This window comes from Pseudomonas sp. BP11-1-1 (genome assembly GCF_052112105.1).
GTDB classification, from domain to species: domain Bacteria; phylum Pseudomonadota; class Gammaproteobacteria; order Pseudomonadales; family Pseudomonadaceae; genus Aquipseudomonas; species Aquipseudomonas alvandae.
In genome coordinates this window covers 1-115035 of sequence record NZ_JAUTYU010000005.1, presented here as the reverse complement: position 1 = coordinate 115035, position 115035 = coordinate 1, and the positions used below count along the sequence as shown (strand labels likewise).

103 protein-coding genes, 2 pseudogenes and 1 riboswitch (1 of these 106 only partly in view) are annotated in these 115035 nt (G+C 61.5%); of the genes and pseudogenes, 56 read left to right on the top strand and 49 right to left on the bottom strand.

Going from position 1 to position 115035, the window contains the following annotated elements; all coding sequences use genetic code 11:
• Window positions 1–1131, bottom strand: the beginning of a protein-coding gene (locus Q7C33_RS12940; RefSeq protein ID WP_407683500.1) for an S-type pyocin domain-containing protein. Its footprint begins 1443 nt before the window's first position; the window shows 1131 of its 2574 coding nt (coding positions 1–1131); its start codon is at window positions 1129–1131; its stop codon lies off the left edge, out of view.
• Window positions 1132–1388: 257 nt separating this feature from the next.
• Between Q7C33_RS12940 and Q7C33_RS12935 the strand changes: the two genes are divergently transcribed.
• From Q7C33_RS12935 to Q7C33_RS12910, 6 genes are read left to right on the top strand one after another with little or no spacing between them, the layout of a single operon-like run.
• Window positions 1389–4313: a monovalent cation/H+ antiporter subunit A gene (locus Q7C33_RS12935; RefSeq protein WP_407683499.1), complete on the top strand. Its 2925-nt coding sequence runs from the start codon at window positions 1389–1391 to the stop codon at window positions 4311–4313.
• A complete protein-coding gene (locus Q7C33_RS12930) occupies window positions 4313–4657 on the top strand; it encodes a Na+/H+ antiporter subunit C (RefSeq protein ID WP_030141296.1) in 345 nt (114 codons plus the stop codon). Before Q7C33_RS12935 ends, Q7C33_RS12930 begins: the two co-directional genes overlap by 1 nt.
• Window positions 4654–6339: a monovalent cation/H+ antiporter subunit D gene (locus Q7C33_RS12925; RefSeq protein WP_030141295.1), complete on the top strand. Its 1686-nt coding sequence runs from the start codon at window positions 4654–4656 to the stop codon at window positions 6337–6339. Before Q7C33_RS12930 ends, Q7C33_RS12925 begins: the two co-directional genes overlap by 4 nt.
• Window positions 6336–6824 carry a Na+/H+ antiporter subunit E gene (locus tag Q7C33_RS12920; RefSeq protein WP_198797452.1) on the top strand — a complete coding sequence of 163 codons (489 nt, stop codon included), beginning with the start codon at window positions 6336–6338 and terminating at the stop codon, window positions 6822–6824. The genes Q7C33_RS12925 and Q7C33_RS12920 overlap by 4 nt, the downstream gene beginning before the upstream one ends.
• A complete protein-coding gene (locus Q7C33_RS12915; protein WP_030141293.1) occupies window positions 6821–7099 on the top strand; it encodes a K+/H+ antiporter subunit F in 279 nt (92 codons plus the stop codon). The genes Q7C33_RS12920 and Q7C33_RS12915 overlap by 4 nt, the downstream gene beginning before the upstream one ends.
• Window positions 7096–7449: a Na+/H+ antiporter subunit G gene (locus tag Q7C33_RS12910; RefSeq protein ID WP_198797451.1), complete on the top strand. Its 354-nt coding sequence runs from the start codon at window positions 7096–7098 to the stop codon at window positions 7447–7449. Before Q7C33_RS12915 ends, Q7C33_RS12910 begins: the two co-directional genes overlap by 4 nt.
• An 80-nt stretch (window positions 7450–7529) precedes the next feature.
• Here Q7C33_RS12910 and Q7C33_RS12905 read toward each other — a convergent pair whose 3' ends face one another.
• The 3 genes from Q7C33_RS12905 to Q7C33_RS12895 all read right to left on the bottom strand — a co-directional run bounded on the left by Q7C33_RS12905 (window position 7530) and on the right by Q7C33_RS12895 (window position 9897).
• Entirely contained in the window at window positions 7530–7967 is a 438-nt protein-coding gene (locus tag Q7C33_RS12905; protein WP_030141291.1) for a DUF3995 domain-containing protein, read from the bottom strand.
• A gap of 282 nt (window positions 7968–8249) precedes the next feature.
• A complete protein-coding gene (locus Q7C33_RS12900; protein WP_030141290.1) occupies window positions 8250–9260 on the bottom strand; it encodes an ABC transporter substrate-binding protein in 1011 nt (336 codons plus the stop codon).
• A 187-nt stretch (window positions 9261–9447) separates the two neighbouring features.
• On the bottom strand, window positions 9448–9897 hold the full coding sequence (locus Q7C33_RS12895) for a hypothetical protein (RefSeq protein ID WP_217861986.1): 450 nt from the start codon (window positions 9895–9897) through the stop codon (window positions 9448–9450).
• Window positions 9898–10306: 409 nt separating this feature from the next.
• On the opposite strand from Q7C33_RS12895, the gene Q7C33_RS12890 reads away from it, so the two are divergent.
• From Q7C33_RS12890 to Q7C33_RS12880, 3 genes are all read left to right on the top strand, one after another.
• Window positions 10307–10543: a hypothetical protein gene (locus Q7C33_RS12890; protein WP_148290004.1), complete on the top strand. Its 237-nt coding sequence runs from the start codon at window positions 10307–10309 to the stop codon at window positions 10541–10543.
• 122 nt (window positions 10544–10665) lie between these two features.
• The gene (locus tag Q7C33_RS12885; protein ID WP_181290429.1) at window positions 10666–10896 is read left to right on the top strand and encodes a hypothetical protein; all 231 of its coding nucleotides are present in this window, start codon (window positions 10666–10668) and stop codon (window positions 10894–10896) included.
• Between the two features lie 90 nt (window positions 10897–10986).
• Window positions 10987–11223, top strand: coding sequence for a DUF2789 family protein (locus tag Q7C33_RS12880; RefSeq protein WP_030141288.1), 237 nt, complete (start codon window positions 10987–10989; stop codon window positions 11221–11223).
• A gap of 192 nt (window positions 11224–11415) precedes the next feature.
• Here the strand turns inward: Q7C33_RS12880 and Q7C33_RS12875 are convergent, their stop codons facing one another.
• The 14 genes from Q7C33_RS12875 to Q7C33_RS12810 all read right to left on the bottom strand — a co-directional run bounded on the left by Q7C33_RS12875 (window position 11416) and on the right by Q7C33_RS12810 (window position 28442).
• Window positions 11416–13023: a methyl-accepting chemotaxis protein gene (locus tag Q7C33_RS12875; protein WP_407683498.1), complete on the bottom strand. Its 1608-nt coding sequence runs from the start codon at window positions 13021–13023 to the stop codon at window positions 11416–11418.
• A gap of 171 nt (window positions 13024–13194) precedes the next feature.
• Complete coding sequence (locus Q7C33_RS12870) at window positions 13195–13599, bottom strand: TraR/DksA family transcriptional regulator (RefSeq protein ID WP_030141286.1); 405 nt, start codon at window positions 13597–13599, stop codon at window positions 13195–13197.
• A gap of 325 nt (window positions 13600–13924) precedes the next feature.
• Entirely contained in the window at window positions 13925–14947 is a 1023-nt protein-coding gene (locus tag Q7C33_RS12865; RefSeq protein ID WP_030141285.1) for an ABC transporter permease, read from the bottom strand.
• A gap of 34 nt (window positions 14948–14981) precedes the next feature.
• On the bottom strand, window positions 14982–16535 hold the full coding sequence (locus tag Q7C33_RS12860) for a sugar ABC transporter ATP-binding protein (RefSeq protein ID WP_249875175.1): 1554 nt from the start codon (window positions 16533–16535) through the stop codon (window positions 14982–14984).
• A 73-nt stretch (window positions 16536–16608) separates the two neighbouring features.
• On the bottom strand, window positions 16609–17532 hold the full coding sequence (locus tag Q7C33_RS12855) for a sugar ABC transporter substrate-binding protein (RefSeq protein ID WP_030141283.1): 924 nt from the start codon (window positions 17530–17532) through the stop codon (window positions 16609–16611).
• A gap of 53 nt (window positions 17533–17585) precedes the next feature.
• Window positions 17586–17738: a hypothetical protein gene (locus Q7C33_RS12850; protein ID WP_187293342.1), complete on the bottom strand. Its 153-nt coding sequence runs from the start codon at window positions 17736–17738 to the stop codon at window positions 17586–17588.
• A 142-nt stretch (window positions 17739–17880) separates the two neighbouring features.
• Window positions 17881–18933 (bottom strand): Gfo/Idh/MocA family protein, encoded by a 1053-nt coding sequence (locus tag Q7C33_RS12845; protein ID WP_407683497.1) that lies wholly within the window; start codon window positions 18931–18933, stop codon window positions 17881–17883.
• A 150-nt stretch (window positions 18934–19083) separates the two neighbouring features.
• Window positions 19084–20094: a Gfo/Idh/MocA family protein gene (locus Q7C33_RS12840; RefSeq protein WP_030141281.1), complete on the bottom strand. Its 1011-nt coding sequence runs from the start codon at window positions 20092–20094 to the stop codon at window positions 19084–19086.
• Between the two features lie 31 nt (window positions 20095–20125).
• Complete coding sequence (gene iolD / locus Q7C33_RS12835) at window positions 20126–22057, bottom strand: 3D-(3,5/4)-trihydroxycyclohexane-1,2-dione acylhydrolase (decyclizing) (RefSeq protein ID WP_030141280.1); 1932 nt, start codon at window positions 22055–22057, stop codon at window positions 20126–20128.
• A gap of 152 nt (window positions 22058–22209) precedes the next feature.
• Window positions 22210–23031, bottom strand: coding sequence for a TIM barrel protein (locus tag Q7C33_RS12830; RefSeq protein ID WP_198797447.1), 822 nt, complete (start codon window positions 23029–23031; stop codon window positions 22210–22212).
• Window positions 23032–23063: 32 nt separating this feature from the next.
• Entirely contained in the window at window positions 23064–24566 is a 1503-nt protein-coding gene (locus tag Q7C33_RS12825) for a CoA-acylating methylmalonate-semialdehyde dehydrogenase (RefSeq protein WP_407683496.1), read from the bottom strand.
• Between the two features lie 30 nt (window positions 24567–24596).
• Complete coding sequence (gene iolB, locus Q7C33_RS12820; protein ID WP_198797445.1) at window positions 24597–25406, bottom strand: 5-deoxy-glucuronate isomerase; 810 nt, start codon at window positions 25404–25406, stop codon at window positions 24597–24599.
• Entirely contained in the window at window positions 25403–26296 is an 894-nt protein-coding gene (gene iolE / locus Q7C33_RS12815; protein ID WP_198797444.1) for a myo-inosose-2 dehydratase, read from the bottom strand. Before iolE ends, iolB begins: the two co-directional genes overlap by 4 nt.
• 208 nt (window positions 26297–26504) lie before the next feature.
• On the bottom strand, window positions 26505–28442 hold the full coding sequence (locus Q7C33_RS12810; RefSeq protein WP_407683495.1) for a bifunctional 5-dehydro-2-deoxygluconokinase/5-dehydro-2-deoxyphosphogluconate aldolase: 1938 nt from the start codon (window positions 28440–28442) through the stop codon (window positions 26505–26507).
• A 312-nt stretch (window positions 28443–28754) separates the two neighbouring features.
• Here Q7C33_RS12810 and Q7C33_RS12805 point away from each other — a divergent pair, with 312 nt between their 5' ends.
• Together Q7C33_RS12805 and Q7C33_RS12800 are read left to right on the top strand one after the other, a co-directional pair.
• On the top strand, window positions 28755–29675 hold the full coding sequence (locus Q7C33_RS12805) for a MurR/RpiR family transcriptional regulator (protein WP_030141273.1): 921 nt from the start codon (window positions 28755–28757) through the stop codon (window positions 29673–29675).
• A gap of 32 nt (window positions 29676–29707) precedes the next feature.
• Window positions 29708–30319 (top strand): glutathione S-transferase, encoded by a 612-nt coding sequence (locus Q7C33_RS12800; protein ID WP_407683494.1) that lies wholly within the window; start codon window positions 29708–29710, stop codon window positions 30317–30319.
• Window positions 30320–30453: 134 nt separating this feature from the next.
• Here Q7C33_RS12800 and hcnC read toward each other — a convergent pair whose 3' ends face one another.
• Genes hcnC through hcnA form a run of 3 tightly spaced genes read right to left on the bottom strand, consistent with a single transcriptional unit; the run spans window position 30454 to window position 33435 of the window.
• Window positions 30454–31713: a cyanide-forming glycine dehydrogenase subunit HcnC gene (hcnC, locus tag Q7C33_RS12795; RefSeq protein ID WP_407683493.1), complete on the bottom strand. Its 1260-nt coding sequence runs from the start codon at window positions 31711–31713 to the stop codon at window positions 30454–30456.
• Window positions 31706–33115, bottom strand: coding sequence for a cyanide-forming glycine dehydrogenase subunit HcnB (gene hcnB, locus Q7C33_RS12790; RefSeq protein WP_030141270.1), 1410 nt, complete (start codon window positions 33113–33115; stop codon window positions 31706–31708). Before hcnB ends, hcnC begins: the two co-directional genes overlap by 8 nt.
• On the bottom strand, window positions 33112–33435 hold the full coding sequence (gene hcnA, locus Q7C33_RS12785; RefSeq protein ID WP_258650973.1) for a cyanide-forming glycine dehydrogenase subunit HcnA: 324 nt from the start codon (window positions 33433–33435) through the stop codon (window positions 33112–33114). The genes hcnB and hcnA overlap by 4 nt, the downstream gene beginning before the upstream one ends.
• Window position 33436: 1 nt before the next feature.
• Between hcnA and Q7C33_RS12780 the strand changes: the two genes are divergently transcribed.
• Genes Q7C33_RS12780 through Q7C33_RS12770 form a run of 3 tightly spaced genes read left to right on the top strand, consistent with a single transcriptional unit; the run spans window position 33437 to window position 35764 of the window.
• Complete coding sequence (locus Q7C33_RS12780) at window positions 33437–33721, top strand: hypothetical protein (protein WP_030141268.1); 285 nt, start codon at window positions 33437–33439, stop codon at window positions 33719–33721.
• A complete protein-coding gene (locus Q7C33_RS12775) occupies window positions 33718–34401 on the top strand; it encodes a response regulator transcription factor (protein WP_030141267.1) in 684 nt (227 codons plus the stop codon). Before Q7C33_RS12780 ends, Q7C33_RS12775 begins: the two co-directional genes overlap by 4 nt.
• A complete protein-coding gene (locus Q7C33_RS12770) occupies window positions 34379–35764 on the top strand; it encodes a sensor histidine kinase (protein ID WP_030141266.1) in 1386 nt (461 codons plus the stop codon). The genes Q7C33_RS12775 and Q7C33_RS12770 overlap by 23 nt, the downstream gene beginning before the upstream one ends.
• A 180-nt stretch (window positions 35765–35944) precedes the next feature.
• Here the strand turns inward: Q7C33_RS12770 and Q7C33_RS12765 are convergent, their stop codons facing one another.
• From Q7C33_RS12765 to Q7C33_RS12750, 4 genes are all read right to left on the bottom strand, one after another.
• Window positions 35945–36193, bottom strand: a complete 249-nt coding sequence (locus Q7C33_RS12765) for a DUF1652 domain-containing protein (protein ID WP_407683492.1) — start codon at window positions 36191–36193, stop codon at window positions 35945–35947.
• A gap of 240 nt (window positions 36194–36433) precedes the next feature.
• Window positions 36434–37918 carry a helix-turn-helix transcriptional regulator gene (locus Q7C33_RS12760; protein ID WP_030141264.1) on the bottom strand — a complete coding sequence of 495 codons (1485 nt, stop codon included), beginning with the start codon at window positions 37916–37918 and terminating at the stop codon, window positions 36434–36436.
• A gap of 80 nt (window positions 37919–37998) precedes the next feature.
• Window positions 37999–39282, bottom strand: a complete 1284-nt coding sequence (locus Q7C33_RS12755; protein WP_198797438.1) for a Zn-dependent hydrolase — start codon at window positions 39280–39282, stop codon at window positions 37999–38001.
• A 150-nt stretch (window positions 39283–39432) separates the two neighbouring features.
• Complete coding sequence (locus tag Q7C33_RS12750) at window positions 39433–40911, bottom strand: NCS1 family nucleobase:cation symporter-1 (RefSeq protein WP_407683491.1); 1479 nt, start codon at window positions 40909–40911, stop codon at window positions 39433–39435.
• Window positions 40912–41518: 607 nt separating this feature from the next.
• On the opposite strand from Q7C33_RS12750, the gene hydA reads away from it, so the two are divergent.
• The 3 genes from hydA to preA all read left to right on the top strand — a co-directional run bounded on the left by hydA (window position 41519) and on the right by preA (window position 45784).
• Entirely contained in the window at window positions 41519–42958 is a 1440-nt protein-coding gene (gene hydA, locus Q7C33_RS12745; protein WP_217861716.1) for a dihydropyrimidinase, read from the top strand.
• A gap of 184 nt (window positions 42959–43142) precedes the next feature.
• A complete protein-coding gene (locus Q7C33_RS12740; protein ID WP_030141260.1) occupies window positions 43143–44510 on the top strand; it encodes an NAD(P)-dependent oxidoreductase in 1368 nt (455 codons plus the stop codon).
• Window positions 44510–45784, top strand: a complete 1275-nt coding sequence (gene preA, locus Q7C33_RS12735) for an NAD-dependent dihydropyrimidine dehydrogenase subunit PreA (protein WP_323154738.1) — start codon at window positions 44510–44512, stop codon at window positions 45782–45784. Before Q7C33_RS12740 ends, preA begins: the two co-directional genes overlap by 1 nt.
• Before the next feature lie 5 nt (window positions 45785–45789).
• Here the strand turns inward: preA and Q7C33_RS12730 are convergent, their stop codons facing one another.
• The 7 genes from Q7C33_RS12730 to Q7C33_RS12700 form a co-directional block, all read right to left on the bottom strand.
• Window positions 45790–47436, bottom strand: a complete 1647-nt coding sequence (locus Q7C33_RS12730; RefSeq protein WP_407683490.1) for a phospholipase D-like domain-containing protein — start codon at window positions 47434–47436, stop codon at window positions 45790–45792.
• Between the two features lie 199 nt (window positions 47437–47635).
• Window positions 47636–48193, bottom strand: coding sequence for a vWA domain-containing protein (locus Q7C33_RS12725; protein WP_033864565.1), 558 nt, complete (start codon window positions 48191–48193; stop codon window positions 47636–47638).
• A gap of 101 nt (window positions 48194–48294) precedes the next feature.
• Window positions 48295–49302 (bottom strand): ATP-binding protein, encoded by a 1008-nt coding sequence (locus Q7C33_RS12720; protein ID WP_407683489.1) that lies wholly within the window; start codon window positions 49300–49302, stop codon window positions 48295–48297.
• Between the two features lie 184 nt (window positions 49303–49486).
• Window positions 49487–53260 (bottom strand): cobaltochelatase subunit CobN, encoded by a 3774-nt coding sequence (gene cobN, locus Q7C33_RS12715; protein WP_407683488.1) that lies wholly within the window; start codon window positions 53258–53260, stop codon window positions 49487–49489.
• A gap of 3 nt (window positions 53261–53263) precedes the next feature.
• On the bottom strand, window positions 53264–54328 hold the full coding sequence (cobW, locus tag Q7C33_RS12710) for a cobalamin biosynthesis protein CobW (protein ID WP_198797432.1): 1065 nt from the start codon (window positions 54326–54328) through the stop codon (window positions 53264–53266).
• A 99-nt stretch (window positions 54329–54427) separates the two neighbouring features.
• Window positions 54428–54659, bottom strand: a riboswitch (cobalamin riboswitch).
• Between the two features lie 79 nt (window positions 54660–54738).
• Entirely contained in the window at window positions 54739–55875 is a 1137-nt protein-coding gene (locus tag Q7C33_RS12705) for a glycerate kinase (RefSeq protein ID WP_198797431.1), read from the bottom strand.
• Window positions 55876–56133: 258 nt separating this feature from the next.
• Window positions 56134–57258, bottom strand: a complete 1125-nt coding sequence (locus Q7C33_RS12700; protein ID WP_030141251.1) for a sugar diacid recognition domain-containing protein — start codon at window positions 57256–57258, stop codon at window positions 56134–56136.
• Window positions 57259–57452: 194 nt separating this feature from the next.
• Here Q7C33_RS12700 and Q7C33_RS12695 point away from each other — a divergent pair, with 194 nt between their 5' ends.
• The 6 genes from Q7C33_RS12695 (at window position 57453) to Q7C33_RS12670 (ending at window position 70947) form a co-directional block, all read left to right on the top strand.
• Complete coding sequence (locus Q7C33_RS12695; RefSeq protein ID WP_030141250.1) at window positions 57453–58763, top strand: MFS transporter; 1311 nt, start codon at window positions 57453–57455, stop codon at window positions 58761–58763.
• A 194-nt stretch (window positions 58764–58957) separates the two neighbouring features.
• Window positions 58958–59971: an aldo/keto reductase gene (locus tag Q7C33_RS12690; protein WP_407683487.1), complete on the top strand. Its 1014-nt coding sequence runs from the start codon at window positions 58958–58960 to the stop codon at window positions 59969–59971.
• An 80-nt stretch (window positions 59972–60051) separates the two neighbouring features.
• Window positions 60052–60936, top strand: coding sequence for an EamA family transporter RarD (gene rarD / locus Q7C33_RS12685; RefSeq protein WP_407683486.1), 885 nt, complete (start codon window positions 60052–60054; stop codon window positions 60934–60936).
• A gap of 214 nt (window positions 60937–61150) precedes the next feature.
• The gene (locus Q7C33_RS12680; protein ID WP_407683485.1) at window positions 61151–64024 is read left to right on the top strand and encodes a membrane-targeted effector domain-containing toxin; all 2874 of its coding nucleotides are present in this window, start codon (window positions 61151–61153) and stop codon (window positions 64022–64024) included.
• Between the two features lie 554 nt (window positions 64025–64578).
• The gene (locus Q7C33_RS12675) at window positions 64579–67896 is read left to right on the top strand and encodes a hypothetical protein (RefSeq protein WP_407683484.1); all 3318 of its coding nucleotides are present in this window, start codon (window positions 64579–64581) and stop codon (window positions 67894–67896) included.
• A gap of 339 nt (window positions 67897–68235) precedes the next feature.
• Window positions 68236–70947: a membrane-targeted effector domain-containing toxin gene (locus Q7C33_RS12670; RefSeq protein WP_407683483.1), complete on the top strand. Its 2712-nt coding sequence runs from the start codon at window positions 68236–68238 to the stop codon at window positions 70945–70947.
• Window positions 70948–71039: 92 nt separating this feature from the next.
• On the opposite strand, the gene hppD is transcribed toward Q7C33_RS12670, so the two are convergent.
• Window positions 71040–72116, bottom strand: a complete 1077-nt coding sequence (hppD, locus tag Q7C33_RS12665) for a 4-hydroxyphenylpyruvate dioxygenase (RefSeq protein WP_030142212.1) — start codon at window positions 72114–72116, stop codon at window positions 71040–71042.
• 250 nt (window positions 72117–72366) lie between these two features.
• Window positions 72367–73311, bottom strand: coding sequence for a DMT family transporter (locus Q7C33_RS12660; protein ID WP_030142213.1), 945 nt, complete (start codon window positions 73309–73311; stop codon window positions 72367–72369).
• Window positions 73312–73460: 149 nt separating this feature from the next.
• Here Q7C33_RS12660 and Q7C33_RS12655 point away from each other — a divergent pair, with 149 nt between their 5' ends.
• Together Q7C33_RS12655 and Q7C33_RS12650 are read left to right on the top strand one after the other, a co-directional pair.
• Window positions 73461–74333 carry a LysR family transcriptional regulator gene (locus Q7C33_RS12655; RefSeq protein ID WP_030142214.1) on the top strand — a complete coding sequence of 291 codons (873 nt, stop codon included), beginning with the start codon at window positions 73461–73463 and terminating at the stop codon, window positions 74331–74333.
• A 390-nt stretch (window positions 74334–74723) separates the two neighbouring features.
• Window positions 74724–75089, top strand: coding sequence for a histone-like nucleoid-structuring protein, MvaT/MvaU family (locus Q7C33_RS12650; RefSeq protein ID WP_030142216.1), 366 nt, complete (start codon window positions 74724–74726; stop codon window positions 75087–75089).
• Between the two features lie 91 nt (window positions 75090–75180).
• Here Q7C33_RS12650 and Q7C33_RS12645 read toward each other — a convergent pair whose 3' ends face one another.
• Window positions 75181–75705 (bottom strand): DUF4946 domain-containing protein, encoded by a 525-nt coding sequence (locus Q7C33_RS12645; protein ID WP_217861708.1) that lies wholly within the window; start codon window positions 75703–75705, stop codon window positions 75181–75183.
• Between the two features lie 186 nt (window positions 75706–75891).
• On the opposite strand from Q7C33_RS12645, the gene gloA reads away from it, so the two are divergent.
• Window positions 75892–76422 carry a lactoylglutathione lyase gene (gene gloA / locus Q7C33_RS12640; protein ID WP_198798343.1) on the top strand — a complete coding sequence of 177 codons (531 nt, stop codon included), beginning with the start codon at window positions 75892–75894 and terminating at the stop codon, window positions 76420–76422.
• Window positions 76423–76601: 179 nt separating this feature from the next.
• Here gloA and ahpF read toward each other — a convergent pair whose 3' ends face one another.
• The 4 genes from ahpF to galU form a co-directional block, all read right to left on the bottom strand.
• The gene (gene ahpF, locus Q7C33_RS12635) at window positions 76602–78164 is read right to left on the bottom strand and encodes an alkyl hydroperoxide reductase subunit F (protein ID WP_198798346.1); all 1563 of its coding nucleotides are present in this window, start codon (window positions 78162–78164) and stop codon (window positions 76602–76604) included.
• 123 nt (window positions 78165–78287) lie between these two features.
• Window positions 78288–78851, bottom strand: a complete 564-nt coding sequence (ahpC, locus tag Q7C33_RS12630; protein WP_011061677.1) for an alkyl hydroperoxide reductase subunit C — start codon at window positions 78849–78851, stop codon at window positions 78288–78290.
• Window positions 78852–79084: 233 nt separating this feature from the next.
• Window positions 79085–80440 carry a glutathione-disulfide reductase gene (gene gorA, locus Q7C33_RS12625; RefSeq protein ID WP_407683482.1) on the bottom strand — a complete coding sequence of 452 codons (1356 nt, stop codon included), beginning with the start codon at window positions 80438–80440 and terminating at the stop codon, window positions 79085–79087.
• A 361-nt stretch (window positions 80441–80801) separates the two neighbouring features.
• On the bottom strand, window positions 80802–81641 hold the full coding sequence (gene galU / locus Q7C33_RS12620) for a UTP--glucose-1-phosphate uridylyltransferase GalU (protein ID WP_003182953.1): 840 nt from the start codon (window positions 81639–81641) through the stop codon (window positions 80802–80804).
• A gap of 233 nt (window positions 81642–81874) precedes the next feature.
• Here galU and Q7C33_RS12615 point away from each other — a divergent pair, with 233 nt between their 5' ends.
• Both Q7C33_RS12615 and Q7C33_RS12610 read left to right on the top strand, forming a co-directional pair.
• A complete protein-coding gene (locus tag Q7C33_RS12615) occupies window positions 81875–82090 on the top strand; it encodes a hypothetical protein (protein ID WP_030142221.1) in 216 nt (71 codons plus the stop codon).
• Window positions 82091–82202: 112 nt separating this feature from the next.
• Complete coding sequence (locus Q7C33_RS12610; protein WP_030142222.1) at window positions 82203–82484, top strand: hypothetical protein; 282 nt, start codon at window positions 82203–82205, stop codon at window positions 82482–82484.
• A 1-nt stretch (window position 82485) separates the two neighbouring features.
• Here the strand turns inward: Q7C33_RS12610 and Q7C33_RS12605 are convergent, their stop codons facing one another.
• Window positions 82486–82716, bottom strand: coding sequence for a hypothetical protein (locus Q7C33_RS12605; RefSeq protein ID WP_030142223.1), 231 nt, complete (start codon window positions 82714–82716; stop codon window positions 82486–82488).
• A gap of 107 nt (window positions 82717–82823) precedes the next feature.
• Window positions 82824–83174 (bottom strand): hypothetical protein, encoded by a 351-nt coding sequence (locus Q7C33_RS12600; RefSeq protein WP_030142224.1) that lies wholly within the window; start codon window positions 83172–83174, stop codon window positions 82824–82826.
• 201 nt (window positions 83175–83375) lie between these two features.
• Here Q7C33_RS12600 and Q7C33_RS12595 point away from each other — a divergent pair, with 201 nt between their 5' ends.
• The 5 genes from Q7C33_RS12595 (at window position 83376) to ada (ending at window position 86656) form a co-directional block, all read left to right on the top strand.
• A complete protein-coding gene (locus Q7C33_RS12595; RefSeq protein WP_030142225.1) occupies window positions 83376–83678 on the top strand; it encodes a DUF1883 domain-containing protein in 303 nt (100 codons plus the stop codon).
• A 29-nt stretch (window positions 83679–83707) separates the two neighbouring features.
• Window positions 83708–83878, top strand: coding sequence for a hypothetical protein (locus Q7C33_RS12590; RefSeq protein ID WP_407683481.1), 171 nt, complete (start codon window positions 83708–83710; stop codon window positions 83876–83878).
• A 230-nt stretch (window positions 83879–84108) separates the two neighbouring features.
• The gene (locus Q7C33_RS12585) at window positions 84109–84828 is read left to right on the top strand and encodes a 2OG-Fe(II) oxygenase (protein WP_407683480.1); all 720 of its coding nucleotides are present in this window, start codon (window positions 84109–84111) and stop codon (window positions 84826–84828) included.
• On the top strand, window positions 84815–85495 hold the full coding sequence (gene alkB / locus Q7C33_RS12580; protein WP_407683479.1) for a DNA oxidative demethylase AlkB: 681 nt from the start codon (window positions 84815–84817) through the stop codon (window positions 85493–85495). Before Q7C33_RS12585 ends, alkB begins: the two co-directional genes overlap by 14 nt.
• Before the next feature lie 87 nt (window positions 85496–85582).
• Complete coding sequence (gene ada / locus Q7C33_RS12575) at window positions 85583–86656, top strand: bifunctional DNA-binding transcriptional regulator/O6-methylguanine-DNA methyltransferase Ada (RefSeq protein WP_030142228.1); 1074 nt, start codon at window positions 85583–85585, stop codon at window positions 86654–86656.
• Here ada and Q7C33_RS12570 read toward each other — a convergent pair.
• Window positions 86620–87108, bottom strand: a complete 489-nt coding sequence (locus Q7C33_RS12570; RefSeq protein ID WP_407683478.1) for a GyrI-like domain-containing protein — start codon at window positions 87106–87108, stop codon at window positions 86620–86622. The genes ada and Q7C33_RS12570 overlap by 37 nt on opposite strands.
• Before the next feature lie 148 nt (window positions 87109–87256).
• Between Q7C33_RS12570 and Q7C33_RS12565 the strand changes: the two genes are divergently transcribed.
• The 8 genes from Q7C33_RS12565 to Q7C33_RS12530 all read left to right on the top strand — a co-directional run bounded on the left by Q7C33_RS12565 (window position 87257) and on the right by Q7C33_RS12530 (window position 93710).
• Window positions 87257–88318 (top strand): NAD(P)H-dependent flavin oxidoreductase, encoded by a 1062-nt coding sequence (locus Q7C33_RS12565; RefSeq protein ID WP_407683477.1) that lies wholly within the window; start codon window positions 87257–87259, stop codon window positions 88316–88318.
• Window positions 88319–88556: 238 nt separating this feature from the next.
• On the top strand, window positions 88557–89309 hold the full coding sequence (gene modA, locus Q7C33_RS12560; protein ID WP_085987077.1) for a molybdate ABC transporter substrate-binding protein: 753 nt from the start codon (window positions 88557–88559) through the stop codon (window positions 89307–89309).
• Complete coding sequence (gene modB, locus Q7C33_RS12555; protein ID WP_407683476.1) at window positions 89310–89987, top strand: molybdate ABC transporter permease subunit; 678 nt, start codon at window positions 89310–89312, stop codon at window positions 89985–89987.
• Window positions 89988–89990: 3 nt separating this feature from the next.
• Entirely contained in the window at window positions 89991–91070 is a 1080-nt protein-coding gene (gene modC, locus Q7C33_RS12550) for a molybdenum ABC transporter ATP-binding protein (RefSeq protein ID WP_407683475.1), read from the top strand.
• Window positions 91071–91277: 207 nt separating this feature from the next.
• On the top strand, window positions 91278–92315 hold the full coding sequence (locus Q7C33_RS12545; RefSeq protein ID WP_407683474.1) for a DNA topoisomerase IB: 1038 nt from the start codon (window positions 91278–91280) through the stop codon (window positions 92313–92315).
• Between the two features lie 134 nt (window positions 92316–92449).
• On the top strand, window positions 92450–93013 hold the full coding sequence (locus Q7C33_RS12540) for an ATP-dependent Clp protease proteolytic subunit (protein WP_030142235.1): 564 nt from the start codon (window positions 92450–92452) through the stop codon (window positions 93011–93013).
• Between the two features lie 230 nt (window positions 93014–93243).
• Complete coding sequence (locus tag Q7C33_RS12535; RefSeq protein WP_003182983.1) at window positions 93244–93423, top strand: general stress protein; 180 nt, start codon at window positions 93244–93246, stop codon at window positions 93421–93423.
• Window positions 93424–93485: 62 nt separating this feature from the next.
• Entirely contained in the window at window positions 93486–93710 is a 225-nt protein-coding gene (locus tag Q7C33_RS12530) for a hypothetical protein (protein ID WP_030142236.1), read from the top strand.
• Window positions 93711–93919: 209 nt separating this feature from the next.
• Here Q7C33_RS12530 and Q7C33_RS12525 read toward each other — a convergent pair whose 3' ends face one another.
• Together Q7C33_RS12525 and Q7C33_RS12520 are read right to left on the bottom strand one after the other, a co-directional pair.
• Window positions 93920–94672, bottom strand: a complete 753-nt coding sequence (locus Q7C33_RS12525; RefSeq protein WP_407683473.1) for an OBAP family protein — start codon at window positions 94670–94672, stop codon at window positions 93920–93922.
• Window positions 94673–94759: 87 nt separating this feature from the next.
• Complete coding sequence (locus tag Q7C33_RS12520; protein WP_217861698.1) at window positions 94760–95296, bottom strand: DUF3087 family protein; 537 nt, start codon at window positions 95294–95296, stop codon at window positions 94760–94762.
• A gap of 217 nt (window positions 95297–95513) precedes the next feature.
• Here Q7C33_RS12520 and ppnN point away from each other — a divergent pair, with 217 nt between their 5' ends.
• Complete coding sequence (ppnN, locus tag Q7C33_RS12515) at window positions 95514–96887, top strand: nucleotide 5'-monophosphate nucleosidase PpnN (protein WP_030142239.1); 1374 nt, start codon at window positions 95514–95516, stop codon at window positions 96885–96887.
• 116 nt (window positions 96888–97003) lie between these two features.
• Here the strand turns inward: ppnN and Q7C33_RS12510 are convergent, their stop codons facing one another.
• Together Q7C33_RS12510 and Q7C33_RS12505 are read right to left on the bottom strand one after the other, a co-directional pair.
• The gene (locus tag Q7C33_RS12510; protein WP_407683472.1) at window positions 97004–97669 is read right to left on the bottom strand and encodes an HAD family hydrolase; all 666 of its coding nucleotides are present in this window, start codon (window positions 97667–97669) and stop codon (window positions 97004–97006) included.
• A 161-nt stretch (window positions 97670–97830) separates the two neighbouring features.
• Window positions 97831–99177, bottom strand: coding sequence for an MATE family efflux transporter (locus tag Q7C33_RS12505; RefSeq protein ID WP_198798330.1), 1347 nt, complete (start codon window positions 99175–99177; stop codon window positions 97831–97833).
• A 381-nt stretch (window positions 99178–99558) separates the two neighbouring features.
• Here Q7C33_RS12505 and Q7C33_RS12500 point away from each other — a divergent pair, with 381 nt between their 5' ends.
• From Q7C33_RS12500 to Q7C33_RS12455, 10 genes are all read left to right on the top strand, one after another.
• Complete coding sequence (locus Q7C33_RS12500; RefSeq protein ID WP_030142242.1) at window positions 99559–100773, top strand: methyl-accepting chemotaxis protein; 1215 nt, start codon at window positions 99559–99561, stop codon at window positions 100771–100773.
• A gap of 9 nt (window positions 100774–100782) precedes the next feature.
• Window positions 100783–101151 (top strand): response regulator, encoded by a 369-nt coding sequence (locus Q7C33_RS12495; protein WP_003203044.1) that lies wholly within the window; start codon window positions 100783–100785, stop codon window positions 101149–101151.
• Window positions 101152–101166: 15 nt separating this feature from the next.
• The gene (locus Q7C33_RS12490) at window positions 101167–101451 is read left to right on the top strand and encodes an STAS domain-containing protein (RefSeq protein WP_030142243.1); all 285 of its coding nucleotides are present in this window, start codon (window positions 101167–101169) and stop codon (window positions 101449–101451) included.
• Window positions 101452–101490: 39 nt separating this feature from the next.
• Window positions 101491–103590, top strand: a complete 2100-nt coding sequence (locus Q7C33_RS12485) for a chemotaxis protein CheA (protein ID WP_030142244.1) — start codon at window positions 101491–101493, stop codon at window positions 103588–103590.
• A 32-nt stretch (window positions 103591–103622) separates the two neighbouring features.
• Entirely contained in the window at window positions 103623–105281 is a 1659-nt protein-coding gene (locus Q7C33_RS12480; RefSeq protein WP_030142245.1) for a methyl-accepting chemotaxis protein, read from the top strand.
• A 38-nt stretch (window positions 105282–105319) separates the two neighbouring features.
• Entirely contained in the window at window positions 105320–105856 is a 537-nt protein-coding gene (locus tag Q7C33_RS12475; protein WP_030142246.1) for a chemotaxis protein CheW, read from the top strand.
• Window positions 105853–106689, top strand: coding sequence for a CheR family methyltransferase (locus Q7C33_RS12470; RefSeq protein WP_407683471.1), 837 nt, complete (start codon window positions 105853–105855; stop codon window positions 106687–106689). Before Q7C33_RS12475 ends, Q7C33_RS12470 begins: the two co-directional genes overlap by 4 nt.
• Window positions 106686–107183 carry a chemoreceptor glutamine deamidase CheD gene (gene cheD, locus Q7C33_RS12465; RefSeq protein WP_030142248.1) on the top strand — a complete coding sequence of 166 codons (498 nt, stop codon included), beginning with the start codon at window positions 106686–106688 and terminating at the stop codon, window positions 107181–107183. Before Q7C33_RS12470 ends, cheD begins: the two co-directional genes overlap by 4 nt.
• 2 nt (window positions 107184–107185) lie before the next feature.
• Window positions 107186–108265 carry a protein-glutamate methylesterase/protein-glutamine glutaminase gene (locus Q7C33_RS12460; RefSeq protein WP_030142249.1) on the top strand — a complete coding sequence of 360 codons (1080 nt, stop codon included), beginning with the start codon at window positions 107186–107188 and terminating at the stop codon, window positions 108263–108265.
• A 367-nt stretch (window positions 108266–108632) separates the two neighbouring features.
• Window positions 108633–109172, top strand: coding sequence for a hypothetical protein (locus Q7C33_RS12455; protein WP_334597402.1), 540 nt, complete (start codon window positions 108633–108635; stop codon window positions 109170–109172).
• Between the two features lie 20 nt (window positions 109173–109192).
• On the opposite strand, the pseudogene Q7C33_RS12450 reads toward Q7C33_RS12455, so the two are convergent.
• Window positions 109193–109342: pseudogene (locus tag Q7C33_RS12450) on the bottom strand (antitoxin Xre/MbcA/ParS toxin-binding domain-containing protein); the annotation flags it as partial.
• A gap of 453 nt (window positions 109343–109795) precedes the next feature.
• Here Q7C33_RS12450 and Q7C33_RS12445 point away from each other — a divergent pair.
• The 4 genes from Q7C33_RS12445 to Q7C33_RS12430 all read left to right on the top strand — a co-directional run bounded on the left by Q7C33_RS12445 (window position 109796) and on the right by Q7C33_RS12430 (window position 112331).
• On the top strand, window positions 109796–110260 hold the full coding sequence (locus Q7C33_RS12445) for an HvfA family oxazolone/thioamide-modified RiPP metallophore (RefSeq protein WP_258650544.1): 465 nt from the start codon (window positions 109796–109798) through the stop codon (window positions 110258–110260).
• Between the two features lie 66 nt (window positions 110261–110326).
• Window positions 110327–111178, top strand: a complete 852-nt coding sequence (locus tag Q7C33_RS12440) for an HvfB family MNIO-type RiPP peptide maturase (RefSeq protein ID WP_407683470.1) — start codon at window positions 110327–110329, stop codon at window positions 111176–111178.
• Window positions 111171–111911 (top strand): HvfC family RiPP maturation protein, encoded by a 741-nt coding sequence (locus tag Q7C33_RS12435; protein WP_407683469.1) that lies wholly within the window; start codon window positions 111171–111173, stop codon window positions 111909–111911. Before Q7C33_RS12440 ends, Q7C33_RS12435 begins: the two co-directional genes overlap by 8 nt.
• 147 nt (window positions 111912–112058) lie before the next feature.
• A complete protein-coding gene (locus tag Q7C33_RS12430) occupies window positions 112059–112331 on the top strand; it encodes a hypothetical protein (protein ID WP_258650536.1) in 273 nt (90 codons plus the stop codon).
• Window positions 112332–112606: 275 nt separating this feature from the next.
• Here Q7C33_RS12430 and Q7C33_RS12425 read toward each other — a convergent pair.
• Together Q7C33_RS12425 and Q7C33_RS12420 are read right to left on the bottom strand one after the other, a co-directional pair.
• A pseudogene (locus tag Q7C33_RS12425) lies at window positions 112607–113981 on the bottom strand (transposase).
• 109 nt (window positions 113982–114090) lie between these two features.
• The gene (locus Q7C33_RS12420; RefSeq protein WP_258650534.1) at window positions 114091–114891 is read right to left on the bottom strand and encodes a GNAT family N-acetyltransferase; all 801 of its coding nucleotides are present in this window, start codon (window positions 114889–114891) and stop codon (window positions 114091–114093) included.
• Window positions 114892–115035: the final 144 nt, after the last annotated feature.

Sequence of the window (115035 nt, the reverse complement as noted above, 5' to 3'; positions counted from 1 at the left end):
GGCCTGCGCGGGTATCCCAACTCCTTGAAAGAGGCGCCTGCGCTGTTCCGGTGTCAGTTCAGCGTCGCCCAGCACCGGCGAATAAACCATGGCCGTGATGAAGACCGGTCCCGTGCGGGCCAGGATCCGTCCATAGGCCATGAGTTCCGCGACGCCGGCCTCGATGGATTTCTCCAGTATCGCTGCGGCTTGCTGGGCAACGAAAACCGTCTCGCGAGTCAGGACCATCCCACCTGCGGCCAGGGCTGAGGTGGGCACGCTCAGGGTATGCGCTTGCTTGAAACGCTGGTATCGAGTGCTTTCGTCAACTTGCTGCTTGAAGCGGATGCGCTCCGCCCGTTGCTCAGCGTATTGCCGCTGGCGTTCACTGACCGCGTCCCGTTCACGCCAAACGACAGTTTGCTCGGCATGGTGCCTGGCCAGGGCGTTGGATTTTTCGCTCAAGGCCTTGATTTGCTCGGAAAGCAACCGAGCTTCTTGGCCTGCGACGTAAGCCTGTTCCCAGAGTCGGTGACCGTCATCCAGCGCGGCACCGAATTGATCCAGTCGCGCGCGGTAGTCATCGACCGAACGGGACAGCGGATCCTGTCCGTCAAAGACACGGGCGGCGAGATTCTTCGCGTTGAATTCTTGGGACTTGCGGGCGATCAGCCCGTCAATCTCATTTTTTTCCTTGGTAATGGTGTAAAGCAGCCAGCGCTCGGTTGAGTTCGAGGTGGGCGGTCGTTTTGCAGCCGAGATTTCTTTTTGCAACGCGGCGTCGAGTTGTGACCGTTTGCTCGCGAAGTTTCGATCCACCTCGGCCCGGGTGGTGGTGTGGCGCTGCACCATGGTTGCCAACGCCTGTTGACGCGCCTGCTCTTTAGCCTTCGCGGCCGCAGCGGCCTTGGCGTTTGCAGCGTCGGCCTTGGCTTTCGCAGCGGCTTTCGCTGCTTCGGCCTGGCGTTTGAGCGTAGCTTGCCGCCTCTTTGCCATCCCCTTGGCTGAACGCCTTGGGCCGCCTGTCGCGCCGACGCGGTTTCCCCCGAAGCCGCCGCCATAGCCGCCCCCGGAACCGCCGCCCGATGAAGGACGTCCCGGCCGGATGACGACAGAGCCGTCCGATCCATCTCCAGATGTTTCCTTTGCCATACAGTTCTCCTTTTCTGTATGGCGCAGCATGGCGATGGAGCGATGCCCGGGTGCGGTACATAGGTACCGCACCCGGATTCCGTTTTTGGGCTAAGAGCGCTTCGATATCCGCGACCAATCCCCACAGCCCGCCACTGACCGAAACAACCCTAAATAGGAAAATCCATCTAACTTGTAGGATTCTGCGACACCCTCGCGGTTGGTGATCGGGAATACGCCACGTATGATCCCGGACAACCTTTGCCGAATAGAAACCTATGTCACTGATAGTTCTATTGCTTTTGCCCTTCATCGGCAGCTGTGTCGCGGCGCTGTTGCCGCATAACGCCCGTAACGCCGAATCCCTGCTGGCCGGCCTCGTGGCCCTGTTCGGCACGATACAGGTGGCCTTGTGGTACCCGCAGATCGCCGACGGCGGCGTGATTCGCGAGCACTATGACTGGCTGCCGAGCCTGGGCCTGGATTTCGTGCTGCGCCTGGACGGCTTCGCCTGGCTGTTTTCGCTGTTGGTGCTGGGCATCGGCACGCTGGTGTCGTTGTACGCTCGCTACTACATGTCGCCGGACGATCCGGTGCCGCGTTTCTTCGCGTTTTTCCTGGCGTTCATGGGCGCCATGCTCGGCCTGGTGATTTCCGGCAACCTGATCCAGATAGTGTTTTTCTGGGAGCTGACCAGCCTGTTTTCATTCTTGCTGATCGGCTATTGGCATCACCGCGCTGACGCTCGACGCGGTGCCTATATGGCCTTGATGGTGACCGGCGCCGGCGGGCTGTGCCTGTTGGCCGGGGTGATGCTGCTCGGCCATGTGGTGGGCAGCTATGACCTGGACAAGGTCCTGGCCGCCGGCAACCTGATCCGTGACCACGCCCTCTACCCCATTCTGCTGCCGCTGATCCTGATCGGTGCGCTGAGCAAAAGCGCTCAATTCCCTTTTCATTTCTGGCTACCCCACGCCATGGCCGCACCCACGCCCGTGTCGGCGTACCTGCACTCGGCGACCATGGTCAAGGCCGGCGTCTTCCTGCTTGCGCGGTTGTGGCCGTCTCTGTCAGGCAGTGAAGAATGGTTCTACATCGTCGGCGGGGCCGGGGCGTGCACGCTGGTGCTGGGCGCTTATTGCGCGATGTTCCAGAACGACCTCAAGGGCCTCCTCGCCTATTCGACCATCAGCCACCTCGGGTTGATCACCTTGCTGCTCGGTCTGAACAGTCCACTGGCGGCGGTGGCGGCGGTGTTTCATATCCTCAATCACGCCACCTTCAAGGCTTCGCTGTTCATGGCCGCCGGCATCATCGACCATGAGAGTGGCACCCGGGACATCCGCAAGCTCAGCGGCCTGGTGCGGCTGATCCCGTTCACCGCCACCCTGGCGATGGTTGCCAGCGCGGCGATGGCCGGGGTGCCGCTGCTCAATGGCTTCCTTTCCAAGGAAATGTTCTTCGCCGAGACCGTGTTCATTTCCGCCACGGCCTGGGTCGAGCTGGCGCTGCCGATCATCGCCACCATCGCCGGGACCTTCAGCGTCGCCTACTCCCTGCGCTTCACCGTGGATGTGTTCTTCGGTCCGACCGCCACCGACCTGCCCCTGACACCCCACGAACCGCCACGCTGGATGCGCGCGCCAGTGGAACTGCTGGTGTTCACGTGCCTGCTGGTGGGCATCTTTCCTGCCCAGGTGGTGGGCTCGTTGCTGGCCGCCGCCGCACTGCCGGTGGTGGGCGGCCCGCTGCCCGAGTACAGCCTCGCAATCTGGCATGGCCTGAACGCGCCGATGATCATGAGCCTGGTGGCAATGTCCGGCGGCATCGTCCTGTACCTGTTGCTGCGCAAACAATTCAAGCAAGGCCGCATCAAGCATCCGCCGTTGATCGGTCGCCTCAGCGGCAAGCGCTTGTTCGAGCGCTGCCTGGTGTTGATGATGCGCCAGGGTCGGCGCCTGGAACGCAAGATCAGCACGCGGCGCCTGCAAGCCCAGTTGTTCTGGCTGGTATTGGCGGCGGTATTGGCCGGGCTGATTCCGATGATGAACAGCACGCTGGTCTGGGGCGATCGGCCGAAAATCCCCGGTTCCGTGGTGTTCGTCGTCCTGTGGGTGCTGGCGATTGGCTGCGCCCTGGGTGCCGCTTGGCAGGCCAAGTATCACCGTCTCGCGGCGCTGACGATGGTCAGTGTCTGCGGCTTGATGACGTGCGTGACCTTCGTCTGGTTCTCGGCTCCGGACCTGGCCTTGACTCAATTGGTGGTGGAAGTGGTCACCACGGTACTGATCCTCTTGGGCCTGCGCTGGCTGCCACGGCGAATCGAGGACGTGTCTCCCCTGCCCAACAGCGAACGCCGGGCGCGGGTCCGGCGCCTGCGGGACTTGTTGCTGTCCGTCGCGGTGGGTGGCGGCATGGCGCTGTTGTCCTATGCGATGCTGACGCGCCAGACGCCCAACGACATTTCATCGTTCTACCTGAGCCGGGCCCTGCCCGAAGGCGGCGGCAGCAACGTGGTGAATGTCATGCTGGTGGACTTCCGTGGCTTCGACACGCTCGGGGAAATCACCGTGCTGGTGGCGGTGGCCCTGGCGGTGTTCGCCCTGCTGCGGCGTTTTCGACCGCCCAAGGAAAGCATGCAACTCCCGGCGCAACAGCGCCTGCTGGCGCCGGACGTGGTCACCGACCTGGTCAACCCGCGCCACGCCAGCGACACCGCGCTGGGCTTCATGATGGTGCCGTCGGTGCTGGTGCGCCTGCTGCTGCCGATCGCCCTGGTGGTGTCGTTCTACCTGTTCATGCGCGGCCACAACCAACCCGGCGGTGGCTTCGTCGCCGGCCTGGTGATGTCGGTGGCGTTCATCCTGCAATACATGGTCGCCGGCACCCAATGGGTCGAGGCCCAGATGAGCCTGCGACCGCTGCGCTGGATGGGCACCGGGCTGTTTTTCGCCACTGCCACGGGCCTGGGGGCGATGGCGGTGGGTTATCCGTTCCTGACCACGCACACCTGGCATTTCGAACTGCCGTTGCTGGGTGATATTCACTTGGCGAGCGCGCTGTTCTTCGACATTGGCGTCTACGCCGTGGTGGTCGGTTCCACACTGTTGATTCTCACCGCCCTGGCCCACCAATCGGTGCGAGCCCATAAACCGGGCCTGCACGCCAGGCCCGTAGCCCCGCTCAAAGGAGCCAACGCCTGATGGAAGAAGTCATCGCGATTGCAATTGGCGTGCTGGCCGCCTCCGGTGTCTGGCTGGTGCTGCGCCCACGGACGTTCCAGGTGGTGATGGGCCTGTGCCTGTTGTCCTACGGCGTCAACCTGTTCATTTTCAGCATGGGCAGCCTGTTCATCGGCAAGGAACCGATCATCAAGGACGGCGTACCGCAGAACCTGCTGCACTACACCGATCCGCTGCCCCAGGCGCTGGTGCTGACCGCCATCGTGATCAGCTTCGCCATGACCGCGCTGTTCCTCGTCGTCTTGCTCGCGTCGCGGGGACTGACCGGCACCGACCATGTGGACGGCCGGGAGCCCAGGGAATGATGTTGACACCTCACTTGATCGCCGCGCCCATCCTGCTTCCGTTGCTGACCGCCGCGTTGATGCTGATGCTCGGCGAGAAACATCGACCGCTCAAGGCGCGGATCAATCTGTTTTCCACGCTGCTGGGCCTGGGCATCGCCGTGCTGTTGCTGGCCTGGACCCAGGACCAGCCCTTGCCCGCCTCCATCGGCGTCTACCTGCCGGGTAACTGGCAGGCGCCGTTCGGCATCGTGCTGGTGGTCGATCGTCTCTCAGCCCTGATGCTGGTGCTGACCGGCATCATCGGGGCCTGCGCCCTGCTGTTCGCCATGGCCCGCTGGGACCGGGCCGGGGCGAGTTTCCACGCGCTGTTCCAGATTCAATTGATGGGCCTGTACGGGGCGTTCCTGACGGCGGACCTGTTCAACCTGTTCGTGTTCTTCGAGGTGCTGCTGGCGGCGTCCTATGGCCTGATGCTGCACGGCTCGGGCCGGGCACGGGTCTCGTCGGGGCTGCATTACATCTCGATCAATTTGCTGGCTTCGTCGCTGTTCCTGATTGGCGCGGCCCTGATCTACGGCGTCACCGGCACGCTGAACATGGCGGACCTGGCGCTGAAAATCCCGCTGGTGCCGGAAGCCGACCGGGGCCTGCTGCACGCCGGCGCGGCGATCCTGGCCGTGGCGTTCCTGGCCAAGGCCGGCATGTGGCCGCTGAATTTCTGGCTGGTGCCGGCCTACAGCGCGGCCAGTGCACCGGTGGCGGCGTTGTTTGCGATCATGACCAAGGTCGGTGTCTACACGATCCTGCGTCTGTGGACCTTGCTGTTCTCCGGGCAGGCCGGCGCCTCGGCGTATTTTGGTGCCGATTGGCTGGTCTACGGCGGCATCGCGACGATCACCTGCGCGGCGATTGCGATTCTCGCGGCCCAGCGCCTGGAGCGCATGGCCAGCCTGAGCATCCTGGTCTCGGCCGGCATCCTGTTGTCGGCCATCGGTTTCGCCCAACCCAACCTGGTGGGCGCGGCGCTGTTCTATCTGGTGAGCTCGACCCTGGCGCTGTGCGCAATGTTCCTGCTGGCCGAGTTGATCGAGCGATCGCGCTCGGCCAATGACTTGGCGCTTGAAGATGACCTCGATAGCCTGCCGCGACCGCTTGAGTCGCTGCAGCCACCCAAGGGCAGCAACCTCGATGACGAGCAGAAAGCCGTGGTCGGCCAGGTGATTCCCTGGACCATGGCGTTCCTGGGCCTGAGCTTCATCGCCTGTGCGCTGCTGATTATCGGCATGCCGCCGCTGTCGGGCTTCATCGGCAAACTGAGCCTGCTCAGCGCGCTGCTCAATCCCGGAGGGCTTGGGGCGAGCGGTGATGTGCCGGTGTCCAATCAGGCGTGGGGCCTGCTGGCATTGCTGATTCTTTCCGGGTTTGCTTCGCTGATCGCTTTCTCGCGCTTGGGCATCCAGCGCTTCTGGACGCCGCAAGAGCGACCTTCGCCACTGCTGCGACCTTTCGAATGCGTGCCGATCATCGCGCTGCTGGGCCTGGGCATCGTGCTGAGTTTCAAGGCCGAGCCGTTGCTGCGCTACACCCAATCCGCCGCCGATGCGTTGAACGCGCCTGAACACTATGTGATGGCGGTGCTGGCTACCCGCGCCGTCCCCAACCCGCCAGCCAGCGCGCCATTACAGGCGGTGCAGCCATGAAGCGCCTGTTTCCCGCACCCTGGCTGTCCCTGGCGTTGTGGTTGCTCTGGCTGTTGTTGAACCTGTCCCTCAGCGCCGGCCATCTGTTGCTGGGCGCGGCGCTGGGTTTCCTCGCACCATTGATGATGCGACCGCTGCGACCGCGCCCCATCCGTATCCGTCGACCGTGGGTCATGCTGCGGCTGTTCCTGCTGGTGGGCCGCGACGTACTGGCTTCCAACCTGGCGGTGGCCTGGGGCGTAATCAACGCGGGACGCCGCCCGCCTCGCTCACGGTTCATCAAGGTGCCGCTGGACCTGCACGATGCCAACGGCCTGGCGGCACTCGCGATGATCGCCACGGTGATTCCCGGGACAGTCTGGTCGGAGTTGGCGCTCGATCGCAGCCTCTTGTTGATGCATGTGTTCGATCTGGAGGACGAGGCGGCGTTCATCGCGCACTTCAAGTCCACCTATGAGCGCCCGTTGATGGAGATTTTCGAATGAGCCCGCTGCTGTCCAACGCGATCCTGCTGAGCCTGTTCCTGTTCTCGCTGACCATGGTCCTGACCCTGGTGCGCCTGTTCAAGGGCCCTTCGGCACAGGATCGGGTCCTGGCCCTGGACTATCTGTACATCATCGCGATGCTGATGATGCTGGTGCTGGGGATTCGTTATGCCAGCGATACCTATTTCGAGGCGGCGTTGTTGATCGCCCTGTTCGGCTTCGTCGGCTCGTTCGCGCTGGCCAAGTTCCTGTTGCGTGGCGAGGTGATCGAATGACCGGGGAATTGTCGATGTGGGTGCAAATCCCGGTGGCGATCCTGCTGGTGTCCGGCAGCCTGCTCGCCCTGGTCGGCGCCATCGGACTGGTGCGCTTGAAGGACTACTTCCAGCGCATGCACCCGCCCGCCCTGGCTTCGACACTGGGCACCTGGTGCGTGGCGCTAGCCTCGATCATCTACTTTTCGGCGCTCAAGTCCGGGCCGGTGCTGCATGCCTGGCTGATACCGATCCTGCTGTCCATCACCGTACCGGTGACCACCCTGCTGCTGGCCCGGGCGGCGTTGTTCCGCAAGCGCATGGCCGGGGATGATGTGCCGGCGGAGGTGAGCAGCCGCCGTACCGACTGACAAACATCTCGAGCCAGTACAGCATTTGTGGCGAGGGAGCTTGCTCCCTCGCCACGGGACTTGCGATTATCTGCACGCGCTCAAGCCCACGCCACCGCCAGCAACCCTGCCCCCAACACGACGCATAACGGCGAGTACACCCAAGTATCGAGCCGGGCAAACGTCGAATCCTTGACCTCCTTGAAGAAGCCCACCAGGTTCGACTCGCCGATGGCGCGGGCGAACATCAGCAAGGCAATTGCGCTGATCAACCATTGCAAGGCGCGGTGGGTCACGGGCGGCGCGATCAACCCGACCCGCAGGCACACCAGCACCGCGATCATCAACAGCGCGAGGGCCACCAACAGCGTCAGCCAACCCGATGGGTTGAAAGCCGGTTGCAGCGTACCGCCCTGCTTCACCGCAACCTGCGGCACGACCGCTGAAGCAGCCCAGCGGCCCCCCAGCGCCCAATACAAATGAATCAAGCTGATGGTCGCAAAGACTGCGACCAGCGACCGAGCCAATAAAAGCGTCATTCGCCAGCCTCCTGAATAAGATTGAACATTCATCCTAGGCTTTATACGACAAGTGCCTGCGCGACGATCATGCTGCGTTGAAAACAGGCTCGGAATGCTCATTTACAACCCGTAAACTCCGCTTCCTCGCCTGTTTTCGCCTTGCCTGATCGCCGCTCGGCGACTTTTCGTACAAAGCCTAGCTCGAATTTGGCATTTCGCTGGACCGGCAAAGATTGCCAGTTTCCAGCGAATGACGACTTGCCCAGGATCAACTGTTCAACGGACTGGCGCAGGAGCTCGCTACAGCCCGGCGGAAACCTTGTCGGCGACTTCCTTGGGGACCCAGGCCTGCCAGACCTGAGGATGGGCCTTGAGGAATGCCTCGGCGGCCTCGCGGGACGGCGTGCGGTTCTCGCTCATGTCGGCCAGGGCCTTGTTCAGCGGCTCGATGGGCAGGTCGACCTTGCTGAAAAACTCGGCGATGTCCGGGTGTTGCTGCTGGAACGGCGCGGACACACCAATCGACAGCTTCGACGCCAGCGACCGGGTCGGTTTCGGATTGGGGTTATCGGCATCGGTCAGGGTTTTCCAGGCCTCGGCATCGAACGGCGGTTCTTGCAGTTGCACCAGCTTGAATCGCCCGAGCAACGGCGTGGGGGACCAGTAGTAAAACAGGATGGGCTTGCCACGGCGGATCGAAGAGGTGATTTCCGCGTCGAGCGCGGCGCCGGAACCGCTGCGGAAATTCACGTAGCTGTCGGAAAGGCCGTAGGCCTTGAGCTTCTGTTTATTGACCACCTCGGACGTCCAGCCGATGGGGCTGTTGAGAAAGCGGCCCTTGTCGGGACTTTCCGGGTCCTTGAATACGTGCTTGTAGCGCGCCAGGTCCTCGACGCTGCGCAAGTCCGGCGCCAGGGGCTTGATGCCCTTGGCCGGATCGCCCTTGATGACGTATTCCGGCACCCACCAGCCTTCGGTCGCGCCTTTGACGGTATCGCCCAGGGCAACCACTTTGCCCTCGGCCTCGGCCTTGACCCACACCGGACTGCGACCGGCCCATTCTTCACCGATCACTTGGATGTCGTTGTTGGCCAGGGCGGTTTCCAGAGTGATGGTCGTCCCCGGCAGCGTGTCGGTCGATAGACCGTAGCCTTTTTCAACAATGATTCGCAGCATATCGGTGATCAGGCTGCCGCTTTCCCAGTTCAGGTCGGCGAAATGGATCGGCGCCGATGCAGCAGACGTCGGAAGGGGTGAAACCAACACACCGAGGGTGGCCCAGGCAGCCAACCACTGTCGAACTCGCTTCATGCTTGATACCTCATGCCGAACACAGCAATAAACCGAACGGACTGGCGAACCAGACGCAAGCCTCTGAATAGTTCAGTCAATTGACTGTAGCCAAGGTTCCGGCAAGAGCCTTTAAAACTGTCACGAACAGGGAAAGGGCGAAGGCCAATCAACCCGATTCATCATTTCTTATACCAACGATCACTTGTTACTCACTGGCCTTGAATGTCACAAGTTCACCTTTGCGCCATTTGGCAGCCTTGGCGGTGACCGCTTTCAGGGTCTTGGTCAAGCCTTCCTGCAATTGTTCATTGGCGGCAAATACGGTGACCACGCTGTGGCCTTCCTTGAAGAGGATGGCGTGGCCGTCGGCCGTCGTGACGAAGGCATAATCGCCAAGGCCATAGACAGTCAATTTGATTTCACGAAACCTGATTTCAAACTTGCCGCCCTCGCGGCTTGGCAACACTGCCGCGCGGAAATGATCACCAACCTTGAGCTCGAGCCGCGGCTTGTCATCAACCACCAATGCCGACTCAGTATCGATTTCGGCAACATAGATGCCTTCGGCGGTCTGTTCGGTGATGTAGACAAAACGTGACTGGAATAGCTTAACCAGCTTTGCCCGCAGATCACCCAGTACAAATAACGCATGCATGTCGAGATTACTTACTGCCAAGGAAACATCCCCATCTTTATACGGCCACCCTTGGAGGATGGACCACGAGAACCCGCACGGTCGCAATGACCGGTAGTTGAATTCGAAGTGAACGGCGCGCCCAGGCCCGGGGCGAGAAAAGACTAAAGGATTGTCGCTCTCGCTGTCTTTCCCGGCGGTCACCAGAGGCTGAAGGAAAACGCCACTCTGACCATCGGAAAAGGTGGGACTACTAACTTTAGGGAAATTTCTCACTTAAAAAAGCTTTTTTCTGACATCGAGGCCAAAAAAAATTGCTTTAGATAGCACAGCCGCCCCCACGGTGTAGTCGATTCTAGAGCAGCCGATGGCGCGCAGACTACTCGAAATAACCGGCAATTCGTCGGTAAACCATAGAAAAGGAATTCGCATGGCAACTTCCACTACCCTGATCCGCCCTGTTACCCCCAGTATTGCCCAAGCCCGTGGGGCTGCTGACGATGGCGATTATCTGCCCATTGCGTTGGTCCAGCCGCGTTACAGGGTTGTCCTTGCCGGCAGGTGTTTTTTTCACATCGAAGAAACATCGACTGGACGTGTAAGAGGTTTCCGCGCCGATCACAACGAAGCCTGCCATCTGGCCAGAAGCCTCGAACAGCGCGCTTGAGCTCATTTATCAGCCGTCCATGACTTAACTCAGCCGTGCCACGACAAGTGCTGCCATACTGGCTGCCCAAAAAAGACCGCCACTCATTGGCGGTCTTCGCAGAAGAAGAAGGGAAGCGCGACGTGACGGAACTTGATATCGGTGATTTTTTTATTCGAGGCGAGGCCAGAGAGGTCGAAGGCGAATTCCAGGCGGTGATTGTCATGCGCGCCAAACCACCGTTGACCGCCATCACCTGCCACCAGGTGGAAAAGGATCGCTGGTTCAAGACTCCTGAAGTTGCCGCCCAGGCAGCCAGGGAAGCGGCGAAGGCCCTCAAGCGCGCCATCGACGAAGGTGCGCTGAAAGCTTGAAACCGATCGAACTCCTGACGACTGCTTGCCTCAGATAGAAGGAAGCAACCGAGGCGCCATGACGGCGGCAGTCCAGAGGAGTCCTACAAAATGGAACAACCATCCCACGAGCTCAAAACCCTGTTTGACCAACTCGGCCTGCCCTCGGACGGCACAGCCATCGACGATTTCATCATGGCGCACCCGCTGGACCCGAATACCAAGCTGGTCGATGCGCCCTTCTGGTCAGATCAGCAACAAGACCTGCTTCGGGAGTGGCTGCTTGCCGACGGTGAAGAGGCGGTATTGGTGGACCAGTTGAACGTGCGCCTGCACGACGGGAAATAACCCCTACATGAGCCAACGACAGTTAAGTTTTTGTGGCGAGGGGATTTATCCCCGCTGGGCTGCAGAGCAACCCCTCGAAAAACCGGAATGCAGCCCCCTGACGTAGCGCAGCGATAGCTATTAGGGGCGCTGCGCACCCCAGCGGGGATAAATCCCCTCGCCACAGGTTAGTCATATTGCCGGTGATCAGGCTCAGCGCGGCTTCTCGGGCTTGTAGCCCAACCGCAACCCACCCCAATGACGCCCCTTGAGCATGATCGGCACCGACAGGTCATGCATCAGCTCACCGGTGTCCCGGGTGTAGGTTTGCAGCAGCACCGGCTGCTGGTGACTGCCACAGCGAATCCCGGTGCGGTCGGAGAACTTGCGCTTGGTGCGGTTGCTCAGCGTGTCCACCTGGGGATCGCCCGTCAGCGGCTGGCAGAACGCGTTGTTGTGGGTTGGCACGTAGCCTTGCTGGGTGCAGGCAATCGCAAACACCAGTCCTTCATGTCGAGCCAGCAACGGTTCCTGGATCGCCGGCAGCACCTGGTCGGTGTAGTGGTCGAAACGCGTCTGGAACTTGGCTGGATGGGTATTGGGGATGGGTTGGTAGTTTCGGTCGAACAGATCGTCCAGACTGATGCGGCCCTGGTCGATGTCCGCCTCGAATTGCGCGGCAATCCGGCTAGCCCCTTCTCGGGCCAAGTCATAAACCCGTTGGTGATAATCGTCCAGGCCCACCTCGGCCAGGCGCTCGCTGATGGTTTCGGCCTGGCCCTCCATCTGCACGGCCGCTTCGGCCAGACGCTGGGTCTGCTGGTCGCTGATGGCCAGGTCACCCCGCATCTGCTCGATGGCATGGAACAGGCTGTCCAGTTGTTCGCGATTGGTGTCGGTGCCTTGGGCGATGGCGCTGACCTGGGTTTCGACGCCAGCCGCCAGGCGGGCGATATTTTCCAGGTGCTGGCCCGTGTGCTCGACTTGCTGCACGCCGCTGTCCAGGTCGCCGGCCAACTGACGGATCTGCTCGACGACTTGCGCGGTGCGCTGCTGGATGTCCGCCACCATCACGCCGACCTCGCCGGTCGCCGCGGCGGTGCGCCCGGCCAGGCCGCGCACCTCATCGGCCACCACCGCGAAGCCACGACCATGTTCACCGGCCCGCGCTGCCTCGATGGCGGCGTTGAGGGCCAGCAGATTGGTCTGGCTGGCAATCGACTGGATGACCAGGCTCACGCGCTGGATTTCATCGCTGCGCACGCTCAGCGCTTCGATCAGTTCACGACTTTCATTGGCGCGCTGGCTGAGCTGATGCATGCGACTGATGGATTCCACCAGTTCGCTGCGCCCGGCCACGCTGCTGCGATGAGCCTCGCTGGCCGCCCCCAAGGCCTGTTGGCTGAGCTGCGAGGTGGCCTGTTCGGTGGCGATCATCGATTCGGCATTGCTGACGATCTGCGCGGCGGCACCCAGTTGCGACTGGACCTTGCCGGCCAACTGCTTGACGGAATAGGCCACTCCAGCCGCGGACAGCGCGTTATGGCTGGTGGTATAGGAGAGGTCGCGGGTCAGCTCGGCCAGGCTGTCGTTTGCCGCTTGTGCCGGCACATTGGCCAGGCGCGAGCGCAGGCGTGGCAACCAGACAATGAGCATTGCCAGGGGCAGGCCCAGGTACAACGGCCACCCGCCCAACGTCACGCCGCACAGCAACACAACCAGCGCCAGGCTTTGCAACGTCGGCGCCAGCCAGCGCGCCGTACCGCGCGCCACAGGCACCGAGGCCGACGCTGTCGCCGCCAGAGATCCGTCTGTCGCCATTTTTCGTCACCCACATTTCTCGTTGTTATGCCAGCATTAAACGCCACTACCGAGCCATTATCCATGGTCCATTAGTCGTGTTTTCGGCTACAGATCAAGAAGCGTGAAGATCAGAAAGCAAAAAGATCGCAGCTTCGGATGAAGGGCTGCGATCTTTTCCAGAAACGGGGATCAGGCCTGACGTTGGTGCTTGTCGATCTGCTCGTGGCGTTCTTGAGCTTCGATGCAATATTTGGTGGTCGGGCTGATCAGCAGGCGCTTGAGGCCGATAGGCTCGCCGCTGTCATCGCACCAGCCGAAGCTTTCATCGTTGATGCGGTCCAGGGCCTGCTCCAGTTGCGGCAGCATGCGTTGGTCGCGATCGATGGCGTTGACCAGCCAGGTTCGCTCTTCTTCTACGGAAGCAGCGTCCGCCGGGTCGGCCGGGCTGTCCAGGCTTTCAATGGCGATTCGGTTCTGTTCGATGCGCTCGTGGGTTTCGACTTTCATGTTCTGCAACAGCTTGGTGAAGTAAGCCAGTTGCTCGGCATTCATGTAGTCATCCGCCGGCATGGCCAGCAACTTTTCCTTTGTCATTGATTTCTCTATAAAAAAACGTGCATTAAGGCGAATTATGGAGCGTCCCGCATCAAGCGGCCACGCTCATCGGAAAGGCGCCGTCTATTCCAAGCGCCACCCGGCACTCAATTTACGAGGGGCGGCAGTCTAAGGCCGAGTTGGGGCGTCAGCAACCGAAAACATGGGGAAAATGTCCGACAAGTGCTTCAAATGCCGTTTAACGGGCCTCTGCCAGCCGTCGAAGTGCGTTTATAACAAGAAATTCGCTGCAATGGCTGTACTAAGAAGACAAATGGCAGCGCCACGCGGGTCAGGCGTGGCGCTTTGTCGCATCAAGCGGGCGTTAACGTTTTAGCTTGCGCTTGTTGCGGTACTGATCGATCACCACCGCGACCACGATGATCAAGCCTTTGATGATGTCCTGGATGTACGCATCGACACCGACGAAGGTGAAGCCGCTGGCCATGACCCCGAGGATCAACGCGCCAATCACCGTCCCGGTGATGCGCCCCACCCCACCGGCGAGGCTGGTGCCGCCGATCACCGCCGCGGCAATCGCGTCCAGCTCATACGACATGCCCATGCCCGCCTGCCCGGTCGCCGCCCGCGCTGATGCCACCACACCGGCCAGCCCCGCCAGCAGCCCGGCGATGCTGTAGACAATCACCAGGTGACGCTTGACGTTGATGCCCGACGTTCGCGCCGCCTGCATGTTACCGCCAATGGCATAGGTGTACTTGCCGTACTTGGTGTAGCGCAGGGCAATGTGGAAGATCACCGCCACCACCAGGAAGATGATCACCGGCATCGCGCCATGGCCGATGGCCGTGTACGAATCGGACAACATGCTCACCGGCTGGCCTTCGGTGTAGTAGCGCGCCAGGCCACGAGCCGAGACCATCATGCCGAGGGTGGCAATGAACGGCGGGATGCCGGTCACGGCAATGATACTGCCGTTGATCGCCCCCGCCAGCAGCCCTACGCCGAGCCCCGCCACCACCGGGATCCACACGGGCAGGTCAGTCAGGGAGGGGAACACCGCCCGGGCGAAATCGGAGGTCTGGGCCAGGCTGGCGGCGATCATCGCCGACAGGGCCAGCACCGAGCCCGATGACAGGTCGATGCCGGTGGTAATGATCACCTGGGTCACGCCAATGGCCAGCAAGCCGATGATCGACACCTGCAGGATCATCAGCACCAGGCGCTGGGAGTTCATCAGGAAGCTCTGGTCGCGCATGATCCAGCCGAACAGCTCGAACACCAGGCCGATGCCAATCAGCACCAGGAAGATGCTCAGTTCCGTCGGCAACCGCCGACGCGTCCTGGCCGGTGCGGCCGCGGGTTTGTTTTCCAATATTGCGTTCATAGCCATTTACCTTTTTTATCTGGACTGACGGCCATCAGGACAGGCCCGACGCCAGTTGCATGACGCGTTCCTGGGTGGCTTCGCTGCGGTCGAGGGTGCCCATCAGGTCGCCTTCGTGCATGACCATGACGCGGTCGCTCATACCCAGCACTTCCGGCAACTCCGAAGAAATCATGATCACCGCCATGCCTTCACTGGCGAGGTAGGCAATGAGCCGGTAGATCTCGGCCTTGGCGCCGACGTCGATGCCGCGGGTCGGCTCGTCGAGGATCAGGATGCGCGGGTTGGTCATCAACCAGCGCGCCAGCAAGGCCTTCTGCTGGTTGCCGCCGGACAAGGTGTCGATGCACTGCTCCAGGGAAGGCGTCTTGACCCGCAGCTTCTTGCACATGTCTTCGCACAGCGCCCGCAGGGCTTTCTGCTGGATGAAGCCGTTGCCGACGTAATGGGGCAGCACGGCCATTTCCATGTTCTCCAGCACCGACAGGCACGGGAACAGGCCACTGAGCTTGCGGTCCTCGGTCAACAGCGCGAAGCCCTTCTCGATCGCCATGTGCGGGTCGGTGATGCGCACCGGCTGGCCGTCCAGCAGGATCTCGCCGCCGGTACTCGGGGTCACGCCGAAGATCGCCTCGGCAACGTTGGTCCGGCCCGAGCCCATCAGCCCGGCGATGCCAAGGATTTCCCCGGCATGCAGGTCGAACGACACGCCTTTGAAAATGCCGTCCAGGCTCAGGTCGCGAACCGACAGGACCAAGTCACCGATGGGCTTGTCACGCACCGGGAACAACTGGCTCAGTTCGCGTCCGACCATCATCGAAATCAGACTGTCGCCGTCCATGCTGTCGGCCCGTTGCAGGCCGATGTAGGCGCCGTCGCGAAACACCGCCACTTCATCAGCGATGGCGAACACTTCGTTCATTTTGTGGGTGATGTAGATGATGCCCTTACCCTGGGCCTTGAGGTCGGCGATGATCGAGAACAGGTGGGCGACTTCGGTCTCGGTGATGGCCGAGGTCGGCTCGTCCATGATCAGGATGTCGGAGTCGTACGAGACCGCCTTGGCGATCTCCACCATCTGCCGCTCGGCGATACTCAGGTTGCCCACCTGCTCCTCCGGGTCGAGCTTGATGCGCAAGCGCTCCAACAACCGGGCGGTGCAGCGATGCATTTCACCGTGGTCGACCATGTGCAGGCCGTTGAGCTGTTCACGGCCGATCCAGATGTTCTCGGCGATGCTCATGTGCGGCATCAGGTTCAGTTCCTGGTGGATCATCGCAATCCCGGCCTGTAACGCCGCCAGGGGCGTATCGAAGGTGACGGGCTTGCCGCGCAAGCGCAGCTCGCCGGCGTCCGGCTGGTAGATGCCGGCGATGATCTTCATCAAGGTGGATTTGCCTGCGCCGTTTTCGCCCATCAGGGCCAGCACCGAGCCGGGACGCACCCGCAATTGCACGTCGGACAACGCCACCACGCCGGGAAAGCCCTTGCTGACGTTGACGACCTCCAACAGGTACGGTTCGTCGGGTAATACGTCCGGCCGGAAGGTTGCCGCCGGGGCGCTCGAAGCAGTCGCAGATGCGAACATGGTCAGGTACTCCCTCGGCAAGGTCGGCGCGGCGACCTTGCCTGCTTATTGTTGTGGTGGGCCAGGCGCAGCGTCACTTGAACTGGTCGACGTTCTCCGGCGTGATCAGGCGATACGGCACCACGACGGATTCCATTTTCTCGCCCTTGGCCATTTTCACCGCCGTGTCGATGGAGCCATCGGCCTGGCCCTTGGCGTCCTGGAACACCGAGACCGCCATGTCGCCTTTCTTGATGGCGTTCAAGCCGTCCGGCGTGCCGTCGACCCCGGCAATCAACACGCTGCCCTTCTTGGTGCCCGCTTGCTTGAGGGCCATGGCGGCGCCGATGGCCATCTCGTCGTTGTTGGACACCACCGCGTTGAATTCACGGCCTTGGGTCAGCCAGTCGTTGACCAGGGTCATGCCCTTGTCCCGGGACCAGGTGCCGGTCTGTTCCTGTTCGATCTTGATGCCCGGGTATTTGGCGAGGATTTCCTTGACGCCCTTGGTGCGGTTGGTGGTGGAGTTGTTCGCCAAATCGCCCAGCAGGATCACGATGTCGCCCTTGCCGCCCATCTTGTCGGCCAGGTATTGCATCTGCATGCGCCCGGCTTCCAGGTCATCCGAGGCCACGGTGACCACGCCTTGCGGCAACTTCGGATCGTCCGGACGGCGGTTGACGTACACCAGCGGGATACCGGCGGCCACGGCGGCCTTGGTGATGCGCTGGGTCGCGGCGGTGTCCACCGGGTTGACGATGAGCGCGTCGACCTTCTGGCTGATGAAGCTTTCCACCTGGCTCAGTTGCTTGACCACGTCGCTGCGCGCGTCTTCGAACTGCAGCGTGACGCCGTCCGGCAGGGACTTGGCCTTCTTGTCCATGGATTCGCGCAGGTAGGTCAACCAGGTGTCATCGAACTGAGACATGCTGACGCCGATCTTCAGGTCCGCCAGGGCAGCGCCGCTGGCGAACATCAATGACAGGGCCAGCGAGGCAATGCGAGTCTTGGTGTTCATGAACGTTCTTTCTCCACTTTTTTGTTTGTTTTATGGATAAGGCGTGACGGACTTCAGGAACGCGGCAAACGCACGATCGGGGCGCCGGGCATGCAGCACACCACGGCGCCCTTGCGCTGGATGCACAGGGATTCAAACAAGGGAAGAATTGCGGACAGGCGCAAGGACGGTGGCAAGTGAAACGCAGAGCGGTTGAAGGTTTTCATCGACGGTACCTGGCTGTGTTTCTTGTTTTTGTTTCGTCCTTCGTCCATCCAGGGCAGGCCTGGATAAACGCGGACAGGGTTGTCGGTAACCTGGAATCGACTTTATTGGAAAATATTTTCCATATCAACTCATTTTAGAATTTTATTCGTTTTTTGTTCCATGTCCTACAGGCGCTGATAAACACACCACCTCGCCTTGCTCCGCACTTTGCCTGGCAGCGTCCAGGATACGCGTCGTGGCCAAGGCATCGCGGGCCGCCACCGGCAGAAGGCCGTCGCCCTGCAACGCGGCCTGGAGGCGCTGATAGAACTCCAGCCAGCAACCGCGCTCCGAGGCCACACGTTCGCGCTCGGCACCGTGCTCGAACCAACCCCAGCGCCGGTGCTCCTCGGCGCCCCAGCGTTCGCCTTCGGTGGCTGGGCTCCGCCCCGCCAATGCCAAGGCTTCCTGCCCGTCGAGGCCTTCGACGGTATAGCAGCCTTCGCTGCCGCTGACCCGGAAACGTGGGCGTGGAGCGTTTTGCACGCAATTACCGCTCAAGTGGGAAATGACGCCACCGGCATGGGTCAGTGAAAGGAAGAAACCGTTATCGAACGCCTGGCCCGGCTGTCGATAATCCAGCTCGGCATAAACCCGTATCACCGGCCCGAACAACTGCAGCGCCTGGTCCACCAGATGGCTGCCCAGGTCACGCAGGAATCCCCCGCCGCTGCCTTTGCCCACCGAGGTCGGCGAGTAACGCTCTACGCTGGACTCAAAGCGAATGACCTGACCCAGGGCGCCGGACGCGAGCAATTTGCGCACGGTCAGGAAATCCGAATCCCAGCGACGGTTCTGGTACACGCTCAACGGCACGTTGCGGCGTTCGGCGGCCAGCACCATCGCTTCGGCCTGGGCGGAGTCAAGGGCAAAAGGCTTGTCGCTGACCACCGCCACGCCGTGCTCGATGGCTTCCATCACCACGGCCGGACGGGCCTCCAGCGGCGTTGACACCACCACCGCATCGACGCCGGCCGCCACCAGTTGCGCCAGGCTGTCGAAGGCCTGGACGCCGGGGTGGTCGGTTGCCAATTGCTGGCGCCGCTCGGCGGAGCGGGTCACCACGCCGACGAACGTAGCGCCGGGCAGACTGCTGATGAGTGGCGCATGAAAGAACCGCCCACCCTTGCCATAGCCGACTAGTCCGATTCGCATGAAGGCTCCTTATCTGGAAATAACGCAGGCCCCTTGTGGGAGCGGGCTTGCTCGCGAAGGCGTAGTGTCAGTCGACATCCATGTTGGATGTGCCGCCGTCTTCGTCGGATCGCCGCCCGGAGCAAGCCCGCTCCCACAGAGGGAATGTGGTCAGCCGTAAAAGCGTGGCCGCTCCGGCAGGTCGACCTTGACGATCTGCCCACTCTGCTGCGCTTCGATGCAGGCATCCGCCGCCACCGCCGCCGCAAAACCATCCCACGCCGACGGCCCGCCCACCTGCCCGGCGCGCACGCCGTCGATAAACGCCTGCAACTCGACGTCATAGGCGGCGATGAAGCGATCCTTCCAATCCATCAGGATCGCATTGGACAACTTGGCGCCGCTGCGCAGCTGCACCTGGGACGGTTCCGGCAGCTTGGCGATGCCGGTCTCCCCCACCACTTCGCATTGGATGTCGTAACCGTACTGGCAATTGACGAACACCTCGACGTCGATCCGCGTGCCCTTGGCGGTTTCCAGCAGGACGATCTGCGGATCGCGCAGGTGAGCCAAGGCCTTGCTGCTCTTGCGGGGGAACACCACCTGCACCGACACATAGTCATCGGCCAGCAGCCAGCGCAGCACGTCCAGCTCGTGGATCAGGGTGTCGGTGATCGCCATGTCGGTCTTGTAGTTTTCGCCCACGCTCGGGTTGCGGTGGGCGCAATGCAGCATCAGCGGCTCGCCGATCTGGCCGCTGTCGATCACCGATTTGAGCGCTCGATAACCTTCATCATATGGCCGCATGAAACCGACCTGCACCAGGCGCTTGCCGTGGGCCACTTCGGCTTCGACGATCTTGCGGCAGCCTTCGGCCGTGACCGCCAGGGGTTTTTCGCAGAACACCGGTTTGCCTGCCGCGATGGCCGCCAGCACGAATTCTTCATGGCTCGGTCCCCAGGACGTGACAAGGATCGCCTCGACGTCCGGCGCCTTGATCAGCGCGTGGCCGTCCGGATACACCTCGGCGGTCAGTTTCAGGTCGGCCACCACTTTCGCCGCCTGGGCAAGGTTGATGTCGGTCACCGCCACCACCTGGCTGTTGAGCAAGGTCTGGCTGCAACGACGGATATGGTCCTGGCCGATGGCCCCGGTGCCGATGACGCCCAGCTTCAAAGACATGTGGAACTCCTTAATGTAGGTGTTGGCGCAATCAGTATTGACGGGCCTTGGCCAGTCGTTCGTTGAGGGTCTTGGCGACGGCATCGGTGCGGGCGCTGGTGGAGACTTGCGCCACGCCGACCCGCCACCACGACAGGTATTTGTGGATCATGGTCTTGGGCAGGACCTTGATGTCGATCAGCGTCGAGACCGTCTGGCGCCGGGCATCGGCCAGGGCCGCGTGCAACTCGTCCAGCGTCTTGACCGAGTAGGTCTTGCAGCCGTAGGCCGCAGCGCTCATGGCGAAGTCCACCGGCACAAAGCCGCCGTCGAGCTTGCCAGTCTCGGGGTTGCGGAAGCGGAACTCGGTGCCGAAGCTGTCCATGCCGTGTTCCATTTGCAGATTGTTGATGCAGCCGAAGGTCATGTTGTCCAGCAGCACCACGTTGATCTTGCGCCGCTCCTGGATCGAGGTCGCCAGTTCCGAATGCAGCATCATGTAGGAACCGTCGCCCACCAGCGCGTAGACCTCTTTGTCCGGCTCGGCGAGCTTCACCCCCAACGCCGCATTCACCTCGTAGCCCATGCACGAATAGGCATATTCGACGTGGTAAGTGTTCACGCCCTTGCTGCGCCAGCTGCGTTGCAAATCGCCAGGCAGGCTGCCGGCGGCAGCGACGATGATGGCGTCGTCCGCCAAGGTTTGGTTGAGCGTGCCCAGCACGCGGCTCTGGGTCAGGCAGGAGCCGGTGAGTTCGATGAATTCGCGAAACACCGCCGGGTCCATGTGATCGTTGATTTCCGGGACGAAATCCTGGGTCTGGAAATCCGCCTGGTAGATCCGGTCTACTTCCGCGTCGAGCTGGGCCTTGGCGTCGGCGATCTGCCCGCCCCATTCGGCACGGTAGTCCCCCAGTTTGCCGGCCAGCGCCTCCAGGCCAGAACGGGCGTCGGCCAGCAGTTGCACGCCGTCGAGTTTCAGCGCATCGCACGGGCTGATGTTGAGGTTGAGGAATTGCGCGTCGGGGTGCTGGAACAGCCATTTCGACGCCGTGGTGAAATCGCTGTAGCGGGTGCCGATACCGATGATCAGGTCCGCTTCCTTGGCCAGCAGGTTCGCTGCCAGGCAACCGGTCTCGCCGACGCCGCCCACGTTCAGCGGATGGCTGGAGACGATGGCGCTTTTCCCCGCCTGGGTTTCGGCAAAAGGAATGTCGAAGCGCTCGGCGAAGGCTTGCAATACCGCGTTGGCCCCGGAGTATTTCACCCCGCCGCCGCAGATGATCAGCGGCTTGCGCTTGCCCTTGAACAGCGCCAACGCGTCGCCGAGCATCGCTTCGGTGGCCGGACGGCGGTCGATGCGATGCACGCGTTTCTGCAGGAAGTAATCCGGGTAATCATAAGCTTCGGCCTGCACGTCCTGGGGCAGCGCCAGGGTCACCGCACCGGTTTCGGCCGGGTCGGTCAACACGCGCATGGCCTGGATCGCGGCGCTCATCAATTGCTCGGGGCGGTTGATGCGATCCCAGTATTTGCTCACGGCCTTGAACGCATCGTTGGTGCTGATGCTCAGGTCATGGAATTGCTCGATCTGTTGCAGCACCGGGTCCGGCTGGCGACTGGCGTAGACATCGCCCGGCAACAGCAGCAGCGGGATGCGATTGGCCGTCGCGGTGGCGGCAGCGGTCAGCATGTTCGCCGCGCCGGGACCGACCGACGAAGTACAGGCGTAGATCTTGCGCCGCAGGTGCTGCTTGGCAAAGCCGATGGCGGCATGGGCCATACCCTGCTCGTTGCGGCCCTGATGGACCACCAGGTCGCCGCTGTCCTGCTCCAGCGCCTGGCCCAGGCCCAGCACGTTGCCGTGGCCGAAAATGGTAAACACCCCGGCGATAAACTTGCTCTGGACGCCATCGACCTCGACGTACTGGTTATCGAGGAATTTCACCAGGGCCTGAGCCATGGTCAGTCGTGTTGTGGTCATGCTTGCACCTTTTTCAAACGCAACTCGGTCAACTGTGGGAGCGAGCTTGCTCGCGAAGGCGACCATACATCCAACATTAATGTCGCCTGACATACCGCTATCGCGAGCAAGCTCGCTCCCACAGGGGAGGCTCCATCGTTCAGCAAATCGTGTCAGGCCCGGGAGCTTTGCAAGTGATTCATGCTCGCCCCCAACGCCTGGCGAATATCGGCCAACTCATGAACGCTTTCGGCAAACGGCTCGAAGGACAGGTAACCGTCATAGCCGCCGCGGAGCAGCGCCTCGATCTGCCCGGCATTGCCGAGAATATCGCCCTCGCCCACCAGCACCCGGTGGCCGTCACGAATCGTCGCCAAGGGTGCCTTGGCATCCTCGACCCCGGAGATGTGCACCAGCCCGGTCAGTTCAGGGAAGAATTCCTGCTCGCCGGCCAGATGATGGTGGAAGGTGTCATGCACCAGGCGGAACACGTCCAGCCCGCCAATGGCCTTGATCGCTTCCACCGCCGTGCGTTTGCGCCGCAGCGAGCACTCCTCGAAACCCAAAGGCTCGATGAAACCGTAGATGCCGAAGGCGCGCAGGATCGGTGCCAGTTCATTAAGGGCCGTGCGCAGCCCCGACGCACGTTCGGCCTCGCTGCGTGGGTCCGCGCGGTCGTTGAGCGGGCACATCACCAGCCCTTCGGCACCGCACTCACGGGCATAGTCGGCCAGGCGCACGGCCTGGGCGCGACGCTCTTCGTTCCATACATCGAACGGGTACAGGGCGTTGATCGACAGCACCTTGATGTCGCGTGCCTCGCACAACTCGCGGACGCGGGCCGGGGGCATGCCGTCTTCGATCTCGACACCTTTCAGATCATTGCGAATCTCGATGGCATCGGTTTTCAACGCCAGCGCCAAGTCGATGAAAGCAGGCAGTGACAGGCGTGGGGCAACCATTCGGTTCAAGGCAAAACGCAGGGGCTGGTTCATTGTTGTTCTCCCTCCGGCATTCATGAAATGAGTTATTGGGCAGTGGGCATGCTGAATTCGGGGCCCTTGGCGATGCTGTCGGGCCAGCGTTGCATCACGCTCTTGTAGCGACTGTAGAAACGCAGGCCTTCCTCGCCGTAGGCATGGTGGTCGCCGAACAGCGAACGCTTCCAGCCGCCAAAGGAATGCCAGGCCATCGGCACCGGGATCGGCACGTTGATGCCCACCATGCCGACCTTGATGCTGCGCGCGAACGCCCGGGCGATGCCGCCGTCACGGGTGAAGCACGACACGCCGTTGCCGAACTCATGGGCGTTGATCAGCGCCACCGCGGTGGCGAAATCCGGTACACGAACGATGCCCAGCACCGGGCCAAAGATCTCTTGCTTATAGATGCTCATCTCGACGGTGACCTGGTCGAACAGCGTCGCGCCGACGAAAAATCCTTGCTCGGCCCCCGGCACCTTGAAACCCCGACCGTCGACGATCAGCCGAGCGCCCTCGGCCACACCGGCGTCGATAAAACCTTCCACCTTGGCCTTGTGCTCGGCGGTGACCAGCGGCCCCATGTCGGTGCCGGGCTGCTGGCCATTGCCGACCTTCAACTGGTCGATACGCGGCAGCAGCCGAGCAATCAACTCATCGCCGACATCGCCCACCGCCACGGCAATGGAAATCGCCATGCAGCGCTCGCCGGCCGAGCCGTAGGCCGCGCCGATCAAGGCGTCCGCCGCCTGGTCGAGGTCGGCGTCGGGCATGACGATCATGTGGTTCTTGGCCCCGCCCAGGGCCTGCACGCGCTTGCCATGCGCAGTGCCCTGCTGGTGGATGTACTCGGCAATCGGCGTAGAGCCGACAAAGGAAATTGCCTCGATATCCGGGTGCTGCAACAGCGCATCCACTGCCGCCTTGTCGCCTTGGACGACGTTGAATACGCCGTCCGGCAAGCCGGCTTCGGTCAGCAAGCGAGCCATCAGCAGGCTGGCGGACGGGTCGCGCTCCGAAGGTTTGAGGATGAAGCAATTGCCGGCAACCAATGCCAGCGGAATCATCCACAACGGCACCATCACCGGGAAGTTGAACGGCGTGACGCCGGCGCACACACCCAGCGGCTGGCGCAGGTTCCAGTTGTCGATACCGCCGCCGATGTTGTCACTGAAATCGGTCTTGAGCAGGTTGGGTGCACCACAGGCGTACTCGACGATCTCGATGCCGCGAGTGACTTCACCGTGGGCGTCGGACAGCACCTTGCCATGTTCACGGCTGATGATCTGCGCCAGTTCGTCGTGATGGCGGTCGAGCAGTTCCTTGAACTTGAACATCACCCGCGAACGGCGCAACGACGACTGTTCGGACCAGGCCGGGAACGCCGCCAGCGCCGAGGCCACCGCCGCGTCGACGGTACTGGGCTCGGCCAGGGCCACCCGCGCCTGTACCGCGCCGGTGGCCGGGTTGAAGACGTTGCTGGAGCGCGCGGTTTCGCTGTCCTGCACTTGGCCGTTGATGTAATGGCCTATTACCGGGGTGTCGCTCATTGTCCTGGTTCTCCGTTGGAATATTGGAATTCAGAGGTCGAGCAGCCAGCTGTGCTGCGGGTCGTTATGGAACTGCCAGACCCGCTTCGGACCGGCCATGACATTCAGGTAATACGACTCGTACCCGTAAGGCACGCTGACCGGGTGATAACCCTTGGGTACCACCACCAGGTCACTGTTCTCCACGGCCATGGCCTGGTCGATGCTGCGGTCGTCGGTGTAGACCCGCTGGAACACGAAGCCCTGGGACGGGTTGACCTGGTGGTAATAGGTTTCTTCGAGAAAACTCTGGTGCGGCAGGTCGTCGGTGTCGTGCTTGTGCGGCGGGTAGCTGGACGAATGGCCGGACGGCGTGCGCACTTCCACCACCAGCAGCGAATGGGCCGGCTCGCTGTCGGGCAGGATGTCGCAGACGTAGCGGGTATTGGCGCCCTTGCCGCGCACGCTGCGTTTCATGCTGTCCGGACGGATCAGCCGTGGACCATAAGTATGCTGGGCAGCCCCCGGCGCGGCGCACACCGCCACCTGCACATCGTTCAGGGCGGTGACTTGGGCCTGGCTGCCGGGCGGGAGATACGCCGCGAAGGGTGATTTGTCCTCGAACACCGATTGGCGGTCACCGAGGTTGTCCCAGTTGAAGGCTCCCTGCCCGGGCGCTTCGCCCTTGAGGTCGATGCGTCCGCTGAGCAGGACCACGCACAATTCCTTGTCACCGGCCATCACCGGAAGGGTTTCGCCGAGGCTCAGGCGGTAGGCGGCGAACCCCACGTACTCCAACGCGCCATGGGGCAGTTCGACCAGCTTTTGGCCGCTGGGATTGCTCTTGATCAACAGGCTCATGCCGGCATCCTCTCTTGCAGCAGGGCACGCAAGGTGTCGTAGCCCTTCTTGGCGTAGACATAGCTCGGCGCTACCGCCGGATCCTGCTCGGCTTCCACCACGAGCCAGCCGTGGTAATCGGCGGCGAGCAGGACGTCGAGCAACGCGGCGAAATCGATGTCGCCGTCCCCCGGCACGGTGAAGGTGCCGTTGATGATGCAGTCGGGGAAACTCCAGAGGTTGTTGCGTGCCAACTGCACCACCGGTTTGCGCACGTCCTTGAAATGCACGTGGCAGATGCGCTCGATGTGCTTGCGCAGGACTTGCAACGGTTCGCCGCCGCCCATGTAGCAATGGCCCGAGTCGAACAACAGGCCCACTTCGCTGCCGGTCAGGGCCATCAGCTTGTCGATGTCCGAAGGCGATTCGACGTAGGCGCCCATGTGGTGGTGATACGCCAGGCGCACGCCGTGGGACAAGGTGAAGCGCGCCAGTTCGGTGAGCTTGTCGGCGTAGGCTTGCCAGGCTTCGTCAGTGTGGAAGCGCGGGCGTTCGATCAGCGGGATGCGCTGGCCCTGGATCGAGTCCGCCACCTCGCCATAGACCAGCACCGTCGCGCCGTTCTGCGCCAACAGCTCGACATGACTGGCGATGGCGTCGATCTCCTCGGCGGCCGAACGCCGCGCCAGGCGACTGGAGTACCAGCCGGACACCAGCGCCAGGTCATACGGGCGCAGCACGTCGCCGACGCCCTTGGCGTCCTTGGGAAACTTGCCATTGAGCTCGAAACCTTCGTAGCCGATTTCCTTGCCTTCGCTCAACGCCGTGCTCAAGGGCGTCTCGCCGCCGAGGGATGGCAGGTCGTCGTTGCTCCAGGAAATCGGGTTGATGCCAATTCGGATTGCGGGCATGGCTGCACCTTTTATTGTTTTTCAAACTGAATAACGAAAATCGTTTGGAATACTTTTTGTGGCGAGGGGATTTATCCCCGCTGGGTCGCGAAGCGGCCCCTTAAAGACTTAATGCAAGTTGCCTGACACACCGAGTTGCCGGTTTTGGGGCCGCTTCGCAGCCCAGCGGGGATAAATCCCCTCGCCACAAAAGCCGGCACAACACCCTTCAGGCCCGTGCAGCACGCCACGCCTCGATCAACTCCACAAACCGCCCCTGCACGTCCCGGATCAACGTTTCATCATCGATTTCCCCGGCCAACCAGGCCCGGCTCGGTTCCTGGAAGATCGTCCGGCCCACGGCAAACCCGCGGCAGGTGGTGCTTTGGCTGGCCTGGCGGAAGCCCTCGGCCAACGCGGAGGCCGGGGCGTTGAGGCCCAGCAGCACCACGCCACGGCAGTACGGGTCGCGTTGCTGGATCAACTCGTCGAGCTGCTTCCAGTCTTCGGCTGTCTGCGCTTCGATCTTCCACCACGCCGGGAAAATTCCGAGGTTGTAGAGGCGCTTGAGGGCGCGATAAAGCACGTCCGGATGGGCCGATGGATGATCCTTCGGCGGGATGACTTCCAGCAGCAACTCATGACCACTGGCCTGGGACGCCTTATACAAGCCCATCAACTGCGCCTCCTGTTCCAGGCGCAGCAGCGGCTCGTCGTCGGGGTGAAATTGCACCAGGCATTTGATGATCTGTTCCTGCGGCCAGGCGATCAGGTTGCTGCCGATGGAGCGCCCATGCTCGAACGCCAGCGGTCGCGAGCCCTGTACCTCCACGGGCCGCGCCACCCACCAGCCACGTCCGGTGGCCGCGTTGAGCGAATCCTGGCCGAAACGCTGATCGGCCAGCAGCCCGACATCGGCGTCGATGCCCTGGCGTTGCAGGTCGGCTTCGACCCGCTCCACCGCCTGGATGAACAATTGCTTGAGCTCGCCGATGCTGCTCAGCTCACGACCGCCCTTCTGCGCCAGCTCCACCAACTGCCAGCGATGATCGAAGGCAAAGATGAACAGCTGTTTCCAAGCCTTGCGCGGCACGCTGACCTGATGCAGCCGTTGAAGCACGGCATCCTGGTCCGGTCGGGTAATGGGCACCGGGCTCTTGAACAGATAATCGAGCTCGGCCCGGGTCGGCATCGCCGGGGCGCACGCATGGCGCGACACCACCAGGCCGCCACAGGCGTTGGCCAATTGGCAGCAGCGCTCATCACTGGCGTCTTCCAGCCAACCGGCGAGGAAACCCGACATGAACGCATCGCCTGCGCCCAACACATTCAGGACTTCGACCCGCACGCCAGGGTAAAGGGCGCCGTCCTCCAAGCGGCTTGGAATATCACCGTGGATCACCGTGCACCCTTGCGGGCCGAGCTTGACCACGAGGGTTGCGGTCGTCAGCGCGCGCACCGTCCGCAGCGCGGTCAACAGATCTTCGCTGCCACCGGCAATCAGGAATTCTTCTTCGGTGCCGACGATCAGGTCGAAACGCGGCAGGATCCCTTGCACGTGCTGGCTGACTTTACGATCGGCGACGAAACGGGTTTCGCCATCGGCCTTGCCTGCCAGGCCCCAGAGGACTGGGCGGTAATCGATGTCGAGGACGCATTTGACGTTGTGTTTTCGCGCATGATCGAGCGCCTGGACGCTCGCGTTGTAGACGCCTTCGGTGGAGAAATGGGTGCCGGTGATCAGCAGCGCCTTGCTGGAGGCGATGAAGGCTTCGTCGATGTCTTCGGCCCGCAGCGCCATGTCGGCGCAGTTTTCCCGGTAGAACACCAGGGGAAAGGTCTCGCGATCCTTGATGCCCAGCAGGACCATGGCGGTGAGTCGCTCAGGATCGACCTTGATACCGCTGACGTCACACCCTTCGCGCGCCAGGGACTCCACCAGGAAGCGCCCCATGTGATCGTCGCCGACCCTGCTCAGCATCGCCGACCGGAGCCCCAGGCGAGCCGTGCCGAAGGCGATGTTGGCCGATGATCCGCCCAGGTATTTGGCGAAGCTTGAAACATCTTCCAGGCGCGCGCCGACTTGCTGCGCGTAGAGATCGACGCCCAGGCGTCCCAGGCAGATCACATCCAATTGACGCCCACTGGCAAAACGAGTCTGGCCCATGCTGGCTCCTGTTATTTTTATCAGCCTGCGCTGGTCGTCGGAACCGACATCAGCGCTTTGGTGGATGCAGACTAAAACGAGCCAGCGCCAATAATCAATATTTTTTCCATAAATTTTTATTGTGGAATATTTTTTCCAATATGCTACTGCTCAACCGGACCAGACGCAGTGCATCGTTTCAGCAGGCGCGACAACTTCGCTCAACCATGATTTTCCCGGCGCCTACGCTGTAGACTGCGACCAGCCAACCTATTGTCGAGGGCGGCCCGTTTCCGCGGGCTGCCCTATAAGAACAAGCCAGAAGGATTTCCTATGACCCGCCCCGATCTGCCGGCGCCGTCCGAGAGCGCGTCCGAAGCCGCCCTCCCCAGCCCACCGATCAACGCCGAGCGTCTGCTGCAACTGATCACCGAGGAATACGAAAGCCTGCCGCGCCAGCTCAAGCGCATCGCCAGCTACATGAGCCAGCAAAGCGACCGGATCATGGTGGATCGCATCAGCGACATCGCCCGGGAATGCGAAGTCCACCCTTCGGCCATCGTACGGTTCTCCCAGCGCTTCGGCTTCAGCGGGTTCAGCGAAATGCAGGCCTTGTTCCGCGAGGCCTATACCCACAAGACCACGCCGGTGCAGAACTACCAGCAGCGCATCCGCAGCATGATCGCCAACAAATCGCAGAAGGCCAGCGCCGGCGACCTGGCCCGTGAATGCGTCAACGCGACCCTGTCAGGTATCGAGCGCCTGGGGCTGGAACTGGACGACGAAGCGTTCGAAAAAGCCGTGGACCTGGTGGTCAATGCCGACAATATCTATGTGGTCGGCGTGCGGCGTTCATTCGCGGTGGCCGACTACCTGGTCTACAACCTGCAACACACCAACAAGCGCATTCACCTGGTGTCCGGACTGGGGGGCAGTTATCGCGAGCAGATGCGCAGCGTGCGGGCCAATGACCTGGTCATCGCCATCAGCTTCACGCCCTACGGCAAGGAAACCCAGCATTGCCTGCGCATTGCCCAGCATCACCAGGCCAAGACGCTGATCATCACCGACAGCAACCTGTCGCCGCTGGCCAAGCGGGCCAACGCGGTGCTGCTGGTCAACGAAGGCAGCTCGTTCGCGTTCCGCTCGTTGAGCGCCACGCTGTGCCTGTGCCAGGCGTTGTTCATCGCCGTGGCCTACCGCCTTGAACTCAAGGTTGATGAAATCCATGAACAGGTCGGCTTCGAGGATTGATGCCCGAGCTGAAAACCGCTGAAGGAGAAGCCATGAAACTGATCGGCATGCTGGACTCGCCCTATGTACGCCGCGTCGCCATTTCCGCCAAACGCCTGGGGATCGCCCTGGAACACGAATCGGTGTCGGTGTTCAGGCAATTCGAGCACTTCCAGAGCATCAACTCGGTGGTCAAGGCACCGACCCTGGTCTTGGATGATGGCTCGGTGTTGATGGATTCCACCTTGATCATCGATTACTTGGAGGCCCTGGCCGGGCCAACGCGCAGCCTGATGCCGAACGGTCCGGAACAACGGCTGCGCTCGTTGCAACTGATCGGATTGGCGTTGGCGGCGTGCGAGAAGTCAGTGCAGATCTATTACGAACGAACCCTGCGGCCGGCGGAAATCCAGCACGGTCCGTGGCTCGAGCGGATCTCCGGCCAACTGCTGGCGGCATACGGCGGGTTGGAGCAAGCGCTGGCAAAACAGCCATTGCCCACCGATGGCTCGATCGACCAGGCCGGCATCACCATCGCCGTGGCATGGACCTTCACCAACCTTCTGGTTGCAGACCAGGTGCAAGGAAAGGCCTTCCCGCAAATCAGCACCTTCACCGCCTATGCCGAAGAACTGGAAGCCTTCATCAGCACACCGGTGGAATAACAGCTGGATCCATTCCCGTGTGGGAGCGAGCCTGCTCGCGAAAGCGGTGCATCAGTCACCATGGATGCCGACTGACATGACGCCTTCGCGAGCAGGCTCGCTCCCACAGGGGACCGGTTGATCACAGGATTTGCTCAGACCGGTTCCATTTCCCTTGGTTCTGCAACCGCCGCCACCTCGAACCGATCCGCGAGGAACGGCGTGATGTCCAGCGGCAACGGCTCATCATTGACCAGTTTATCCAGTAACACCCCGGTAATGGCCGAGGTGAGGATGCCGGTGCGGAAATGCCCGCAGGCGTTGAGGTAGCCCTCCACGCCGCGCATCGGCCCGAGGATCGGCAGCTCGTCGGGTGAGCCGGGACGCAGCCCGGCCCAGGTACGCTTGAGGTTGATGTCGGCCAGTTGCGGAATACAACGCATCGCGCCTTGCACCAGCCCTTCGATCTCCGGGTAAGTGGTGGTCACGTCGAACCCCTTGTCCTCCGTGGTGCTGCCAATCAGGATTTCGCCGTTGTCTTTCTGCGCCACATAACAATCGCTGGTGGTCAGGCAGCCGTTGAGGATCTTGGGCATGCGTTCGGTCAACAGGATCTGGCCCTTGACCGGCTTGACCGGAATCCGCACGCCCGTGGCCTGCTCGCTGAGGTCCGCCGCCCAGGCGCCGGCGGCATTGATCAGGGTCCGGCAATTGAACGTTCCGGCTTCGGCGGTTTGCACGCCGGTCACCCGCGTGCCGCTGCGCAAGACTTCAGTCACGTGGGTGTTGAAGTACAGGTCGACGCCGTTCTGCCGCGCGCCCTCGGTGTAGGCGTCGGCGAGGCGGAACGGGCTGACCTGGTGATCGCAGAGAAACTCCAGCGCGCCGAGGGCCTCATGGCTCACATTTGGCTCTGCCTCGCGCAAGGCCGCCTGGTCGAGCCAACGCACCTGATCGGCCAGATGGGGAATGGAGGCGGCGATGTGCTCGGCGTACAAGCGGTCTTCATCGTCATAGATCACGAACTTCAGCCCGGTCTCTTCGAACTTGAAATCCATGCCGTGGCGCTCAAGCAACTCGCGATGCAGTTGCGGGTACATCCCGTTGGACTGCAAGGCGAACTGGAAAAACGAGTCGGGCAGGATGTGCGGCGTACTCGCATCCACCGCCACGGCGGCGCCCTGGGCCTGGCGCTTGCGATTGGCCGACATCATGCGGAAGAAAATCACCCCGCAGCCCAGGCCCACTGACTCGCCGATGGCCCACAAGCCGCCCGCCGACGCACGGGTAGCGTTGCCGGGACGCTTGGCGTCGATCAGGGCGATCTTCAAATGGCTGCGTTTGGACAGCTGATAGGCACAGGAAGCGCCAATCACGCCGCCGCCGGCAATCACCACGTCATAGTGCTTAGTCATGGGAAGCGGCCTCCGTGCCGACATTCTGAAAGGCTGAAAATGGAATCGGATCGATCGGAAACCGCGGCCGCAACCAGCCCACATCGGCGCGTCCGGTGGCCTCGCGCAACCGGTCGCTGCAGTAACCGACGCACATGCGCCCCTGGCAATCACCCATGCTGACGCGGGTGCGCATTTTCAGGCTGGCCATGTCCTGCACACCCTGCTCCAGGGCTCGGTCGATGTCGGCACGGGTGGCATGCTCGCAGCGGCAGATCACCGTCTCGGCAGTGGGCAGCGCAGTCTGGCCCGCCCCGCGCCGGGTATAGCGATCGACGGCGGCGCGAAAGCGAATGATCCGCTCCAGTCGGGCCTGATAGCGCCCACGCCGCTCCAGGGCTGCCGGCTCATCCAGGACATTGCGTTGCATCAGCACTGACAGCGCGGCAATACGCCCGCTCAGCATGGCGGCTTCACCTCCGCGAATCCCGCCCATGTCGCCCGCCAGGTGGATGTGCGCCTCGCTGCTGCGTTGCCAGGCATCGGACATCGCACGCAAATAACCGTCTTCGCTGAAGCCATGTTCCAGGCCCATCTGCTGGCTCAACTGGGTGCGCGGGATGAACCCGTAGCCAACCGCCAGCGTCTGGGCCGGCAACTGTTCGGCGCGTTCAAGGTCCGGCGCCCAATCGGCGGAATACGGCGCGACGGTCACGCCGCTCAACTCACCCTCGCCCTCGGCTCGCACCACGCCCCAGCCATAACGCACCGGAATGCGATGCCGCTTGAGGTACGCGAGCATGCCCAGGCCATCGAGGAACAGCTGCGGCTTGTTCAGCAACGCCAGGCTTTCCTTGGCGATCCGGCCAAACGCACAGGCCTCGTAGACGCCCGCCACGGTGACGCCCGAGGCATGTAGCTGGCAGGCCACCAATGGCAGCAGCGGCCCCGTACCGGCAATCACCACCGGGCTTGGTGGCCTGACCACGCCGCTCTTGATCTGCAATTGCAAGCCACCAAGCATCATCACACCCGGCAACGTCCAGCCAGGAAACGGCACGCTGCGTTCATGGCAACCGGCCGCGAGGATCAGTTGGGAGTAGGCGACCTCGCGCAAGCGCTCGTCGGCATCCAGCAGCATCAGGGCCCGGAACCCTTCGGCGCCGATGACCCGGCTGCCCAGTCGCACGTCGATCAGGCCGGCATGGTGCTGGAATTCACCGTGGAGTTTTTCCAGGGCTTCGCTGTAGCGCGGCCCCAGGTAATCCAGGCGTACCCCGTCGCGCAAAGGCCCGCGATACACCACCCCACCCAGGCGCGGCGCCTCTTCGAGCAAGCTGCAGCGCACGCCATGGGCGGCCAGCTCAATGGCCGCCGCCATACCTGCCGGGCCGCCGCCGACAATCACCGGATCGTGGTTCATGGCGCCTCCGTTTCGGCAATGCGGTTGGTCCGGGTCTCGATGTGCATGCCGGGTCGCACCAGGGTCTGGCAGGCGCGGCGCTTGTGGCGACCGTCGATCTTGACCAGGCAGCATTGGCACACGCCCATGCCGCAATAGGCACCGCTGATCTGGTCATGATCGTTGCGCGCGACCTGGCGCTGGCCCAGCGCCTGGATGACCGTGAGCACGGTTTCGCCCTGGGCGGCGTTGACAGCCTGGCCGTCCAGGTGCACGGTCATGTCGGCCTGTTCCAGGGGTTGGATATCAAATGGTCGGTGTATGAGGTCTTGAGGTTGCATCATGCAGCTCTTCCTTGAAAGTTCAGTCGGTCCCGGCTCCTTGCGGCACGCCACTCTTTGCCTTGCGTCAATGCCCATCGGCGACAGCGCGCCAGAACAGGGCAGCGGGCGCAGCATGATGGTGCGCAGGGCAATGATGTTAGGGAATATTTGTGACGAAGTATTGATCCAGGCCACTGAATGCGCAGGCTGGCGCCTGATGAACTTTTTTTCAGAAAGCCGACAGGTATTCTTTGGCAAAATGCTGCGCAGTCGCTCCAACTTCCCCACACGGTACTGCCCATGAACCGCATCCTGACCATCGAAGACGACGCCGTGACCGCCCGTGAGATCGTCGCCGAACTGACCCGCAACGGCCTGGATGTCGACTGGGTCGACAACGGCCGCGAGGGCCTGGAACGTGCCGTCAGCGGCGACTACGACCTGATTACCCTGGACCGCATGCTGCCCGAGCTCGACGGCCTGGTGATCGTCACACAACTGCGAAGCATGGGCGTCGCCACGCCGATCCTGATGATCAGCGCCCTCTCGGATGTCGATGAGCGGGTCCGTGGTCTACGGGCAGGCGGCGACGATTACCTGACCAAACCGTTCGCCACAGACGAAATGGCCGCCCGGGTCGAAGTGCTGCTGCGACGCAACAACGGCGCCCGTGAACCGGAAACCGCCTTGCGGGTAGCGGACCTGGAGCTCAACCTGATCAGCCGCGAAGCCAGCCGCAACGGGCAGTTGCTGAGCCTGCTGCCCACCGAATACAAACTGCTGGAATTCCTGATGCGCAACAGCGGGCAGATCCTCTCGCGCATGATGATTTTCGAGGAAGTCTGGGGTTATCACTTCGACCCCGGCACCAACCTGATCGACGTCCACATCGGCCGCCTGCGCAAGAAAATCGACCCGCCGGGCCTGGAACCGCTGATTCGCACGGTACGGGGTTCCGGCTATGTCATTGCTGAACCCCGCTAAGGGCTGGCGCTCCTCCAGCAGCCGCCTGCTGGCGCTGTACAGTTCGCTGTTCGTGCTCTGGAGCGCGATCCTGATGGGGGTGATGTACTACGAGGTATTCGGCTACCTCGACAGCCTCGCCAAGCACTCCCTGATGCAGCGCCAGCATTTGTTCGCGCGCATCCACGGCGATCAGTTGGAAGACGCGCTGATGGCCAGCCTGACCCTGGACGAACGCGGCGTCGACGCCTATGGCCTGTTCGACCCGCAACTGCGTCACCTGAGCGGGCCGATCCAGCGAATCCCCGCCGACCTGCCGCTCGACGGCAAGATCCACATGCTCGGCGGCTGCGTGGATTCCGACGATCCGGACGTGCCTTCCGACAGTTGCGATGCCGTGGCGTCCCGGACCCAGGACGGCCGCTGGCTGGTACTGGCCCGGGACAACGGTTCGCTGTTCGCCGTCACGCGCATCATCCTGCACGCGCTGTTCTGGGGCGTCTCGCTGACGATCCTGCCAGGTATCGCTGGCTGGCACCTGTTGCGCCGCCGACCGTTGCAACGCATTCGCAAACTGCAGGCCAGTGCCGAAGCCATCGTCGCCGGCGACCTGACCCATCGCCTGCCGCTGTCGAGCCGGCGCGATGAACTGGACATGCTGGCAGCGATCGTCAATGCCATGCTCGACCGCATCGAACGGCTGATGAACGAGGTCAAGGGCGTGTGCGACAACATCGCCCACGATTTACGCACCCCGCTCACCCGCCTGCGCGCCCAGCTCTATCGCATCCAGCAGGAAGCCGCCGACGGCTCCCCCGAAGCGTTGCAGATGGATCAGGTGATCGCCGAGACCGATACGCTCATGGCGCGGTTTCGTGGCCTGTTGAGGATTTCGGAACTGGAGGACCAACAACGCCGCTCAGGTTTCGTGCGCCTCGATCCGTTGCAGCTACTGCAGGAATTGCATGATTTCTATCTGCCCTTGGCGGAAGAGCGCGAGCTAGTCTTCACCCTGGAAGTGCCCGACGCCCTACCCCTGCTCAACGGCGACCGGGCACTGCTGTTCGAAGCGGTGTCGAACCTGCTGAGCAACTCGATCAAATTCACCCCGCCGGGCGGCGAAGTGATCCTGCGGGGCGTGGACCAGGGCGACAGCACCCGCATCGAAGTGCTCGACTCCGGCCCCGGCATCCCCGAGGCCGAACGCAAGGCGGTGTTTCGACGCTTCTATCGCGCCGAGGGCAGCAGCCAACACGGCGGATTCGGCCTCGGCCTGTCGATCGTCGCCGCGATTGTCAGCCTGCACGGGTTTACGCTGGAGGTGGATCGCAGCGAGTCGGGGGGCGCGCGGTTGGTGCTCGATTGTCGGGCGACGTTGTTGTAAGAACGTTGATCTGCTTGGAGAACTGCTTTCCTGTGGCGAGGGGATTTAGTGAAACGTCGCACCGCCCCGCTGGGCTGCGCAGCAGGCCCCGTATCGATGCAACGCTAGCAAATGGCGAGCGCTTCGCACTCGAGCGGGGATAAATCCCCTCGCCACAACTAACTCCCGTCGACCTTGGAGTCAGGCAGGATCACTGCGATGCAACGGTGTGTTATGCAGCTCATAGCGCAACTCATCGACCAGCTTTTCCAGACTTTCTTCAGAGCGGATGCTGTCGACGCTCATGCCGCTGACCACCAGGTCGACCTCGCCGCTTTCCTGGTGATACAAACGAATGGTGAGCGTGCCGTCGCCATTGAGGCTGCAGTCGCAGGACAGCGGCGCAAAACTGTTCTCGAGACGGGCGCGTAACGGAGCCAGTTGGGTCATGGGGCGCACCTCAGCTTCGAAGTCGCAAATGACCGGTAGACAGCTCCGGCCTCCTGGCTCCCGCAGACGTCCTGTCGATCTCACTTTTGAAGGGTTTGCTGCACATCGTGACGTATTCCTTGACTGTTTCGTGGGGACGCGACACCTACAACAAATGTCGCACCCCACCAGCCTAGGGACGTAACCGCCTGGGTAGAACCCGAATTTGCACCAGAATGCCAGGTGCATATGCACTAGCTATCATGGTGCCTTCATCCGCCATTCGTTCCCGAAAAGACCTCGCTCCCGGGCCCAGACGATCGCTTCGCTGCGGCTGTGAACGTCCAGTTTCGAATACAGCGTCGCCACATGATTGCGCACGGTGTTGGGGGCCAATTTCAAGCGCGCGGCAATTTCCTTGTCGGCCAGGCCTTCGCAAATCAGCCCCAATACATCACGCTCCCGGGCCGTCAGTTCGGTGAACGACGTCGAGGGTGATTGCGCGTTGATGCTTTTCACATTCGCCAGTTTTTCGATCAGGGTCCGGCTGAACCACGAGGCGTCCTTCATCACTTCCTCGATGGCCGCCACCAACTCCAGCTCCGAGCGCTTGCGTTCGGTGATGTTCATCAGCACCAGCAAATAGCAGGGTTTGTCCTGGATTGCCACGGTATCGGCGGCCACTTCGCAATCGATCTGCTCCCCGCCTTTCTTGTGTACCTTGACATCGACGCTGGACACGACGGCGGCTTTCTCGAGGCGGGCAAACAACGCAGCGCTCGCCTCCTTGTCCAGGAAGCCGATTTCGTCCACGGTCTTGCCCAGCAGTTCCTCGCTGGCGTAACCGGTCGCCTGGAGGAAGGCTTCGTTGATTTCCAACAGTTGCAACTCGCCGCTGCAAATCAAGGTCGGCACCGGGGACAGGCGGAATGACTTGGCGAAGCGCTCCTCGCTCTGGCGCAGCGCGGTTTCGGCCTTGCGCCGCGGCTCCATGTCCATGAACGAGAACAGCATGCAGTCTTCATCGTGCAGGTCCAGCGGCTGTCCGGCGACGATCACCTGCTTGTTCGTACCGTCCGGCAAGCGCATTTCGGCCTGCATTTGCGGAATGGTTGCGCCCTGCCCCAGTCGTTCGATGGCCAGATCGCGCTTCTCGGCGGCCTCCAGCACATCCAATTCGTACACCGAACGGCCGATCACCTGCTCGCGGCTGTAGCCGGTCATTTCCAGGAAGCCGGGGTTGACCTTGATGTAGCGCAAGTCGCTGAGACGGCAGATCACCGCGGGCGCTGGGTTGGCGGCGAAGGTTCTCTCGAAACGCTGCTCGGCGCTGGCCCACTCGGTGGCATCGCTGAGAATCAGCACCAGGTACTCCGGCTCGCCAGCGCGGTCGGCCAGGACCATGCTGCGGATGCGGTGCACCCAGGTTCGATCGGGGTCGGCCACTGGCGTGACTTCCACCAGCACGTCACTGAACTCATCACCACGGGCCACGCGGGCGATGGGATAGTTTTCTTCAGGCAGCGGATGATTATTACGATAGCGCAAGTTGAAACGCCGGGCATATTCCTTGGCATTGGTGCCCAGTTCCCTCAGTTCCTGGACACCATGCATGGTCAGCGCAGCCTCGTTGGCCCAGGCAATGGTCTGGTCGACCTCGACGAGTATGACGCCGTCGGACAGCCCGGCGATGATCTGCAGCAACTGGCGGCGATTGGTGTCGGTGTTCGGGACATCCTGATTCATTGGGTCTCCATGGGTCGTCACGTTCAGGCATGGATGCGTTGAAGGTTACGACCACATGGCTCTGGGATAGTGCGCCAGCCTCAAGCCGCCATGCGCCCCTCGGCGATCGCCTGGGAGGCGGCCAGCATGGCGCGCAGCAGCACGGCGCAGCCGGCGGCGAGGTCGTCGGGGGCGGCGTTTTCGATTTCGTTGTGGCTGATGCCGCCTTCGCAGGGCACGAAGATCATGCCGGCGGGGCCCAGTTCCGCGAGGAAAATCGCGTCATGGCCGGCGCCGCTGACAATGTCCAGGTGCGACATTCCTAGCCCTTGTGCAGCGCCGCGCACCGCCTCGACGCAGCCCGGATCGAAATACAGCGGCGGGAAGTCTGCCGTGGGTTTCAAATCGAAGGTCAGGCCGTGCTGCCGACACGTGTCTTCGATCACTTGCTTGACCTCGGCGATCATCGAATCCAGGCGCGCCGGTTCCAGGTGACGGAAGTCCAGGGTCATGCGCACCTCGCCAGGAATGACATTGCGCGACCCCGGATAGGCTTGCAGGCAACCGACCGTGCCGCAGGCGTGGGGTTGATGACCGAGGGCGGCGCGGTTGACGGCACCGACGATGATCGAGGCGCCCACCAGGGCGTCCTTGCGCAGGTGCATCGGCGTGGGGCCGGCGTGGGCCTCGACGCCGCGCAGGGTCAGGTCGAACCATTTCTGCCCGAGGGCGCCCATCACCACGCCGATGGTCTTGCCCTCGTCTTCGAGGATCGGCCCCTGCTCGATGTGGGCCTCGAAATACGCGCCCACCGGATGACCACTCACTTGCCGGGAGCCGGCGTAACCGATGGCGTTCAACGCCTGGCCCACCGTGATGCCTTCGGCGTCGGTCTTGGCGAGGGTTTCTTCGAGGGTGAATTTCTCGGCGAAGACCCCGGAGCCCATCATGCAAGGGGCGAAGCGCGAGCCTTCTTCGTTGGTCCAGACCACCACTTCCAAGGGTGCCTCGGTCTCGATGCCCAAGTCGTTGAGGGTGCGCAGCACCTCCAGCCCGGACAACACGCCGAAGCAGCCGTCGAACTTGCCACCGGTAGGCTGGGTGTCGATGTGGCTGCCGGTCATCACTGGCGGCAGGTTCGGATTGCGCCCCGGGCGCCGGGCGAAGATATTGCCTACCGCATCGATGCTGACCGTACACCCTGCCGCTTCGGTCCATTGCACGAACAAGTCGCGGGCTTGGCGATCGAGGTCGGTCAGGGCCAGCCGGCACACACCGCCCTTGACCGTGGCGCCGAGCTGGGCCAGGTCCATGAGTGATTGCCAGAGGCGGTCGCGGTTGATGTGCTGGTGGGTGGATTGCAGGACGTCGGTGGCTGCGTTCATGGGGATCTCCATTTTTTCTGGCATGTTTTCGGTGTACTTGAGGCCGCCATCGCGAGCAAGCTCGCTCCCACAGGGATGTGCTGCGCATACAAATTTTTCATCCACCCCAATCCAATGTGGGAGCGAGCTTGCTCGCGATGAGGCCCTCTTTCACACCGCGGTCTTAGCAACGGACGGGCTCGCTCGCAAGCTGCACAATCCGTAATAAATCACCCCGCCCAGCGCCGAGCCGGTGAACCAGCCGTAGCTGTAGAACCAACTGAACGCATCGCTGCCCAGGGACAGCAGCGTCAGCGCCACCGGTACGCCAAAGGCGATGAAACCGTTCCAGTTCCAGGCCGGGTAGATGTCGTCGCGGTACAAGCCGGCCAGGTCCAACTGCTGTCGCTTGATCAGGAAATAATCCACCACCATGATCCCGGCGATCGGCCCCAGCAGGCTCGAATAGCCCAGCAGCCAATTCGAATAAACCGACTCCAGGCTGACGTCGGAAACGATCCAGCCGAGTTTTTTCAGCAATTCGTGGCCCATCAGCGCCAGCCCCACCAGGCCGGTGAGCAGCACGGCCTTGGTGCGGCCGATCAGTTTCGGCGCCAGGTTCTGGAAGTCATTGGTCGGCGAGACGATGTTGGCCGCGGTGTTGGTCGAGAGCGTGGCGACGATGATCAGCACCATGGCCAACGCCACCCACATCGGGCTCTGGATGTGCCCGATCAAAGACACCGGGTCGGAGACGGTCACGCCCACCAGTTTTTCCGAGGCGGCGGTCATGACCACGCCGAGGGAGGCGAACAGGAACATGGTCAACGGCAAGCCGATGATCTGCCCGACGATCTGGTCCTTCTGGCTCTTGGCATAACGGCTGAAGTCCGGGATGTTCAAGGACAAGGTGGCCCAGAAACCGACCATCGCCGTCAACCCGGCGAGAAAATAGCCAGTCACGCCAGCGCCTTCGGGTCGCTTGGCCGGGACCGCCATCAGCTCGGTCAGCGACACATTGGGCAACGCCCAGACCAGGAGCCCGGCCCCCACCAGAACCAGCAGCGGCGCAGACAAGGTTTCCAGCCACTTGATCGACTCGGCGCCGCGCAACACCACCCACAGGTTGATGACCCAGAACACCATGAAGCCGATCACTTCGCCGGTACCGCCGAGGCTCTTCCAGCCCTCGAACACCGAACCGAGAAACAGGTGGATCGCCAGCCCGCCGAACATCGTCTGGATGCCGAACCAGCCACAGGCGACCAGGGCGCGGATCAGGCACGGCACGTTGGAACCGATGACGCCGAAGGACGAGCGCAGCAGCACCGGGAACGGGATGCCGTACTTGGTCCCGGCAAAGGCATTCAAGGTCAGCGGGATCAACACGATGATGTTGGCAAACAGGATCGCCAGCAGCGCCTCGCCCACCGTCAAGCCGAAATAGGCCGTGAGTACGCCGCCCAAGGTATAGGTCGGCACGCAGATCGCCATGCCGACCCACAGTGCGGTGATGTGCCATTTGTTCCAGGTTCGCTCGTGCACCTTGGTGGGTGCGATGTCGTGGTTGTAACGGGGGCTGTCGAGGACGTCGCTGCCGGCTTCGAGTTCGAATAATCCGTCGCGCTCGGTCACTGTTGATCTGGTCATGTCCGCTCCACTGTTTTCATTATTTTTGCTCATCGACGGGCGATGGCTGGAGTACTTGCACACGTACTGCCAATCACCTCGCCAGACCACGACAACACTCAATAACCGTGCCGAATGATCTGAATAACTGACGGGGTAATCGATATATTCCTTTCAACCATTTGATCTTCAACGCTTTAAGGTCAACTTGTCGTCCTGCTCCACTCTCTGATCATCGATGTTCAGGCTAGATGACCTCCGCGTCCTGTCGAGTGGGAGATTCAAAGTGGTGCGCCGTTGATCCACGCGAAGTGTCTAGACCGCACTACAAGCGCTTTCAAGCGGCTGATTTACCATGATAAATCTCGCTCAAATAGCGATCCTGTCAAGTGCGTCAAATTGGTGAGCATGCTCACCAATTTGGTGATTTGAATAGTTAATACTTTAAATTCAATAGGTTATAAAACGAATAAGCTTATAAAAAATAATCTTGCTCATTTCAATAACTCAAGCTAGCGTCTAATCCTGACAGTCGTGACAAGATTAAAACACTGCGCGACTAACCTACCGTAATGGATAAAACATAAAGAGCCGGCAACAGTCGGTCATGCCCTGCGAGGAACTCGGAATGTCTCTGTTGATCCGTGGCGCCACCGTTATTACCCATGATGAAAGTTATCGCGCCGATGTGTTCTGCGCCGACGGCGTGATCAAGGCCATTGGTGAAAACCTCGATGTTCCGGCCGCGACCGAAGTGCTCGACGGCAGCGGTCAATACCTGATGCCAGGCGGCATCGATCCCCACACCCATATGCAACTGCCCTTCATGGGCACGGTCGCCAGCGAGGACTTCTTCAGCGGCACGGCGGCGGGGCTTGCCGGAGGCACCACTTCGATCATCGACTTCGTGATTCCCAACCCCCAGCAATCGCTGATGGAAGCCTTTCATCAATGGCGGGGCTGGGCCGAAAAAAGCGCCAGCGACTACGGCTTCCATGTAGCGATCACCTGGTGGAGCGAACAGGTTCGCGAGGAAATGGGCGAGCTGGTCAGCCATCACGGCGTCAACAGCTTCAAGCATTTCATGGCCTACAAGAACGCGATCATGGCCGCCGACGACACCTTGGTGGCGAGCTTCGAACGCTGCCTGGAACTGGGCGCGGTGCCCACCGTGCATGCAGAGAACGGCGAGCTGGTCTATCACCTGCAACGCAAGCTGCTGGCCCAAGGCATTACCGGGCCGGAAGCCCACCCGCTGTCGCGCCCTTCCCAGGTGGAAGGCGAAGCCGCCAGCCGGGCCATCCGTATCGCCGAGACCCTCGGCACGCCGCTGTACCTGGTACACGTCTCGACGAAAGAAGCGCTGGACGAAATCACTTACGCCCGCGGCAAGGGCCAGCCGGTCTACGGTGAAGTATTGGCAGGGCATCTGCTGCTGGACGACAGTGTCTATCGCGATCCCGACTGGCAGACCGCCGCCGGTTATGTGATGAGCCCGCCTTTCCGTCCGCGCGGGCACCAAGAAGCGCTCTGGCATGGCCTGCAATCCGGCAACCTGCACACGACCGCCACCGACCACTGCTGTTTCTGCGCGGAACAGAAAGCCGCCGGCCGCGATGACTTCAGCAAGATCCCCAACGGCACCGCTGGTATCGAAGACCGCATGGCCGTGCTCTGGGACGAAGGGGTCAACAGCGGCAAATTGTCGATGCACGACTTCGTTGCCCTGACCTCCACCAACACCGCGAAGATCTTCAACCTCTACCCACGCAAAGGCGCGATCCGCGTCGGTGCCGACGCTGACCTGGTGCTCTGGGATCCCCAGGGCAGCCGGACGATTTCCGCCAAGACCCACCACCAGCAAGTGGACTTCAACATCTTCGAAGGCAAGACCGTGCGCGGCGTACCCAGCCACACCATCAGCCAGGGTCGGCTGGTCTGGGCCGACGGCGACCTGCGGGCCGAACGCGGGGACGGGCGCTATATCGAACGACCGGCGTATCCGGCGGTGTTCGATTTGCTGAGCAAGCGGGCTGAGTTGAATAAGCCGACTGCTGTGAAACGCTGAAATCGAGGCCTTCGGCCTTCGCGAGCAGGCTCGCTCCCACACTGGATTTTGGGTGAATGCAAAAACCATGTGCACAGCAGAGCCCCCTGTGGGAGCGAGCTTGCTCGCGAAAGCGTCAGCCCAGGCAACGAAAAAACCACTGCCCACCAGAGGCAGCACCTCAAACACCGTGAGGCCCGATTCCATGATCCAGCCCTTGAGCCATCTCCCCCATTCCCAGGAAGACCCGACCACCCTCGCCGCCCGCTTCAGTGACCTGGCGCCGCCCCTCAATGCGCGCCAGGCCCACCTGGAGGCGTCCCGCTGCCTGTACTGCTACGACGCGCCTTGCGTGAACGCTTGCCCTAGCGAGATCGATATTCCATCGTTCATTCGCAACATTCACCAGGACAACGTCCAGGGTGCGGCCCAGCGGATTCTCTCGGCGAACATCCTCGGCGGCAGTTGCGCCCGGGTCTGCCCCACCGAGGTGCTGTGCCAGCAAGCCTGCGTGCGCAACAACGCCCAGGAATGCGCGCCCGTGCTGATCGGCCTGTTGCAACGCTACGCCGTCGACAATGCCCACTTCAGCGAACACCCGTTCAAACGCGCCGCCGCCAGCGGCAAACGCATCGCGGTGGTCGGGGCAGGTCCCGCCGGGCTGTCCTGCGCGCACCGCAGCGCGATGCACGGCCATGACGTGGTGATTTTCGAAGCCCGGGACAAGGCCGGCGGCCTCAACGAATACGGCATCGCCAAGTACAAACTGGTGGACGACTACGCGCAACGTGAATTGGACTTCTTGCTGGAAATCGGCGGCATCGAGATCCGTCACGGCCAGAAGCTCGGCGACAACCTCAGCCTGAGCGACCTGCACCAGCAATTCGACGCGGTGTTCCTCGGCCTCGGCTTGGCTGCCAGCAAACAGCTGGGCCTGAGCGACGAACAAGCGTCAGGGATGCTGGCCGCCACCGAGTACATTCGCGAGTTGCGCCAGGCTGACGACCTCAGCCAGTTGCCGCTGGCCGACCGTTGCATCGTGCTCGGCGCCGGCAACACCGCCATCGACATGGCCGTGCAGATGGCCCGCCTCGGTGCCCGCGACGTCAGTCTCGTGTACCGACGCGGCCTGGAGGACATGGGCGCCACCGGGCACGAACAGGACATCGCCAAGGCCAATCAGGTCCGCCTGCTGACCTGGGCCCAGCCGCAGCAAGTACTGCTGGACGACAGCGGCGTGGTGCGCGGCATGCGTTTCTCCCGGACTCATCTGGAGAGCGGTCGGCTGGTGATCGGCAGCGAGACCTTTGACCTGCCCGCCGATGCCATCTTCAAAGCCATCGGCCAAGCCTTCGACGACGACGCGCTGGTGGACCCGCTGGCCCGGGAACTCAAGCGCCAGGACGGACGCATCCTGGTGGACGAACACCTGCGCACCAGCATTCCCGGCGTCTACGCCGGCGGCGATTGCACCAGCCTCGACCAGGACCTCACCGTGCAGGCCGTGCAGCACGGCAAGCTCGCCGCCGAGGCAATCAATGCTCATCTCATGCTCAATGTGGAGGCTGCGTAATGGCCGATCTGTCGATTGTCTTCGCCGGCATCAAAGCCCCCAATCCGTTCTGGCTGGCCTCCGCGCCGCCCACCGACAAGGCGTACAACGTCGTGCGTGCCTTCGAGGCGGGCTGGGGTGGCGTGGTCTGGAAAACCCTGGGGGAGGATCCGGCGGCGGTGAACGTGTCCTCGCGCTACTCGGCTCACTACGGTGCCAATCGCGAGGTGCTGGGCATCAATAACATCGAGCTGATCACCGACCGTTCGCTGGAGATCAACCTGCGGGAAATCACCCAGGTAAAGAAGGACTGGCCTGATCGGGCGCTGATCGTGTCGCTGATGGTGCCGTGCGTCGAGGAGTCCTGGAAGAACATCCTGCCCCTGGTGGAAGCCACAGGCGCCGATGGCATCGAGCTGAACTTCGGTTGCCCCCACGGCATGCCGGAACGGGGCATGGGTGCGGCGGTGGGCCAAGTGCCAGAGTACGTCGAGCAGGTGACGCGCTGGTGCAAGACCTATTGCTCGCTGCCGGTGATCGTCAAGCTCACGCCGAACATCACCGATATCCGCGTCGCCGCCCGGGCCGCCCATCGCGGCGGGGCCGACGCGGTGTCGCTGATCAACACCATCAACTCCATCACCAGCGTCGACCTGGACCGCATGGTCGCCCTGCCCATCGTTGGCAGCCAGAGCACCCACGGCGGTTACTGCGGCTCGGCGGTCAAGCCGATTGCGCTGAACATGGTCGCGGAAATCGCCCGTGACCCGCAGACCCAGGGCCTGCCGATCTGCGGCATCGGTGGCATCGGCAGTTGGCGCGACGCGGCGGAGTTCATCGCCTTGGGCAGCGGCGCGGTGCAGGTCTGCACGGCGGCGATGCTGCATGGCTTTCGCATCGTCGAGGAGATGAAGGACGGCCTGTCGCGCTGGATGGACGAACACGGTCACGCCAACCTGCAAGCCTTCTCCGGTCGCGCGGTGGGCAACACCACCGATTGGAAGTACCTCGACATCAACTACCAGGTCATCGCGAAAATCGACCCGCACGCCTGCATTGGTTGCGGGCGCTGTCACATCGCCTGTGAAGACACCTCGCACCAGGCCATCGCCAGCCTCAAGTTGGCGGACGGCACCCATGCCTACGAGGTGATCGATGAAGAATGCGTGGGCTGCAACCTCTGCCAGATCACCTGTCCGGTGCAGGATTGCATCGAGATGGTGACGGTGGATACCGGCAAGCCGTTCCTGGATTGGAACCACGATCCGCGCAACCCCTACCACGTCGCGCCTTGAATCCCTTAACGGGCGCTGAACCTCAGCCGGGACAACATCCGCAGATCGCCGTCGCGGTAGTAGTCATCGGTCCAGCTGTCGTTCGGCGCCAAGGGCTTGACCTGCTTGAGGGCGAGTTTTTTCGCAAAGTAGCGGAACCGGTAGTGCTCGTAGAAGCGCAGCAGTTCCAGCCCGTAGCGGTCGGCCAGGTCGGTGTCGCCCTGGATGATCAGGTAGTTTTCGTCGTTGCCGCTGCTGGCCGCGGCGCTCAGGTTATGGCTGCCACTGATGATCGTCGGGGCATCACTGGTGAAGTCGGTGACCACCGCCTTGGTGTGCACCAGCAGGTTGCCCTTCTGGCCCTTCATGTTTTCCCGGAGCCAACCTTCCAGGCCGGTATTGAGTAACGCGGTGGCGGCGAACTCCGCGGTGCGATCGGCATGGAAACCGGTGATGCGGCTGGCAGAGTTCTGCAGGCCGTAGCGCAGCACATCGTCATTCGGCTGGCCGAGCAAGGCATCGAGAATCGTGTCCGGCAAGGCAAATGCCGTGACGAACAGCAGGTCCTTGCGCGCGGACCTGATGATGTCGACGAAGCGATCGAGATCACCTCGCCCGTTGCGGGGCGAAAATCCGGCGAACAGTTTGTCATCGGCGCTCATGGGATTGTATTGGGTCAACCAGTCGCGGGTGGCGTCGACGTCCTCGGGCGCGTGCCAGATCTGCTCGAACACCTGGCGGTAGCTGTCGCTGATCCGTGTATCGTCCAGCACATGGATGACGTTGGCCTGGCGATAAACACCATTGGCGGTGAAATTGGTGCTGCCGCACAGCACCGCCTCGGGCGTCAACGTGCCGTTTGCTTCGACCCGGCTCAGGACGATGAACTTGTCGTGAAAGATATTGTGTGTGACCCGCCCACGTTTGTTGGCAGCCGGAAGGTTTTCCAGGCTGGCTTCGTTGCGCAGTGTCGTGTCGTCATCCGGCTCGGCGTGGTACAGCACCCTGACCTGCGCGCCGCGTGCATGGGCGGCGCTCACCGCAGCGACGATCACCGGCAGTTCGTATTCATAGATGGCCACGTCCAGCGCCCAGTTGGCATCCAGGGCCCGGTCGATGAAGCCGATCAAGCGCCCCAGCAAGCCGTTTTCCAGCCAGCGACGTGGCGCGTCGGGCCATTCCTCGATGGACAACTTTTTATTGGCGCTGATCAGCGCATCCACTTCCGGAAACTTGCGCTGGAACGCCTGGCTGGCCGCCACCGCGCGATTGAACATGACCCGCTGGCTGGCCGGTTGACCGTCGTCGCTGGTGACGCTCACTTCCAGGGCTTCGCCCAGTTGCGGCGCATCGGGGCTGCCGTAGGCCAGGTGCACGCGGTAATGGATCGTCACGCCGGGATTGACGGCGTAATCGGCCCAGCGAAATTTCTGCAACGGTGCCTTGTCGCTGGGCGTGGCGTGGAATTGGGGAAAGGTGTGGGCCTTGTCGGGAAAGGTCAGGCTGTTGAACAGGAACAGCCAGGGCTTGTCGCCCGCCTGCTTCTCGATGGCAAAGCCCAACAGCCCCTTGCGCCGGGGTTCGGCGAGGTCCATGGCGAGCAGCACCCCGTTGGTGCCGGCGTAGGCCTTGACCCGGAAATCGTCCTGGGGATTGGTGACGAGTACGCGCATGGGTTCATTCCTTTGAGGGTTGCTTGAGCATAGAGCAGTGATGCGGGTTGGGTGGGCAGAGCATTGAAACCGCGGTGATGCCATCGCGAGCAAGCTCGCTCCCACAGGGAGCTGGGGTGTTCAGCAGTTATGTGCTCACAGCGAAACCCATGTGGGAGCGAGCTTGCTCGCGATAGGGCCCAGACAGCCACAGCACATTTCAAGTGCCTTCATCGATATGCCGATACTCAGCCCCCAACTGCCCCGCCAATTGCCGCGCCCGGCCCAGGCGAATCGGGCCGCGCTCGATGTCGATCAGCAGGCTGGGGCAATCGAGGGGCGGCAGGGAGTGCCCTTCCTTCACTCGGCCATCGGTCATCAACAGCACTCGCTGTCGCTCCGCCGGGAAGCGCTTGCGCCGGGCGGCCAGCCAGCGCTGCGCCTCGCCGATCGCCGCCAGCAACGGCGTGCCGCCGCCGGCGCCCAGCGCGTCGAGCCAGTGCCCCAGGCCGGTGGAGGCCTTGAGCCCCTGCACTTGCCAGGTCGGTGCGGCGCCGCTGGCGGTCAACAACGCTAGCCGCGCGCGTTGCCGGTAGGCGTCGTCGAACAGTTGCGCGAGCAGGCCCTTGCCGTCACTCAAGGCCCGATGGCGACGGGTCGAGGCCGACGCATCGACGATCACCAGCCACAGCTCATGGGCCGAACGCTGCCGCCATTTGAAACGCAAGTCGGCCAGCATGCGCGGACGTCCATTGAGCAAGGAACCCGGCCAGTCCACCAGGCCAGCGGTCGCCGCTTTGCTCCGTCCCTGGCGGCCCTGGTCGAGTCGCCCGGCGCGGGGTCTGGCATTCGCCCCCGCCGGCGAACGGGGACGAATGCCTAGGGCTTTTTTGGCCAGCTCGGCACATCACGCCGGGCGCCGGTCGGCAATGCCCGAGGCGGCAGGTCGCCCCATTGGCCCTGGCCTTCGCGGGGTTGGCTGGGTTCATTCGGGTTCGAGGGTGGCGCCTGGGTTGGCGCGGGGGCCGGGGTGGCCTGGTCGCGGCGGCGATGACGCAGGGCAAGCTCGGCAACGGCGTCGATGTCTTCAGCAGCGATGGCTTGCGCGCCACGCCACGCGGCATGGGCGCGGGCAGCCCGCAGCCAGACCAGGTCGGCGCGCAACCCATCGACCCCGGCGGCAAAGCAACGCTCGGTGATCTGCCCCAGCGCCGTGTCATCCAAGGGGATCTGGGCCAAGCCTGCGCGGGCCTGTTCGCAGCGCTCACGCAACCGTTGCTGGGCAGGCTCCCACTCGGCGCAAAATGCCGCCGGATCGCTGTCGAAATCCAGCCGCCGACGGATGATCTGCCCGCGCTCGGCCGGGGCGGTATGGCCGTCCAGGGCCACGTTGAGACCGAAGCGGTCGAGCAGTTGCGGACGCAGCTCGCCTTCTTCCGGGTTCATCGTGCCGATCAACACGAAACGCGCCGGATGCCGATGGGAGATGCCATCGCGCTCGATCAGGTTGGTGCCGCTGGCGGCGACATCGAGCAGCAGGTCCACCAGATGATCCGGCAGCAGGTTCACTTCATCGACATACAACACGCCGCCGTCGGCCTTGGCCAGCACTCCGGGGGAAAACTGCGCGCGCCCTTCCCCCAACGCCGCGCCCAGGTCGAGGGTGCCGACCAGCCGTTCTTCGGTGGCGCCCAGCGGCAAGGTCACGAACTGGCCGCTGACCAACAAATCCGCCAGGCCCCGGGCCAGGGTGGACTTGGCCATCCCGCGCGGGCCTTCGATCAGCACGCCGCCGATCTTCGGATCGATCGCCGCCAGGCACAGGGCCAATTTCAGCGCATCGGCGCCGACCACGGCGGCGAGGGGGAAATGTGGGGTGTCGGTCATGTTGTTCTCTCAAGCTGTCCGGTGAGGTTCAGGCAACACAATATTCCGTGGCGAGGGGATTTATCCCCGCTGGGCTGCGAAGCAGCCCCAATAACTGGCTAGAGGGTCGCTTCGCAACCCAGCGGGGATAAATCCCCTCGCCACAGAGATATCCCATCACCATAGATATCTGTCTTGGCTAAAGTCAGCCATCTTCTTCAATGTCCAGCAGCAGGTTTTCCAGCGCCTCGCGATAATCCCCCGGTTCCTGCCACATCCCGCGCTGCTGCGCTTCGAGCATTCGCTCGGTCATGTCCCGCAGCGCGTCGGGGTTGTGCTGGCGGACGAAATCCCGGGTATGCGGATCGAGGAGATAGGCATCGGCCAGCAAGGCGTACTGGTGGTCGTCGATCAACTGGGTGGTGGCGTCGAAGGCGAACAGGTTGTCCACCGTCGCCGCCAGTTCGAATGCGCCTTTGTAGCCGTGGCGCTTGACCCCGTCGATCCACTTCGGATTGGCCGCGCGGGAACGAATCACTCGGTTGAGTTCTTCCTTCAGCGTGCGGATCTTCGGCAGGTCCGGCTGGCTGTGATCGCCGTGGTAACTGGCGGCGGCTTGGCCACTGAGGGTTTCCACGGCAGCGAGCATGCCACCCTGGAACTGGTAATAATCGTTGGAATCAAGCAGGTCGTGCTCACGGTTGTCCTGGTTCTGCAGCACCGCTTGCACTTGGCTCAGGCGCCGGGAGAATTGCGCCCTCGCCGCGGTGCCCTCGTCGCCCGCGCCATAGGCGTAGCCGCCCCAATTGAGGTAAACCTCAGCGAGGTCTTCACGGCTCTGCCAGAGCCGACCGTCGATTGCCCCCTGCACACCCGCGCCATAGGCACCGGGCTTGGCGCCGAAGATCCGCCATCCGGCCTGGCGCGCCGCATCTTCCAGGGCCAAGCCCGATTCCAACAAGGCTTCGCGCTCGGCGCGGACCTTGGCCGCCAGCGGGTTCATGTCGTCGGGTTCATCCAGGGCCGCGACGGCCTGCACCGCCGCATCGAATAAGCGGATCAGGTTGGCAAAGGCGTCCCGGAAAAAACCGGAGACCCGCAGCGTCACATCGACCCGAGGCCGGTCCAGCAGGCTCAGCGGCAGAATCTCGAAATCATCGACCCGCTGGCTGCCCGTGGCCCACACCGGACGCACGCCCATCAGCGCCATTGCCTGGGCAATATCATCGCCGCCGGTGCGCATGGTCGCGGTGCCCCACACGGACAGGCCGAGCTGGCGCAGGTGATCGCCATGGTCTTGCAGGTGCCGCTCGAGAATCAGGTTCGCCGATTGGAAACCGATGCGCCATGCCGTGGTGGTGGGCAGGTTGCGCACATCGACGGAGAAGAAGTTGCGCCCGGTAGGCAGCACATCCAGGCGTCCGCGACTCGGCGCGCCACTGGGGCCGGCCGGTACGAAACGCCCGCCCAGGGCATCGAGCAAGCCGCGCATTTCCGCCGGGCCACAGGCGTCCAGGCGCGGCGCGACGACGGCGCGCAGGTGGTCGATGATGCCGTGCACCGTCTCCCAACCCGGCGCGTCGAGCTGCCCGATCTCGCCGTCCAAGGCTTGTGCGATCAACCGTCCGGCGAACAATTCCAGGCGCTCGCGGCTATCGCCGACGGTGCGCCAAGGCTCGTCGCTGATGTCGCGCAAAGCCTCGGGACGCTCGCCGGTCCAAGGTTCGGCCAAGGCACAATCGAGCGGATCGAAACCCAGCCCGAACGCCTTCGCCAGCGCGCGAAGCAGGCTCGACTGGGCGCCCTTGCCATCGCCCCGGGGAATGCGCAACAACGCCAGCAAGGTGTCGATGCGCAGGCGGCCTCCGGGCGACTCGCCAAAGATGTGCAAGCCGTCGCGGATCTGCGATTCCTTCAAGTCGCACAGGTAGGTGTCCAGGCGCGGCAGCCAGATCGCCGCGTCGGCGTCGCTGTCGAGGGCGGCGTCAAGTTGCAACTCGCGGTCGATGTGGGTCTCGCGCACCAGGGCGAGGATGTCCCGTTGCAGCTCCCTGGCGCGGCGCGGATCGAGCAGCTGCGCCTCGTAGTATTCGTCGGCGAGCAACTCCAGGTTACGCAGCGGCCCGTAGGTTTCAGCGCGGGTCAGCGGTGGCATCAGGTGGTCGATGATCACCGCCTGGGTGCGGCGCTTGGCCTGGGCGCCCTCGCCCGGGTCGTTGACGATGAATGGATAGATGTTCGGCAGCGGTCCCAGCAGCACGTCCGGCCAACAGCTCTCCGAAAGCCCGACGCCTTTGCCCGGCAGCCATTCGAGGTTGCCGTGCTTGCCGACGTGGATCACGGCGTGGGTGCCGTAGGCGTGGCGCAACCAGAAATAGAACGCCAGGTAGCCATGGGGCGGCACCAGGTCCGGGTCGTGGTACACCGCGCTCGGATCGACCTGGTAACCCCGCGCCGGCTGGATGCCAACGAACGTCAGGCCCAGGCGCAAGCCGGCGACCATCAGGCGGCCGTCGCGGAACATCGGGTCCTGCTCGGGCGCGCCCCAACGCGCCAGCACCGCGTGGCGATTGGCCTCGGGCAGCGCGTCGAACATGGCCTGGTACGCGTCCAGGGCCAGGCTTTGATGGCAGGGCCGCAGGTCGAGGCTGTCCAGGTCGTTAGTGACGCCGCCGAGCAACTGCTGGATCAACGCGGTGCCGCTGGCCGGCAACGCGGCGGGCAGTGGATACCCTTCGGCCTGCATCGCCCGCAGGATATTCAGCGCCGCCGCCGGCGTGTCCAGGCCGACGCCGTTGCCGATGCGCCCGTCCCGGGTCGGGTAGTTGGCGAGGATCAGCGCCACCCGTTTTTCGCTGTTGGGCAGGCGCGCCAAGGTGGTCCAGCGCCGGGCCAGTCCGGCGACAAAATCCATGCGCTCGGGCACCGCCCGGTAGCACACCACGTCGCTTTGGCTGCGCTCGCTGCGCCAGGCCAGGTCCTTGAAGCTGATGGGCCGGCTGATGATGCGTCCGTCCAGTTCCGGCAAGGCGATGTGCATCGCCAGGTCCCGCGGGCCCAGGCCTTGTTCGCTGGCGCGCCAGCCGGGTTCGTTGTCCTGGGCGCAGATCGCCTGGATCACCGGGATATCGCGACGAAACGGCCGCAGGTGCGGTGCTTCCGGACTGGATTGCGCGAAGCCGGTGGTATTGAGAATCACCCCCGCCGCTACCTCGTCCAGCCAGTCTTCTACCTGGGCCAGACAGGCGGGTTCCTTGAGGCTCGCCACCGCGATCGGCAACGGATTGAGCCCCGCCGCTTGCAGGCGCTGGCAGAACACATCGATGAACGCGGTGTTCGCGGCTTGCAGGTGCGAGCGATAAAACAACAGCGCCGCCACCGGTTCGCCGGCCTGCCAATTGGCTTGCCAGTCGTTCAGGGTCGCGTTGTTTTTTTCCGGATGATAGATCGCCGTCCGCGCCAGGGGCTGGGGCTCGCCCCACGAATAATCGCGGCCAAACCATTGGCTGCCGAGGTGCCGAAACAGGTTCAGGGCGTTTTCCAATCCGCCCTGGCGGAGAAACTGCCAGAGCCGGTCGCGATCTTCGACAGGCACGTTGCTCAAGTCGCTGAGCTCCGGGTCCGGGCGGTCGTCCCCCGGCACCAGGATCAATTGCACACCGCGTCCGGCCAGTTCCATCAGCCGCTCGATGCCGTAGCGCCAATAGCCGATGCCGCCGTGCAGCGACAGCAAGATGACCTTGGCGTGTTGCAGCACGTCTTCGAAATACAGGTCCACCGACGCGTGGTTCTGCACCTGCATCGGGTTGGCGAGGCGGAACTGCGGGTAGTCGTCCGGCAACTGCCGCGCCGCTTCGGCCAGCAGTGCCAGGCTGGAATCGCCGCTGCACAGGATCACCAGCTCGGCAGGGGTTTGCCCGAGGTCGGCGATGTTGTCATCCGACACGAAACCGCCGGGCTGGGTCCTGAGCAGGTGCATGGCTCAGGCGCTGAGGGCGGCGCGCAACTGCGCTTCGAGCAGCCCGGCGTCCAGGTCCTGGCCGATCAATACCAGCCGCGTGACCCGCGCTTCGTCGGCGCCCCACTGGCGGTCGAAGTGCTTGTCGAAGCGCGTGCCGACGCCTTGGATCAGCAGGCGCATCGGCTTGTTCGGGATGGCTGCGAAACCCTTGACCCGCAGCACGTCGTGCTGGACCACCAGTTGCGTCAACGCGTCCAGCAGCAGGCTTTCGTCAGCCTGGGGCAGCTCGATGGAAATCGAATCGAAGGCATCGTGATCGTGGTCGTCGTCATCGCCGTCATGGTGGTGGTCGTGATGGCTGTGGCGGCTGTCGATGTGCTCTTCGGAGCCCGCGCCCAAGCCGATCAGCACGTCCAGCGGCAAGCGACCGCTGCTGGCTTCGATGACCTTGACCGCTGGCGGCAGTTCTTCGGCGACTTCCAGGCGCACTTTTGCCAGGTCCTCGGGGTTGATCAGGTCGGCTTTGTTGAGGATCACCAGGTCGGCGCTCGCCAGTTGATCGGCGAACAGCTCGTGCAGCGGCGATTCATGGTCCAGGTTCGGGTCCAGCTTGCGCTGGGCATCGACCTTGTCCGGGAACGCGGCGAAGGTGCCGGCGGCGACGGCCGGACTGTCCACCACGGTGATGACCGCATCGACGGTGCAGGCGCTGCGGATTTCCGGCCACTGGAAGGCCTGGACCAGCGGCTTGGGCAAGGCCAGGCCGGAGGTTTCGATGAGGATGTGGTCGAGGTCGCCGCGACGGGCCACCAGTTCGCGCATCACCGGGAAGAACTCTTCCTGCACCGTGCAGCACAGGCAGCCGTTGGCCAGTTCATAGACGCGGCCGTTGGCTTCTTCTTCGGTGCAACCGATGGAGCACTGCTTGAGGATCTCGCCGTCGATGCCCAGTTCGCCGAATTCATTGACGATGACCGCGATGCGCCGGCCCTGGGCGTTGTCGAGCATGTGCCGCAGCAAGGTGGTCTTACCCGAGCCGAGGAAACCGGTGACGATGGTGACGGGGAGTTTGGCCAGTGTTTTCATCGGATGCCCTTTGGCAAGGTGGCGGGCAAACGGGACGACAACCGCAGGCACGGGCGTGCGCGGAAGATTTCGCCACCGGATCACCCCGCCCGGTTGTAGTGAGAATCTGTTGTCGAGGCAGGTCTCCTGGCTGACGGCGGGCCAGGCAGGCTTTTATCCAAAGCCTGGGCTGACAATTTGCTGCGCCTTCCCGTGCGCCCGTTGTAACAGGGCATGCACAGTGGCCTTGCAGAAACGGCACCGTTCACAGTTGCGGGGGCAGCCGCGGCTTGGACCGCGTTCCCTTCTTAGCTTCGGCACATGCCGAAGAACCTCGAAGGCGCAAGGCTACGCAGGGAGTGCGGGCGGGTCAATGTCCGAAGGCAATCTGCGATGCCTGATGCGTCCTGGCGACTACCGCGCGGGCGAATTCAGCGGGCCGCCACCCGCCAGAGCCGCGCGATGTCCCGGGCCCGCTCGGCCAGCAGGCGCGGCGCATCGGTGCAGGCCTCTTGCAGCGTCATCGGCCCGTTCGCCAGGGCAAACGCGGCATCGATGCCGTGCTCATAGAGCGCTTCGTAGCCCTCCCCCAGCGTGCCGGCGACGACCAGCACCGGCACGCCGTGGCGCTGGGCGATGCGGGCCACGCCAAACGGGGTCTTGCCGCGCAGCGTCTGGGCGTCGAAACGGCCTTCGCCGGTGATCACCAGGTCGGCACCGCTGATGGCATCGGCCAGGCCGGTCAATTGCGCGACGACTTCCACACCGGTGCGAAACTGCGCCTTGAGGAAAGCCTTGGCGGCAAAGCCCAGGCCGCCGGCGGCGCCGCTGCCGGGTTCGTCGCGAACGTCACGGTCAAGCACCTGGGCACAGTGTCCGGCGAAGTGCGCCAGCGCCCGGTCAAGTTGCTGCACCTGTTCGCCGGAGGCGCCTTTCTGCGGGCCGAACACGGCTGAAGCGCCATGGGGGCCGCAGAGCGGGTTGTCGACGTCAGCGGCGATTTCGAAACACACGCCGGCCAGACGCGGGTCCAATTGGCTCAGGTCGATGTGCGCCAGTTTGCCGAGGGCCAGGCCGCCGGGCGGCAGCGTCTGGCCCTGGTCGTCGAGCAACGCCACGCCCAAGGCCTGCATCGCCCCGGCGCCGCCGTCGTTGGTGGCGCTGCCGCCTATTGCCAGAATGACCCGGCTAGCGCCTTCATCCAGGGCGGCGCGGATCAGTTCGCCGGTGCCAAAGGTGCTGCTGGAACAAGCATCGCGCTGCCCCGGTGGCACCAATTGCAAGCCGCTGGCCTCAGCCATCTCGATGATTGCCGTGCGGCTTTGCGGCAGCCAGCCCCAACGGGCCTCGACGGCGGCTCCCAGCGGGCCACGGACCCGGTTTTCACGCCACTGGCCGTTGCAGGCCGCAAGCACCGCCTCCACCGTTCCCTCGCCGCCGTCAGCCATTGGGCACTTGATCAACTGCGCATCCGGCCAGACCTGGGCCAACCCTTGCGCGACGGCGTCCGCCACGCCCTGGGCGCTGAGACTGTCCTTGAACGAGTCGGGGGCGATGATTATTTTCATTTTTGTTCTCCGGTTCCGATGCACAGCATGCTGCCAGCTGACCGTAACCGTGACGCCGGTCCGCCGCACAAAAATCTTGGAGCATTATTGGTCAAATTCACAAAGGCTGGGTCGCATAGCGTGTGGCCAGCGCATCTGTGGCGAGGGAGCTTGCTCCCGCTCGGCTGCGTAGCGGCCGCTTTTTTGGGGCCGCTGCGCGACCCAGCGAGAGCAAGCTCCCTCGCCACGGGGTTATGAGTCAATTGCACCCCACATAGGTTATGTGGGGGTATCGACGGTCTGTGGCAACAACTGGACGCCCAGGTACAACGCCAACATCCCATCCAGCCTGAGCGGGTCGACGCCGCTGAGTTCGGCGATGCGCTCCATGCGATAGCGCAGGCTGTTGCGGTGGATGCCCAGGGCGTCGGCGCAGGCCTGGCTCTGGCCGTCGTGTTCGCACCAGCTTCGCAGTGTAGCCAGCAGTTGGCCGTTGCTGTCCTTGGCGATGACTTTGCGCAACGGGGTCAGCAGCTCGTCCAGCGCATCGTCGCTGCGATGCCGCCAGAGCATCACCGGCAGACGATAGCGATTGAGGATCAACAAGCGCGACTGCGGCAGGACATCGCGCCCATACGCCAGCAAATCCGCCACCCGCCGGTAGCAACGGCGCAGGCCCGCCAAGCCTTCGGCCTGCCCACCCACAGCGATTCGAAGAATATTCCAGCCCAAGCCGTCGAGCTTGCCCAGCAGGCGCTCGTTCTCCACCGAAGCCGTGACCGGCCGGCACCAGAGCAATGAGGATTTGGACGGAGTCAGGCACCAACTGTCCGGGTAGCGCGACATCAACCAAGCGCTCAACGATTCCACGGTTTGCCCGGGGCCATGCTCCAGGCCCAGTTCAAACAGATACGGCACCCGTGACAGCTGCGGCTTGAGGCCCATCTGCTGCGCCTCGTCGAGCAACCGTGGCGAATCCCCAGCATCGCCCAGCAGCAACGCCAGCAAATCATCGCAACGCTGGCGGCGCCATTGCTGCTCGGCCTGCTGGTTGCGCTGGCCGAGCAGCATTTCCGCGGTCATGCGCACCAGTTCGGCGTAGGTGCGCAATTGTGCGGGTTCGCCGGTGATGCCCAGCACGCCGATCAGCCGCTGGTCGAGCATCAACGGCAGGTTGATCCCCGGCTGCACGCCCTTGAGGTGCACGGCGGTGTGTTCGTCGATTTCCACGACCCGGCCGTTGGCCAGGACCAGTTGCGCGCCCTCGTGGCGGGTATTGATGCGCTCGCGCTCGCCGCTGCCGAGGATCAGGCCCTGGTTGTCCATGACGTTGACGTTATAGGGCAGGATCGCCATCGCCCGGTCGACGATGTCCTGCGCCAGGTCGTGATCGAGTTCGAACATGGGCGGTGTTCCTTGCAAGCGGCGTGATTGTTGTTTTTGAGGTACAGCGCCCGCGTGATTGGTCAGGCGCACAGGGTCGGCCTGCAAACCCTGTGCTCCGGCACAAAGACACGGGACCTTGGGCTGGCCGAGACTCAAGGGGCGGTCAACGTTACCCCTTGGCACGCCAAAATCATAATAAAGAGAGACCCGCCATGTCCCAGAGCGCAACAGCCCTCCTGGCTACCCACGACGAAAAAAATACCGTCTACAAGCGCATCACCCTGCGCTTGATCCCGTTCATCTTCATCTGCTACCTGTTCAATTACCTCGACCGGGTGAACGTTGGCTTCGCCAAGTTGCAGATGCTCGACGCGTTGAAATTCAGCGAAACCGTATACGGTCTCGGCGCCGGGATTTTCTTCATCGGCTACGTCCTGTGCGGCGTGCCGAGCAACCTGGCCTTGACCAAGTTCGGCCCTCGGCGCTGGATCGCGCTGATGATGATCACCTGGGGCACGCTGTCGACCTGCCTGTTGTTCGTGACTACGCCGACCCAGTTCTACACCTTGCGGCTGTTCACCGGCGCGGCCGAAGCCGGGTTCTTCCCTGGCGTCGTGCTGTACCTCTCGCAGTGGTTCCCGACGTTCCGCCGTGGCCGCATCATGGCGCTGTTCATGTCGGCCATCCCGGTGTCCGGCCTGCTTGGCAGCCCGTTTTCCGGCTGGATCCTCAACCACTTCGCCGCCGGGCAAGGTGGCCTAGCCGGCTGGCAGTGGATGTTCCTGCTGCAAGGCATCCCGACGGTGATCCTCGGCGCGCTGGCGTTCTTCCTGCTCAGCGACACCTTCGCCAAGGCCACCTGGCTGACCGATCATGAACGTGCCGTGCTCACCGCCGACCACGCCGAAGACCAGGCCAACAAACCGAAAACCAGCACCGACTCACTGGCGGCGGTGTTCAAGAACCCGGCGATCTGGGCGTTTGGCCTGGTGTACTTCTGCATCCAGAGCGGCGTATACGCGATCAACTTCTGGCTGCCGTCGATCATCAAGAACCTCGGCTTCAGCGATAACCTGGTGATCGGCTGGCTGAGTGCGATCCCCTATTTGCTGGCGGCGGTGTTCATGTTGCTGGTGGGCCGTTCGGCGGACCTGCACAAGGAGCGCCGCTGGCACTTGGTGGTGCCGATGCTGATGGGCGCGGTGGGGTTGCTGATCGCGGTGAACTTCGCCACTACGCCGGCCATCGCCATCCTCGGCCTGTCCATCGCCACCATGGGCGCCCTCACCGGCCTGCCGATGTTCTGGCCGGTGCCCACCGCCCTGCTCAGCGCAGGCGCGGCGGCGGGTGGTTTGGCGTTGATCAACTCCATGGGCCAGATGGCCGGCTTCCTCAGCCCGTACCTGGTGGGCTGGGTCAAGGACGCCACCGGCTCGACCGACGCGGCGTTGTACCTGCTGGCCGGCGTGATCGTCTGCGGCAGCCTGCTGGCGTTGCGCATGACTCGCACCCTGCGGGCCTGACCCACCTCTTACCCTGTGGGAGCGAGCTTGCTCGCGATGGCGGTGAACCAGTCGATACAGATGTTGGCTGACCTGACGCTATCGCGAGCAAGCTCGCTCCCACAGTTGATTGGGGGTGTTTGAGAAAACGGTTGGATCCACGCGGCGGTTCTGGTATTTGATTGAGCCTTTCCCATGGATAAAAGGATCTTGTCATGAGCTACCGCACGCTAGGCCATTCCGGGTTGCAAGTCTCGACGTTGACCCTGGGCACGATGATGTTCGGCGAACAGACCAGCACCGAGGATTCGCTGCGGATCATCGACAAGGCCTGGGACCAGGGCATCAATTTCATCGACACGGCGGACGTCTACACCGGCGGTCGCTCCGAAGAAATCGTCGGCGAAGCGATTGCCAGTCGTCGCCACGAGTGGGTGCTCGCCACCAAGGTCGGTTTCGGCCCGCCGGACGGTGTGCCCAACCGCAGCGGCCTGAGCCGCAAGCATCTGTTCAATGGCATCGAGGCCAGCCTGACGCGCCTGGGCACCGATTACCTGGACATCTATTACCTGCACCGCGAAGACCACAACACCCCGCTGCACGTCACCGTGTCAGCGATCGGCGATTTGATCCGCCAGGGCAAGATCCGCTATTGGGGCCTGTCGAACTACCGCGGCTGGCGCATCGCCGAGGTGATCCGAATTGCCGACAGCATGGGCATCGACCGCCCGGTGATCAGCCAACCGCTGTACAACATCGTCAACCGCCAGGCGGAAACCGAGCAGATCACCGCCGCGCAGAACTACGGCCTTGGCGTGGTGCCGTTCAGCCCCTTGGCCCGAGGCGTGCTCAGCGGCAAATACGCGCCAGACGTGGCACCAGACGCCAACAGCCGCGCCGGTCGCCAGGACAAGCGCATCCTGGAAACCGAATGGCGGGTCGAGTCCTTGCGCATTGCCCAGCAGATCCTGGAATACACCCAGGGCCGGGGCGTAGGCATCGTCGAGTTCGCCATCGCCTGGGTACTGAACAACAATGCCGTGACCTCGGCCATCGTCGGGCCGCGCACCGAGGAGCAATGGGATTCGTACACCAAGGCGCAGGCGGTGAAGATCACGGCGGAAGATGAAGCGTTCATCGATTCGCTGGTGACGCCGGGGCATGCCTCGACGCCGGGGTTCAATGATGTCGGCCACTTCGTGCCAGGACGCGTGCCGCGTACGTCGTAACCTACACAGATACCACCGTGGCGAGGGAGCTTGCGCCCTCGCCACGGAGACTCAGGCTCATCCAATAACAAGAGGCATCAGTGTCCAAAGGCATCGCTCTATCGGTCTCGGCATCCGCCCTGTTCGCCGTCATGTATTACTACACCTCACTGCTCACGCCACTGACCGGCCTGGAGATTTTCGGCTGGCGCATGTTGCTGACGATGCCGTGCATGACCGCGTTCATGTTGATCGCCCGCGAATGGAAACTCGTCTCGGATCTTGTCGCACGCCTGGTCGCCACGCCGCGCTTGCTGCTGGGTGCAATGGCGTCATCGGCACTGATGGGCGCGCAGTTGTGGCTGTTCATGTGGGCGCCGCTCAACGGCTACAGCCTGGACGTGTCGCTGGGCTATTTCCTGCTGCCGTTATCGATGGTCCTGACCGGACGTATCGTCTATGGCGAGCGCCTCTCCCGCTTGCAAAAGGTCGCGGTGTTTTTCGCCACCCTGGGCGTGCTCAACGAGCTCTACCAGGTGGGTGGTTTTTCCTGGGCGACGTTATTGGTGGTGGTGGGCTATCCCATCTATTTCATCCTGCGCAAACGCCTGCGTACCGACAACCTGGGCGGGCTCTGGCTGGACATGACATTGATGCTGCCATTGGCGCTCTGGTTCGTGCAGAGCGGTGAACAGGGCTTCGGCGTCTTCGATCAGTACCCGTGGCTGTCGCTGTTGATCCCGATTCTCGGTGTCATCAGTGCGTCGGCGCTGGTGTCCTATATCGTCGCCAGTCGACTGCTGCCGTTCAGCCTGTTCGGGTTGTTGAGCTATGTAGAACCCGTGTTGCTGCTGGGCGTTGCGCTGTTGCTGGGAGAAAGTATCAAGGCCGAAGAATGGCTGACCTACATTCCCATCTGGATGGCGGTGGCGGTGCTGGTGTTCGAAGGATTCAAGCATCTGGTGCGGCAGCGGCGCCGGGCCTGACAGGCTAGGTCGCTTGCACGAGGACACATAATCAAATCACAAGACAACGGCGTTCTCTTTATCATGCCCCTACGAATGCCAGGACGGCGTTCTGTAGAAAGTCCAAGCCGAAGGGCCGCTGCGGCGGGCCCGACAACAAATGATTGCACGTGTAGTTCAAGGATGAAAAATGTCTCCAAGAAATCCCATACGCCCGCCCAATACGGGTAGGCCAATGTCTGAGCCTACCATCAGGCCACCAGAAACCCCGCGCTTGCCTGACTTTCCAGGATTGCGAATATCCGAAAGCAGCCCGCACCCGTCCACGCCGGAGCCGGGACGCACCTCCCTTGCGCGCCACAACGAAGCGCAACCGCCGACAGTCGAAGTGACCGACTCCCCAAGGGGGATTTTGACGGCGGCGCATCCCTTGGAACATTCGTTGGCCAGCTATGCGCTCGCCGGGCCCGAAGGGTTGACGTCACCCAATAACGACGGGATCCGGACCAAGGGCACTGACATGTATGTGGATCTGGAGGATGGCCAAGTCGCCGGTGTCACCTATGATCCGATCCTGGCGGCATATTGCGCGAAGGGCTTGAGGCCATTGCAGCCTCCAGGCCCGGCGCTCTACAGGCCGGAAGGTGAAACATACTGGCGCGAAAACACTGTCGCGACGGGATTGCGCCGCTATCAATTGCACAGTGAGCACCAAGCAAGTTTTGACCGAATCATCAAGGCGGCGACCAGCCAGGACACCAACGTTCGTTATTCAGCGCTGCGGCGGTATTGCGAAAAGCAGTTGATGCACATGAGCGACGACGCGCTGGCGCACTTCGATTCGACCCCGCCGACACCTCGCCCGCCGATACCGTCTCTAGTCGGCGTCGATACTTTTCCAAGGCTTGTCGAGACGCTTCTTGCGCAATCCCAAGGTGCGATCTTCACCGAAAATTACGCCAGCGCCAGCGGCAAGATGCAACTGATAGACAACATGTCGTCATTGGCAACGATCGGAGTGAAGACGCTTTACTTGCATCGTTTCAGAATCGACATAGATCAGCCCGCCCTGGATAATTTTTTCGAAAGCGCAGTGGTGAGCCGTGGCCTGAAGCATCGTCTGGAACACCTGGACGTAGAAACATCTGATTTCCCATCCACCTATTACACCTATGAGAGCTTGATCAGTGCGGCGAAAAACAATGGCATACGGATCAGAGCGCTGGACTGCGCGGTGCACCATTGGAAGGACATGCTCTACCGCGACTTCAAAGGTTACTCTGCGTACCATGCGACACAGGTAATCAAGGCTGACAGACTCAGTCATCCCAAGGGTAAATGGGTCGCGCTGATAGAAGCCCCTTATGAGCGTCAGAAAAAATCACTCCCTTATCGGCAGCTACATGCCGACAACGCTGCAGACCAATACCCAAACACGCCTAGACGGGTGGAACTTGAGGACATCCTGAACATCCGTATCGAGGATATTCCTCGCGATCCGATCCTGCGAATAACACAAGAGCCCCCGCAGTCCACTGCAGACCTGAGCCTGGAAGTGGGTTATCAGGGGCTGGTACCGCATGAATTACCCAGTCGCTACCTAAGCATTCTCAAAGCTGATATTCGAAACGCTGATCCCTCGCGTCCCCCTCCCGCCCAACCTTACCTACTCGAAGGCTTCGATATCGAAACAGCGGCACGGGCACGCTTCCGACGCGCCTGGGATATTGTCGATGCCAGCCAGCGCTTTTTTGATCGCCATTCGCCGTTTCCAAATTCATCGCCACCGACATTGCCGCCCCACAGTCCGGCTTCGGATATTTTCCAGCACGCTTATAAACAATCCAACGGACTGGTCCTGGGAGCCGCCTATGACGCCAAGGGCGCAAGGACCCTGCTGATTGAAAACATGCAAGTGTTGGCAAAACAGCAGGTCAAGACGCTGTATCTGGAAAACCTGATGGTCGAGTACGACCAGCCGCAACTGGAAAGTTTCGCCTCCGGGGGAATAATGTCTGGTGAGTTGCGCGCTAACCTTCGTCGTCAGGACGAACTTCAACGGGTGGACCCGCAAAGCGACCATTCGTTGGAAAAGCTCGTAACCATCGCCCGGCAGCACGGTATCAAGGTGAGCGCTCTCGACCTGGCAGCCATTTTCCGGGACGACCTGAGAATGTATGACCCTGGGCGCTCAAGCGCCTTTAAATATATTGCCCATTCCATCATCCAGAATGATCAGGCTAAAGCCGGCCCTCATAAATGGTTGGCGCTGGTTGCAAGCGGGCACGCCAATGCCGTGCGCAATACCCCAGGACTCGCGGAGCTGCAAGGTGCCGTTGGGGTTCGCGTTACCGACGTCGGCGGCCAACCCACCCGAGTGGTATCCGATGAGGGAGAAATTCTTTCGAATCTACTGCCCATCCAACCATCTCAAGGTGCCTTCCCTCCTCCACGCACTTTCCATCAGTTCGTGAAATCGGATCTGTTGGTAGAGATGAGGGTCAGTAGCCAACCGATACCACGCCCCCCCGTCAGCCCCGGAAAGTTATTGCATCGCCCCTCGGAATTCCTGATTGAAAACGTGGGACAAAGCGCTACATTGTATCTTTTGTCCAACGAGTTCGGACGGTTCCATACCATCCCCCTGCGCCTGAGCGATGGCAAGTTCCTAGTCGACATACCCGACGTTTTCGAGCGCCTACGAATGGTCCGTCAGGTGAAATTCAGCAATCTGGAAAACCTGGCGCTGACATTCGAGAGCGTCGGCATGACCCAGGTCCACAGCACGACGGTCACTTCCGTTTCGCCTCCTCTACTCTTCGATCAAGGCCCGCTGCTCACCGCGCCTGGGCAGTACGTGATCAATTACAAACCCAATGGCGCCGAGCTGTTCCATCGGACCAGGCACGGTGAAGTAGAACGAATACTGATCCACAAGATCAAGAAAACCGACAAGGTATATATCGACCATCCCGATTGGGGGATGAGCGCGGAAAACCTGTATGCCAATGCGCAAACGCTTATAACGCATCTGGAGACGAAGCAGAGTTTGGTCCGCGTACGGGCATTTGATCAGGGAGTGCTTCAAAGCCATCCCGAGACGCGGTAAGGGAACAGCTCGAACCTGACCGCCGGAACGGTTCTGGATCATCAGACGATATACGTCATTAACTCCCTTTTAAAAAACCAGCCGCAGTCACCTACCGGGGCTACGGCCTCCCCTTTGTGTCCGATGTTTACCGCGCACCGTTGTGGATTTCACCGCGCCGCCCAAGCTGACGGAGCGCCAGGGTCTGTACGAAATGTGTTCGCGCGAAAGCCAGATAAGGCGAAACGGGGCGAGGAAGCGCAGTGTACTGGAGTACATGAGCATTCCGAGCCCCGTTTCAACACAGTATGGGTGAGTGCGGATACATTTCGTACAGACCCTAGCATCAGGATACATAATCCAATCACACGGCAACGACACTCTCTTTATCATGCCCTACGAATGCCAGGACGGCGTTCGGTAAAACGCTACGATAAAAGGATTTGTCAATGTCAGAGTTTCCCCAAAGGGAGTCTTCCACGCCCCGGATAGAGCGAGTTTCGTCTGCTACTGTCATCCTCTCGGATCGCGTCGAGCCCTCACCCGAGCCCAACGGCTCACGGCCAAGCAGGCGCTTGTCGCCCAGAGAGACAATCGCCAACCTGGACGAGCGCCTGGGCCCCGTAAAAATCGGTGAGTTGAGCATCAGCCGCGTCGAGCTCTATTACATGGGAGCGCGGCTCAGCCAGTCCGCCACCCAAACCGAATCGGCGCTTCTTCTGCAACCGGATGCAGCGCTGATCGATGCAATCCAGTTCGACCCACTCATGGTAGAGAATCACATCCAGGCGCAAACGTCGCCCGATGCGCCCGATGCGGCTGCGCTACTTTTCGAACTGGCGTCGGTTCGATCATCAAGCACGCCCCCCCTCTTTGACACGACGCCAGGGCAGGTTCCCAGCGAGTCCATGAACAAGCTCGACAAACTGATCGACGCTTTACGCAAGATGGAAGCCTTGAAGAGCCAACCCGTCGCTCCAGGTAAACCAAAGTGGGTCAATACGGTAAAGAGCCAAAGCATGATCACCGCTGGCCTGGGCATGCAGGCCTACGGCCTTTATAGCGGTGTCATGGGCATTCGCGATGGCCTGCAAAAAGGCAACTATCTCGATGTGGCGATCGCCGCGGCGGAAATTGGAGGCGAAGTCACGTCCATTCTCGTCGAGCAAGGGATCACGCAAACCGGCAAGGAAATGCTGCGCCACGGTGACAAAGTGCTCAAGGGATTCGGCACGACCTCAATGGGCAAATGGCTGGTTCGTGGGGCTGGCCTGATGGCCAGTGTCATCACCCTGCCCTTCGACATCTACCAGGCAATAAAAGCCTTCGACGCTGCCGGCAAAACGTCAGGCAAGCAAGCCATGGACCACTATGTTGCCGGCGGCATGAGCGTGGCGAGCGCCGGCCTCACGGTTGCCATCGGCGCAGCGGCCCTGGCCGGGTTCAGCTCCGCCGGCCCCATCGGGCTGTTGGCGTGCGCGACCTTGATACTGGGGGCCACGATCTACGGTGCGGTCCGTCAGGTTGACGACATCGATGACTATATCGAGCTCAGCATCAATGAGCGCTGGCGTTCGGGTTGGTTCGCTTTCACCGGTCAAGACCTGGACACCAACGTGCTGGAACGCTACCAGGTCGAGCAGACACGAACGAGCTACACCAAGACCCTGAAGGAACAAGCACGCAAGCTATTGGACGGTGAACTGAAGCCCAGTGTGGAAGCGATTGTCAGTGGCCATTTCAACGTCGAGATGCAACCGGTCAAGTATTGGAAATTTCAATGGAAGGACGGCGAGCTGCCTTACCAGCAAGTCAACGTACCAACGGTTGCGCAAAGCGATGATCGGATCGATGCCTCCAACGGACTGGACCGGGTGTCTGGCGTCATTACCGGGGAGTCAGGAAAAAACAAAGGCGTCTACTGGCAATTGGGCGCCGGCAACGATCAGGTGATCGGCGTGCGCGACAAGCCCAACTATTTCAGTTTTTCCACCGGCAAGAAAAATTTGACAGGTGGAACCGAAGACGATGCGTTCATGTTCCAAGCCAGCGAGAGCCTCAAGACGCCAGCCACTGAGGCAATGAATGCCCTGCATGGCGGCGCAGGTAACGACACGGTGTCCCTGCAGGGCCAGGTCCACCCCTTCGATGACCTTGCCTATACCGGTCACGAGATTGATCTGACCGGTGGGATATCCCTGTTGAAGTCCCACGCCGATACCGCCCCGGTCTATTACGCGAAGATGACTTCCATCGAAAACGTCGAGACGCTGCCGGGCGGCAGCAGCCGAGTCGTTGGCGATCGGCAGGCCAACAGGATCACGCTCAATGGCTTCGATGACACCGCGACCGGCGGAGGCGGCGATGATCAGTTCCGCCTGATGGGGCAATTCAATCGGGTCGATGGCGGCCCGGGCAATGATCGCTACTTCATTGCCGTGGAAAGCGGCAGCGTACATATCGCTGAGGATGGCAAGGACCTGAGCATCGTTGAATTCGATTGCCCCTTGGAAGCGATTCAGGGCTGGTGGGTACAAGGCACATCGTTGAAGGTGACGGTGTCCCGTGGCGTGGACGCGGAGCTGTCGCCTCGGGAAGTTTTCCTCACCGATGTCTATGCCCAGGTTGAGGGCAGCCGAACCCTGCGTAACGACGCGTTGTTATTCATGACACGGGACGGTTTTACGCTCAAGCCGGATCTGCCTGCCGAGCTGCTCCTCCCGGGCGATCACGAAATCAGCGTGATCATAACCAAACAAGGTGTTCCCGCGCTCCCACCGATCATCTTCAACGGCGGAACCGATGTCCTGCTGCCCGCCCTTGACGACAGTTATTTCATTCCCAGGGGATGCAACAGCCCGGTTATCCAACTTCAGGAAAGCCACCCCCGAGCGAGCACTACCTTGTTCGTCGACTATGACGCCGATGAGCTGGACACCGTAAGCGCGCATTACCATGTCGACAGCCGATACGTCGGCCATTTCAACTACCTGACGTACAGCGACATGAGGCTGGTGCTGCAGTTCTCGGACGGTACCCGGCTAACGCTAAAACACTGGCTGAAAAACGCCCCGGGTATTCCATCGAACGTAACGGGCACGCTCATGTCCACGGGTGTGGCACTTGCGCACCCCATCATCCTGACGCTGCGCGATGGGAGTTCCTACCGCGTTGGCGCCCCGCAAATGTCCTTCTACGATGATCATCGCAACCCAGGGATTCGGGAGATCGAGGGCCGCCACGCGTTACACCGACGTGGCGGTCGCTACCTCTTCCAATCCCCCACTCACGAAGTCGTACGGCTGCCTGCCAAGCCACAAATAGTCAAGCTGCCTGAACGTCAACACACCAGCATCTATAGCCTGCAAGGCAATGCGTCCTCTTACGAAATCCACCCCAGCCCTGGCGCGACCATTCAGTTGTCCTCGACCAGCGCGGCCCATCGTTCATTCTGGGAATTGCACACCCAAGCCCTGGACGTGAATCTGAACCACGACGATCTGCGCGTCGGCAAAACCTGGTTATTGATGGACGACGTGCGGGTGTCGCTTGCGCAAGTATCGGACGGCCACGAGTCCCTGGACACGGTGCATGTCATGCTCGCGTCCGGCAGTTGTTATCAGATCGACTTCCGTTCGGCAAAAGCGCGGTTGCTGAGCATCGACGCGGGCCCTTCCACCAATGCCCTCACACTGGAACGAGAGATCAAGGCCCATGAGGCACAGGACAGCCTGGCGACGACGTTCCTGAGCGTCGGCGGCGTTCGCCTCGCCGATGGCACCCATGGGGCGATCTTCTACGACACCCAGGAGCACAGATGGGTTGTCGACACCGACGAAACGCGGGAGGTCACCAGTTCGGACTTGGTCGTCGGCACGGTTGCAAAACACTGAAGGAGCGTTCCGACAGCACTTCAAACAAACAGACAAATCAACCGGCCTTCAGAAAAAACCGTCAACACACCGCCGCGGTATGCCTCGACAGTTGAAGGCCATTCCCATGTGAAACACTTCAAGGAAGAAACAATGTCTCCAAGAAACCCTATACGTCCAAAGGGAACGGACATACCCACGCCTGCCCCAGGCGCGACCACCGTACCCGATTTTCCGCGGCTGCCGACTCATGTGAGGGTGCCGGTCGCCACAAGCACACCGAGTCCTTCAACCTCTACGCCGGTGCCAGGCCCTTCCAGCAGGCCAGCGCCCGACACGCCGCGATCGTCGGGGGTCGAATTGATCGACCCTTCAGATGGCAGCTCAACGAGTGCAGGTAACCCAGAACGTCCACTGGCCAGCTATGCGCACAACCCACCCGAAGGATTGTCGCCTGCCCGCGAAGACGGACTTCGGGTCAAGGGCACTGAACACTACGTCGATTTGGCAGACGGCCAGGTCGTCAGGGTTGTTTTCGATCAAGCCCTGGGCGCGTATTGCGCCTGGGATACGCAGGGGGCGAAGCCTTCGAGCCTTGCGCTCCATAGGCCTGACGGCTCAACTTCCTGGCGTGAAAACCCCTTCGCCATGAAGCTGCTTCCTTATCAGGTGAGCATGGAACACCGAGCGAGTTTTGATCGACGAAGCGAGGCATTGCTCGGTCAGGACCCTCAGGAGCGCGGCGCGACCTTGAAGCCGCTCTATCAAAGTCAACAGGCAAAACTGAAAGCGGACGCCGACTCCTTTTTCAAAACGGTCACGCCAGCCTCTCGCCTTCCAGCCCCCCAACTGGTTGGCACGGAGACTTTCGCCAGATTCGTGCAGACAATGCTCGAGCCCGCTCAAGGCATGGTGCTCACCGAACAATACTTCGGCATCGGCAGCAAGATGCAATTGATCGATAACATGTCGACACTGGCCGGCAACGGCGTGACCACGCTATACCTGGACCGCCTCAGGACCGACATTGACCAGAGCGCCCTGGATGCTTTTGCCCGCAGCGGCGTAATGGACCGCCGCCTGAAAAATCGCCTGCACCACGTGGATGTGAATTCCGATGCCTCTGGTCATATGCCTTACACCTACCAGAACCTCATTAGCGCGGCGCGCGAGAACGGCATACGAGTAAGAGCACTGGATTGCGCCGCCCGGTACCAGGCCGAACTCTCGATCGAAGATCTAAGGCGAGGGCTCTTCACTTATCACGCCCATCACGTCATCAACGCCGACCGGCTCAGCCATCCGCAAGGCAAGTGGGTCGCGCTGGTAACGGCGCCCGATTATCAAGGGAAAACCGCCGCTGCGCGCCAGAAGAGGCTGCTCGAATTGCAGCAGCGTGGCGTGACGTCCCCTCCCAGCCTGGCGCAACTGCAGGGCGTGATGAATGTCCATGTTGAAGACCTGCCATCCGGCCCGGCGATGCGGGTTGCCCAGGAGCCGGCACTCTCGCCCGTTGACGTGAGGCTGGAAGCCGGTGGCCAGGGACTGATGCCCTATGAGCTCTCCAGTCGATACCGGCCCCATTTTGAATCCGATATTCGTAAATTCCCCCTGTCGGACGACCCTAACAGCGACCATCGTTTTATTACGGTAATCCGTGACTACAACCGCAAGATGGCGCAACTGGAACAGTTATATCGCGCCTCGGATGCGCGGGAGGACAGTCGACACTTTTTCTTTGAAAAAAAACCCGTAGACCTCCCCAGGCCGCCAACGCCGACATTGCAACGCTACAGTTCAGCCTCGGCGATTCTTGGCGGTGTCTACCGTGACGCCAGCGGGCTGGTCATGGGAACCGCTTATAACGCCACGGGTGCCAGGAAATTCCTGATCGAACACATGCAGGACCTGGAAGCGCAACAGGTCAAAACGCTGTACATGGAAAACCTGATCACCGAGTACGACCAACCGCTGCTCGATGCGTTCGCGTCCGACGGTGTGATGCCCGCCTCGCTGCGAGATAACCTTCGGCGCCAGGACCAACTGCAGCAGATGGATCCGCTAGGCCCCTATTCGTTGGTAAACCTGGTGAACGCCGCCCAGGCGAATGGCATCGGAGTAAAGGCGCTCGACACGTCTGTCAGTTTCAACCGTGACCTGAGGTTGCATGACGCCAATCGCGCCAGCCTCTTCAAGTACATGGCCCATACCGTAATCCAAGCCGACCAAGGCAAGCGCGGCCCGCACAAATGGGTGGCATTGGTCGAAAGTAGCCAGGCCAATACTGTCCAGGACATCCCGGGACTCGCTGAACTGCAAGGTGTGATCGGGGTGCGTGTGATAGATGTCGGTGGGCAACCTATGCGCGTTGTGCCGGACCAAGGTGAGGTGATCAAGAGTTTGTTGCCTATCGCAGTACCGTCTGGAAGCCGACACGTTACGCATTTCGGCCACCACTATGTGAAATCGGATCTGCTCCTAGAGGTAAAAGTCAGCGAACAGGCGGTACCACGTGCGCCTATCAGTCCCGGAAAACTGCTGAACAGGCCGGACGAATTCTTGATTGAAAGAAAGGGAGACGGATTTGAGCTGTACCTGGCGACGAACGTGCCCGGACAATTCATTGCTTACGACGTGTCCATGGCAAATGACCGATTCTGGGTCCATATCACGGAACTTTCCCCTCACGGTTTCGAATTGGCCCAAGTAAGCAACGTGCGATTCCGTAGCCTGGACGAACTGGTATGGGCACTGAAAGCCAACAATCGAAAACAGATCAACGGAACAACGGTTATCCCCGTGTCGCCGCCCCGGCTCAGGGACATGCACCCACAGCTAACCCGGCCTGGGATGTACCTGGTCGAACGCCGGCCTGAAGGCGTCGCGATCTATCACCGGTCGAAGGATAGCTCGGTCAAAAGAACACTGGTCGGCACGGAAAAAGCTTCGGGCAAGGTATTTATCAACCGTCCGGAATGGAACCTTACGGATGCCCATCTGTTCAACGATCTGGACGCTCTTACAACCCACCTTGAAAATGCCCTGGGGTTACGTCGCCCGCCGAGTTCCTGATGCAAAGAAAATCCGGATGAAGCGGTAGCCTGCGCCCAACAAAAAAGCCCGCCCGGCGTCATTGCCGGGCGGGCTTTTTCATGGGTCAGGCTTTATTCGGTCGCGAGCACACCACGACGCACCTGGTCGCGCTCGATCGACTCGAACAGGGCCTTGAAGTTGCCCTCGCCGAAGCCGTCGTCGCCCTTGCGCTGGATGAACTCGAAGAACACCGGGCCCATCAGGGTTTCCGAAAATATCTGCAGCAGCAGGCGCTTATCGCCTTGCTCGGACGCACCGTCCAGCAAAATGCCACGCGATTGCAGCTCACCGACAGGTTCACCGTGGTTCGGCAGGCGACCTTCGAGCATTTCGTAGTAGGTGTCCGGCGGCGCGGTCATGAAGCGCATGCCAATTTTCTTCAACTGGTCCCAGGTCTTGATCAGGTCGTCGGTGAGGAACGCCACGTGTTGGATGCCCTCGCCGTTGAACTGCATCAGGAACTCTTCGATCTGGCCGGCGCCCTTGGACGATTCTTCGTTCAACGGGATGCGAATCATGCCGTCCGGAGCGGTCATCGCCTTGGAGGTCAGGCCGGTGTATTCGCCCTTGATGTCGAAGTAACGGATCTCGCGGAAGTTGAACAGCTTCTCGTAGAAGTTCGCCCAGTAGGCCATGCGCCCGCGATACACGTTGTGGGTCAGGTGATCGATGATTTTCAGGCCCGCGCCCACCGGGTTGCGGTCGACGCCTTCGAGGAACACGAAGTCGATGTCATAGATCGAACTGCCTTCGCCAAAACGGTCGATCAGGTACAGCGGCGCGCCGCCGATACCTTTGATGGCAGGCAGGTTCAGCTCCATCGGGCCGGTTTCGATATGGATCGGCTGGGCGCCAAGCTCCAGGGCGCGCTTGTAGGCTTTTTGCGAGTCCTTGACCCGGAACGCCATGCCGCACACCGACGGACCGTGCTCGGCCGCGAAATACGAAGCGACGCTATGGGGTTCGTTGTTGAGGATCAGGTTGATCGCGCCCTGGCGATACAGGTGCACATCCTTGGACCGGTGGGTGGCCACTTTGGTGAAGCCCATGATCTCAAAGATCGGCTCCAGGGTGTTGGGCGTAGGGGACGCGAATTCGATGAATTCAAAGCCCATCAGGCCCATTGGGTTTTCGTATAGATCTGCCATGTCGGCGCCTCATCATGCTTATCAATTAACAGGAAACGTTAGTTGCCAGTGATGCTGAGGGCACGGGGCGGCGCGCAGGAGATGCCACGAACGCTGCGGGCGAGGAAATCGCCATAGATCAGTTGAAACCCAAGTATCTTCATTGTCGACCCAAGGCTCTTGCGGGCGAGGCTTCTGCTGCCAGAAGACGTTATTCTTGTATGCGTAAACCGATTCTACACAGCGTAACTGGATTTGTCCGCCTTCTGTATCAAATTGCCTTTTGCGCCGACCGTGCAAGGGGTTTGTTGCAGAGGAAAATGCCCGCCAGAATCACGCCGCCGCCGACGCACATCAGGGCCGTGAGCCGTTCGTCCAGCAACAACGCCCCCAGCAACACCGCCGTCAGCGGATTGAGTGCGATGAACACGCCGGAACGGGTTGCGCCAATCCGGCGAATACCGTCATACCAGGCGATGTAGGCCAGGGCCGAGCCCAGCACGCCGAGGTATAGCAGGCTCAGCCATTGCCTGATGTCCAGCGCGGTCAACGCCTCCAAGCGAACCTCACCCACCGTCGCACAGGCAGCCCACAACATCAGCGTGCCCAACAGGATCGACCAGGTGACCGTCTGCAACGGGCCAAGGCTTTCGTTGAGGCTTCGGGAGAACAGCGAATAAATGCCCCATCCCAGCACGCAGCCGAAAATCAGCAAGTCGCCGGTCCAGCCCTGCCCCGTTGCCTGCAGCAAGGACGGATCACGACTGACGATCACCAGCCCCGCCCCGCCGATACACAGCGCGATGCCGATGATTTTCAAGCGCCCCAACCGCTCCTTGAACAGCCACCAGGAGGCCAACCCGATCACGGCCGGATTCAATGCCACTATCAGCGAGGCCCGTGATGCGTTGATGTACTGCAAGCCATAAAAGAAGCACAGGTTGTAGAAGAAGATACCGAAGAATCCCAGCACCGCCAGTTGCACGCCCTGCTTCAGGCTGGGCCTGGCCAGGGGAATGCCGGCCAGGCCTAGAAACACCAACAGCGCGCCACTCGCCAGCAGGAACCGCAGGCTGGCCGCGAACAGGGGCGCCAGGGCATCGGAGAGGATCCGCCCGGCCACGAAAGTCCCGCCCCAGATCATCGTGACCATGGCGAGCTTTAGATAGACCGGAAGGTCTGAAGGGATTGGGACGGTTTGTTCGAGGGTTTTCATGGTTTCACCACGTTGAATAGGACGAATTACCTGTGGCGAGGGAGCTTGCTCCCTCGCCACGGAAAAGCGCCTGGGCCAAAGTTCCGTGTATGGTTGGGATGTCGTATTGTTCTACTCATGTCCGATCATCGTAAAATGAGCATTTCCTCATGACACTCACCCAACTCGAAATCTTCTCGCTGGTCGCCGAGCTGCGCGGGTTCACGGCAGCCGCGACACGCCTGGGCATCGGCCAGTCAGCGGTGTCACACGCCATCAAAACCCTCGAACAGGAATTGGGCGTCGAATTGTTCCGACGTCATCAGTCCCTCGTCGAGCCGAGCGACATCGGCCAGCAGTTGCTGTTGCGGGCCCGGGCCATGCTCGGGTTGGCGAACACCTTGCGCCAGGAAGCCGCCGACGCCCGAGGGATGCGCCGCGGCACGTTGCGCATCGGCTCGTTCGGTCCGACGTCGTCGATGAAGTTGCTGCCGTCCATCCTGGAGCGCTTCCGTGCCTTGCACCCGGGGATCGAGGTGCACGTCGACGAGGGGCCGGACCGGCAGGTTCTACAGTGGCTGGATGAACGGCGAGTCGACGTCGGCTTCGTGGTCTTGCCTGAAGAGCGCTTCGATACATTCGCGTTGATGGAGGACCAAATGGTCGCTCTGCTCCCCGCCGCTCACCCCCTCGCCGCCCAGGCCAATCTCAAGCTCGGCGAGCTGTGCAACGACCCTTTCATACTCACCGAGGCCGGCTCGTCGGAACTGGTCTGGCGCCTGTTCAATGCCGCTCGGCTCACACCGAACGTACGTTATCGCTGCTCGCAGTTGCTCAGCACGCTCGATATCGTCAGTCGTGGCGACGCGGTAAGCGTGGTGTCCGAAGGCTCGTTGCCGCCCCTCGATGATCCACGTATCGCCAAACGAGCCTTGTCACCACGGGTTCCACGCCAGATCGGCATGGCCGTGCTGGATCGCCGCCAGGCCTCTCCCGCAACCCTTGCATTTATTGAACTGGCCCAGGCGTTGCACCCGGTCTGATGCGGCGTTCGCTTGGGTGACAGCAAGCTCGAATCTTAAATAACCTACTGAGTGAGAGTGACTTTCCGCAGCCCGACGCGTGAACTTTATAGAGTGCTGTCTATTGATATGTGCGATCAGGAGAAAAAATTTATTGCGACAGCGAGTACCGTTAGTGGCCATTTTCCGCCGCCAAGCGCTTGACGATGAAAGCGCGCTCTCGCTAGAACGTCTACTGTTGTTACATAACGAAAAAGTTACGATTTACACTTTTCGGTTTAACTACTACAATTTTTTCTGCCTGTACCAGATAGCAGGAGAGTCATTAGTCACCGAGTCGCTACAAAGCGCTTGGCTTATAGCTTTGTTTGCGGTTGGTATCAGCCATTTATTTCTATTGGAGTATTGATATTGTCCAGACTCGCTGAATTTCGCAAAGCCGAGAAGGCCCTTCAGGAACAGCTCGCACAGCTGGAGGCACTGAAGAATGACGCCGGGCTCAAGAAAGAAATCGAATTCGAAGAGAAGCTCCAGGGGCTGATGAAAACCTACGGCAAAGGCCTGCGTGACATTATCGCGATCCTCGAGCCGAACCCGTCCAAGTCGGGCAGCCTCTCCGCCAAGACCCCAAAGACCCGCCGGGCCAGGGTCGTCAAGGTTTACCAGAACCCACACACCGGCGAACTCATCGAAACCAAGGGCGGCAACCATCGCGGCCTGAAAGCCTGGAAGGAAAAGTACGGCGCAAGCACGGTCGATTCGTGGCTGCGTGGCTGACAGTCAACACTAGTGGAAAAAGCCCTGAATACATTCAGGGCTTTTTTATGGCTGAACTTTGGAAGTAATTCCAGAGTAGTACACCGAGGCCTTATAGTTTCAGGCTATTTCGTACTGACTGTATTTCGTCCTGGCTTTCAACATACACCTGCGCCTGCCCAGCATAGGACAGCACGTAGGCGCTGCCCTCGCTTAGTGCTACGACCAACGTTTGTGACAATACATGACGCCCGTTCTGCGTGATCGTGCAAGTGGTTTCCAATGCCGTTACGCCGCCCAACATGGAAGGGTGAATCTTATTGCAGACGCTTTGATAGCCGCCCTGGAAAAAATCCTTTTGCAGGGACTTTCGCATTTCCAGCAACACGCCTTGCAAGTTCGGCTGATGATCCGCCGCTACAGGCGTTACAGTCAGTTCCATGACCATCAAGGCATTACCTGAAAGGTCGCTCTTGGTCGCACGCTGCCGGTGGGTGCCCGGTGCCGGCGCATCGGCAGACAACGACTCGACTTTCCAGCCCTGGGGCCAGATTACCTGCGGTTCGGCCGCTCCGGCATCGACACTCGCCACGACGGCGAACAGTAAAAAAGACAGCGGAAGGAACGATCGAAACATTGCACGCACTCCAGGGCGAATCCTGAAGTCTGATGGGCGTGGCATCACCAGGCAATAGCGATGTTTGGCGATGCCATGCCCCTTGCGTATCATGGACACACCTGCAAGGAAGCCGTCCAGCGCAAGCCCAGGATCGTCGCGCCCAAGTTGCGACGCCGTTTGCCCCACTTATTTTCCGGAGGGCCCATGAGCCTGCAAGCACTCAACTCTTTTCCTGGCGTCACCGCCCAACCTGACACCGCCACGGCCAAGTTCGTCTTCAACCACACCATGCTGCGGGTCAAGGACATTACCAAATCCTTGGACTTCTATACCCGCGTGCTGGGTTTTTCCCTGGTGGAAAAACGTGATTTCCCTGAAGCCGAATTCAGCCTGTATTTCCTGGCGCTGGTGGACAAAAACCAGATCCCGGCGGACGCGGCGGCGCGCACCGAGTGGATGAAGTCGATCCCCGGTATTCTCGAACTGACCCACAATCATGGCACCGAAAACGACCCGGCATTTGCCTACCACAACGGCAACACCGACCCGCGCGGTTTTGGCCACATCTGCATCTCGGTGCCGGACGTCGTCGCCGCCTGCGAACGCTTCGAAGCGCTGGGCTGTGACTTCCAGAAACGCCTGAACGATGGCCGCATGAAAAGCCTGGCGTTCATCAAGGACCCGGATGGCTACTGGGTCGAGATCATCCAGCCTGCGCCGTTACAAGTTCTATAACCACATCAGCCCCCTTGTGGGAGCGAGCTTGCTCGCGATAGCGGTCTGTCTGGCACATCAATACTGAATGTGCTGCAGCTATCGCGAGCAAGCTCGCTCCCACAGGAGAATGCGTAATTCGAAATAAAAAACCCCATGAGCCAAGGCCCATGGGGTTTTGTTGTTTCAGCGACTGGCGATCAGGCCGGCGCGGACGTGCGGATCAGGTGATCGAAGGCGCTCAACGAAGCCTTGGCCCCCTCGCCCACGGCGATCACGATCTGCTTGTACGGCACGGTGGTCACGTCACCGGCGGCGAACACACCCGGGATCGAGGTTTCGCCACGGGCATCGACGATGATCTCGCCACGCGGTGACAACTCGACGGTGCCCTTGAGCCAATCGGTATTAGGCAACAGGCCGATCTGCACGAAGATCCCTTCCAGCGCCACGTCGCGCAATTCACCGCTCGGACGATCCTTGTAGCGCAGGCCGTTGACCTTCTGCCCATCGCCGGTTACTTCAGTGGTCTGGGCGTTGGTGATCACCGTCACGTTCGGCAGGCTGTGCAGTTTGCGCTGCAACACTGCGTCGGCACGCAATTGCACGTCGAACTCCAGCAGGGTCACATGGGACACGATACCGGCCAAGTCGATGGCCGCTTCAACGCCGGAGTTGCCGCCACCGATTACCGCAACGCGCTTGCCCTTGAACAGTGGACCGTCGCAGTGCGGGCAGTAAGCCACGCCTTTGTTGCGATATTGTTGCTCACCCGGCACGTTCATTTCGCGCCAGCGGGCGCCGGTCGCCAGGATTACGGTCTTGGCCTTGAGGCTTGCGCCGCTGGCGAACCTGACTTCATGTAGCCCGCCGTCCGTGCCAGGCACCAAGGCGTCGGCGCGTTGCAGGTTCATGATGTCCACGTCGTACTGCTTGACGTGTTCTTCCAGGGCAACGGCCAGTTTCGGGCCTTCGGTTTCCTGGACCGAGATGAAGTTCTCGATGGCCATGGTGTCGAGCACCTGGCCGCCGAAACGCTCGGCCGCCACACCGGTGCGGATGCCTTTACGCGCTGCGTAAATCGCCGCCGAGGCACCGGCCGGGCCACCGCCAACCACCAACACGTCAAAGGCATCCTTGGCGCTGATCTTCTCGGCTTGGCGCTCGATGCCGCTGGTGTCGATCTTGGCGAGGATTTCTTCCAGGCCCATGCGGCCCTGGCCGAAGTTCACACCGTTCAAGTAGATGCTTGGCACGGCCATGATCTGGCGTTCATCGACTTCGGCCTGGAACAGCGCGCCGTCGATGGCGACGTGCTTGATGTTCGGGTTCAGCACGGCCATCAGGTTCAGCGCCTGGACCACGTCCGGGCAGTTCTGGCACGACAGCGAGAAATACGTCTCGAAGTTGAACTCGCCCTTGAGCGAGCGGATCTGTTCGATCACTTCGACACTGGCCTTCGAAGGGTGGCCACCGACTTGCAGCAGGGCCAGCACCAGCGAAGTGAATTCATGCCCCATGGGAATGCCGGCGAAACGCAGGCTGATATCGGCTCCGGGGCGGTTCAACGAGAACGATGGCTTGCGCGCATCGGTGCCGTTGTCGAGCAAGGTAATCTGATTGGAAAGACTGGCAACGTCTTTGAGTAACGCGAGCATTTCCTGGGATTTCGCACCGTCGTCGAGGGATGCAACGATCTCGATCGGCTGGGTGACCCGTTCCAGGTATGACTTCAACTGAGCTTTAAGATTGGCGTCCAACATACGGGCGATTTCCATGTTTGAATTTCAGAAAAAACAACGCCCGAGCGAATCTCGCCCGGGCGTTTTTTGGGGCGAAGCGGCTTACCTGATCAAGAGCGGATCGCCCTCGGATGACTCACGGACTTAGATCTTGCCGACCAGGTCCAGGGACGGAGCCAGGGTGGCCTCGCCTTCTTTCCACTTGGCTGGGCAGACTTCGCCTGGGTGAGCGGCAACGTACTGAGCAGCCTTGATCTTGCGCAGCAGCTCGGAAGCGTCGCGGCCTACACCGCCGTCGTTGATTTCAACGATCTTGATCTGGCCTTCTGGGTTGATCACGAAAGTACCGCGGTCAGCCAGGCCTGCTTCTTCGATCAGCACGTCGAAGTTGCGGGAGATTGCCAGGGTCGGGTCGCCGATCATGGTGTACTGGATCTTGCCGATGGCTGGCGAAGTGTTGTGCCAGGCAGCGTGGGCAAAGTGAGTGTCGGTGGACACGCTGTAGATCTCGACGCCCAGTTTCTGGAATTCGGCGTAGTTGTCGGCCAGGTCTTCCAGCTCGGTTGGGCAAACGAAGGTGAAGTCAGCCGGGTAGAAGAACACGACAGACCACTTGCCTTTCAGGTCAGCATCCGACACTTCGACGAATGCGCCGTTTTTGAAAGCGGTAGCTTTGAACGGTTTAACTTGGCTGTTGATGATAGGCATCGTTGACTCTCCGTCAGGGGTTGAAAAGTTGATGGGGTGAATCTTAGCCATTCATTCCGCTATTGGCTCATTGCCAAACCTCATGCGAATGATTGGTTTTGGCTATCAGGAATCCATATAGATAGAAGAAATCTGTGGAAGCTGCGGAAGGCGGCGATCGGTTGATCGCAGCGGTTGCCAAACAGTTCACAAGGCTGGATCAAAGGGATCGCAGCCTTGTTCTGGGGAGGAGATCAGGCAGTGGGCGTACGCATGGTGACGAATTCTTCGGCAGCGGTCGGGTGTACGCCGATGGTCTCGTCGAAGTCACGCTTGGTCGCGCCGGCCTTCAGGGCAATCGCCAGGCCCTGGACAATTTCCCCTGCGTCCGGCCCGACCATGTGGCAACCCAGCACTTTGTCGGACTTGGCATCGACCACCAGCTTCATCAGCGTGCGTTCCTGGCACTCGGTGAGGGTCAGCTTCATCGGCCGGAAACGGCTTTCGAAAATCTGCACCTCATGGCCCTCCTCCCGGGCCTGCTCTTCCGTCAGGCCAACCGTGCCGATGTTCGGCAGGCTGAACACGGCCGTGGGAATCATCCGGTAATCCACCAGGCGATACTGCTCGGGCTTGAACAGGCGTCGCGCCACCGCCATGCCTTCAGCCAACGCGACAGGCGTGAGCTGCACGCGGCCGATCACGTCGCCTATGGCCAGGATCGACGGCTCGGCGGTCTCGTATTTTTCGTTGACCTGGACAAAGCCTTTTTCGTCCAGCGTCACGCCGGTGTTCTCCAGGCCGAGGTTGTCCAGCATCGGTCGCCGGCCAGTGGCGTAGAACACGCAATCGGTGGACAGCGTGCGACCGTCCTTGAGTGTCACCTTCAGGCTGCCGTCGGCTTCTTTGTCGATGCGCTGGATGTCTGCATTGAATTGCAGGTCCAGGCCACGACGCTGCAACTCCTCGGCCAGATGCTTGCGCACTGCGCCGTCGAAGCCACGCAAGAACAGGTCGCCGCGATAGAGCAAGGACGTTTGCGCGCCCATGCCGTGGAAGATCCCGGCGAATTCCACCGCGATGTAGCCGCCGCCCACCACCAGCATGCGCTTGGGCAGCGTCTTCAGGAAAAACGCCTCGTTGGAACTGATGGCGTGCTCGCGCCCTGGAATATCCGGGATCACCGGCCAGCCACCCGTGGCGATCATGATGTGCTCGGCGGTATGGCGCTCGCCGTTGATCTCGACTTCGTGAGGGCCGGTGATCCGGGCGTGGCCTTCATGCAGCGTGACGCCACTGTTGCCCAGCAGATTGCGGTAGATGCCGTTGAGGCGATTGATCTCGCGATCCTTGTTGGCAATCAGCGTCGCCCAGTCGAAACTCGCCTCGCCCGCCGTCCAGCCGTAGGCCGACGCTTGTTCGAAGTCCTCGGCGTAATGCGCTCCGTAGACCAGCAGTTTTTTCGGCACGCAACCGACGTTCACGCACGTACCGCCCAGGTAGCGGCTTTCCGCCACGCCCACTTTTGCGCCAAACCCCGCGGCAAACCGCGCCGCCCGCACACCACCGGAACCGGCGCCAATCACATACAGATCAAAATCGTAGGCCATCATCTATCTCCTTCGGCAGGTTGTCAGCATACCTGCTGTTCCTGCGCGGAGCAGCCAGATCGGGCAGCGTTGCAATTGATTATGGGGACGGAAAACGAAAAGCCAAACGATGGAGTGAGACTACCGGAGGCCCAACTCATCCATGTGGCGAGGGGATTTATCCCCGCTGGGCTGCGCAGCGGCCCCAAAAGCTCCGAATGCGATCAGCCTGATACATCTTCGTCTCAGATTTCAGGGCCGCTGCGCAGCCCAACGGGGATAAATCCCCTCGCCACAGGTTTCTGCGTGTTTATGGGAAACTCCAGGCAAAAAAACGCCCCGAACCAGTCGGGGCGTTTTTTTCAAGCGCGACGCAGGCTTATCAGTAAGCCTTGCCGGTCTTGTAGAAGTTCTCGAAGCAGAAGTTGGTCGCGTCGATATAACCTTCGGCGCCACCGCAGTCGAAACGCTTGCCCTTGAACTTGTAGGCCATGACGCAGCCGTTCTGGGCCTGTTTCATCAGGGCGTCGGTGATCTGGATTTCACCGCCCTTGCCTGGCTCGGTCTGTTCGATCAGGTCGAAGATGTCCGGGGTCAGGATGTAGCGGCCGATGATCGCCAGGTTCGACGGTGCATCTTCAGGCTTTGGTTTTTCAACCATGCTGTGGACGCGGTAGATGTCGTCGCGGATCATTTCGCCAGCGATCACACCGTACTTGTTGGTTTCCTGCGGATCCACTTCCTGGATCGCCACGATGGAGCAGCGGAACTGCTTGTACAGCTTGACCATCTGGGTCAGTACGCCGTCGCCTTCCAGGTTGACGCAAAGGTCGTCCGCGAGGACCACGGCGAACGGTTCGTCACCGATCAGTGGGCGGCCGGTGAGAATCGCGTGGCCCAGGCCTTTCATTTCGGTCTGGCGGGTGTAGGAGAACGAGCACTCGTCCAGCAACTTGCGAATGCCGACCAGGTATTTTTCCTTGTCGGTGCCCTTGATCTGGTTTTCCAGCTCGTAGCTGATGTCGAAATGGTCTTCCAGGGCGCGCTTGCCACGGCCGGTGACGATGGAAATTTCCGTCAGGCCTGCATCGAGGGCTTCTTCGACGCCGTACTGGATCAGTGGCTTGTTCACCACCGGCAGCATTTCTTTGGGCATGGCTTTAGTCGCTGGCAGGAAGCGAGTACCGTAACCGGCTGCTGGGAACAAGCATTTCTTGATCATATAAGTCCTTGAAAAGGCGGTGTGTACAAGTTTCGGCGCAGTCTAATCAGCCGGCAGGCGGCTTACAATGCCTGCACTGGCCAACCGATGCCATCATAGAGAAATAAACCGGCGGATAGTTCAATCGCCTTTCGCTTCGATGGTTCCAGCGGTCCCCACTGTACGCCCATCAGCGCTGTTTGCGGGTATTTGGCGTATCATGGCCGCCTTGATCCCGCCAACGAGGCAGCTAGATGTCGGCAACACAGAACGCAAACGGTTATTCGGTCAGCCAGGACAAGGACGGCCAATGGTGGATTATCAACTACCATGGCGAGCAGGTCGCCGGCCCCTTGCCCAGCAAGACGATGGCGGTGGAAGTCGCCGCGGTCTTCCAGGACGAGCGCTCTGCACCGGCGCCCCGGGAGCGCGAACAGGCGCCAGCGCGCAATAATCGCCGCAAGAAGTAATCGACCAGCCCCTTCGACGCCTGGGTGCTCGAAGGGGCCATTGGTTTAGCTGTACCGGAATGGCCATTCGCTATAATCTCGCGCCATCCTTCCCTTCTCGATGACTCTCCCCATGAAGACACTCCTGGCGCTGTCCGCAGTCCTGGCCCTGGCAGGTTGTGCCTCGGCGGAAAAAACCTACCTGGATAACGGCGAGCAAGGCCTGTCCATCGACTGTTCGGGCGAAGCCAACTCCTGGGCCACCTGCTATGAGAAGGCGGATGCCTCATGCGCCGGCACCGGCTACCGCATCGTCGGCACCGATGGCACGCCACAGGCCAAGGACAGCGAAAAAACCTTGGGCGTCGACGTCGGGAACTTCACCAGCCGCAGTGTCGTGGTCGTCTGCAAATAAGCTAGATGTGAATCTCGGCGAACTTGATCCCCAGGCCCCGCAAGGTCTCGATCAGGTCATCGAGCCGGCCGAAGGATTCGACTTCGTCCTGGTCATCCACGAGAAAGAAACTGCGTCCGGCGCTTTTCTTGAAGAAGACGATCCATTCCCCGGGGCTCGCAGGATTCTGTATCACATGGGTGGCGCAGATAAGTCCTTCTGCATGGCGCTCGCGGACCTGCTCGCGTTTCATCGACTGAACTCCATAAATGACAATGCCGCCAACGTGACCGTGGCGGCATTTTTTCGAAGGATGCAGTTTAACCGATGCCCGGCCCGTTCGTCAGGCCCGGGACGCGCTCAACCGGAGATGCATGCGTTGGCCGCTTCCTGCACGTCTCCCGGACGCACCGGCACGTTGGACAGGCTTTCGTGCAACTTGATGCTGCTGCCACTGGAACGCTCGTCAATGTCGAACACCGCCGCGGGCAGCGTCGACAATCGGCCTGGCACGATCACCCGGACGCCGTTCTTGTGCGGCTCCATCTGCAGCGGGCCACGGGTCTTGAGCAGCTTGTCGGCAACGCAATTGGCGTATTCATGAGGTTTCTTACCGGAGATGACGCTCATGGTGGGTGGCGTCTGGTTGATGTCCGATACCGATGCACATCCACCCAGGGCCAAGGCCATTACCCACACGCTGCGCTTCATATCAATCCTCCGATAAAGACCCTCCGACAATGCAAACGCCGTTTTTCTCCGGCGCCCTGGTTTTTTTATTCGCCTACCGGCAATAAATAAGTTTCACCCAGGACAGGGGTCGGTTATTGCACCGTGGTGCTGGTAAACTGCGCGCCATTATTTGCCCACCTTGCCGTGTCGATTGCAAGAAATGCCCTTCTGGAGGCACCCATGAAATTCATCCATCAGCGCGAGCACCTCAACGAGGACGACATCGTCGTCATCGAATGCTCCCAAATGTGCAACATCCGCTTGATGAACGACGCCAATTTCCGCAGCTTCAAGAACGGTGGCCGGCACACTTACCATGGCGGCGCGTTCGACACGTTCCCGGCCAGGATCACCGCGCCCAGCACCGGTTTCTGGAACATTACCATCGACACCGTCAGCCGTCGCGCCATCAGCGTCACCCGCAAGCCGACCCTGACCCACAAGATCAAGATCATCCGGCGCTCCAGCTCGAAACTCAGCTGAGCCTCCCTATCGCAAAGGACAGGAAAACCGTGACCCCGACGACCAAATACGTGATCAAGTACAAGCTCAACGGCGAACGCCGCTTCGAGTTCGCGCAGTTGCAATTCGGCACTGAGGAAGAAGCCATGGCCGCGCTGAAAAAGCTGCATGGCGAGACGGACGACGAGATCACCGAGCTCAAGGTCAGCAAGGCACTGTAAGACGCAGCCATGCATCCGTGGCGAGGGGATTTATCCCCGCTGGGCTGCGCAGCAGCCCAAAACTTGCTACCTCATTGCAGCAGGTGAAAAGTGAATGCGAGCTTACGACTGCTGCGCAGCCGAGCGGGGATAAATCCCCTCGCCACAAGAGCTCTCAAATAAGCAAGAAACGGGGTGCCTGCACCGCGGCATTCTGCAGACTGACCAGTCCTCCCTACAGGATTGCCATCATGTCCCCTACCCCCGCCCTGACCCAACACCTTTCCAACCTCGACTGGCCCACCCTGGAACGAAACCTCGACCAGGACGGCTGTGCCGCCATTCGCAACCTGCTGCTGGCGGCGCAATGCCAACGGTTGAGCGGCTTGTACGCCGACCCCGGGTTTTTCCGTTCACGGGTAATAATGGCGCGCCATGGATTCGGGCGCGGCGAGTACCAGTACTTTGCTTATCCGCTGCCTGAAGTGATCCAGCAATTGCGTCAGTCGCTGTATCCGAAGCTGGTACCGCTGGCCAATCGCTGGAATGAATGCATGGGGCTGGACGCGCGATATCCCGAGCAACACACCGATTTCATCCAACGCTGCCACGCCGCCGGTCAACAACGCCCCACTCCATTGCTCCTGCAATACGGGCCTCAGGACTACAACTGCCTGCACCAGGACCTGTATGGCGAGCACGTATTCCCGCTGCAGGTGGCGATCCTGCTGTCGGAACCCGGCGAGGACTTCACCGGGGGCGAGTTCGTCCTCACCGAGCAGCGCCCGCGTATGCAGTCGCGCCCCCAGGTCATCGACTTGAAACAAGGCGACGCCGTAGTGTTCGCCGTACATCAGCGGCCGGTCAAAGGCGTTCGAGGTTATTATCGAGTCAACTTGCGCCATGGCGTCAGCCGCGTACACAGCGGGCGCCGGCATACACTCGGGATCATTTTTCATGATGCGCAATGACGACACGCCCATCACCTTCGACCTGTTCGCCGACCAGGCGCCCACTCTCCCAGGCCAGGTCGAGCAGATCGGCCGACAGTCCTTTGTACTGCGCGGGTTTGCCCTGCCTTGGCTCGAGCGCCTGCTGCCGGCCCTGGAAAGCGTCTTGCAGGCAGCACCGTTCCGGCAGATGGTCACGCCCGGCGGTTTCACCATGTCGGTGGCGTTGACCAGTTGTGGCGCGCTCGGCTGGACCACTGACCGCAGCGGCTACCGCTATACCGCCCACGACCCGCAGACCGGCCACCCCTGGCCCGACATGCCGCAAGTATTTCGCGAACTGGCCCTGGCCGCCGCCCGTGAGGCAAGGTTCGAGCATTTCGAGCCGGACGCCTGCCTGATCAACCGCTACGTGCCTGGCGCACGCATGTCGCTGCACCAGGACAAGAACGAACGTTCCCTGACGGCCCCCGTCGTCTCGCTCTCCCTGGGCCTGCCAGCCGTCTTCCAGTTCGGCGGATTCGAGCGCAGCGACAAAAGCCAGCGCATCCCGTTGTTCCATGGCGACATTGTGGTCTGGGGTGGCGTGGACCGGTTACGCTACCACGGCGTGCTGCCGCTCAAGCCCGGAGAGCATCCGCGCCTGGGCGCCCAACGGATCAATCTGACGTTCCGCATGGCCGGTTAAAAGCGCAGAATTCAACCGCAAGACCCGGAGTGTCGTCACAAGCATGGCTCCTTACTCTAGGCAAAACGGGCCAATGGAATAACGACCATGAACAACACTTCCAACAACCGCTCCCCTGATCAGGACCCACGCTGGGCCGCCGTGCTCGCCCGGGATCCACGCGCCGACGGCACATTTGTCTACGGCGTGAAGACCACTGGCATCTATTGCCACCCCAGCAGCCTGTCGCGCCTGCCGAACCCGCGCAACGTCGAATTCTTCGACACGCCGGAACAGGCCCAGGCCGCCGGCTACCGCCCCAGCAAACGCCTGGCAAGGGACCAGACCCAGATTGCCGCGCAACAAGCGGCCCGGGTCGCGGCCGCCTGCCGGCAGATCGAGGCGGCCGAGGAACTGCCTGGGCTGAATGACCTCGCCAGGACTGCGGGCCTGAGCCCCTTCCACTTCCATCGAGTCTTCAAATCCATCACCGGCCTGACACCCAAGGCCTACGCCGCAGCCCATCGCTCACGCAAGGTGCGCGAACGCCTGGCAGACGCCGGATCGGTGACCGAAGCGCTGTATGACGCCGGCTTCAATTCCAACAGCCGCTTCTATGAAGCCGCCGACAAAGTCCTGGGCATGAAACCCGCCGATTACCGCGCCGCCGGACAAAACACTGACATTCGCTTCGCCGTCGGCCAGTGCTCCCTCGGGGCGATCCTGGTGGCGCAAAGCGAGCGTGGCGTATGCGCGATCCTGCTGGGGGATGATCCGGACGCGCTGGTGCGCGACCTGCAGGACAAATTCCGCCGTGCCAACCTCATCGGCGCCGACCGGGAATTCGAGCAACTGATCGCCCAGGTGGTGGGGTTTATCGAAGCGCCGGCCTTGGGCCTGGATTTGCCGTTGGACCTGCGCGGCACGGCGTTCCAGGAGCGGGTCTGGCAGGCCCTGCGGGAGATTCCACCGGGCAGCACCGCCAGCTACGCCGAGATCGCCCAGCGCATCGGCTTGCCCAAAGCGGTGCGCGCGGTGGCCCAGGCCTGCGGTGCCAACAGCCTCGCCGTGGCGATCCCCTGCCATCGGGTGGTGCGCAGCGACGGCAACCTGTCCGGCTACCGATGGGGCGTTGAGCGCAAGCGTCAGCTGTTGGCGCTGGAGCGCTCGCTGGAGGATTGAACGCCGATATAGATCGCGACCGAATCGGGCGCGTTATACACCTCGAAATCGGTGGTGAACCGACGCACGGCCTGTGGGTTGTCGGCGAAGTACGCCCAGATCAGCCCCCAGGCCTGGATCACGCAGCCGGGCATCTCACCCTTGGCCGAGAACACCAGGTAATCCCCGCCCTCGATATCCACGGCGGGGTAGCCTGCGCTCGTGGCATCGACCTGCACACCCGCCGTCACGTTGAAATAGCCAGTCGCATCGGACTCGTAGTCGGAATACACCCCATAGACGAACGACTCCGACTGACGCGCCGGGATCCGGTCGAACACCCCTTCGGTGAAGAACTGCTGCCACATCGGGCCGATCTTCGCCGCGTCGCCCTGCTGCTCGTCGGCGTTGCGGGTGCGTACCTGCAATCCGGCGACCGTGAAGGGTTCGACGGTCCTGAGTTTCACGTCCATGGGTCGGGCTCCTTGATAGTTGAAGTCCGCATGGTACCGATCCTTGCGTCGGGATCAACCCGGGCATCGATTGAAAAACTCGACTGGCCCTGGCCGGGTCACTCCTGCTAAAAACAGCATTTCCTTCTGCCGTCGGAGACACCCGGACATGAGTCAGTGGCCAGACACCCGCATTCTCGACCTGCTCGGCATCGAGCATCCGATCATCCAGGGTCCGCTGGCCGGGGTGACCGGTCCGGCCATGGTGGTCGCCACGTCCAATGCCGGTGGGATGGGTTCGATGCCTGCCGCGATGCTCGATGTAGAGCAATTGCGCCAGGCCCTGACCGACATTGCAGGACAGACCGACAAGCCGTTCAACGTGAATTTTTTCAGCCACCAACCGCCGGTCTTTGATGAGCAAAGGGCCGAGGCCTGGAAGCAACGACTCAAGCCTTATTACGAAGAGCTTGGCGCCGATTTTGACGCGCCAACGCCGGTATCCAATCGCACGCCATTCGACGACGCAGCCTGCCGCGTGCTGGAAGAGTTGCGGCCCAAGGTGGTCAGCTTCCACTTCGGCCTGCCGGAAAAGTCGTTGCTGGATCGGGTCAAGGCCACCGGCGCGAAAATCCTCTCGTCGGCCACCACTGTCGAGGAAGCCATCTGGCTCGAACAACACGGCTGCGACGCGATCATCGCCATGGGTTATGAAGCCGGCGGTCATCGCGGGATGTTCCTCAGTGAAGACCTCAACACTCAAGTGGGCCTGTTCGCCCTGCTGCCGCAGATCGTGGACGCAGTGAAGGTGCCGGTGATCGCAACCGGCGGTATCGGCGATGCGCGCGGAATCGTCGCCGCGTTCGCCCTGGGCGCGTCGGCGGTACAGCTGGGCAGCGCCTATCTGTTCACGCCGGAAGCCAAGATCAGCGCGTCCCATCACCGGGCGTTGCGCACGGCCAAGGAAAGCCAGACCGCGGTCACCAATCTGTTCACGGGGCGCCCGGCCCGAGGGATCGTCAACCGAGTGATGCGCGAAGTCGGCCCGATGAGCCCGCTCGCCCCGGCATTCCCCCTGGCGGGCGGCGCGTTGATGCCCTTGCGCGCCAAAGATGAAGCTGACTTCTCCAATCTCTGGGCCGGCCAGGCGTTTCCGCTGGGGCGCGAGTTGCCGAGCGGCGAGTTGACGCGGCGTCTGGCCGAGGAGGCGCTGGCTCGATTCAAGGGCTGAGCGCAAGCCTGACAGTCCCCGGCGCTTGACCGGACGCTATCGCGAGCAAGCTCGCTCCCACAGGGGTTCAGTGTGAATATCAATCATGCATTCATCCCGAAATCCTGTGGGAGCGAGTTTGCTCGCGATGACGGCAGCCCTGCCACCGCTGACTTCTGACAAAATGCCACGTTCCGTTTGCCAGCCATTCGCTATATATTCCGCTATATAGCGAACCCGCCCCCACGGAACCCTGTCCATGCGCCCAGTCCATTTCGCCCCGCTGCTGCTGGCAGCCTGCTTTTGTGTCAACGCTGCCCACGCCGAAGAGGTGCAAGTCGCGGTCGCGTCCAATTTCACCGCCCCGATCCAGGCCATCGCCGCCGATTTCGAGAAGGACACCGGACACAAACTGATTGCCGCATACGGCGCGACCGGGCAGTTCTACACCCAGATCAAGAACGGCGCGCCGTTCGAAGTGTTCCTCGCCGCCGACGACACCACCCCGGCCAAACTGGAAAGCGAAGGCGATACCGTGAAAGGCTCGCGCTTCACCTACGCCATTGGCACGCTTGCGTTGTGGTCAGCCAAGGACAATTACGTCGACGCCAAGGGCCAGGTCCTGCGGGACAACGCGTTCCAACACCTGTCCATCGCTAACCCGAAAGCCGCGCCCTATGGCCTCGCCGCCACCCAGGTGTTGGATAAGATGGGGCTCGCCAATCAGGTCAAGGGCAAGATCGTCGAAGGCCAGAACATCACCCAGGCCTACCAGTTCGTTTCCACCGGCAATGCCGAGCTCGGTTTCGTGGCCTTGTCCCAGGTGTTCAAGGACGGCAAGCTGGCGAGCGGTTCCGCGTGGATTGTCCCTGCCGAACTGCACGACCCGATCAAGCAGGACGCCGTGATCCTCGGCAAGGGCCGGGACAACCCTGCCGCGAAGGCATTGATGGACTACCTCAAGGGGCCGAAAGCCGCCGCCATCATCCAAGCCTACGGTTATCAACGCTAAATGCTGACCGGCGCCGACTATTCCGCCATCGGGTTGACCCTGAAACTGGCGTCACTGACCACGGTGATCCTGCTGCTGATCGGCACGCCTATCGCGTTGTGGCTGTCGCGCACCCGATCCTGGCTGCGCGGGCCCGTGGGTGCAGTGGTCGCCCTGCCATTGGTGCTGCCGCCGACCGTGATCGGCTTCTATCTGTTACTGGCATTGGGGCCAAACGGCTGGATCGGCCAATTCACCCAGGCCCTCGGTCTGGGCACCCTCACCTTCAGCTTCAGCGGGCTGGTGATTGGCTCGGTGATCTACTCGATGCCCTTCGTCGTGCAGCCGCTGCAAAACGCCTTTTCCGCCATCGGCAGCCGCCCCCTGGAAGTCGCCGCCACCCTGCGAGCCGGGCCGTGGGACACCTTCTTCAGCGTCATCCTGCCCTTGGCGCGCCCCGGCTTCATCTCGGCGGCGATCCTCGGCTTCGCCCACACGGTCGGCGAATTTGGCGTGGTGCTGATGATCGGCGGGAACATTCCGGACAAGACCCGGGTGGTGTCGGTGCAGATCTACGACCATGTCGAAGCCCTTGAATACAGCCAGGCCCACTGGCTGGCGGCGGCGATGCTGGTGTTTTCCTTCCTGGTGTTGCTGGCGTTGTATTCCAGCCGCCGAACCCGCGCCGGCTGGAGCTGATCGATGATCCAGGCGAGATTTCAACTCGACCACGGCCCGTTTTCCCTGGACCTGGACGTGCAATTGCCTGGCCGGGGCGTGACCGCGCTATACGGCGAATCCGGCTCCGGCAAAACCACCTGCCTGCGCTGCATCGCCGGGCTGGACCGGCCTGCGCGGGGCTTCGTCGAGGTCAATGGCGAGGTGTGGCAGGACAGCGAGCGCGGGATTTTCGTGCCGCCCCACCAGCGAGCGCTGGGGTACGTTTTCCAGGAGGCGAGCCTGTTCGATCACCTGTCGGTGCGCGGTAACTTGCTGTTCGGCCTCAAGCGCGTCGCCACGGCGCAACGGCGCGTGGACATGACCCAAGCGACGGAACTGCTGGGCATCGGCCACTTGCTCGACAGGCAGCCGCACAACCTTTCCGGCGGCGAACGCCAGCGCGTCGGCATCGCCCGCGCCTTGCTGACCAGCCCACGCTTGCTGCTGATGGATGAACCGCTGGCGGCCCTCGATACGCGACGCAAGAACGAGATCCTGCCGTACCTGCAACGACTCCACGATGAGCTGGACATCCCGGTGCTGTACGTCAGCCATTCCCAGGATGAAGTGGCGCGCCTGGCCGATCACATCGTGTTGCTGGATGCCGGGCGGGCCTTGGCCAGCGGGCCGATCGGCGAGACCCTGGCCCGGCTCGACCTGCCACTGGCCCTGGGCGATGACGCAGGCGTGGTGATCCAGGGCAAGGTCGCCGGCTATGACACGCAGTATCAGTTGCTCACCCTGACGCTGCCCGACAGCCAGCTCCGCATGCGAGTGACCCACACGCCCCTGGCTGACGGACTGCCGCTGCGCATCAAGGTCCAGGCCCGGGACGTCAGCCTGAGCCTGGCAAACGATGCGCAGACCAGCATCCTCAATCGCCTGCCGGTGACGGTGGTCAGCGAACTGGCCGGCGACAACGCGGCCCACGTGCTGATCCGCCTGGACGCTGCCGGCACCCCGCTGCTGGCGCGGATCACCCGGTATTCCCGCGACCAGTTGGAGCTGCACCCAGGGCAAGTGCTGTGGGCGCAGATCAAGGCGGTGGCGGTGTTGGCGTAGCCGTTCACAGAAGATTTCCCCTGTGGGAGCGAGCTTGCTCGCGATGACGTCGGCACATTCAGCTTCTGAGCAAGCTGATCCACCGCTATCGCGAGCAAGCTCGCTCCCACAGGGTTGAATCGGGTGATATGAGAATCTCGGCACGACCGCAACGGCCAGCGGTCAATGAATTCACAGGCCATCCGAATTCATCGCCAAGGATCCACCATGCCCGATACCCCAATGTCCGATGCGCTCCCGGCCGACTTGCATTACGTCGACGACACGGCGCCGGGCATCACCCGCAGGAAACTGCGGGGCAAGTTCTGTTATTTCGATCCATCGGGCGAGCGCATCACCGACGCAGCCGAAATCCAGCGCATCAATGCCCTGGCCGTTCCGCCGGCCTACACCGATGTCTGGATCTGCACCGACCCCCGCGGCCATCTCCAGGCCACCGGCCGCGATGCCCGTGGGCGCAAGCAGTACCGTTATCATCCACGCTGGCGCGAAGTGCGCGATGCCGACAAGTATTCACGCATGCTGGAGTTCGGCCGCACCCTGCCCCGCTTGCGCAAGCGCCTGGAAGACATTCTCGCCACCCCGGGCTTCAGCCGCGACAAAGTCATGGCAACAGTCATCACCTTGCTCGACGTGACCCTGATCCGCGTCGGCAACACCCAATACGCCCGGGATAATCGTTCCTACGGCCTGACCACGCTGCGCAATAAGCACGTCGCGGTCAACGGCAGTGCCATCGCGTTCCAGTTCCGTGGCAAAAGCGGCATCGAACACCAGATCACCGTGAAAGACCGACGCCTGGCGCGCATCATCCGGCGCTGCCAGGAAATGCCCGGACAGAATCTGTTCCAGTACCTGGACGAGAACGGCGAGCGCCACGCCGTCACCTCATCGGACGTCAACGCCTACCTCAAGACACTCACCGGCGCGGATTTCACCGCCAAGGATTACCGCACCTGGGCGGGCAGCGCGGCAGCCCTGGAGGGACTGCGCACATTGCAATGGGAAACCGAAACCGAGGCCAAGCGACACGTCGCCGAGATGGTCCGGCAGGTCGCCCGCCAGTTGGGCAACACGCCAGCCGTCTGTCGCAAATGCTACATCCATCCCGCCGTACTGGAAGGCTTCATGGGCGGCGTCCTGCATGAACTGCCCAAGCCTCGGGTGCGCAAGGGCCTCAGTGCGCAGGAAGCGGCGCTGACGATGTTCCTGGAACGCATGGCCCACGCCGTCGAAGCCTGTTGAGCGAAACGATCGATTCGTAGCCGGACTCGATAACGTGTTACGGAAGTGGAACATCCGACAGCCGGTGGACTCCCAACTGTACAGAGCCGCTGATCCGCAGACTCGTCAACGCGTGACGTCGAGAGGAGTTTCAGATGTCCGAACACATCGTCCATTTCCATTGCCAGATCGATCAGGGAACCACCGAACGCTTCCGCGACAATTGCCTGGAAGCCATTGAAAAAGGCGCTGACTCGCTGATGCTCAACCTCTCTACGGTCGGCGGTAGCACCAACTTCGGGTTCACCCTCTACACCTTCATCAAGTCCCTCCCCGTGCCGGTGCGCGCCGTGAACGCCGGCAACATCGAGTCGATGGGCATCGTCATGTACCTGGCCGCCAGCGACCGCACCACGACCCCGCATTCGCGCTTCCTGATCCACCCGATGAATTGGTATTTCGGCCAGAAATCCGTGGACCACTCGCGCTTGCGCGAATACCTGTCCAGCCTCGACAACGACGTGGCGCGGTACGTGGAAATCTACGTCAAGGAAACGGCCGGCGCTGCCACGCAACTGGATATCTTCAAATGCCTGTGCGCCGAAGAACGAGTGATCCCGGCGGAGAATTCCCTGGCCTTCGGCATCGCGCATCGGGTTGAACAAGTGGTGTTCCCACCCGAGGCCAAGCATTGGAAAGTGAGCGGCGGCGAGGACTGAAACCGCCCCCCTGGCAATGAATAAATTCGATTTGACGCCGTTTTGTTTATTAACAAAATCCATGTTGTATAAGTTCAAGCGAAACGGCTGTATAACTTTTTCCATACACTTTTACAAACCAATGCCGTTCGTCGCCAGCGAAACGTTTTTTTTAAACTTCCCTTCGCAGTTTTCTTTCACAGTACTGCGAGGCACGTTTTACTCGCTTAACCAAAATGAGGATTCTCGAAATGGCTAATAGCGGAAACAAAAACCCAGGTAACTTCGCAAACGACCGTGAGAAAGCATCCGAAGCCGGCAAGAAAGGCGGACATGCTTCCGGCGGCAATTTCGCAAACGACCGGGAAAAAGCTTCTGAAGCTGGCCGCAAAGGTGGCGAACGTAGCCACGGCGGTGGCCGGAAGTCGTAACCCGGAGAATCGTTGGGGCGCAGCTTTGCTGCGTCCTGGCGCTTAACCTGTCGAGGTCATGAATGAGCCACGATCGATTCATCATCAGCTTTATCGCCGACGGCCAACCCGATAGCCGGGTACTCGCAACGGACACCGAGACGCTGACCACCGAAGAAGCCGAAGCGCTCTTGAGGGTGACCTTCACTGAACTTAAGAGTGTCAAGATCAGTGACGTTCAAGTTCAGAAAAGAACCAGGCCAAACGAAACGGAACATGATGTTCCGGGGCATTTCAAACAGCCGTAACGGATGCCGATCGCCCCACCTAACTTCCAAACGCACCTATCTTTTGCTGTCGCTGCACTTGTGGCGAGGGGATTTATCCCCGCTGGGCTGCGAAGCAGCCCCCCGGGCGACAAACTTGATATCTGATTCGTTTATTATTTGGGGTCGCTTCGCAACCCAGCGGGGATAAATCCCCTCGCCACAGAAAGCTTTCTTCAAGATCACTTTCTTTAATGAGCATGCCCCGTCGGATCCTTGATCTGCCAAATCTTGCCTTTCTGCCACGCATCCGCGCCAGGATCGATTGCCGGCGCCTCAATGGATTCGCGGGCACGTTTCTTCGCTTCGCTGTCGATGCCCATCCGCTCGTCGCGCTCGCGCACCAGCTGCGAATCGATCTGGCCATCGGCCGTAAAGCCCATCATCAATTGCGGGACGCCGTAGGGCAGCGCGTTGCCCTGCTCGGTGTGCCAGGTGTGCCAGGTCTTGCCGTAGGTGCTGACCAGGTTCTTCATCAAGCGCGTTTCGGCGGCTTCGGGTATGCCCGGCGCGACCAATTGACCCGACTTCACCTCATGTACATGGCTGTGCCACAGCTGCTTTTCGGCGGCGGGCAAGCCTTCGAACAGACGCTTGCTGACGATGTACTCCACGCCCATCAATTTGGCCTTGGCGGTGTTGGCGTCGAAGATGGCGCACTGGAAGACTTCTTCGTTCAGCGCCGTGCAGTAGTGGTGCGCCTCCATTTGCCCGGACATTCGCCCGTTATAGAAATGAAAGCCATCGAGGTAGGTATCCAACGCTTGCAACGGGGGTTTGTTCTGCATGATCCCGGCCCCCGCTTCCAGGGTCGCGGTGGTCGGGCTTTTCGCAGCCCCTGGCGCATCCACCGGTGAATGGCTGTTGCCGCCCGCGCAGCCCGCCAGGCCCACCGTTGCCGCATAGAGCATGGCCCAGGTTCCATGAACAATCTTTCCAGGCATCTCGACTCTCCTTTCCATGACTGTTCATGAGAAAGGCGTCCGCTGGCCGGGGTTTGATTTTTCCCTAAGGGAACCGACGAGCGGCCGCTACGGCCGCGCGTTGTAGGCCTGCTTCACAGTGTCGATCCAGGCCGGGTCCAAGCGTGATTGATCAGGGTCCAGGCCTTGCGCCTGCAATTTCTCCAGATGCTCATCGGCCTCGCGAACCAGCGAGGCGTGGTCGCTGGAATTGGCATCCAGCAGGTGCATCTGGGCCAAGCCCAAGTGATAGAAACGCAACAGTTTCATCGCCGCCGGGTCCCGGGCCTGCGCGCCGGCCTTCACTTGATGCATCACGTTGGTGATGCTCATCAGGCTGCGCTTGAGCTGCCAGCCGTACACCGCCGCACTCATCCACGGCTGCGACCAGAAATACCCGCGCATCAGCCCGACCATCACCAGCACGGCAGCAAATACGCCACCTACATTGAAGCGAAAATTGTCCCCTCCAGGCGTACCGAACGCCATCACTGCCAAGCTCGATAACAGCATCGCCAGCGCGAGAAACACCACGGCCAGGATGAGCGTGCTGCGACGGGTCTGTTGCCGGTAGTCGGCGGCGTCCCACGGTTTGATCTCGAACATCGCGTCGCAATTTCCTTGTGTGGCGTGAAAAGAGTCGCGCATTATCGCCTGCCCGGTCGATTTAGCTATGCTGGGGCTCATTTTAAGTGGCAAGCGATCCGAAGGACCCGGATCAAAGTCCATGGCGATACCGCAAGGATCGTGCGATCTTCCTGCGTGGATGTTTTTTTCAAGATGCCGCCGTCGTGCGAGCGGCATCGTTTTCAAGGAAAGCTGAATGACTCAAAGACATGTAATCAACGCTTCGGTAAGCCCGAAGGGCAGCCTGGAAACCCTGTCCCAGCGCGAAGTGCAGCAACTGAGCGAAGCCGGTTCCGGCAGCATCTACGATCTTTTCCGCCAGTGCGCCCTGGCCATTCTCAATACCGGCGCCCATGTCGATAACGCCAAGACCATCCTGGAAGCCTACAAGGATTTCGAGATCCGCATTCACCAGCAGGACCGTGGCGTGCGCCTGGAACTGCTGAACGCGCCGGCCGACGCATTCGTCGACGGCGAAATGATCGCCAGCACCCGCGAGATGCTGTTCAGCGCCCTGCGCGACATCGTCTATACCGAGAACGAACTGGACAGCCAGCGCATCGACCTGAGCTCATCCCAGGGCATCAGCGACTACGTCTTCCACCTGCTGCGCAACGCTCGCACCCTGCGCCCGGGCGTGGAACCGAAAATCGTCGTGTGCTGGGGCGGTCACTCGATCAACACCGAAGAATACAAATACACCAAGAAAGTCGGCCACGAACTGGGCCTGCGCAGCCTGGACATCTGCACCGGCTGCGGCCCGGGCGTGATGAAGGGCCCGATGAAAGGCGCCACCATCGCCCACGCCAAGCAGCGCATCCACGGCGGTCGCTACCTGGGCCTGACCGAGCCGGGCATCATCGCCGCCGAAGCGCCGAACCCGATCGTCAATGAACTGGTGATCCTGCCGGACATCGAGAAGCGCCTGGAAGCCTTCGTGCGCGTCGGCCACGGCATCATCATCTTCCCGGGCGGCGCCGGTACGGCGGAAGAGTTCCTCTACTTGCTGGGCATTCTCATGCACCCGGCCAACCAGGACCTGCCCTTCCCGGTGATCCTCACCGGGCCTAAAAGCGCCACGCCGTATTTCGAGCAACTGCACGCATTCGTCGGTGCGACCTTGGGCGAGGCCGCGCAAAAGCATTACCAGATCATCATTGACGACCCGGCCGAAGTGGCGCGGCAGATGACCCAGGGGTTGAAAGAAGTGAAGCAGTTCCGCCGCGAGCGCAACGACGCGTTCCACTTCAACTGGCTGCTGAAAATCGACGAAGGTTTCCAGCGTCCGTTCGACCCAACCCACGCCAACATGGCCAGCCTGGGCCTGAGCCGCGAATTGCCAGCCCACGAATTGGCCGCGAACCTGCGCCGGGCGTTCTCGGGGATCGTGGCGGGGAACGTGAAGGACAAGGGCATCCGCCTGATCGAAGAACACGGCCCGTACGAAATCCACGGCGACGCCGCGATCATGGAGCCGCTGGATCGCCTGCTCCAGGCCTTCGTCGCCCAGCATCGGATGAAACTGCCGGGCGGAGCGGCGTATGTGCCGTGCTATCGCGTAGTGACCTGATCCCGAAATCGCTGAGGTAGACATGTGGGAGCGGGCTTGCTCGCGAAGGCGGTGGTTCAGCCATGACTGATGTGGCTGACACGACGCTTTCGCGAGCAAGCCCGCTCCCACAGGGGTTAGCGGTGGTCTGGAAGGTGCATCAATCCGTTGTCGTCTATCGCAATGCTCAGCCCACGGTAATCCTCGATCTGCCCATGCAACGTCACCACCGGGTGGGTATGCGTGGCGGTCACCACCATTACGTCCATGTCCGCCGCCTCGCCGGCCTTGATCCCGGCGTCGGCGTCCTCGAACACCAGGCATTCCTGCGGGGCGACCTGCAAGCGTTGCGCGGCCAACAGATAGCACCCTGGATTCGGCTTACCGGCGCTCACGTCTTCGGCAGTCACCATCACCTCTGGGCGCGGGATCCCGGCGGCTTCCATCCGGCGTAAAGCCAAGGCCATCGGCGCAGACGTGACGATAGCCCATTGCGTTGGCGGCAGGCTCCTGAGAAATGCCACCGCCCCGGGCACCTCGACCACGCCTTCCACGTCTTCGATTTCTTCAACGGTGAGCTGCGCGGCCTCGGACTGGACATCCACACCGGGCAAGTTCTGGCGGGCGACCGTGTCGACGGCGCGCACGCCGTGGATGGTAGGCAGGAACTTCGCCACGTCCAGGCCATGGCGGATGGCCCAGCGGGTCCAGATCCGCTCGGTGGCGGCGACCGAATTGAGCAGCGTGCCGTCCATGTCGAAGAGGAAGGCGCGGTAGGCGATGGAGGTGCGTTCTACGGACATCGTGATCCTCGTACTGGGATGAAATGGTGGCCACTGTACTGTGGGAGCAGGCTTGCTCGCGAAGGCGGTGGGTCAGCTTGCATCAATGGCGAATGGACTGCCGTCTTCGCGAGCAAGCCCGCTCCCACACAGAGTTCTGCATCGTTTCGCCTGGCAGTGGTCTACACCAACCGCTCGATCCGCTGATGCTGCCAGACCCGTTTGTAATACAGCGTCTGCAGCAACAGCATGCTCAGGTACGCCACCGGAAACGCCATCCACACCCCTTGCAGGCCGAAGTGGGCGTCGAACAGGTAGGCAACCGGCACTTGCACGCCGATGATGCAGAAGATCGAGATCGCCACCGGCACCAGCACCGTGCCGCTGGCGCGCATGATGCCGCCGACGATCGCCTGGAAGCCGAACACCAGAAGGCTCCAGAGCATGATGTGCAGCAGATGCTCGGCCTGGACTCGCGCTGCCGGGTCAGTGATGAACAGCCCCAACAACCAGTGGGACAACAGATACCCCAGCAGCACCAGCCCACCGGTCAGCCAGACATTGATCAACAGCCCGGTGCGCAGGATCGGTCCCAGGCGTTCCAGGCGCCCGGCCCCGATGGCCTGGGCACCGAGGATCGAAGCGGTGATGGCGATCGACAACGCCGGGAACTGCACGTAGTTGACGATCTGCGTCACCGCGCCGTAGGCCGCCGTGGCCTGGGAGCCGTGGCGATTGACCAGGGCGAGGATGACCAGCTCCGACAACGAGATCACCACCATCTGCAAACCGGTGGGCAGGCCGATGCGCAGCACTTTGCCGAGGATGTCCCGGTCCAGGCGCATCGCCGCGAACAACGCCCGATCCGGTGCCAGGGCATGCGCCCGGCGGTTCAGGCGCCACGCCAGCATCGCCATCGCCGACGCGGTGCCCACCAGCCCCGCCAGCGCCGCGCTCTGGATGCCCATCGGCGGGAACCCCAGCCAGCCACGGATCAGCACCGGCGTCAGTATCATCCCGACGCTGGTGGAGACGAGCAACGCCAGCAGCGGCGAAACGGTATCGCTGACACCGCGCAACAGCTGGGTGAACAGTACGAACACCAGCAGCATCGGCAAAATCCACATCATCACCCGCGCATAGGACACCGCGTCATCCAGCACATCGGCCGGCGTCCCGAGCCCCTGCAGGCCTTCGCGGGCAAAGACACTGCCCAGCACCGCCGCGACCAACCCGATGATCGCCCCTAGCAACAGCGTCGAACCGGCAATCGCCTTCACCGTCCCGGTTTCACCGGCGCCGTACGCCTGCCCGATCAGCACCCCTGCCCCGGCACCCAGGCCAATCACCAACGCGATGAAGAAAAACACGATGGGAAACATCCCCGACACCGCTGCCAAGGCCTGGGTGCCGAGCATCTGGCCGATATAGATGCTGTTGAGCGTACCGGACATTGATTGCAGGAAATTGGACACGACCATGGGGGCCAGGAACAGCAGGTAGGTTTTCCAGAGAGGCTGGGTGGGCATGAGGGCTCGATGGCAGGTTCGAAATCTGATGCGGGGTAATTTAGCTCAATCCTTTCGTTATGTTTCGGAAGATGTCCGCTTTTGTGGCGAGGGAGCTTGCTCCCGCTGGGTCGCGAAGCGGCCCCCTTTTTGAATTGGCATCGCCGGGAAATCAGACCGGTGGTTGGGACTGCTGCGCAGTCCAGCGGGAGCAAGCTCCCTCGCCACGGGTTTTCCATAGGTCGGGCCACCTCGACATTTCGCCGATCTCGTCTATTCTGAGATATCAATGTGCCATCTTTTTTAATGGAATCGGACGACTGGTCCTAAAGGCCAAGTCGGTTTTGCAGATAACCAGTTATTCGCAAACACCTGTCCGCAACACTGTTCAAGGACCGAACCATGACGTCGTATTCCCACGACCAATCCTTCGCCAAATCCCAGCCTCGCGTGCTCTGGCCCGCCATTATCGTGGCCGTTGCCGCGTGCGTCGGCGTGCTGGTATTGAATGGCGCGAGCGCGCAGAACATCGGTTTGAGCGTCGTGCTGCTGATCCTTGGCGTGGGCGCCGGGATCTTCGGCGCGCGGTCGCAGCGTCTTCAATTCGACAAGGCCATCGCTGCCGCCATCGCCAGCCATGAATTGCAGGCCAGCCAGGCCAGCAATAACGGGACCGCGCAACTCAACGAAGTGATGCTCGGCGCCATGCCGATCTGGGCCAAGCAAGTCGAAAGCTCGCGCCAGCAGACTGAAACCGCGATCGTTTCGTTGACCAGCCGTTTCACCGGCATTTCCTCGCGCCTCGAAGAGACCGTGCAAGCCTCGCAACTGGCCGCTGGCGAGTTGGCCGGCAGCAGCAGTGGCGGTGCCGTCCAGGTGTTGGCGCAGAGTGAAGGCGAACTGGTCAAGGTCATCGATTCGCTCAAGGCCACCCAGGCCAGTCGTGATGAAACCCTCGCACAGGTGCGCAACCTGACGGCCTATACCGGCGAGCTGCGGACCATGGCCGCCGACGTCGCGGCGATTGCCGCCCAGACCAACCTGTTGGCCCTCAACGCTGCCATCGAAGCCGCTCGCGCAGGCGAAGCCGGACGTGGCTTTGCGGTGGTGGCCGACGCGGTGCGCGCCCTGTCGAGCAAGTCCAGCGAGACCGGTCAACAGATGTCGGCCAAGGTCGATGTCATCAACACCGCCATCACCCAATTGGTCCACGCAGCCTCCAGCGGTGCCGACCAGGACAGTCAATCCGTGGCCGTGTCCGAAGGCAGCATCCAGCGTGTACTCGAGCGCTTCCAGAGCGTCACCGGGCGCCTCGCCGATTCGGCCGACATGTTGCAACGAGAGAGTTTCGGCATTCGCGACGAACTCACCGACGTGCTGGTCAACCTGCAATTCCAGGATCGGGTCAGCCAGATCCTCAGCCACGTGCGCGACAACATCGAGGACCTGCATGTGCACCTGCAGCAGGCCAGCCAGTCGCCCGAACAGGCCGCTTCCATCGACGCCCGCCAATGGCTGGCGCGCATGGAAACCACCTATGCCACCGACGAGCAGCGCCGCAATCACCACGGCGACTCGGCGGCGCAACAGACTTCACAGGAAATAACCTTCTTCTAGGAGCCCCCCATGGCGAAAAGTGTATTGGTTGTCGACGACTCCGCGAGCGTTCGGCAGGTGGTCGGCATCGCATTGAAAAGTGCCGGCTACGACGTGATCGAGGCCAGCGATGGCAAGGACGCACTGGGCAAGCTCAACGGCCAGAAGGTGCACTTGATCATCAGCGACGTGAACATGCCGAACATGGACGGCATCACCTTCGTCAAGGAGGTCAAGAAGCTCGCGAGCTACAAGTTCACACCGATCATCATGCTCACCACCGAATCCCAGGAATCGAAGAAGCAAGAAGGCCAGGCCGCGGGTGCCAAGGCCTGGGTGGTCAAGCCATTCCAGCCGGCGCAGATGTTGGCGGCGGTGTCCAAGCTGATTCTTCCCTGATGGCCGGAGGCTTCAATGCCGCTGCTGTACGAAATAGAAGATGACACCGCGCAGGTGCAGATCGACGGCGAGCTGACGATCTACACCGCCGCCGACCTGGCCGCGCAATTGCTGCCACGGTTGGGGGCAACCCCAGCCATGGCGCTGGACCTGTCGCAGATCACCGAGATGGATGGCGCCGGCCTGCAACTGCTGCTGATGATTCAGCGCGAGGCACCCAAGGCCGGCACCCAACTGACGGTGACCGATCAAAGCAAAGCCGTCACGGAAACACTGGCCCTATGCAACCTGGTTGCCTAGCGCCACCGCAACACGTCGAACACGACAAAGGACATGAGCGTGAGCATCAATCTCGATCAGGCACAACAAACCTTCATCGTCGAGGCTCGGGAACAACTGCAGGCGATGGAAGAGTCGCTGCTGCAGTTGGAAAACGACCCCGGCGACGATGACGCCATCGGCGCGATTTTCCGGGCGGCCCACACGATCAAGGGCTCGGCCGGACTGTTCGGCCTGGAGCCGATCGTCAGTTTTACCCACATCGTCGAAGACGTCCTCGATCGCCTGCGCGAGGGCAGCGTCGAGGTAGACCCGGGCTTGATCGCGGTGCTGCTCAAGTCCGGCGATCACATGCTCGAGCTGATCGACGTGGTCGCCAACCAGGGCTCGACCTTGCAGCCCCCTGCCCTGGCGCGGGAAATGGAACTGTGCCAGATCCTGCAGGAATACCAGGCTCCGCCGACCGCAGCCGAACCGGCCCGCAAAGCAGAAGCCGAGCCGACCGATACATCCGAAGCGAGCCTCTGGCACATTTCCCTGCGCTTCGGCCAGGACGTATTCCGCAACGGCATGGACCCTTTGTCGTTCCTGCGCTACTTGCAAACCCTGGGTGAAATCGTCGAGATCTCCACGCTCACAGAGGCGCTGCCGGCTGTCGAGGCCTGGGATGCCGAGTCCTGCTACCTGGGCTTCGACATCGCGTTTCGCTCCGCCGCCGGATACACCGCGATCAACGAAGTCTTCGATTTCGTGCGGGAAGACTGCGTGATCGAAATCGTCGCCGCCCAGGACGTCGAAGCCCAGGCGAATACCGGCCTGGTCGCGACGTCCCAGCCGGCGAGCGACGAAGGCACCGCCGTGGTCACCACGGGCGAGCTGATGCCGGACCAACGCAAGACCCCGCGCATGCCCGCCCAGGTCGCGCCTGACAGACAGGCCGTCACCAATGAAAACAAAGCCAAGGACGGTGCCTACGTCCGGGTCAATGCCGACAAACTCGACGAACTGATCAACCTCGTGGGTGAGCTGGTCATCGCCAGCGCCGGTGCCAGCCTGCTGGCCCGCACCTGCCAGAACGACCCGTTGCAGGAAGCCACCTCATCGGTGTCCGGCCTGGTGGAAGAGATTCTCGACGGTGCCTTGCGCCTGCGCATGATCCCCATCGGCGAAACCTTCAACCGCTTTCGCCGGGTGGTGCGCGATGTCAGCCAGGAACTGGGCAAGGACATCGACCTGATCATCAGCGGCGCGGAAACCGAGCTGGACAAGACCGTGGTGGAAAAGATCGGCGACCCGCTGATGCACCTGCTGCGCAACGCCATGGACCACGGCATCGAAACCGCCGAGGCGCGGCAGGCGGCAGGCAAGCCGGCCAAGGGGCATCTGCACCTCAACGCCTACCACGACTCGGGCAGCATCGTGCTGGAAATCGCCGACGACGGCGCCGGCCTGAACCGCGACCGCATCCTGGAAAAAGCCCACGAACGTGGCCTGATCGCCCAGGGTGCGAACCTGACCGACCAGGAAATCTACAACCTGATTTTCGAACCGGGCTTCTCCACCGCCCAGGCCGTCACCAACCTTTCCGGGCGTGGCGTCGGCATGGACGTGGTCAAGCGCAACATCACGCTCTTGCGCGGCACGGTCGATTTGGACAGCCAGCCGGGCAAGGGCACCGTGGTGCGCATCCGCTTGCCGCTGACCCTGGCAATCATCAATGGCTTCCTGGTCGGCATCGGCCAGTCCACCTATGTCATTCCCCTGGACATGGTCCAGGAATGCATCGAGTTGAGCGAAGACGATGGCATCGCCAGTCGCGAACAAGGCTACCTCGACCTGCGGGGCGAAGTGCTCCCGCTGGTGTACCTGCGCGATCACTTCCACCACGAAGGCCCGGCCTCGCGCCGGCAGAACGTGGTGGTGGTGCGCTACGCCGAGCTCAAGGCAGGGCTGGTGGTGGATGACCTGCTGGGTGAATTCCAGACCGTGATCAAACCCTTGGGCAAGCTGTTCGGCGCGCTGCGCGGCATCAGCGGCTCGACCATCCTGGGCAGCGGCGCCGTGGCGTTGATCCTCGACGTCCCGGCCCTGCTCACCCAGATCGCACAGATAGAAAACCGCTACAACTCGACCCCATTACAACAAGCCAACGCTCGCTGACGCTTCAACACTCCATGGAGAGGTATTCCCCAATGAAATGGTTCTACGACCTTAGAATCGCCACCAAACTGATCACTTCCTTCCTTGTGGTGTTGGCGCTGACCGCCGTCATGGGCGTGTTCTCGATCATCCAGTTGGGCCAGGTGAACGGCACCGCTCTGGACATTCGTGAAAACTGGATGCCGTCCATGCGCGCGGCCTCGGGCATGCGTTTCTTTGCCGCGAGCTATCGCCTCAAGGAAAACCGCCACATCGCCGCGGACTCCGAGCAGGAACGCGTAACCCTGGAACAAGAAGCCGACGAAGCCAAGAAGGCTTTCGAGACCCGTCTGGGCACTTATGAAAAATTGCTCTCCAGCGCCGAGGACCGCCAGCTATTCGAAACCACTCGCAATGATTGGGCTGCTTATCTGGTCACCAGCAAAGACCTCTTCGCACTGTCGCGGCAAAACCAGGCAGAGCAAGCCATGGCACTGCTCAAGGGCGAGTCCAAGCGTCAGTTCGACCTGGTGACCGGCGACTTGCAAAAGCTTGTCGAGCTCAACGCGGCCGGCGCTGACGTCGCCAGTGCGCACGGCACCAAGCTGTATGAGAACGCGCGCCTGTCAATCATCGCCGTGCTGGCTGTTGCTTTGCTGGTGGGCCTGGGCCTGGCGCTGTTCATCTCGCGCATCATTTCCCGTCCGCTGAAACAAGCCGCCGTCGTTGCCGAACAACTGGCCGAAGGCAACCTGAACGCGAAGATCGAAGGTGGCTCGAAAGACGAAACCGGCATGGTGCTCAACGCCATGCAGAACATGGTCGGCAAGCTGTCGCACATCATCGGTGAAGTGCGCAACGCAGCGGACAACCTCGCCAGCGCTTCCGAAGAAGTCAGCGCCACCGCGCAGTCGATGAGCCAAGCCACCAGCGAACAGGCGGCCAGCGTCGAGGAAACCAGCGCGTCCATCGAGCAGATGAGCGCCAGCATCAACCAGAACACCGAGAACGCCAAGGTCACCGACGGCATGGCCAGCAAGGCCGCCAAGGAAGCCACCGACGGTGGCGAATCGGTGCAGCAGACCGTGGTGGCGATGAAGAAAATCGCCCAGCGCATCAGCATCATCGACGACATCGCCTACCAGACCAACCTGCTGGCGCTCAACGCCGCCATCGAAGCAGCCCGCGCCGGCGAACACGGCAAAGGCTTCGCGGTGGTCGCCGCCGAAGTCCGCAAACTGGCCGAGCGTAGCCAGGTCGCGGCACAGGAAATCGGCGAGCTGTCGTCCAGCAGCGTCGACATGGCCGAGAAGGCCGGCAACCTGCTCAACGAGATGGTTCCGTCCATCAACAAGACCTCGGACCTGGTCCAGGAAATCAGCGCCGCGTCCGAAGAACAGGCTGCTGGCGTGGCGCAGATCAACACCGCCATGACCCAGCTCAACCAAGTGACCCAGCAGAACGCCTCCAGCAGCGAAGAACTGGCCGCCACCGCCGAGGAGATGAGCAGCCAGGCCGAACAACTGCAGCAGGCCATGAGCTTCTTCACCTTGGACACGCCGCCGAAATCTGCCGTCCAGGCCGCTCGGGTCGATAACACCCCTGGCCCGTCCAGCCGTAAACCGGGCCGGGCACCGGCACCGGTGATGCCCAAGGCGTTTGCCTACAACATGGCCAGCGCACCGGACGAATCGGAATTCACCCGGTTCTGACGGCCCGGTTCCACAGGCTTGCTTAAAGGAGAAAGGCAATGGGCGCCATCGCGACCACACGTCAGACCGCCAGCGCGGTCGAGGAAGAAGCGCAGTACCTGACGTTCATGCTCGGCACGGAGATGTTCGCCATCGGCATCCTGTGCATCAAGGAAATCATCGAATACGGCAATCTCACCGTCGTGCCGATGATGCCGGCCTTCGTCCGCGGGGTGATCAACCTGCGCGGCGCGGTCGTGCCGGTGGTGGATCTGTCGGCCCGTTTCGGCCGGCCGAACTCCACCATCAGCCGTCGCAGTTGCGTGGTGATCATCGAGGCCGCCAGTGCCGATGGGCTGGCCCAGGACATTGGCCTGCTGGTGGACACGGTGTCGGCGGTGCTGGAAATCCCGGCTTCGCAGATCGAGCCGCCACCGAGTTTCGGCGCGAAGATCCGCGCCGACTTCATCAGTGGCATGGCCAAGGTCGATGGCAAGTTCGTCATCGTCCTGGAAGTGGACCGGGTGCTGTCCATCGATGAGATGTCCGAACTCGCCCAGGCCAGCCCCGCCGCGTTGGAAGCGCCAGACTCATGAGCACAGACACTTGCAGGGAACGCACGGTGAATTCGATGGCGCTCACCGACCGGGAGTTCGGCCAGTTCCAATCCTGGTTGTACCAGGCGGCCGGCATCAATCTGTCGCCGGCCAAGAAAGCCCTGGTGGCCGGGCGCCTGTTCAAGCGCCTCAAGCACTATGAGCTGGACAGCTACGGCGAGTATTTCAAGCTGATCATGAGCGGCCAGCGCAGCGACGAATTGCAAGTGGCGCTGGACCTGCTTACGACCAACGAGACCTATTTCTTCCGCGAACCCAAGCACTTTGACTTCCTTCGCGATCACGTGCTGCCCCACACGACGCCGGGCAAGACCTTTCGCCTGTGGAGTGCGGCCAGTTCGTCGGGCGAGGAACCCTATAGCCTCGCCATGACCCTGGCCGAAAGCCTGGGCACCACGCCTTGGGAGGTCATCGGTTCCGACATCAGCACGCAAGTGTTGGCAAAAGCCCGTTCGGGGCATTACCCGATGGAGCGCGCCCGCAACCTGCCCCATTCGCTGCTGGTGAAATATTGCCTCAAGGGCACCGGCAGCCAGCAGGGCACCTTGCTGATCGACCGGGCGTTGCGCAACCGGGTCAACTTCATCCAGGTCAACCTCAACGACACCCTTCCGGAGCTGGGGGAGTTCGACGTGATTTTCCTGCGCAACGTGATGATCTATTTCGACCAGCCCACAAAAAGCAAAGTGGTCGCCCGGCTCCTCCCGCGGCTCAAGCGCGGCGGGTATTTCATCGTCAGCCATTCGGAGAGCCTCAACGGTGTTTCCGACGCGTTGAAGCTGGTGGCCCCTTCGATTTATCGCAAGCCATGAGCGCCGCGATCAAGCAAGTCGCCGAGGTCTACCTGGGGCCGGGAGAGTTTCGCTTTGCGACCTGCCCGACCCGGCTGCGCACGATCCTCGGCTCTTGCGTGGCGATTACGCTCTGGCATCCAGAGCGCAAGATCGGCGGCATGTGCCACTTCATGTTGCCCAGCCGCGTGCGTTGTTCCACGGCGCTGAACGGGCTGTACGCCGATGAGGCCATCGAGCTGTTCGTCCGCAAGGCGCGGGCCCATCACACCGAGCCTGAGGAATACCAACTCAAGCTGTTCGGTGGCGGCGAGATGTTTCCCGAATTGCAACGCCATGTGCCCTACGGCGACGTGGCGCGGTTGAACGTCAACGCGGCACTGGAAATGGCGGCCCTCTATCGCCTGGACCTGATCGCCCAGGACATGGGCAGCACCGGCCACCGCAGTATCATTTTTGACCTTTGCACCGGCGACGTCTGGGTCAGGCACCAACCAATAAGGACCCTGCATTAACCATGTCAGGCAAAAAAATTAACGTATTGCTGGTGGATGACTCCGCCGTGGTCCGCCAGGTGTTGATGGCCATACTCAGTGACACCCCGGACATCAATGTCATCGGCGCCGCGTCCGACCCGATTTTCGCCATGGACAAACTGGCGAAGGAATGGCCCGACGTAATCGTGCTGGACGTAGAGATGCCGCGTATGGATGGCATCACGTTCCTGAAAAAAATCATGAGCGAACGGCCGACCCCGGTGGTGATCTGCTCGTCGCTGACGCCCAAGGGCGCGGAAACCACCCTGCAAGCCATGGCCGCCGGCGCGGTGGAGATCATCACCAAGCCCACCAGCGGCTTGAAGAACTTCCTGTTGGACTCGGCACCGGAACTGGTCTCGGCCATCCGCGCCGCCGCCCAGGTCAATGTGCGCAACCTGGGCAAACGCACTGCCCCGGCGGCCCCGCTGACGCCCGCGACCAAACTCACCGCCGACGCCATGTTGCCTGCCGCCAACGGCCACGCCATGGCCCAGACCACCGAGCGCATCGTCGCCATGGGCACGTCCACCGGCGGCACCCAGGCGCTCGAAGCGGTGCTGACTGCCCTGCCACGCGTGTGTCCGGGCATCGTCATCGTCCAGCACATGCCGGAAAAATTCACCGCGTCCTTTGCCGCCCGGCTCAACAGCCTGTGCCAGATCGAAGTGCGCGAAGCGAAGAACAACGACCGCATCCACCCTGGCCTGGCGCTCATTGCCCCGGGCGGCAAACACATGATGGTGACCCGCAGCGGCGCGTTCTATCACGTGCAGGTGGTGGACGGCCCGCTGGTCAATCGCCATCGCCCTTCAGTGGATGTGCTGTTCCGCTCGGTCGCCAAGTTCGCCGGCCGTAACGCCACGGGCATCATCATGACCGGCATGGGCGACGACGGCGCCCGCGGCCTGAAGGAAATGCTCGACGCCGGCAGCGCCACCGTCGCCCAGGACGAAGCCAGTTGCGTGGTGTTTGGCATGCCCAAGGAAGCGATCAAGCTCAACGCCGCGCAACGGGTGATGCCGCTGCTGGAGATCGCGCAGGTGATCTTGCATCGGTGATCGACGCATTCTTCTTTGAGTGAAAGCTGTTGTGGCGAGGGGATGAATCCCCTCGCCACAGAAAAACCCCTTAAACAGGCGAGATCGTCGCCAGCACGCCAATCAGCAACGTCAACGCCAGGAAACCACCCAGAAAAATCGCCATCTTCGCCATGAGTTTTCTCCCAATAGAGTCATTGCGGCACGGCCGAATTGTGGCGTGTGAACTGAGACCATTACAGACGCACCTGTAAGCGAAAAATGCGGATCAGTGCAAAAAGCCGGCAAACGGCGAAACCAGTAATGGACAAGTGCGCCATGATCACCGCTATCATGCCGCACGCCCATTTGACGGGCATGCTGCAAGCCACCTTCAAGGACCCCAGGTATGACCCTTCTGCCGTCACGCGCCACCCTCTTCGTCTCCAGCCTCCTGATCAGCTCACTGTGCCTGGCCGAGGGCGAGCCGACAGAGAGCGTCATCAAGGACTCAACCAAATCCGCCGTCTCGACCTTCATCACCGCCGGTAAGAACCTGTTGGGCGGTGTGAGCGAAGGCGTGCTCGATGGCCGTGAGTCGGTCCAGGGCACCGACGGCGCTGCGATCATCTCCTCCGGCGAGCAGATGAAAGACCGCATCACCGTCGAGGTGTTGAAGCTCGAGCCCAGCGAAGAAAGCGTCACCATCACCCTCGGCTTCAAGAACAGCACCGACACCCAATTGCGCCTGATCAACCTCGGGCAGACAGGCGCCCTGCTCGCCATCGACCAGGCAGGCTACGCCAACCGCCTCACCGGCCTGGACAACCCCGACGAAGTCACCGTCCCACCGAAAATCGCCGTACGGCAGAAATTCGTTTTCGAAGGCATGAACGAGGCGGTCAGTGCTGTGCGGATGTGGGGTGCGGATTATTCGGTCAAGAAGTGAATACACACGAAGTCAGAGGCTCATTGATAAACCCCATGCGCGATGCGGCTCAGGTAATTCGTTACCACCTGAAAGCCCATCGAATTGTCGATCAGCTCCAAGGGCACATGACCGTCCAAGTATTTGCAGGGCTTGCTGAGCCATTCTTCGGCCAGTGACTGGCTGCCAAACTTTTGCTGTCAGCAACACACCCATCCCGTGGCGAGGGAGCTTGCTCCCGCTAGGTTGCGCAGCAGCCCTCGTTCTTCTGAATCACCTCTCGCTTCATCGTCGCACCTCATTACCAAGTGGGCCCGATGGCCTGTAGCCCCAAGCGAGGTGGATTGAAAGTGGCGTTTTCCGACTGGACACTCGGGCCGGCGCTGCGCAAGGACTTGCATGATCTGACCTGAGCGCCGCCCTTCTGCAGGGCTCTGTATCCGCGACACACAGCAATACAAACACACCGCGGCATGACACATCCCAGATACACGACAAGCGCCAAATGGCCCCGTCCGAACAGGCAGTCCCACCTTGCTTCGACCCGACGTGCCGAGCACCGGGCAAGCAACGTGACGCCGCCACGGCACACGCCCCGCGCAACGTTTGCCAGGGGCCACACAGCTCTTATCTGGAGAAAATTCATGACCCGTACAAAAAACTCGAACTCCGCTCGCCTCGCCCTCGCCGCCCTGGCTTTGTCCGGCGGCTTGAGCCTGGCCCAGTCCGCTTTCGCCGTGGAAGCACTGCCCCAGGGGTATCAATTGGCCTCGGCGGAAAAGACCTCTGAAGGCAAATGCGGTGAAGGCAAATGCGGTGCCGCCGAATCGAGCAAGAAAGTCACTGCTGCCGAAGGCAAGTGCGGCGAAGGCAAATGTGGCGACGCCTCCTTCGCTCGCACTGACACCGACGATGACGATCGCGTCTCGCTGAAGGAATTCCTCAGCGTCGCGCCGACCCAGCAAGCCGAGTTCGAAAAGATGGACAGCAACCACGACGGCTACCTGTCCGAGGCCGAAACCTACAAATACCGCACCGGCCAATACACGGCCAACGGCAAGAAAGTGCCAACCGAGCTGTTCACCCGCATGAGCCAAGCCAAGGAATAACCGCCTTCGCTCCGACCCTCCTGGACATGCACGCCGGGAGGGTTTGGTCATCCCTGGAGAACCGCGATGAATACCTTCACTTCCCCCAGCGGCGCCGGGCTCGGCCTGCGCCGCGCCCTGCTTGGCGACCTGCTGGAGATGGCCCCGGGCGCCGTGGATTTCCTCGAGTGCGCCCCGGACAACTGGATCGGCGTCGGCGGCGTCTACGCCGAACAACTGGACCGACTGGCCGCCCGGCACCCCATCACCTGCCATGGGCTGTCGCTGTCCCTCGGCGGCCCCCAATCCCTCGACCTCGACCTGCTGCGGGGCACACGTCGATTTCTCGATCGCTACGCCGTGGCGATCTACAGCGAACACCTGAGCTACTGCTCCGACAGCGGTCACCTCTACGACCTCTTGCCGATCCCCTTCACCGAAGAAGCCGTCCACCACGTCGCCGCCCGCATACGCCAGGCCCAGAACGAGCTGGGCCAACGCATCGCCGTGGAAAACATCTCCTACTACGCCGCGCCCTTCCAGGCCATGAGCGAAATCGACTTCATCAACGCGGTGCTTGTGGAAGCCGACTGCGACCTGCTGCTGGACGTCAACAACCTCTACGTCAATGCCATCAATCACCGTTACGACGCCGAGAAGTTCCTGGCAGCCCTCCCCGCGCAACGCGTCACCTACCTGCACGTTGCCGGCCATTACGACGAAGCCGACGACCTGAAAATCGACACCCACGGCGCCGCCGTCAAGCCAGACGTGTGGACGCTGCTGCACCAGACCTACCAACGATTCGGCCCCGTACCGACGCTACTGGAGCGCGACTTCAACTTCCCGCCCTTGTCGGAACTGTTCGCCGAAGTCGGGCAGATCAAACAGCTCCAGCAACTCGCCTGCCCGGTTATCCCGGAGGCCCGCCATGCCTGATCAACTGCTTGAACAACTCAACTGCATGGCCAGCTACGTGCGCAACCCCCTCCAATCGCCACCGCCCGGGCTCGAAGCCCGCCGCCTGGCCATCTACCGCCAACTGTTCATCGGCAGCATCGAATCACTGCTGGCCGCCAGCTTCCCGGTCATCCAGCAAACCCTGGCGCCCGCCGACTGGCGATGGCTGGTCCACGACTTCTACGCCAACTACCGCTGCCAGACGCCGCTGTTCACAAAACTGGCCGGCGAGTTCGTCACCTACCTGGAACAACACACCGACCTGGACGACCTCCCGCCCTGGCTGCCCGAACTCGCCCAACACGAATGGAGCGAAAGCGCCCTGCTGCTGAGCGACGCGGTGGAGCCTTCGCACAAACCCTATGGCGATCTGATCGTGGGCACGCCCGTGGTGTCGGAACTTGTGCAAGCGCATGTCTATGAATGGCCGGTCTGCGACATCGGACCGGATTATCAACCGGGTGAAAAACCTGCGGCTCCGACGTTAGTCCTGCTACAGCGCCGCGCTGGGCAAGTGACATTTTCGCGCCTTGCGCCGCTGGCTTATGGGTTGTTGGTATCGCTGATGGAGCATCGCCGTAGTGGGCGGGAGCATCTGGTTGCGTTGGCTGAGATGGCTGGGGTGACGGTGCGGGAAATCATGCCAATGGGGATGGCGGCGCTTGAGGGGTTCAAGGCGCACGGGATTGTGTTGGGGGTTCGTTGGGAGTGAGTGATGACGATTCCTACGCAATTCTCGGAATCGGATACCTGTTCGAGGTTCGGGCTGAGAACTATAGTCGTTGCGTCGCCTTGAAGGGCGGTCAGGTTTGGCGACCTAAGTATCGGATCAGTCCATTAATCTGATCGGAGCAATCCCATGGAAAGATACATCCCCATCACCGGCATCGACTGCTCACCGGCTTCGCTGTTGATTGATAGTCAGGCACCGCTTGATGTTCTGCATGCTACGGCTGATTACCGTATTCGAGTGGTGACCCAGGTTCTGGAAAACATTGCGTTTCGAGCTGAGCTTGGTAGCGATACGGTTGTGTTATCGGACTTTGCGCAGTTGTTGGTCATCCCCTTGCGGGATGGGTGTGATTTGTTGGAGGTCATCGGACGGCGGCTTCAGGAGAAGGCAGAGGGTTGATGAGGGAACGGGCGTTGGAGACGCCCGTTTTTTTGGCCCAAATGACCGGCTGGAATGGATTCTCTGGACGTTTTCTGCGCTTTGGATCCTAGGAGTATCAAGGGCAGAAAGCGGCCGATTCTGTTGAAAAAGTCGGATTTTCAAATGGCCTGAACTCAGGCACGACCACCACCGGAGAACCTACTCACCACATAGAGTGGTGTTTCGGCCCTTCGGTGACCTTTGCTGCTCTGTTATTGGGTTAATTTGAGGTTTTTTGCTTGGTGCAGGCGCACCTATCCCGCGACTGGTGGCCCTTGAGATGAAAATTTGGCCAGCCGTCGCAGGTTCTGCACCGCAGCGGCCAGCGTGAATTCATCCGTCGCGCCACTCATGCCACGTAGCCGCAGGCGATCCAATTTCAGGATGCGCTTGAGGTGGGCAAACAACATTTCGACCTTTTTACGTTCGTGGCGAGAGCGCTGATATGCCGGCGTTGCTGCAATGCGCCGAGCCACATCGCGAGCGGCTTCATGGACGCTGCGAGCGATCTTGCGGAACGCAGTGTTCGGGCAGCACTTGGCTTTCATCGGACACGTAGCGCAGTCGGTCTGCCGGGATCGGAAGATGATGGTGTTGGCTTTGGTGACGTGCGAACGCTCGTTCTTGAAGGCTCGCCATTCGCTGCGTAATACGTTGCCGGCTGGGCAGCGGTATTCCTCAGCCTCTTCATTCCAGTGGAAATCGTTACTCGAAAAACTGTCGTTCTTGCGCTCGGTTTTGTCCCACACCGGCACATACGGCTCGATGTCTTTTTCCTCCACCATCCAGGCCAGCATCGGCGCAGTACCGTAAGCGGTGTCGCCAATGAGGCGTTCCGGCTTAATGTCGAACTGCGCTTCGACCCGATCGATCATCGTCTTGGTGCTCTCGACTTCTGCGGTTCGATGAGCCGGTGTGGGTTCCACATCCATGATCACGCCGTGCTCGGTATCGATCAGATAATTCGTGGAGTAAGCGTAGAACGCTGGGCCGCCTGGAGCTGCGGTCCAGCGGGCTTGAGGATCCGTCAGCGACAGGCGCTTCGGTAGCGTTTCGGCCAGAGCCTCTTCATCGAGTGCCTCAAGATACTCACGCACGGCGCGGGTGCTCAGGGCCGGATCGCTCCAGTTGACCGGTTCATCACCCGGTACACCGCGCTGCCGGCTGGCATCCGCTTTGATGATGCTGGCGTCCACGGCAAAGCCTTCGCCCTTGACCAGGCCGGCGTCCATGCAACGACGCAGCACTTCATTGAACAGCCAGCGAAACAGATCGCTGTCCCGAAAACGGCCGTGTCGGTTTTTGGAAAAGGTCGAGTGGTTGGGCACTTCACCTTCAAGGCTCAACCGGCAGAACCAGCGATACGCCAGGTTCAAATGGGCCTCTTCGCACAACCGTCGTTCGGAGCGGATGCCATAGACAGTAGCCGACGATCAGCATGCGGATCATCAGTTCGGGATCAATCGACGGACGCCCAATCGGACTATAGAAATCGGCGAGGTAATGGCGCAGGTCACTCAGATCGAGACACTGATCAATGCTGCGCAGAAGATGATTGGCTGGGATGTGATCTTCAAGGTTGAACGAGTAAAACAGCCGCTCCTGCCCACTCGATAACTGTCCCATCATGCTCTGTGATCCCCCACCGGCCAATGAAGCAATTTTGCCGCAGGTCAGATAGGGGAGCTACTTTTTCAACAGAATCGGCCAAAAGCAGACGCTCCTGCACTGGCATACCTCAACGATCCGTCAAGCGATAAAGCGCTTGAACGTGAGATACCGCCAGCCCCATGCGCTGCAAGTTACGGCGACTTTGCGAGCTGGGAAGCGCCGTTGCGGCGACCACCAAACTCCCGTGCTTCTTCGCTTGCTCTATCCGGTGAGATATCAGGGCTCCATGGTAGCCCAAGCCTCGTGCATCTTTTCGGGTGGCAGCCGTCCCGAGGTAGGCAACCCCATTGCTGGCCAGGTACATCAACGCTCCTGCAACTACATCTCCATCAGCTTTAAGGACGTAGATTTTCAGACGATCATTTGACAGTAGCCCTGCAAAAGAGGCCTGACTCAACTGACGATGCTCTGGCTTGGTATGAAATCCGCTCGCATGCACAGCTGCGAACTCAGGAAGCGTGTGTAAGGTTGCCTCCTCGACCTCAAACGAGTGGGGGCTCAAGACCACGTCCTTGATGGCGCACGCAAGTTGCAGGTGCGTCCACCCCTTCAGGCGTTCTAATCGCCTCTCCCCTACAAAAACGTACTGCTTCAACGTCGAGGTCTTCCCGATAAGAGGCGTTACGGTCGAATATTCCGCTGATTCCATGAGCAAGCTCAACAGTTGTTGGGGGCTGTCGGTACTGTCGCCGTAGATGCGATTGAACATCGGGCTGGCTGATGCTTTCACTTGAAAGCAGGGAAAAGCTTCGTTGAAAAACACGCGGGCACCGAAAGGATTTCCACTTATCCGTAACAAGCTCTCAACGCGGGAACACAAATACTCGCCTTCAGCGGCCTCGATTGCATGAGCCAATCCAACATCCATGTGCGTAATCCTTATTGCGCGATTTCCAAGGAAGGTAGCGGTCAGTCAAACAGGTGGAGTGTAGGTGGCGGATGAATACGCACGAAATCCAGTAAGCCGTTTCTGGTGTTTCGGTGACTACCCGTCCCCCAACCGCCCATCGCC

Bases quoted from the DNA above. Each gene is read 5' to 3' on its own strand.
- Q7C33_RS12935 (WP_407683499.1), top strand. From the start codon at position 1,389: ATGTCACTGATAGTTCTATTGCTTTTGCCCTTCATCGGCAGCTGTGTC.
- Q7C33_RS12930 (WP_030141296.1), top strand. From the start codon at position 4,313: ATGGAAGAAGTCATCGCGATTGCAATTGGCGTGCTGGCCGCCTCCGGT.
- Q7C33_RS12925 (WP_030141295.1), top strand. From the start codon at position 4,654: ATGATGTTGACACCTCACTTGATCGCCGCGCCCATCCTGCTTCCGTTG.
- Q7C33_RS12920 (WP_198797452.1), top strand. From the start codon at position 6,336: ATGAAGCGCCTGTTTCCCGCACCCTGGCTGTCCCTGGCGTTGTGGTTG.
- Q7C33_RS12915 (WP_030141293.1), top strand. From the start codon at position 6,821: ATGAGCCCGCTGCTGTCCAACGCGATCCTGCTGAGCCTGTTCCTGTTC.
- Q7C33_RS12910 (WP_198797451.1), top strand. From the start codon at position 7,096: ATGACCGGGGAATTGTCGATGTGGGTGCAAATCCCGGTGGCGATCCTG.
- Q7C33_RS12905 (WP_030141291.1), bottom strand. From the start codon at position 7,967: ATGACGCTTTTATTGGCTCGGTCGCTGGTCGCAGTCTTTGCGACCATC.
- Q7C33_RS12900 (WP_030141290.1), bottom strand. From the start codon at position 9,260: ATGAAGCGAGTTCGACAGTGGTTGGCTGCCTGGGCCACCCTCGGTGTG.
- Q7C33_RS12895 (WP_217861986.1), bottom strand. From the start codon at position 9,897: ATGCATGCGTTATTTGTACTGGGTGATCTGCGGGCAAAGCTGGTTAAG.
- Q7C33_RS12890 (WP_148290004.1), top strand. From the start codon at position 10,307: ATGGCAACTTCCACTACCCTGATCCGCCCTGTTACCCCCAGTATTGCC.
- Q7C33_RS12880 (WP_030141288.1), top strand. From the start codon at position 10,987: ATGGAACAACCATCCCACGAGCTCAAAACCCTGTTTGACCAACTCGGC.
- Q7C33_RS12875 (WP_407683498.1), bottom strand. From the start codon at position 13,023: ATGGCGACAGACGGATCTCTGGCGGCGACAGCGTCGGCCTCGGTGCCT.
- Q7C33_RS12870 (WP_030141286.1), bottom strand. From the start codon at position 13,599: ATGACAAAGGAAAAGTTGCTGGCCATGCCGGCGGATGACTACATGAAT.
- Q7C33_RS12865 (WP_030141285.1), bottom strand. From the start codon at position 14,947: ATGAACGCAATATTGGAAAACAAACCCGCGGCCGCACCGGCCAGGACG.
- Q7C33_RS12860 (WP_249875175.1), bottom strand. From the start codon at position 16,535: ATGTTCGCATCTGCGACTGCTTCGAGCGCCCCGGCGGCAACCTTCCGG.
- Q7C33_RS12855 (WP_030141283.1), bottom strand. From the start codon at position 17,532: ATGAACACCAAGACTCGCATTGCCTCGCTGGCCCTGTCATTGATGTTC.
- Q7C33_RS12850 (WP_187293342.1), bottom strand. From the start codon at position 17,738: ATGAAAACCTTCAACCGCTCTGCGTTTCACTTGCCACCGTCCTTGCGC.
- Q7C33_RS12845 (WP_407683497.1), bottom strand. From the start codon at position 18,933: ATGCGAATCGGACTAGTCGGCTATGGCAAGGGTGGGCGGTTCTTTCAT.
- Q7C33_RS12840 (WP_030141281.1), bottom strand. From the start codon at position 20,094: ATGTCTTTGAAGCTGGGCGTCATCGGCACCGGGGCCATCGGCCAGGAC.
- iolD (WP_030141280.1), bottom strand. From the start codon at position 22,057: ATGACCACAACACGACTGACCATGGCTCAGGCCCTGGTGAAATTCCTC.
- Q7C33_RS12830 (WP_198797447.1), bottom strand. From the start codon at position 23,031: ATGAACCAGCCCCTGCGTTTTGCCTTGAACCGAATGGTTGCCCCACGC.
- Q7C33_RS12825 (WP_407683496.1), bottom strand. From the start codon at position 24,566: ATGAGCGACACCCCGGTAATAGGCCATTACATCAACGGCCAAGTGCAG.
- iolB (WP_198797445.1), bottom strand. From the start codon at position 25,406: ATGAGCCTGTTGATCAAGAGCAATCCCAGCGGCCAAAAGCTGGTCGAA.
- iolE (WP_198797444.1), bottom strand. From the start codon at position 26,296: ATGCCCGCAATCCGAATTGGCATCAACCCGATTTCCTGGAGCAACGAC.
- Q7C33_RS12810 (WP_407683495.1), bottom strand. From the start codon at position 28,442: ATGGGCCAGACTCGTTTTGCCAGTGGGCGTCAATTGGATGTGATCTGC.
- Q7C33_RS12805 (WP_030141273.1), top strand. From the start codon at position 28,755: ATGACCCGCCCCGATCTGCCGGCGCCGTCCGAGAGCGCGTCCGAAGCC.
- Q7C33_RS12800 (WP_407683494.1), top strand. From the start codon at position 29,708: ATGAAACTGATCGGCATGCTGGACTCGCCCTATGTACGCCGCGTCGCC.
- hcnC (WP_407683493.1), bottom strand. From the start codon at position 31,713: ATGACTAAGCACTATGACGTGGTGATTGCCGGCGGCGGCGTGATTGGC.
- hcnB (WP_030141270.1), bottom strand. From the start codon at position 33,115: ATGAACCACGATCCGGTGATTGTCGGCGGCGGCCCGGCAGGTATGGCG.
- hcnA (WP_258650973.1), bottom strand. From the start codon at position 33,435: ATGCAACCTCAAGACCTCATACACCGACCATTTGATATCCAACCCCTG.
- Q7C33_RS12780 (WP_030141268.1), top strand. From the start codon at position 33,437: ATGCAGCTCTTCCTTGAAAGTTCAGTCGGTCCCGGCTCCTTGCGGCAC.
- Q7C33_RS12775 (WP_030141267.1), top strand. From the start codon at position 33,718: ATGAACCGCATCCTGACCATCGAAGACGACGCCGTGACCGCCCGTGAG.
- Q7C33_RS12770 (WP_030141266.1), top strand. From the start codon at position 34,379: ATGTCATTGCTGAACCCCGCTAAGGGCTGGCGCTCCTCCAGCAGCCGC.
- Q7C33_RS12765 (WP_407683492.1), bottom strand. From the start codon at position 36,193: ATGACCCAACTGGCTCCGTTACGCGCCCGTCTCGAGAACAGTTTTGCG.
- Q7C33_RS12760 (WP_030141264.1), bottom strand. From the start codon at position 37,918: ATGAATCAGGATGTCCCGAACACCGACACCAATCGCCGCCAGTTGCTG.
- Q7C33_RS12755 (WP_198797438.1), bottom strand. From the start codon at position 39,282: ATGAACGCAGCCACCGACGTCCTGCAATCCACCCACCAGCACATCAAC.
- Q7C33_RS12750 (WP_407683491.1), bottom strand. From the start codon at position 40,911: ATGACCAGATCAACAGTGACCGAGCGCGACGGATTATTCGAACTCGAA.
- hydA (WP_217861716.1), top strand. From the start codon at position 41,519: ATGTCTCTGTTGATCCGTGGCGCCACCGTTATTACCCATGATGAAAGT.
- Q7C33_RS12740 (WP_030141260.1), top strand. From the start codon at position 43,143: ATGATCCAGCCCTTGAGCCATCTCCCCCATTCCCAGGAAGACCCGACC.
- preA (WP_323154738.1), top strand. From the start codon at position 44,510: ATGGCCGATCTGTCGATTGTCTTCGCCGGCATCAAAGCCCCCAATCCG.
- Q7C33_RS12730 (WP_407683490.1), bottom strand. From the start codon at position 47,436: ATGCGCGTACTCGTCACCAATCCCCAGGACGATTTCCGGGTCAAGGCC.
- Q7C33_RS12720 (WP_407683489.1), bottom strand. From the start codon at position 49,302: ATGACCGACACCCCACATTTCCCCCTCGCCGCCGTGGTCGGCGCCGAT.
- cobN (WP_407683488.1), bottom strand. From the start codon at position 53,260: ATGCACCTGCTCAGGACCCAGCCCGGCGGTTTCGTGTCGGATGACAAC.
- cobW (WP_198797432.1), bottom strand. From the start codon at position 54,328: ATGAAAACACTGGCCAAACTCCCCGTCACCATCGTCACCGGTTTCCTC.
- Q7C33_RS12705 (WP_198797431.1), bottom strand. From the start codon at position 55,875: ATGAAAATAATCATCGCCCCCGACTCGTTCAAGGACAGTCTCAGCGCC.
- Q7C33_RS12700 (WP_030141251.1), bottom strand. From the start codon at position 57,258: ATGTTCGAACTCGATCACGACCTGGCGCAGGACATCGTCGACCGGGCG.
- Q7C33_RS12695 (WP_030141250.1), top strand. From the start codon at position 57,453: ATGTCCCAGAGCGCAACAGCCCTCCTGGCTACCCACGACGAAAAAAAT.
- Q7C33_RS12690 (WP_407683487.1), top strand. From the start codon at position 58,958: ATGAGCTACCGCACGCTAGGCCATTCCGGGTTGCAAGTCTCGACGTTG.
- Q7C33_RS12680 (WP_407683485.1), top strand. From the start codon at position 61,151: ATGTCTGAGCCTACCATCAGGCCACCAGAAACCCCGCGCTTGCCTGAC.
- hppD (WP_030142212.1), bottom strand. From the start codon at position 72,116: ATGGCAGATCTATACGAAAACCCAATGGGCCTGATGGGCTTTGAATTC.
- Q7C33_RS12660 (WP_030142213.1), bottom strand. From the start codon at position 73,311: ATGAAAACCCTCGAACAAACCGTCCCAATCCCTTCAGACCTTCCGGTC.
- Q7C33_RS12655 (WP_030142214.1), top strand. From the start codon at position 73,461: ATGACACTCACCCAACTCGAAATCTTCTCGCTGGTCGCCGAGCTGCGC.
- Q7C33_RS12645 (WP_217861708.1), bottom strand. From the start codon at position 75,705: ATGTTTCGATCGTTCCTTCCGCTGTCTTTTTTACTGTTCGCCGTCGTG.
- gloA (WP_198798343.1), top strand. From the start codon at position 75,892: ATGAGCCTGCAAGCACTCAACTCTTTTCCTGGCGTCACCGCCCAACCT.
- ahpF (WP_198798346.1), bottom strand. From the start codon at position 78,164: ATGTTGGACGCCAATCTTAAAGCTCAGTTGAAGTCATACCTGGAACGG.
- ahpC (WP_011061677.1), bottom strand. From the start codon at position 78,851: ATGCCTATCATCAACAGCCAAGTTAAACCGTTCAAAGCTACCGCTTTC.
- gorA (WP_407683482.1), bottom strand. From the start codon at position 80,440: ATGGCCTACGATTTTGATCTGTATGTGATTGGCGCCGGTTCCGGTGGT.
- galU (WP_003182953.1), bottom strand. From the start codon at position 81,641: ATGATCAAGAAATGCTTGTTCCCAGCAGCCGGTTACGGTACTCGCTTC.
- Q7C33_RS12615 (WP_030142221.1), top strand. From the start codon at position 81,875: ATGTCGGCAACACAGAACGCAAACGGTTATTCGGTCAGCCAGGACAAG.
- Q7C33_RS12610 (WP_030142222.1), top strand. From the start codon at position 82,203: ATGAAGACACTCCTGGCGCTGTCCGCAGTCCTGGCCCTGGCAGGTTGT.
- Q7C33_RS12605 (WP_030142223.1), bottom strand. From the start codon at position 82,716: ATGAAACGCGAGCAGGTCCGCGAGCGCCATGCAGAAGGACTTATCTGC.
- Q7C33_RS12600 (WP_030142224.1), bottom strand. From the start codon at position 83,174: ATGAAGCGCAGCGTGTGGGTAATGGCCTTGGCCCTGGGTGGATGTGCA.
- Q7C33_RS12595 (WP_030142225.1), top strand. From the start codon at position 83,376: ATGAAATTCATCCATCAGCGCGAGCACCTCAACGAGGACGACATCGTC.
- Q7C33_RS12585 (WP_407683480.1), top strand. From the start codon at position 84,109: ATGTCCCCTACCCCCGCCCTGACCCAACACCTTTCCAACCTCGACTGG.
- alkB (WP_407683479.1), top strand. From the start codon at position 84,815: ATGATGCGCAATGACGACACGCCCATCACCTTCGACCTGTTCGCCGAC.
- ada (WP_030142228.1), top strand. From the start codon at position 85,583: ATGAACAACACTTCCAACAACCGCTCCCCTGATCAGGACCCACGCTGG.
- Q7C33_RS12570 (WP_407683478.1), bottom strand. From the start codon at position 87,108: ATGGACGTGAAACTCAGGACCGTCGAACCCTTCACGGTCGCCGGATTG.
- Q7C33_RS12565 (WP_407683477.1), top strand. From the start codon at position 87,257: ATGAGTCAGTGGCCAGACACCCGCATTCTCGACCTGCTCGGCATCGAG.
- modA (WP_085987077.1), top strand. From the start codon at position 88,557: ATGCGCCCAGTCCATTTCGCCCCGCTGCTGCTGGCAGCCTGCTTTTGT.
- modB (WP_407683476.1), top strand. From the start codon at position 89,310: ATGCTGACCGGCGCCGACTATTCCGCCATCGGGTTGACCCTGAAACTG.
- modC (WP_407683475.1), top strand. From the start codon at position 89,991: ATGATCCAGGCGAGATTTCAACTCGACCACGGCCCGTTTTCCCTGGAC.
- Q7C33_RS12545 (WP_407683474.1), top strand. From the start codon at position 91,278: ATGCCCGATACCCCAATGTCCGATGCGCTCCCGGCCGACTTGCATTAC.
- Q7C33_RS12540 (WP_030142235.1), top strand. From the start codon at position 92,450: ATGTCCGAACACATCGTCCATTTCCATTGCCAGATCGATCAGGGAACC.
- Q7C33_RS12535 (WP_003182983.1), top strand. From the start codon at position 93,244: ATGGCTAATAGCGGAAACAAAAACCCAGGTAACTTCGCAAACGACCGT.
- Q7C33_RS12530 (WP_030142236.1), top strand. From the start codon at position 93,486: ATGAGCCACGATCGATTCATCATCAGCTTTATCGCCGACGGCCAACCC.
- Q7C33_RS12525 (WP_407683473.1), bottom strand. From the start codon at position 94,672: ATGCCTGGAAAGATTGTTCATGGAACCTGGGCCATGCTCTATGCGGCA.
- Q7C33_RS12520 (WP_217861698.1), bottom strand. From the start codon at position 95,296: ATGTTCGAGATCAAACCGTGGGACGCCGCCGACTACCGGCAACAGACC.
- ppnN (WP_030142239.1), top strand. From the start codon at position 95,514: ATGACTCAAAGACATGTAATCAACGCTTCGGTAAGCCCGAAGGGCAGC.
- Q7C33_RS12510 (WP_407683472.1), bottom strand. From the start codon at position 97,669: ATGTCCGTAGAACGCACCTCCATCGCCTACCGCGCCTTCCTCTTCGAC.
- Q7C33_RS12505 (WP_198798330.1), bottom strand. From the start codon at position 99,177: ATGCCCACCCAGCCTCTCTGGAAAACCTACCTGCTGTTCCTGGCCCCC.
- Q7C33_RS12500 (WP_030142242.1), top strand. From the start codon at position 99,559: ATGACGTCGTATTCCCACGACCAATCCTTCGCCAAATCCCAGCCTCGC.
- Q7C33_RS12495 (WP_003203044.1), top strand. From the start codon at position 100,783: ATGGCGAAAAGTGTATTGGTTGTCGACGACTCCGCGAGCGTTCGGCAG.
- Q7C33_RS12490 (WP_030142243.1), top strand. From the start codon at position 101,167: ATGCCGCTGCTGTACGAAATAGAAGATGACACCGCGCAGGTGCAGATC.
- Q7C33_RS12480 (WP_030142245.1), top strand. From the start codon at position 103,623: ATGAAATGGTTCTACGACCTTAGAATCGCCACCAAACTGATCACTTCC.
- Q7C33_RS12475 (WP_030142246.1), top strand. From the start codon at position 105,320: ATGGGCGCCATCGCGACCACACGTCAGACCGCCAGCGCGGTCGAGGAA.
- Q7C33_RS12470 (WP_407683471.1), top strand. From the start codon at position 105,853: ATGAGCACAGACACTTGCAGGGAACGCACGGTGAATTCGATGGCGCTC.
- cheD (WP_030142248.1), top strand. From the start codon at position 106,686: ATGAGCGCCGCGATCAAGCAAGTCGCCGAGGTCTACCTGGGGCCGGGA.
- Q7C33_RS12460 (WP_030142249.1), top strand. From the start codon at position 107,186: ATGTCAGGCAAAAAAATTAACGTATTGCTGGTGGATGACTCCGCCGTG.
- Q7C33_RS12455 (WP_334597402.1), top strand. From the start codon at position 108,633: ATGACCCTTCTGCCGTCACGCGCCACCCTCTTCGTCTCCAGCCTCCTG.
- Q7C33_RS12445 (WP_258650544.1), top strand. From the start codon at position 109,796: ATGACCCGTACAAAAAACTCGAACTCCGCTCGCCTCGCCCTCGCCGCC.
- Q7C33_RS12440 (WP_407683470.1), top strand. From the start codon at position 110,327: ATGAATACCTTCACTTCCCCCAGCGGCGCCGGGCTCGGCCTGCGCCGC.
- Q7C33_RS12435 (WP_407683469.1), top strand. From the start codon at position 111,171: ATGCCTGATCAACTGCTTGAACAACTCAACTGCATGGCCAGCTACGTG.
- Q7C33_RS12430 (WP_258650536.1), top strand. From the start codon at position 112,059: ATGGAAAGATACATCCCCATCACCGGCATCGACTGCTCACCGGCTTCG.
- Q7C33_RS12420 (WP_258650534.1), bottom strand. From the start codon at position 114,891: ATGGATGTTGGATTGGCTCATGCAATCGAGGCCGCTGAAGGCGAGTAT.